Source organism: Micromonospora craniellae (assembly GCF_014764405.1).
In the GTDB taxonomy this organism is placed as follows: domain Bacteria; phylum Actinomycetota; class Actinomycetes; order Mycobacteriales; family Micromonosporaceae; genus Micromonospora; species Micromonospora craniellae.
Genome location: NZ_CP061725.1, coordinates 6,197,790 through 6,309,696 on the forward strand (window position 1 = coordinate 6,197,790; position 111,907 = coordinate 6,309,696).

General features: G+C 71.6%; 117 protein-coding genes, 1 tRNA gene, 5 pseudogenes and 1 riboswitch (1 of these 124 running past the window's edge). Of the genes and pseudogenes, 71 read left to right on the plus strand and 52 right to left on the minus strand.

Features of this window, described 5'->3' with window-relative positions; genetic code table 11:
- Window positions 1-22: the final stretch of an NDP-hexose 2,3-dehydratase family protein gene (locus tag ID554_RS28100; RefSeq protein WP_158573824.1), read on the plus strand. Its footprint begins 1,403 nt before the window's first position; the window shows 22 of its 1,425 coding nt (coding positions 1,404-1,425); its start codon lies beyond the left edge, outside the window; the stop codon is at window positions 20-22.
- 15 nt (window positions 23-37) lie between these two features.
- Here the strand turns inward: ID554_RS28100 and ID554_RS28105 are convergent, their stop codons facing one another.
- The 13 genes from ID554_RS28105 to ID554_RS28165 all read right to left on the minus strand — a co-directional run bounded on the left by ID554_RS28105 (window position 38) and on the right by ID554_RS28165 (window position 13,982).
- Window positions 38-832, minus strand: a complete 795-nt coding sequence (locus ID554_RS28105) for a response regulator transcription factor (RefSeq protein ID WP_117230610.1) — start codon at window positions 830-832, stop codon at window positions 38-40.
- Window positions 829-1,803, minus strand: a complete 975-nt coding sequence (locus tag ID554_RS28110) for a DUF1702 family protein (RefSeq protein WP_117230611.1) — start codon at window positions 1,801-1,803, stop codon at window positions 829-831. The genes ID554_RS28105 and ID554_RS28110 overlap by 4 nt, the downstream gene beginning before the upstream one ends.
- A complete protein-coding gene (locus ID554_RS28115; protein WP_147333567.1) occupies window positions 1,800-2,996 on the minus strand; it encodes a glycosyltransferase in 1,197 nt (398 codons plus the stop codon). The genes ID554_RS28110 and ID554_RS28115 overlap by 4 nt, the downstream gene beginning before the upstream one ends.
- 55 nt (window positions 2,997-3,051) lie before the next feature.
- A complete protein-coding gene (locus ID554_RS28120) occupies window positions 3,052-4,752 on the minus strand; it encodes an NAD(P)-binding protein (protein WP_117230613.1) in 1,701 nt (566 codons plus the stop codon).
- 2 nt (window positions 4,753-4,754) lie between these two features.
- Window positions 4,755-5,792 carry an NAD-dependent epimerase/dehydratase family protein gene (locus ID554_RS28125; protein ID WP_158573825.1) on the minus strand — a complete coding sequence of 346 codons (1,038 nt, stop codon included), beginning with the start codon at window positions 5,790-5,792 and terminating at the stop codon, window positions 4,755-4,757.
- Window positions 5,789-6,802, minus strand: coding sequence for a class I SAM-dependent methyltransferase (locus ID554_RS28130; protein WP_117230614.1), 1,014 nt, complete (start codon window positions 6,800-6,802; stop codon window positions 5,789-5,791). Before ID554_RS28130 ends, ID554_RS28125 begins: the two co-directional genes overlap by 4 nt.
- Before the next feature lies 1 nt (window position 6,803).
- Window positions 6,804-8,066, minus strand: coding sequence for a beta-ketoacyl-[acyl-carrier-protein] synthase family protein (locus tag ID554_RS28135; RefSeq protein ID WP_117230615.1), 1,263 nt, complete (start codon window positions 8,064-8,066; stop codon window positions 6,804-6,806).
- Between the two features lie 9 nt (window positions 8,067-8,075).
- Window positions 8,076-8,861 (minus strand): 3-oxoacyl-ACP reductase FabG, encoded by a 786-nt coding sequence (gene fabG / locus ID554_RS28140; RefSeq protein WP_117230616.1) that lies wholly within the window; start codon window positions 8,859-8,861, stop codon window positions 8,076-8,078.
- Window positions 8,858-9,631 carry a beta-ketoacyl synthase N-terminal-like domain-containing protein gene (locus tag ID554_RS28145; protein WP_117230617.1) on the minus strand — a complete coding sequence of 258 codons (774 nt, stop codon included), beginning with the start codon at window positions 9,629-9,631 and terminating at the stop codon, window positions 8,858-8,860. Before ID554_RS28145 ends, fabG begins: the two co-directional genes overlap by 4 nt.
- The gene (locus tag ID554_RS28150) at window positions 9,628-10,839 is read right to left on the minus strand and encodes a beta-ketoacyl-[acyl-carrier-protein] synthase family protein (protein ID WP_117230618.1); all 1,212 of its coding nucleotides are present in this window, start codon (window positions 10,837-10,839) and stop codon (window positions 9,628-9,630) included. The genes ID554_RS28145 and ID554_RS28150 overlap by 4 nt, the downstream gene beginning before the upstream one ends.
- Window positions 10,836-11,069: an acyl carrier protein gene (locus tag ID554_RS28155; RefSeq protein ID WP_147333568.1), complete on the minus strand. Its 234-nt coding sequence runs from the start codon at window positions 11,067-11,069 to the stop codon at window positions 10,836-10,838. Before ID554_RS28155 ends, ID554_RS28150 begins: the two co-directional genes overlap by 4 nt.
- A gap of 64 nt (window positions 11,070-11,133) precedes the next feature.
- Window positions 11,134-12,192 carry an enediyne biosynthesis protein UnbU gene (locus ID554_RS28160; protein WP_117230620.1) on the minus strand — a complete coding sequence of 353 codons (1,059 nt, stop codon included), beginning with the start codon at window positions 12,190-12,192 and terminating at the stop codon, window positions 11,134-11,136.
- The gene (locus ID554_RS28165; RefSeq protein WP_158573826.1) at window positions 12,189-13,982 is read right to left on the minus strand and encodes a CRTAC1 family protein; all 1,794 of its coding nucleotides are present in this window, start codon (window positions 13,980-13,982) and stop codon (window positions 12,189-12,191) included. Before ID554_RS28165 ends, ID554_RS28160 begins: the two co-directional genes overlap by 4 nt.
- A gap of 888 nt (window positions 13,983-14,870) precedes the next feature.
- On the opposite strand from ID554_RS28165, the gene ID554_RS28170 reads away from it, so the two are divergent.
- A complete protein-coding gene (locus tag ID554_RS28170; protein ID WP_191088646.1) occupies window positions 14,871-15,410 on the plus strand; it encodes a hypothetical protein in 540 nt (179 codons plus the stop codon).
- Window positions 15,407-15,760, plus strand: a complete 354-nt coding sequence (locus ID554_RS28175; RefSeq protein ID WP_117230623.1) for a hypothetical protein — start codon at window positions 15,407-15,409, stop codon at window positions 15,758-15,760. The genes ID554_RS28170 and ID554_RS28175 overlap by 4 nt, the downstream gene beginning before the upstream one ends.
- Before the next feature lie 48 nt (window positions 15,761-15,808).
- Here ID554_RS28175 and ID554_RS28180 read toward each other — a convergent pair whose 3' ends face one another.
- Together ID554_RS28180 and ID554_RS28185 are read right to left on the minus strand one after the other, a co-directional pair.
- Window positions 15,809-16,378, minus strand: a complete 570-nt coding sequence (locus ID554_RS28180) for a nucleosidase (RefSeq protein ID WP_117230624.1) — start codon at window positions 16,376-16,378, stop codon at window positions 15,809-15,811.
- Between the two features lie 57 nt (window positions 16,379-16,435).
- Window positions 16,436-16,903 (minus strand): aminotransferase class I/II-fold pyridoxal phosphate-dependent enzyme, encoded by a 468-nt coding sequence (locus ID554_RS28185; protein WP_223884304.1) that lies wholly within the window; start codon window positions 16,901-16,903, stop codon window positions 16,436-16,438.
- Between ID554_RS28185 and ID554_RS32130 the strand changes: the two genes are divergently transcribed.
- The 3 genes from ID554_RS32130 (at window position 16,887) to ID554_RS32140 (ending at window position 17,814) form a co-directional block, all read left to right on the plus strand.
- Window positions 16,887-17,054: an EamA family transporter gene (locus ID554_RS32130; RefSeq protein ID WP_223884305.1), complete on the plus strand. Its 168-nt coding sequence runs from the start codon at window positions 16,887-16,889 to the stop codon at window positions 17,052-17,054. The genes ID554_RS28185 and ID554_RS32130 overlap by 17 nt on opposite strands.
- Window positions 17,055-17,296: 242 nt before the next feature.
- Window positions 17,297-17,539 carry a hypothetical protein gene (locus ID554_RS32135; RefSeq protein ID WP_223884306.1) on the plus strand — a complete coding sequence of 81 codons (243 nt, stop codon included), beginning with the start codon at window positions 17,297-17,299 and terminating at the stop codon, window positions 17,537-17,539.
- Window positions 17,540-17,661: 122 nt separating this feature from the next.
- On the plus strand, window positions 17,662-17,814 hold the full coding sequence (locus ID554_RS32140; protein WP_223884307.1) for a hypothetical protein: 153 nt from the start codon (window positions 17,662-17,664) through the stop codon (window positions 17,812-17,814).
- 7 nt (window positions 17,815-17,821) lie between these two features.
- Here ID554_RS32140 and ID554_RS28200 read toward each other — a convergent pair whose 3' ends face one another.
- Window positions 17,822-18,724, minus strand: a complete 903-nt coding sequence (locus ID554_RS28200; RefSeq protein ID WP_117230625.1) for a serine hydrolase domain-containing protein — start codon at window positions 18,722-18,724, stop codon at window positions 17,822-17,824.
- A gap of 335 nt (window positions 18,725-19,059) precedes the next feature.
- Here ID554_RS28200 and ID554_RS28205 point away from each other — a divergent pair, with 335 nt between their 5' ends.
- Window positions 19,060-19,518, plus strand: coding sequence for a hypothetical protein (locus tag ID554_RS28205; RefSeq protein ID WP_147333569.1), 459 nt, complete (start codon window positions 19,060-19,062; stop codon window positions 19,516-19,518).
- A 253-nt stretch (window positions 19,519-19,771) separates the two neighbouring features.
- On the opposite strand, the gene ID554_RS28210 is transcribed toward ID554_RS28205, so the two are convergent.
- The 3 genes and pseudogenes from ID554_RS28210 to ID554_RS28215 all read right to left on the minus strand — a co-directional run bounded on the left by ID554_RS28210 (window position 19,772) and on the right by ID554_RS28215 (window position 21,101).
- Window positions 19,772-19,963, minus strand: coding sequence for a DUF397 domain-containing protein (locus tag ID554_RS28210; RefSeq protein ID WP_117230632.1), 192 nt, complete (start codon window positions 19,961-19,963; stop codon window positions 19,772-19,774).
- A 34-nt stretch (window positions 19,964-19,997) separates the two neighbouring features.
- A pseudogene (locus tag ID554_RS32145) lies at window positions 19,998-20,765 on the minus strand (DUF5753 domain-containing protein); the annotation flags it as partial.
- Between the two features lie 90 nt (window positions 20,766-20,855).
- Window positions 20,856-21,101, minus strand: a complete 246-nt coding sequence (locus ID554_RS28215) for a serine hydrolase domain-containing protein (protein WP_117230627.1) — start codon at window positions 21,099-21,101, stop codon at window positions 20,856-20,858.
- 104 nt (window positions 21,102-21,205) lie between these two features.
- On the opposite strand from ID554_RS28215, the gene ID554_RS28220 reads away from it, so the two are divergent.
- The gene (locus ID554_RS28220) at window positions 21,206-21,745 is read left to right on the plus strand and encodes a PadR family transcriptional regulator (RefSeq protein ID WP_117230628.1); all 540 of its coding nucleotides are present in this window, start codon (window positions 21,206-21,208) and stop codon (window positions 21,743-21,745) included.
- Window positions 21,746-21,789: 44 nt separating this feature from the next.
- Here the strand turns inward: ID554_RS28220 and ID554_RS28225 are convergent, their stop codons facing one another.
- Complete coding sequence (locus ID554_RS28225) at window positions 21,790-22,905, minus strand: hypothetical protein (protein ID WP_117230629.1); 1,116 nt, start codon at window positions 22,903-22,905, stop codon at window positions 21,790-21,792.
- Between the two features lie 559 nt (window positions 22,906-23,464).
- Here ID554_RS28225 and ID554_RS28230 point away from each other — a divergent pair.
- Window positions 23,465-23,971 (plus strand): hypothetical protein, encoded by a 507-nt coding sequence (locus tag ID554_RS28230; RefSeq protein ID WP_117230630.1) that lies wholly within the window; start codon window positions 23,465-23,467, stop codon window positions 23,969-23,971.
- 156 nt (window positions 23,972-24,127) lie between these two features.
- On the opposite strand, the gene ID554_RS28235 is transcribed toward ID554_RS28230, so the two are convergent.
- The 4 genes from ID554_RS28235 to ID554_RS32150 all read right to left on the minus strand — a co-directional run bounded on the left by ID554_RS28235 (window position 24,128) and on the right by ID554_RS32150 (window position 30,342).
- Entirely contained in the window at window positions 24,128-26,599 is a 2,472-nt protein-coding gene (locus ID554_RS28235; protein WP_223884308.1) for a GmrSD restriction endonuclease domain-containing protein, read from the minus strand.
- Window positions 26,600-26,763: 164 nt separating this feature from the next.
- On the minus strand, window positions 26,764-28,191 hold the full coding sequence (locus ID554_RS28240) for an IS1380 family transposase (protein WP_199489339.1): 1,428 nt from the start codon (window positions 28,189-28,191) through the stop codon (window positions 26,764-26,766).
- A 354-nt stretch (window positions 28,192-28,545) separates the two neighbouring features.
- Window positions 28,546-30,003: an IS66 family transposase gene (gene tnpC / locus ID554_RS28245; RefSeq protein WP_191088647.1), complete on the minus strand. Its 1,458-nt coding sequence runs from the start codon at window positions 30,001-30,003 to the stop codon at window positions 28,546-28,548.
- Between the two features lie 138 nt (window positions 30,004-30,141).
- Entirely contained in the window at window positions 30,142-30,342 is a 201-nt protein-coding gene (locus ID554_RS32150; RefSeq protein WP_223884309.1) for a helix-turn-helix transcriptional regulator, read from the minus strand.
- A 142-nt stretch (window positions 30,343-30,484) separates the two neighbouring features.
- On the opposite strand from ID554_RS32150, the gene ID554_RS28255 reads away from it, so the two are divergent.
- The 4 genes from ID554_RS28255 (at window position 30,485) to ID554_RS28270 (ending at window position 33,396) form a co-directional block, all read left to right on the plus strand.
- A complete protein-coding gene (locus ID554_RS28255) occupies window positions 30,485-30,979 on the plus strand; it encodes a hypothetical protein (RefSeq protein WP_117227405.1) in 495 nt (164 codons plus the stop codon).
- On the plus strand, window positions 30,976-31,455 hold the full coding sequence (locus tag ID554_RS28260) for a hypothetical protein (RefSeq protein ID WP_191088649.1): 480 nt from the start codon (window positions 30,976-30,978) through the stop codon (window positions 31,453-31,455). Before ID554_RS28255 ends, ID554_RS28260 begins: the two co-directional genes overlap by 4 nt.
- Before the next feature lie 520 nt (window positions 31,456-31,975).
- Window positions 31,976-33,091, plus strand: coding sequence for a WD40/YVTN/BNR-like repeat-containing protein (locus tag ID554_RS28265; protein WP_117227404.1), 1,116 nt, complete (start codon window positions 31,976-31,978; stop codon window positions 33,089-33,091).
- Complete coding sequence (locus ID554_RS28270; protein WP_117227403.1) at window positions 33,088-33,396, plus strand: MoaD/ThiS family protein; 309 nt, start codon at window positions 33,088-33,090, stop codon at window positions 33,394-33,396. Before ID554_RS28265 ends, ID554_RS28270 begins: the two co-directional genes overlap by 4 nt.
- Before the next feature lie 6 nt (window positions 33,397-33,402).
- On the opposite strand, the gene ID554_RS28275 is transcribed toward ID554_RS28270, so the two are convergent.
- The 4 genes from ID554_RS28275 to ID554_RS28290 all read right to left on the minus strand — a co-directional run bounded on the left by ID554_RS28275 (window position 33,403) and on the right by ID554_RS28290 (window position 35,629).
- On the minus strand, window positions 33,403-34,029 hold the full coding sequence (locus ID554_RS28275) for a response regulator transcription factor (protein ID WP_117227402.1): 627 nt from the start codon (window positions 34,027-34,029) through the stop codon (window positions 33,403-33,405).
- Window positions 34,026-34,514 carry a sensor histidine kinase gene (locus tag ID554_RS32155; protein WP_223884310.1) on the minus strand — a complete coding sequence of 163 codons (489 nt, stop codon included), beginning with the start codon at window positions 34,512-34,514 and terminating at the stop codon, window positions 34,026-34,028. Before ID554_RS32155 ends, ID554_RS28275 begins: the two co-directional genes overlap by 4 nt.
- A gap of 342 nt (window positions 34,515-34,856) precedes the next feature.
- On the minus strand, window positions 34,857-35,300 hold the full coding sequence (locus ID554_RS28285; RefSeq protein ID WP_117227401.1) for an ABA4-like family protein: 444 nt from the start codon (window positions 35,298-35,300) through the stop codon (window positions 34,857-34,859).
- Window positions 35,297-35,629 (minus strand): hypothetical protein, encoded by a 333-nt coding sequence (locus ID554_RS28290; protein WP_317985202.1) that lies wholly within the window; start codon window positions 35,627-35,629, stop codon window positions 35,297-35,299. The genes ID554_RS28285 and ID554_RS28290 overlap by 4 nt, the downstream gene beginning before the upstream one ends.
- A gap of 3 nt (window positions 35,630-35,632) precedes the next feature.
- Here ID554_RS28290 and ID554_RS28295 point away from each other — a divergent pair, with 3 nt between their 5' ends.
- Window positions 35,633-36,169: a PHP-associated domain-containing protein gene (locus tag ID554_RS28295; RefSeq protein WP_191088950.1), complete on the plus strand. Its 537-nt coding sequence runs from the start codon at window positions 35,633-35,635 to the stop codon at window positions 36,167-36,169.
- A gap of 21 nt (window positions 36,170-36,190) precedes the next feature.
- On the opposite strand, the gene ID554_RS28300 is transcribed toward ID554_RS28295, so the two are convergent.
- The 5 genes and pseudogenes from ID554_RS28300 to ID554_RS33295 all read right to left on the minus strand — a co-directional run.
- A complete protein-coding gene (locus ID554_RS28300) occupies window positions 36,191-36,391 on the minus strand; it encodes a DUF4926 domain-containing protein (RefSeq protein ID WP_117227399.1) in 201 nt (66 codons plus the stop codon).
- A gap of 3 nt (window positions 36,392-36,394) precedes the next feature.
- The gene (locus ID554_RS32160) at window positions 36,395-37,555 is read right to left on the minus strand and encodes a WXG100 family type VII secretion target (RefSeq protein ID WP_223884311.1); all 1,161 of its coding nucleotides are present in this window, start codon (window positions 37,553-37,555) and stop codon (window positions 36,395-36,397) included.
- Window positions 37,545-37,871 (minus strand): type VII secretion target, encoded by a 327-nt coding sequence (locus ID554_RS28310; protein WP_117227398.1) that lies wholly within the window; start codon window positions 37,869-37,871, stop codon window positions 37,545-37,547. The genes ID554_RS32160 and ID554_RS28310 overlap by 11 nt, the downstream gene beginning before the upstream one ends.
- Window positions 37,858-38,259: a YbaB/EbfC family nucleoid-associated protein gene (locus tag ID554_RS28315; protein WP_117227397.1), complete on the minus strand. Its 402-nt coding sequence runs from the start codon at window positions 38,257-38,259 to the stop codon at window positions 37,858-37,860. Before ID554_RS28315 ends, ID554_RS28310 begins: the two co-directional genes overlap by 14 nt.
- A 443-nt stretch (window positions 38,260-38,702) precedes the next feature.
- A pseudogene (locus ID554_RS33295) lies at window positions 38,703-39,239 on the minus strand (SDR family oxidoreductase); the annotation flags it as partial.
- Between ID554_RS33295 and ID554_RS33300 the strand changes: the two are divergent.
- A pseudogene (locus ID554_RS33300) lies at window positions 39,184-39,315 on the plus strand (sigma factor-like helix-turn-helix DNA-binding protein); the annotation flags it as partial. The pseudogenes ID554_RS33295 and ID554_RS33300 overlap by 56 nt on opposite strands.
- Here ID554_RS33300 and ID554_RS33305 read toward each other — a convergent pair.
- The 3 genes from ID554_RS33305 to ID554_RS28335 form a co-directional block, all read right to left on the minus strand.
- Entirely contained in the window at window positions 39,300-39,659 is a 360-nt protein-coding gene (locus tag ID554_RS33305) for a hypothetical protein (RefSeq protein WP_117227396.1), read from the minus strand. The pseudogene ID554_RS33300 and the gene ID554_RS33305 overlap by 16 nt on opposite strands.
- A gap of 82 nt (window positions 39,660-39,741) precedes the next feature.
- Window positions 39,742-40,365 carry a CG0192-related protein gene (locus ID554_RS28330; RefSeq protein ID WP_117227395.1) on the minus strand — a complete coding sequence of 208 codons (624 nt, stop codon included), beginning with the start codon at window positions 40,363-40,365 and terminating at the stop codon, window positions 39,742-39,744.
- Between the two features lie 53 nt (window positions 40,366-40,418).
- Complete coding sequence (locus tag ID554_RS28335) at window positions 40,419-41,171, minus strand: FadR/GntR family transcriptional regulator (RefSeq protein WP_223884312.1); 753 nt, start codon at window positions 41,169-41,171, stop codon at window positions 40,419-40,421.
- A 209-nt stretch (window positions 41,172-41,380) separates the two neighbouring features.
- Between ID554_RS28335 and ID554_RS28340 the strand changes: the two genes are divergently transcribed.
- From ID554_RS28340 to ID554_RS28395, 12 genes are all read left to right on the plus strand, one after another.
- The gene (locus ID554_RS28340) at window positions 41,381-42,622 is read left to right on the plus strand and encodes an ABC transporter substrate-binding protein (protein ID WP_117227425.1); all 1,242 of its coding nucleotides are present in this window, start codon (window positions 41,381-41,383) and stop codon (window positions 42,620-42,622) included.
- A 118-nt stretch (window positions 42,623-42,740) separates the two neighbouring features.
- Complete coding sequence (locus ID554_RS28345) at window positions 42,741-43,643, plus strand: carbohydrate ABC transporter permease (protein WP_117227393.1); 903 nt, start codon at window positions 42,741-42,743, stop codon at window positions 43,641-43,643.
- Entirely contained in the window at window positions 43,640-44,455 is an 816-nt protein-coding gene (locus ID554_RS28350; RefSeq protein WP_117227392.1) for a carbohydrate ABC transporter permease, read from the plus strand. Before ID554_RS28345 ends, ID554_RS28350 begins: the two co-directional genes overlap by 4 nt.
- A gap of 7 nt (window positions 44,456-44,462) precedes the next feature.
- Complete coding sequence (gene dgoD, locus ID554_RS28355) at window positions 44,463-45,611, plus strand: galactonate dehydratase (protein WP_117227391.1); 1,149 nt, start codon at window positions 44,463-44,465, stop codon at window positions 45,609-45,611.
- Window positions 45,612-45,613: 2 nt separating this feature from the next.
- On the plus strand, window positions 45,614-46,249 hold the full coding sequence (locus ID554_RS28360; protein ID WP_223884313.1) for a bifunctional 4-hydroxy-2-oxoglutarate aldolase/2-dehydro-3-deoxy-phosphogluconate aldolase: 636 nt from the start codon (window positions 45,614-45,616) through the stop codon (window positions 46,247-46,249).
- Window positions 46,246-47,199: a sugar kinase gene (locus ID554_RS28365; RefSeq protein ID WP_117227389.1), complete on the plus strand. Its 954-nt coding sequence runs from the start codon at window positions 46,246-46,248 to the stop codon at window positions 47,197-47,199. The genes ID554_RS28360 and ID554_RS28365 overlap by 4 nt, the downstream gene beginning before the upstream one ends.
- Before the next feature lie 26 nt (window positions 47,200-47,225).
- A complete protein-coding gene (gene manD, locus ID554_RS28370; protein ID WP_117227388.1) occupies window positions 47,226-48,455 on the plus strand; it encodes a D-mannonate dehydratase ManD in 1,230 nt (409 codons plus the stop codon).
- Complete coding sequence (locus tag ID554_RS28375; RefSeq protein WP_117227387.1) at window positions 48,445-49,011, plus strand: gluconokinase; 567 nt, start codon at window positions 48,445-48,447, stop codon at window positions 49,009-49,011. The genes manD and ID554_RS28375 overlap by 11 nt, the downstream gene beginning before the upstream one ends.
- 218 nt (window positions 49,012-49,229) lie before the next feature.
- Window positions 49,230-51,059, plus strand: coding sequence for an AMP-dependent synthetase/ligase (locus tag ID554_RS28380; RefSeq protein WP_117227386.1), 1,830 nt, complete (start codon window positions 49,230-49,232; stop codon window positions 51,057-51,059).
- 473 nt (window positions 51,060-51,532) lie between these two features.
- The gene (locus tag ID554_RS28385) at window positions 51,533-52,102 is read left to right on the plus strand and encodes a hypothetical protein (protein WP_191088650.1); all 570 of its coding nucleotides are present in this window, start codon (window positions 51,533-51,535) and stop codon (window positions 52,100-52,102) included.
- A gap of 125 nt (window positions 52,103-52,227) precedes the next feature.
- On the plus strand, window positions 52,228-53,454 hold the full coding sequence (locus ID554_RS28390) for a sensor histidine kinase (protein ID WP_158573870.1): 1,227 nt from the start codon (window positions 52,228-52,230) through the stop codon (window positions 53,452-53,454).
- Window positions 53,451-54,104: a response regulator gene (locus ID554_RS28395; protein ID WP_117231113.1), complete on the plus strand. Its 654-nt coding sequence runs from the start codon at window positions 53,451-53,453 to the stop codon at window positions 54,102-54,104. Before ID554_RS28390 ends, ID554_RS28395 begins: the two co-directional genes overlap by 4 nt.
- Before the next feature lie 47 nt (window positions 54,105-54,151).
- Here ID554_RS28395 and ID554_RS28400 read toward each other — a convergent pair whose 3' ends face one another.
- On the minus strand, window positions 54,152-55,726 hold the full coding sequence (locus tag ID554_RS28400) for an FMN-binding glutamate synthase family protein (RefSeq protein WP_117231112.1): 1,575 nt from the start codon (window positions 55,724-55,726) through the stop codon (window positions 54,152-54,154).
- Between the two features lie 263 nt (window positions 55,727-55,989).
- On the opposite strand from ID554_RS28400, the gene ID554_RS28405 reads away from it, so the two are divergent.
- The 4 genes from ID554_RS28405 (at window position 55,990) to ID554_RS28420 (ending at window position 61,156) form a co-directional block, all read left to right on the plus strand.
- Window positions 55,990-57,666: a serine/threonine-protein kinase gene (locus tag ID554_RS28405; protein ID WP_117231111.1), complete on the plus strand. Its 1,677-nt coding sequence runs from the start codon at window positions 55,990-55,992 to the stop codon at window positions 57,664-57,666.
- 37 nt (window positions 57,667-57,703) lie between these two features.
- The gene (locus tag ID554_RS28410; protein ID WP_117231110.1) at window positions 57,704-58,591 is read left to right on the plus strand and encodes a hypothetical protein; all 888 of its coding nucleotides are present in this window, start codon (window positions 57,704-57,706) and stop codon (window positions 58,589-58,591) included.
- An 86-nt stretch (window positions 58,592-58,677) separates the two neighbouring features.
- Window positions 58,678-59,721: a mechanosensitive ion channel family protein gene (locus ID554_RS28415; RefSeq protein WP_117231109.1), complete on the plus strand. Its 1,044-nt coding sequence runs from the start codon at window positions 58,678-58,680 to the stop codon at window positions 59,719-59,721.
- A 205-nt stretch (window positions 59,722-59,926) separates the two neighbouring features.
- Window positions 59,927-61,156 (plus strand): MFS transporter, encoded by a 1,230-nt coding sequence (locus ID554_RS28420; protein ID WP_117231108.1) that lies wholly within the window; start codon window positions 59,927-59,929, stop codon window positions 61,154-61,156.
- Between the two features lie 17 nt (window positions 61,157-61,173).
- Here ID554_RS28420 and ID554_RS28425 read toward each other — a convergent pair whose 3' ends face one another.
- Complete coding sequence (locus ID554_RS28425; RefSeq protein ID WP_117231107.1) at window positions 61,174-61,581, minus strand: YchJ family protein; 408 nt, start codon at window positions 61,579-61,581, stop codon at window positions 61,174-61,176.
- Window positions 61,582-61,672: 91 nt separating this feature from the next.
- On the opposite strand from ID554_RS28425, the gene ID554_RS28430 reads away from it, so the two are divergent.
- A complete protein-coding gene (locus ID554_RS28430) occupies window positions 61,673-62,386 on the plus strand; it encodes an MBL fold metallo-hydrolase (RefSeq protein ID WP_117231106.1) in 714 nt (237 codons plus the stop codon).
- A gap of 51 nt (window positions 62,387-62,437) precedes the next feature.
- Window positions 62,438-63,241 (plus strand): hypothetical protein, encoded by an 804-nt coding sequence (locus ID554_RS28435; RefSeq protein WP_147333610.1) that lies wholly within the window; start codon window positions 62,438-62,440, stop codon window positions 63,239-63,241.
- Here ID554_RS28435 and ID554_RS28440 read toward each other — a convergent pair.
- Both ID554_RS28440 and ID554_RS28445 read right to left on the minus strand, forming a co-directional pair.
- Window positions 63,127-63,735 carry a class F sortase gene (locus ID554_RS28440; protein WP_117231117.1) on the minus strand — a complete coding sequence of 203 codons (609 nt, stop codon included), beginning with the start codon at window positions 63,733-63,735 and terminating at the stop codon, window positions 63,127-63,129. The two genes, ID554_RS28435 and ID554_RS28440, sit on opposite strands and share 115 nt — an antisense overlap.
- Window positions 63,736-63,862: 127 nt before the next feature.
- Window positions 63,863-64,354, minus strand: coding sequence for a hypothetical protein (locus tag ID554_RS28445; RefSeq protein WP_117231104.1), 492 nt, complete (start codon window positions 64,352-64,354; stop codon window positions 63,863-63,865).
- Window positions 64,355-65,258: 904 nt separating this feature from the next.
- Here ID554_RS28445 and ID554_RS28450 point away from each other — a divergent pair.
- Window positions 65,259-65,846 (plus strand): hypothetical protein, encoded by a 588-nt coding sequence (locus ID554_RS28450; protein ID WP_191088651.1) that lies wholly within the window; start codon window positions 65,259-65,261, stop codon window positions 65,844-65,846.
- 186 nt (window positions 65,847-66,032) lie between these two features.
- Here the strand turns inward: ID554_RS28450 and ID554_RS28455 are convergent, their stop codons facing one another.
- Complete coding sequence (locus ID554_RS28455; RefSeq protein WP_147333611.1) at window positions 66,033-67,145, minus strand: serpin family protein; 1,113 nt, start codon at window positions 67,143-67,145, stop codon at window positions 66,033-66,035.
- A gap of 124 nt (window positions 67,146-67,269) precedes the next feature.
- On the opposite strand from ID554_RS28455, the gene ID554_RS28460 reads away from it, so the two are divergent.
- Together ID554_RS28460 and rnhA are read left to right on the plus strand one after the other, a co-directional pair.
- The gene (locus ID554_RS28460; RefSeq protein ID WP_117231137.1) at window positions 67,270-68,514 is read left to right on the plus strand and encodes a lycopene cyclase family protein; all 1,245 of its coding nucleotides are present in this window, start codon (window positions 67,270-67,272) and stop codon (window positions 68,512-68,514) included.
- A gap of 135 nt (window positions 68,515-68,649) precedes the next feature.
- Complete coding sequence (gene rnhA / locus ID554_RS28465; protein WP_117231131.1) at window positions 68,650-69,129, plus strand: ribonuclease HI; 480 nt, start codon at window positions 68,650-68,652, stop codon at window positions 69,127-69,129.
- Here the strand turns inward: rnhA and ID554_RS28470 are convergent.
- The gene (locus ID554_RS28470) at window positions 69,126-69,998 is read right to left on the minus strand and encodes a pentapeptide repeat-containing protein (RefSeq protein WP_117231132.1); all 873 of its coding nucleotides are present in this window, start codon (window positions 69,996-69,998) and stop codon (window positions 69,126-69,128) included. The two genes, rnhA and ID554_RS28470, sit on opposite strands and share 4 nt — an antisense overlap.
- Before the next feature lie 138 nt (window positions 69,999-70,136).
- Window positions 70,137-71,741, minus strand: a complete 1,605-nt coding sequence (locus ID554_RS28475) for an LLM class flavin-dependent oxidoreductase (protein ID WP_117231133.1) — start codon at window positions 71,739-71,741, stop codon at window positions 70,137-70,139.
- Between the two features lie 107 nt (window positions 71,742-71,848).
- Here ID554_RS28475 and ID554_RS28480 point away from each other — a divergent pair, with 107 nt between their 5' ends.
- The gene (locus ID554_RS28480; protein WP_117231134.1) at window positions 71,849-72,406 is read left to right on the plus strand and encodes a MarR family winged helix-turn-helix transcriptional regulator; all 558 of its coding nucleotides are present in this window, start codon (window positions 71,849-71,851) and stop codon (window positions 72,404-72,406) included.
- A 39-nt stretch (window positions 72,407-72,445) separates the two neighbouring features.
- Here ID554_RS28480 and ID554_RS28485 read toward each other — a convergent pair whose 3' ends face one another.
- Window positions 72,446-73,696: a tetratricopeptide repeat protein gene (locus ID554_RS28485; RefSeq protein WP_117231135.1), complete on the minus strand. Its 1,251-nt coding sequence runs from the start codon at window positions 73,694-73,696 to the stop codon at window positions 72,446-72,448.
- A gap of 226 nt (window positions 73,697-73,922) precedes the next feature.
- Here ID554_RS28485 and ID554_RS28490 point away from each other — a divergent pair, with 226 nt between their 5' ends.
- The 9 genes and pseudogenes from ID554_RS28490 to ID554_RS28525 all read left to right on the plus strand — a co-directional run bounded on the left by ID554_RS28490 (window position 73,923) and on the right by ID554_RS28525 (window position 81,952).
- Entirely contained in the window at window positions 73,923-75,395 is a 1,473-nt protein-coding gene (locus ID554_RS28490) for a flavin-containing monooxygenase (protein WP_117231136.1), read from the plus strand.
- A complete protein-coding gene (locus ID554_RS28495; RefSeq protein WP_223884314.1) occupies window positions 75,388-75,684 on the plus strand; it encodes a GntR family transcriptional regulator in 297 nt (98 codons plus the stop codon). Before ID554_RS28490 ends, ID554_RS28495 begins: the two co-directional genes overlap by 8 nt.
- Window positions 75,685-75,730: 46 nt before the next feature.
- On the plus strand, window positions 75,731-77,152 hold the full coding sequence (locus ID554_RS28500) for an MFS transporter (protein ID WP_223884315.1): 1,422 nt from the start codon (window positions 75,731-75,733) through the stop codon (window positions 77,150-77,152).
- Window positions 77,149-78,189, plus strand: a complete 1,041-nt coding sequence (locus tag ID554_RS32170; RefSeq protein WP_158573872.1) for an alcohol dehydrogenase catalytic domain-containing protein — start codon at window positions 77,149-77,151, stop codon at window positions 78,187-78,189. The genes ID554_RS28500 and ID554_RS32170 overlap by 4 nt, the downstream gene beginning before the upstream one ends.
- Window positions 78,190-78,216: 27 nt before the next feature.
- Window positions 78,217-78,501: pseudogene (locus ID554_RS33310) on the plus strand (DUF3626 domain-containing protein); the annotation flags it as partial.
- An 80-nt stretch (window positions 78,502-78,581) separates the two neighbouring features.
- Window positions 78,582-78,926 (plus strand): DUF3626 domain-containing protein, encoded by a 345-nt coding sequence (locus ID554_RS33315; RefSeq protein WP_396888574.1) that lies wholly within the window; start codon window positions 78,582-78,584, stop codon window positions 78,924-78,926.
- A gap of 9 nt (window positions 78,927-78,935) precedes the next feature.
- Window positions 78,936-79,757, plus strand: a pseudogene (locus ID554_RS28515) (IS5 family transposase); the annotation flags it as partial.
- 316 nt (window positions 79,758-80,073) lie between these two features.
- Entirely contained in the window at window positions 80,074-80,781 is a 708-nt protein-coding gene (locus tag ID554_RS28520) for a hypothetical protein (protein WP_117231408.1), read from the plus strand.
- A gap of 583 nt (window positions 80,782-81,364) precedes the next feature.
- Window positions 81,365-81,952: a hypothetical protein gene (locus tag ID554_RS28525; RefSeq protein WP_191088653.1), complete on the plus strand. Its 588-nt coding sequence runs from the start codon at window positions 81,365-81,367 to the stop codon at window positions 81,950-81,952.
- 186 nt (window positions 81,953-82,138) lie between these two features.
- Here the strand turns inward: ID554_RS28525 and ID554_RS28530 are convergent, their stop codons facing one another.
- Both ID554_RS28530 and ID554_RS28535 read right to left on the minus strand, forming a co-directional pair.
- Window positions 82,139-83,563, minus strand: coding sequence for an MFS transporter (locus ID554_RS28530; RefSeq protein WP_117227733.1), 1,425 nt, complete (start codon window positions 83,561-83,563; stop codon window positions 82,139-82,141).
- A gap of 58 nt (window positions 83,564-83,621) precedes the next feature.
- On the minus strand, window positions 83,622-83,858 hold the full coding sequence (locus ID554_RS28535; RefSeq protein ID WP_117227734.1) for a hypothetical protein: 237 nt from the start codon (window positions 83,856-83,858) through the stop codon (window positions 83,622-83,624).
- Window positions 83,859-83,996: 138 nt separating this feature from the next.
- Between ID554_RS28535 and ID554_RS28540 the strand changes: the two genes are divergently transcribed.
- Both ID554_RS28540 and ID554_RS28545 read left to right on the plus strand, forming a co-directional pair.
- Entirely contained in the window at window positions 83,997-85,154 is a 1,158-nt protein-coding gene (locus ID554_RS28540; protein ID WP_117227587.1) for a geranylgeranyl reductase family protein, read from the plus strand.
- Window positions 85,155-85,345: 191 nt separating this feature from the next.
- Window positions 85,346-86,248 (plus strand): SDR family oxidoreductase, encoded by a 903-nt coding sequence (locus ID554_RS28545; RefSeq protein ID WP_117227588.1) that lies wholly within the window; start codon window positions 85,346-85,348, stop codon window positions 86,246-86,248.
- Window positions 86,249-86,363: 115 nt separating this feature from the next.
- Here ID554_RS28545 and ID554_RS28550 read toward each other — a convergent pair whose 3' ends face one another.
- Together ID554_RS28550 and ID554_RS28555 are read right to left on the minus strand one after the other, a co-directional pair.
- Complete coding sequence (locus ID554_RS28550; RefSeq protein ID WP_223884316.1) at window positions 86,364-87,023, minus strand: nucleotidyl transferase AbiEii/AbiGii toxin family protein; 660 nt, start codon at window positions 87,021-87,023, stop codon at window positions 86,364-86,366.
- Window positions 87,020-87,361, minus strand: a complete 342-nt coding sequence (locus ID554_RS28555) for a hypothetical protein (protein WP_117227589.1) — start codon at window positions 87,359-87,361, stop codon at window positions 87,020-87,022. Before ID554_RS28555 ends, ID554_RS28550 begins: the two co-directional genes overlap by 4 nt.
- Window positions 87,362-87,857: 496 nt before the next feature.
- Here ID554_RS28555 and fdh point away from each other — a divergent pair, with 496 nt between their 5' ends.
- The 8 genes from fdh to ID554_RS28600 all read left to right on the plus strand — a co-directional run bounded on the left by fdh (window position 87,858) and on the right by ID554_RS28600 (window position 96,992).
- On the plus strand, window positions 87,858-91,148 hold the full coding sequence (fdh, locus tag ID554_RS28565; protein ID WP_263407311.1) for a formate dehydrogenase: 3,291 nt from the start codon (window positions 87,858-87,860) through the stop codon (window positions 91,146-91,148).
- Window positions 91,148-92,203, plus strand: a complete 1,056-nt coding sequence (locus ID554_RS28570; protein WP_117227592.1) for a 4Fe-4S dicluster domain-containing protein — start codon at window positions 91,148-91,150, stop codon at window positions 92,201-92,203. Before fdh ends, ID554_RS28570 begins: the two co-directional genes overlap by 1 nt.
- On the plus strand, window positions 92,200-93,258 hold the full coding sequence (gene nrfD / locus ID554_RS28575) for an NrfD/PsrC family molybdoenzyme membrane anchor subunit (RefSeq protein ID WP_117227593.1): 1,059 nt from the start codon (window positions 92,200-92,202) through the stop codon (window positions 93,256-93,258). Before ID554_RS28570 ends, nrfD begins: the two co-directional genes overlap by 4 nt.
- A gap of 54 nt (window positions 93,259-93,312) precedes the next feature.
- Window positions 93,313-93,408 (plus strand) — tRNA-Sec (locus ID554_RS28580).
- Between the two features lie 20 nt (window positions 93,409-93,428).
- Window positions 93,429-94,733 (plus strand): L-seryl-tRNA(Sec) selenium transferase, encoded by a 1,305-nt coding sequence (gene selA / locus ID554_RS28585; RefSeq protein WP_117227594.1) that lies wholly within the window; start codon window positions 93,429-93,431, stop codon window positions 94,731-94,733.
- Between the two features lie 2 nt (window positions 94,734-94,735).
- Window positions 94,736-96,538, plus strand: coding sequence for a selenocysteine-specific translation elongation factor (gene selB, locus ID554_RS28590; protein WP_117227595.1), 1,803 nt, complete (start codon window positions 94,736-94,738; stop codon window positions 96,536-96,538).
- A 4-nt stretch (window positions 96,539-96,542) separates the two neighbouring features.
- On the plus strand, window positions 96,543-96,740 hold the full coding sequence (locus ID554_RS28595; RefSeq protein WP_013733930.1) for a hypothetical protein: 198 nt from the start codon (window positions 96,543-96,545) through the stop codon (window positions 96,738-96,740).
- Window positions 96,741-96,809: 69 nt separating this feature from the next.
- Entirely contained in the window at window positions 96,810-96,992 is a 183-nt protein-coding gene (locus ID554_RS28600) for a hypothetical protein (RefSeq protein ID WP_117227596.1), read from the plus strand.
- Between the two features lie 6 nt (window positions 96,993-96,998).
- Here the strand turns inward: ID554_RS28600 and ID554_RS28605 are convergent, their stop codons facing one another.
- The 4 genes from ID554_RS28605 to ID554_RS28620 all read right to left on the minus strand — a co-directional run bounded on the left by ID554_RS28605 (window position 96,999) and on the right by ID554_RS28620 (window position 99,450).
- Window positions 96,999-97,646: a hypothetical protein gene (locus ID554_RS28605; protein WP_117227597.1), complete on the minus strand. Its 648-nt coding sequence runs from the start codon at window positions 97,644-97,646 to the stop codon at window positions 96,999-97,001.
- Window positions 97,647-97,824: 178 nt separating this feature from the next.
- Entirely contained in the window at window positions 97,825-98,295 is a 471-nt protein-coding gene (locus tag ID554_RS28610) for a hypothetical protein (protein ID WP_117227598.1), read from the minus strand.
- The gene (locus ID554_RS28615) at window positions 98,292-98,507 is read right to left on the minus strand and encodes a phosphatidylethanolamine-binding protein (protein ID WP_117227599.1); all 216 of its coding nucleotides are present in this window, start codon (window positions 98,505-98,507) and stop codon (window positions 98,292-98,294) included. The genes ID554_RS28610 and ID554_RS28615 overlap by 4 nt, the downstream gene beginning before the upstream one ends.
- 40 nt (window positions 98,508-98,547) lie before the next feature.
- The gene (locus tag ID554_RS28620) at window positions 98,548-99,450 is read right to left on the minus strand and encodes a universal stress protein (RefSeq protein ID WP_117227736.1); all 903 of its coding nucleotides are present in this window, start codon (window positions 99,448-99,450) and stop codon (window positions 98,548-98,550) included.
- A gap of 128 nt (window positions 99,451-99,578) precedes the next feature.
- Here ID554_RS28620 and ID554_RS28625 point away from each other — a divergent pair, with 128 nt between their 5' ends.
- The 15 genes from ID554_RS28625 to gcvP all read left to right on the plus strand — a co-directional run bounded on the left by ID554_RS28625 (window position 99,579) and on the right by gcvP (window position 111,865).
- Window positions 99,579-99,971, plus strand: coding sequence for an SAM-dependent methyltransferase (locus tag ID554_RS28625; RefSeq protein ID WP_117227600.1), 393 nt, complete (start codon window positions 99,579-99,581; stop codon window positions 99,969-99,971).
- A 62-nt stretch (window positions 99,972-100,033) separates the two neighbouring features.
- Entirely contained in the window at window positions 100,034-101,209 is a 1,176-nt protein-coding gene (locus ID554_RS28630; protein ID WP_117227601.1) for a PP2C family protein-serine/threonine phosphatase, read from the plus strand.
- 44 nt (window positions 101,210-101,253) lie between these two features.
- Entirely contained in the window at window positions 101,254-101,709 is a 456-nt protein-coding gene (locus tag ID554_RS28635) for a MarR family winged helix-turn-helix transcriptional regulator (protein WP_117227602.1), read from the plus strand.
- 292 nt (window positions 101,710-102,001) lie between these two features.
- Window positions 102,002-102,628, plus strand: coding sequence for a CDP-alcohol phosphatidyltransferase family protein (locus ID554_RS28640; protein WP_117227603.1), 627 nt, complete (start codon window positions 102,002-102,004; stop codon window positions 102,626-102,628).
- A 55-nt stretch (window positions 102,629-102,683) separates the two neighbouring features.
- Window positions 102,684-103,583 carry a DUF881 domain-containing protein gene (locus tag ID554_RS28645; RefSeq protein WP_117227604.1) on the plus strand — a complete coding sequence of 300 codons (900 nt, stop codon included), beginning with the start codon at window positions 102,684-102,686 and terminating at the stop codon, window positions 103,581-103,583.
- Window positions 103,580-103,912 (plus strand): small basic family protein, encoded by a 333-nt coding sequence (locus tag ID554_RS28650; RefSeq protein WP_013733919.1) that lies wholly within the window; start codon window positions 103,580-103,582, stop codon window positions 103,910-103,912. The genes ID554_RS28645 and ID554_RS28650 overlap by 4 nt, the downstream gene beginning before the upstream one ends.
- A gap of 9 nt (window positions 103,913-103,921) precedes the next feature.
- Window positions 103,922-104,866, plus strand: a complete 945-nt coding sequence (locus ID554_RS28655; protein WP_117227605.1) for a DUF881 domain-containing protein — start codon at window positions 103,922-103,924, stop codon at window positions 104,864-104,866.
- Between the two features lie 58 nt (window positions 104,867-104,924).
- Window positions 104,925-105,305, plus strand: coding sequence for a glycine cleavage system protein GcvH (gene gcvH, locus ID554_RS28660; protein ID WP_117227737.1), 381 nt, complete (start codon window positions 104,925-104,927; stop codon window positions 105,303-105,305).
- Between the two features lie 219 nt (window positions 105,306-105,524).
- Window positions 105,525-105,977, plus strand: a complete 453-nt coding sequence (odhI, locus tag ID554_RS28665) for an oxoglutarate dehydrogenase inhibitor Odhl (RefSeq protein WP_093402417.1) — start codon at window positions 105,525-105,527, stop codon at window positions 105,975-105,977.
- Between the two features lie 50 nt (window positions 105,978-106,027).
- Complete coding sequence (gene ftsR, locus ID554_RS28670; protein WP_191088654.1) at window positions 106,028-106,729, plus strand: transcriptional regulator FtsR; 702 nt, start codon at window positions 106,028-106,030, stop codon at window positions 106,727-106,729.
- Window positions 106,730-106,901: 172 nt separating this feature from the next.
- The gene (locus tag ID554_RS28675; RefSeq protein WP_117227607.1) at window positions 106,902-107,366 is read left to right on the plus strand and encodes a bifunctional nuclease family protein; all 465 of its coding nucleotides are present in this window, start codon (window positions 106,902-106,904) and stop codon (window positions 107,364-107,366) included.
- A 206-nt stretch (window positions 107,367-107,572) separates the two neighbouring features.
- Window positions 107,573-108,169, plus strand: a complete 597-nt coding sequence (locus ID554_RS28680; protein ID WP_117227608.1) for a MerR family transcriptional regulator — start codon at window positions 107,573-107,575, stop codon at window positions 108,167-108,169.
- Window positions 108,170-108,286: 117 nt separating this feature from the next.
- Window positions 108,287-108,556 (plus strand): hypothetical protein, encoded by a 270-nt coding sequence (locus ID554_RS28685; protein WP_223884317.1) that lies wholly within the window; start codon window positions 108,287-108,289, stop codon window positions 108,554-108,556.
- A gap of 115 nt (window positions 108,557-108,671) precedes the next feature.
- On the plus strand, window positions 108,672-108,806 hold the full coding sequence (locus tag ID554_RS32605; protein ID WP_263407312.1) for a hypothetical protein: 135 nt from the start codon (window positions 108,672-108,674) through the stop codon (window positions 108,804-108,806).
- Window positions 108,807-108,870: 64 nt separating this feature from the next.
- Window positions 108,871-108,968: riboswitch (glycine riboswitch) on the plus strand.
- 77 nt (window positions 108,969-109,045) lie between these two features.
- Complete coding sequence (gene gcvP, locus ID554_RS28690) at window positions 109,046-111,865, plus strand: aminomethyl-transferring glycine dehydrogenase (RefSeq protein ID WP_117227609.1); 2,820 nt, start codon at window positions 109,046-109,048, stop codon at window positions 111,863-111,865.
- Window positions 111,866-111,907: the final 42 nt, after the last annotated feature.

Genomic DNA, 111,907 nt, shown 5'->3' on the forward strand with positions numbered 1-111,907 from the left:
GGCCGCGCGTACCGCCGCGTGACCCCGGCCGTGCGGCTCAGCGGCGGCCGGGGGTCGCCGACGCGGTGGCGGCGGGCCGCCGATCTGCGCGGTGGGCGGCCTCGTCCAGGGCCGCCTTCGCCGAGGTGCCGTTGCGGGTGGCGGGCTTTCGATGCGCGTCGTCTGCCGTACGCTGACGCATGGCCTCCATCGAGCCGTCGAGGAGGCCGTGCCGGGCGGCGACCACGACGGCCTCGTGTCGGTTCGACACGCCGAGTGTGCGGTACAGCTCTTGAAGGTGCCGGAACATCGCCCGGGTGGAGAAGTTCTCGTGGCTGGCGAGGCGTTCGACGCTCCACCCGCTGGCGAGCGCGGCGAGGCGCATGACGTCGGACTCACCCACCGAAAGGTCCCCGTCGGTCCCTGCGGGTCTGCTGAGGAGATCGACGGCAACCGCCCTGGGCAGCCGGACGACACCGGCCCACGTCGCTTCGAGCGCCGCCACGATCTCGTCCGGTGACGCCGCATAGTCGACGACACCCCATGCGCCGGCATCGAGCGCTCGACGATAGTCGTCGACGGTGGGGTCCACCAGCAGCGCGAGCAGCGCCACCTGGTCGTCATGGGCGCGGAGCGCCGCGAGCACGTCGACGTCGGCCTGGCTCCGGATGGAGAGAAGCACCGCGAGACGGTACTCGGTGGGGTGGGCCGCATGGCGGAAGCGCCGGATCCAGGCGTAGCAGTCGCCCGGCTCGGCCGTCTCGTAGCCGGCGTTGTCGAGTTCGCGGGCGATTCCCTGCCGGTAGGCCGGAATCGGGTCGCGGATGGCGCAGACGTGCCGTGGCTTGCTCATGCTGATCGTCCCGGGAGTGGGAGCTCGTCGCGGAGCCGTCGCTGCCACGACACGTAGCCGCCGTCGAGGCTGGTGTCCCGTTCGGGTGGCTGTAGGCACCGATCGGTGACCGTGGTGACCCAGCCGGCGCTGGGCGCGTCGAGGTGGTCGAGGAACCTCTGAAAGCTTCGTGGTGACGCTTCTCGGCGCGCGGTCAGGCCGAACGCCAGGCCCTGGAAAAAGGCGCGCCGCTCGGCCTCCTGCTCCGACGGTGCCTCGGGGACGCACCGCATCCGGCGCATCCCGGCGAACGCGGTGGCCAGGCCGAGCCCGGCGTACAGCTCCGGTCTGGATCGGGGGGCCAGCCGTTCGCGCTGGTCGCGGAAGACCTCGGGGCGGCCACCGGCGACGAACCAGAGCGCCCGACCGTAGCCCTGCAACCACAGCGTCTCATACTCCGGCTCGGGAAACGGGCAGGGCGCGTCGAAGCGCGGCGGCGTGGCCGTGAGGAAGCACGTCGCGAACGCCATGCCGTCGATGCCGAGGCCGGTGAACAGGCCGTCCTGGCGCCACAGGGGACTTCGTCTCATCGCGCGCGTGGCGAAGGGTCGGACGGCGTACCACCATCCCCAGCCGGCGAAGATCAGATACCGGTGGCCGGGCAGCGTCGTGAGAAGGCTGCGATGCGCCGTACGGGCTCTGCCCGGGTACAGCGTCCCGCCCGCGGCGAGCGCCATCGCGGCGCCCTCGACGTAGAAGGGCGCGAGGTAGTCGTCCTCCATCGCGTCGACCCGCGCGCTCACCACTGCCGGATCGTACGTCCGCAGCGTGTCGTTGAAGCCCTGCGCGAACTCGCGGCCGATGGCGGAGACGAGGTCGCCGACGGCGTCGTCGACCGGGGTGAACAGGGCGAGCCGACGGTCGAGCCGTTCGTCGGTGAGTTCCATCCGGGCCGTGATGCGCGACCGCAACCGATCGGCGGCGCTGGTCATCGGTGCGCGTTCTCGGCGTGGATCCGCTCGAGGAACCCGACCGCGGCGTCGTCGATCGGTGGCACCGTCAGCGTCTTGGCCTGCAGTCGCCGTGCCGCCCGCCGGTACGCCGGATCGTTGAGGACAGTGTTCGTCGCCGCCGCGACGTCCTCCGGAGTGAAGGTCGTCCAGTCCAACTGCACGCCCATGCCGTGCTGCTCGAAGCGGTTGGCGATCTCGAAGGCGTCGAAGAGGAGGGGTACCGCCACGACGGGGACGCCGTTGACGATCGCCTGGCGGGCGGTGGCCGGGCCCGCGTGGGTGAGCAGCATGTCGATGGAGCGCATGAGCAGCGCCTGAGGCACCCACTCGACGACGCGGACGTTCTCGGGGACCGGGACCCCTTCGATGATCTCCTTGCCGTGCCAGTCCAGGCCCTTGCCCGTCGAGACGATGACGTTGGCGTCGACGGCGCCCATGCCGGCGATCACCTTGGCCAGCGGCGGCCCGTAGGAGGGGATCGTCGACGCCGCCGTGCCGAAACTGGCGTACACGAGCGGGCGCCTGTCGTCGACGAGGTCACCGACCCAGGCCGGCAGCACCTCGCCACGACGGACCCCGTCGACCCGGACGGTGAACACGTGGGGCAGTTCGAGCTCTTCCGGCGCGAAGATCGGGGACAGCATGTTGAGGTGGCCGTACGCGTACTGGCGGAGGCCGTCCGGGTCCGGCGGCAGTCCGAACTGCCGGCGGCGGCGGTCGAGCGCGGCGACGACGCCCTTGCCGAGCATCATCCCGTTGAAGTCGAGGACGCCGACGGTGACGTGCGGCAGTCCGGCCTGCTCGGCAGCGAGGTACCCGCCGAGTTCGCCGGTGTCGCGCAGCACGATGTCGGGATTCCAGTCCGCGATCGCCCGGGCGACGTCCTTGCCCATCGCGACCGACGCCTCTCCGCAGAACAGCTCGGCCATGAAGTTCTGGGTGAAGTCCTCCATCTCCTCGGGGAGGACGTCACCGTCGAGGCTGTCGAGGAAGTCGCCGACCCAGTCCGGGCCGGCGGTGATGTGCTCGATGCCGAGCGCCTCGACGGTGGCGGCGAAGCGCCCCGACACGGCGATGGCGACGTCGTGGCCGCAGCGCTTCGCGGCCTCCGCGACCGGGATCAGCTCCAGCAGGTGGTCGTGCGCCGGCAGACTGGAGAAGAGCAACCTCATGATGTGTTCCTCCGTGATGGGTTGTGCCGTGGACGGTGGAGAGGTGCCGGGCACGTCATCGGCCGGCTCCACCGTTCGCGAGATGAGTCACTGCGAGATGTGCGGATTCCATGGCGCCGTCAAGGAAGGGATGATCGATGACGTCGACGCCGGCGACGGCGATCCGGCCGACGCCGGCAGCGAGGCGGCTCTTCGCCTCGGTCGCGGCGCTGCCGTCGCCGGGACGGTCGCGCGAGGTGCTGTAGCGGGCGTACCCCTGTGGCCACATCTCGACGCGGACGGCGGCGATGTCGCGGTCGGCGACGAGGCCACCGGGTGCGAGAGCCTCCGCCAGCAGACCTCGCAGCTCGGCGGAGATCTCGTGGCGTGCCGTGGCGGTGAGCAGCCGTCGACGGCCGGCAGCCGCACCGGTGGCCGGGTCCGTACCCGCCTCGGTGAGCGCGCCGAGCGCGGTCGCCGTCGTGGGGTCGTCGGGCGACGGTGACGGTGTGACGGCGCCGATGGTGACCGGGAACTCAAGTCCGGCGATCTGCCAGGTGGGGTGGCCGGGCCAGGAGATTCGGGAGATGCCGAGCGACTGCCACGCTCGCCAGTTCCGGAACGCGATGGAGGCGGACACGATCGGGTACCGGCCGAGGCAGGCGGCGGTGGCCTGCTGGTCCTGCCCGAGTTCCGGGACGAGCCGCGTCGCGGCCCGGGCGGGGGCGGCGACGATCGCGGCCCGGGCCCGGTACGTGCGGGTGGCGCCACCGCTGCCGTCGACCGTGACCAGGACGCTGTCGGCGCCGTCGTGCCGAAGCACGGTGGCCATGGAGTTCAGGCGGATCCGCACCTGGTTGTCCGGCCGGTCGAGCGCGTCGACGGACATCACGGCGGTCAGCCGGTCGTCGACGGTGGCGGCGTCGAACAGGTCGGGGATGAGGTGGTGGGCGATGGCCCGGGCGATGGTGGCGTTGCCGTCCGGGAAACGGAAGATCGGCGGGTCCATGTGGGGGAAGAACCTCGTGCCGGTCCGGGTCAGCCCCGCCCACGGGTCACCGGCCGGGCGGACACCGATCCCGTCCAGGCCCAGGTAGCCGATGAGCGCGGCGTCGAGGGCCGGATGCTGGTCGAACGTCATGCCCGACTGCGCGGAGGTGCTGTACCGCAGGAACCGGTGGGTGTCGTCGTCGAGCGAGGCGAAGTCCCGCAGCACACCGTCGCAGCTCCGCCCCCGGAGTTCGGCGAGCTTCTCGTCGTCGGTCCTGCCGTGCAGCCAGTCGGTCGGTTCGCTGACGAGCGCGGCGACCTCTGCCTTCGCCCGGGGCGCGATCGGCGCGTCGGCGAAGTCCGCGACGGCCGACCGGCCGTGGGCGACCAGGTGGCTTCGCCCCCAGACCGACGCGGCGAAGGCGTACCCGTGGCCTTCGGCGCCCTGGTCGGTGTAGTGCGTCGACACGGTGTCGGAATAGAAGCGGTCGATCTCGACGCCCAGCGTGGACAGGGCGGACGTCACCGCGGGGGCGAAGGCGGACGGAAAGGTCAGTTCCTGTGCGCCGCCCGGCGAGACCAGACTCCGCCCGTCCACGTCGAAGGTGTGCTGGATCGCCGGCCCGCCGATCTGCGCACCTTCCTCGACGATCAGGACTCGCGCGTCCCGGTCGACCTCGGTGAGCCAGTAGAAGGCGGCCGACAACCCGGCGACGCCAGCACCGACGACGATCAGGTCGAAGTCCCGTCTGGTGTCGGCCGGTGTCGGCGAACCGGCGTTCGTCATCGTCAGCCTCCTGCTCGCGGGGGAGCGATGGTGGTCAGCGGCCGGCCGGACGTGTCGAGAGCCCACCTGAGGCGGGCCGAGAACCCGCCTGGCTCCTGCTGCTCGGCCCACTGGTCGCTGACCAGGGTGGCGAGCCGGGACCGGTGCGGCGTCCAGTCGAGCATCGCGCGGGCCGGGCGCAGGTCGCAGGCGGGTCGCTCGTCGACATCGGCGCGCTCCGGCAGGTGTCGACGCCGCACACGCCGCCCGGTGGCGTGTTCCACGGCCGCGAGGACGGCGTCGGTCGTGGACAGCTGACCGCTGCCGATCTCGATGGCCTGGTAGCCGTCGACCGGTCGGCGGGCAGCGGAGATCACCGCACGCGCGGCGTCGAGGACGTGCAGGTAGTCGCGGCCCGACGATCCGCTGCCATAGAGGTCGAACGGTCGGTCCTCGTGAGCGGCGCGGAGCGCCGCGGCGACGACGCCCCGGTCCGGTGGCGTCCGTGGTCCACCGAGCGCGTTGAAGCGCAACGAGACACCGGAGCCCGCCTGCCCGCTGTACCGCTCGACGAGGTCCTCGGCGACCAGCTTCGACTCGGCGTAGGTGACCCTGTCGGACTGCCGTCTGGTCGCCGCTTCGCTCAGTCCGCCGACCATCGCGGTCGAGGCGAACACCACCCGGCAGCCGCTCGTCGCGGCGACCGCGTCGAGCAGCAGGTGCGTCGCGTCGACGTTGCACCGCGCGTAGGCGAGATCGTCGCGTCGGCCAAGTTGAAGCGGCGTGGCGGCGGCGAGATGGCAGACGGCGTCGACCTCGGCCGCCGCCCTCCGTAGCGCCCGGCCCGTCTTCGTCGACGCCGCACCGAGCGCTCGCCCGGAGAAGGTCGTGACGTGGTCGCCGAGTGCCGAGAATCCCTCGGTGACCCACCTGCCGAGGAAGCCCGTCGCTCCGGTGACGAGGACCCGTACGGGACGCGTGGCGGTCGCCGTACCGACGGTCAGCGTGCGACCGAGGCCACCTGGGGCGTGCCGAGCCTGCCGGTCCCACGGGGAACTCACGGCGCGGCCTCGGCGGCGGCGACCGCCACCATCACCAGTTCCGGCCCGGACGTGTTGACCTGGATCTCCGCGTCGATCCCGGCGGCGTCGAAGTGGTCCTGCCAGTCTGCCGCCGCGGAGAAGCGGCTTCCCCGTCGGAAGGCGTCGGCGCGCAACGGGAGGAGATTGAAGATGAACTCCTGGTGTACGAGGTCGCCGGCGGCGCAGAGCGACTCGCTGAGCACCAGAGCGCCGCCGGGGCGGAGCAGCGATCGAAGGTTCCGCAGGGTCGAGGAAATGTCGGTGGCGATGTGCAGCGCGTTGACCGCCAGCACGACGTCGTAGCTTCCCGGGGCCAGCCCCTGGCCGTCGGCGAGGTCGAAGTCGAATCGTCGGAATTCCAGGCGAAGGTGGGACGGTGTCCGTCCGCTGTGCGTCCGTCGGGCACCCACCAGGAGGCTGGCGCTCATGTCGGTGACGGTGTAGTCGTAGTCGCCGGAGAGGTCGTCGGGCCACTGGGCCAACAGGTGCGCGGTCGCGCCGCCGGTTCCGGCGCCCACTTCGAGGATCCGGGTGCCGCCGCCCGTCCGCAGGGTGTGGTTGACGGCGGCTGCGGCAGCGGCGTTGAGCGGCCGGTACAGCAGGTTGGGCGACTGGAAGTAGCCGTTCCACAGCCGCATGCCCCGGCCGGCGAGCAGGATCGACCGGCCCGACGAGGTCCCGTCCAGGAACCGGGGGTACGCGCCGGCGGCGTGGCGCAACAGTTCGACCGTCGGGGCGTGGGCTTCCGCCGACGGGATCGCCACCGGCGCGGGCCGGGGGAGCATCCGGTAGTCGGCGGCCCGGCGAAGCCAGTCGACGCAGTGCCGGCGGTGGTCGTCGGTCGGGTCCACCGCGTCGGGATCGAGCGCGTCCAGGATCGACTGCGCGAGCTCGCTGGTCACCTGCCACGCGTCGGCGCACGCGTCGAGGTACGCCTCGTCGACGTAGGCGTCGACGTGGCCGGTTGCGGGTCGAGTTCGGTCGGGCATGTCAGATCGCCTCCAGGACGATCGCTCCGTAGAACCCGCCGAAACCGACGGCGGACTTGACGGCGTACCGGATGTGGGTGGAGGACCAGGCGGCGGGAAGGTCGAGACCGTGAGCCGACGCGGTGGCGGGGACGGCCGGAACGCGCCGCTCCGCCATCGCCTTGAGCAGCAGGGCCGTCTCCAGCAGCGACGACCCGCCGAGGTTGTGACCGACGTACGGCTTGAGCGGTAGACACACCGGTTGCTCGCCTCGGTCCGGCCAGAGGTGGCGAATCGTCCTGGCCTCGTAGTTGTCGATCATCCGGATCCCGGTGCCGTGCGGAACGATGACGTCGACCTGTTCCGCGTCGAGCGCCGCCTCGCGGAGCGCCCGCCGGATGGACCGCCCCTGGTTGGCGCTCGCGGGGTTGGGTGCGCTGATACGCCACCCGTCCTGCGTGAAACCGGCACCGAGCAGACGGCCGTAGATCCGGGCGCCCCGGCGTCGCGCGTGCTCCTCGTCCTCAAGGACGACCGCCGCGCCGCCGTCGCCGAAGACGGTGCCCGAGGCCGCCGGGTCGAAGGGCCGGGGAACCCCGTCCATCGCGTAGAGGTGCATGTCGGCGAACCAGCGGAACTTGCCGGAGCTGAGCGGGTCGTCCGAGGCCACCGCGATGGCCAGTGGGCTGCGGCCGAGCCGGATCTGGGTGGCGGCGTTGTCGATCGCGGTGAGGCCCGACGCGCACGCGGAGTTGACGAAGCCGCACTCGCCGCCGATGTGCAGCGCACGGGCGACGAGGTACGGGGCGAGGAACGTGTTCAGTGCGAAGATCTGTTCCGACAGGTCGGTGTAGCCGGCCTGCCGGGGTGCGGTGGTGGCGGCGTCGGCCACCGCCCCGTACAGCGTGCGGGCCAGGCGTTCGACGCCCGGGTGCTCGTCGGCGACCACGAGCCCGACCTCGCGCAGATCGAGGTCGGCGAACGACCGCAGACCCGCGTCGTCGATGGCGAGCCCGGCGGCGGCGACGAGATGCTTGATGTCACGTTGCTGGTCGATGCCTTCGCTTTCGAGTTGGGCGCCGTCGACGTAGGTCTCGGTGACGTCCGCGAGGCGATAGTCCGGAGCCATGAAGACCTTGAACTTGCCGTCCTCCGGACGCGCGGAGGGAAGCTCGACGATCTGCGCGCACGGCGGGGCCTGCTGGATCGTCCGCCAGGTCTGGTCGATGCCGATGCCGCCGGCGCTGACGACGCCGAGCCCTGTGATCACCACTCGCCTGGTCATCAGCGCCTCCTATGCTGTCAGTCCACCATCGACCACGAAGGTCTGCCCGGTGATGTATCGGGCGCCGTCCGAGACCAGAAAGCTCACGAGCGGGGCGATGTCCGCCGGCTCGGCGAAGCGCCGCAGCGGGATCCGGCTCAGATAGCCGCGCTTGACGGCGGACGGCAGATCGGCGGTCATGGCCGACTCCACCAGACCTGGCGCGACTCCGTTGATGGTGACGCCGAACTGCCCGAACTCGCGCGTCAACGCTCTGACCATCGCCTCCATGCCACCCTTGCTCGCGCCGTAGTTCGCCTGACCCGCGACGCCGGCTCGTCCGGAGACGGACGAGATCAGGATGATCCGGCCGAACCTGGCGCGGACCATGTCCGCGCCGGCCAGCCGGACGAACTGCATCGCTCCCCGCAGGTTGGTGTCGAGGACGTCGGCCCAGTCCTCGTCGGCCATTTGCAGGAGGGGTCGATCGCGTCGGATGCCGGCGCAGTAGACGAGGACGCCAGGTGGCCCGAGCGCCTCGACGAAGCGCTGGTAGGTCGCGCGGATCGCGTCCGGGCTCCGCGTGTCGCACCGGCTGCCGACGCCGTCCAGCCCGGCCTTGTCGGCGCGGGCCAGCAGATCGTGCATGGCCTCCTCGTTCGCGTGGCAGGTGAGCGCGACGCGGTGGCCGGCGTCGATGAGGGTGGTGGCCACCGCGCGGCCCAGGTCGCCGCTGGCGCCGATCAGGAACGTGGCCGACCGCGTCGTCTGGTCCACGGTCGGCTGGTGCGTGTCGGCCGCTGAGGGTGACGTCATCGCGCCACCGCCGCAGCCGCGACTCCGTCCGGCTCGGTCGCGGCCCCGGGCTGCCGGGCGAACGTGTTCGCGAACCTGACGAGCGCCGCCACGCTCGCCCCGGCGGCGTCGCCCGCCCGGGGAGTCTCGGACGGGCCCGGGTGTGCTGCCGCTTCCGGCCGGACGCCCGCCCGGTGCAGCTGCGCGGTCAGTGGTCCCAGGTGATCTCGCCCGAGTGCCGCCGGGTCGGTGCTGAGGGCGATGAGGGCGGCGACGGTGCCCGTGGCGCCGTCCGACAGTCGCTGCGACTCGAAGCCGCCGACGAACACGATGTCGGCGCTGCCGTCGACGAGGAGAGCGCGGGCCGCGTCGAGCGCCGACCAGGCGGACTCGACCCCCGCGCTCACCACCACGCTGGGGCCGCGGCACTGGGCGGCTATCGCGGCGTTACCGGCCGCCGCGTTGTGGACGGTCATCGGGAAGAGCGCGGGGTTCACGAGGTGGTCGCCCCGGCGGATCGACTCCGCGAGGAACTCGTCGATGTCCGGGCCGGAGCCGGTCTCGGTGCCCAGGGCGATGCCGCGATGCTCGGGGGCGGGCAGGTCGGCTCCGGCACGCTGGAGCCAGGACTGTAGGGCCAGGACCACGACGGCCGAGCGTGATGACCGGTACCGGCGTACGAGGGCGGGAAGGTTGCCCGGTGGTGCCGGGGTGCCCGTGAGGTCCGCGACCTGGTGGAGATCGAAGGTGGCGGCGACGGAGGCCCTGGCGCAGTGGATCTCGTTCGTCATGCGGTGGCCTCCTGGTACGCCGCTTCTGGCCGCCGTAGGCCGACACAGGTGTTGTTGCCGCCGAAGGCGATCGCGTTGTTGAGCACCAGGTCGATCCGGGCCGCGTCGTCGGGACCGCCGGTCGCCGGCCGGACGCCGAGCGAGGTGCCTTCGCCGTCGAGACCCCACTGCGGGATCGTTCGCTGGTGCGTGAGCACGAGCGTGCAGGCGACCGCCTCGATCGCGCTGGCAGCGCCGAGGGAGTGTCCGATGAGGGCCTTGATGGAGCTGATCGGCGGGGGCGACTGGGTGAAGACCTTGCGGTAGGCGGCGGCTTCGGCAGCGTCGTTCTGCGGCGTGCCGGTGCCGTGGGCACAGACGTAGGCGACGTCTGACGGATCCGCCGCGGCGATCGCGGACCTCATCGCCCGCGCCACACCGTCGCCGGACAGATCCGGTGCCGCCGGATGCTTCGCGTCGCAGGTGAGGCCGTAGCCGGCGACCGTCGCGCGCACCGGTACGCCGCGCGCGGCGGCGTGCGCGGCCGACTCCACGATCAGGAAGGCGGAACCCTCGCCGAGCAGCAGTCCGTCGCGTGCGTCGCTGAACGGGCGACAGCGCTCCCGCGCCATGCCGCGCATCCGGGAGAACCCGGTGAAGGCCATCCGCGAGATCGCCTCTGCCCCGCCGCAGATCACCACGTCGGCAGAGCCGCTGGTGACGAGCTGTGCCGCACGGATCAGCGCCATGTTGCCCGCAGCGCACGCCGTGACGAACAGGTCGACCGGGATCGACCCGCCGAGGTGCCGTGCGACCCGGGTACGCAGCGACCCGTCCACGTCCAGCGTGCCGGGCAGACCGGCCCCCGTCTGCACGGCGTCGCGCCGTGCCCGCTCGTGATCGGCGACATCGCCGACGGTCGTCCCGAGCAGTACGCGGTCCGGCCGGATGTCGCCGAGGCCGGCATCGGCGATGGCCTCGTCCAGCGCGGCGAGCGCGAACGTGGCCGTCCGGTCGCCGTCGAGCCGATCGGCATCGATGGCATCGAAGCCGGGTGTCCAGCCTCCGATCTCGCCCGCGATGCGATTGGGCAGGTCTCCGGTCGGGAAGAGCGACACCTCGCGGAATCGTGGTGTGCCCTGTTGCAGGCCCTGCCAGAAGTTGGTGGCACCGATGCCGGCGGCGCTGACGACGCCGAGACCGGTGACAACTGGAGTTCTGGCTGTCATGCGGCCGCTAGCGATTCGGCGAACTTGACGACCTCGTTGATGGTGTCCAGTTCCGGGGTCTGGTTCTCCGGCAGGATCCGGCCCAGGTGCTGCTCGACGAGGGCGATGAGTTCAAGGCGGCCCAGCGAGTCGACCCCCAGCTCAGCGAAGGACGTGTCGAGTCCGATCTCCTCCGGCTCGGTCATGACCAACATCGCGACCGCTTCCCGAAGTGTCTCCGCAAGTTCCATGTTCTTTTTCTCCTTTCCGCTCGCCCACCAGGCCACAGAAAGCCCGTGTCAGGTGTCGACGAGTTCAATCGGTGGCACGGACCCTCTCCGCCGGGTGACCCGCGGCGGGCGTCGGCGAGGTTCCGCCGGCGCGGGAGTCCGTGGACGCCGCAGCGGCCCTCCTCGATGCGATCCACAGCCCGGCGCCGCGGCAGGCGCTGACGATCGTGAGCGCGAAGAAGACGCCGAAGGCCACGTGGAAGGTCATGAGGACGCCGTAGACCGCAGCGACCGCGAGACCGAACGTGATCTGGCCTGACCTGGACCTCGGTGTCGTGCCCGGGTCGGTGATCATGTAGAGCGTGAAGAGCAGCAGCGCCATCCCCGTGAGCGGGGCCATCGCGGCGGGGAAGGAGATGTCGTCGGAGAAGACGGCGCGGATCGCCGCCTGCGCCGTGAAGCCACCCACCCACGCGAAGATCAGCGGAAGCTTGCCGGTGAAGATGAAGTTGATGAACAGACCCAGGCATGCGAGGAACGCGGGGAGCGCGATGTCGCCGAAGTGATTGAGGTACTCGGTGAACTGGTACGGCGGCGCGATGCTCACGGTGCTGGCGTACAGCACCAGCATCACCGTGATGCCGAAGTTCGAGGGGTTGAAGTAGTGCTTGTCGCCGTTCTGGGTCCGGACCCGGAAGATGTACTTGCTGCTGATCGTGACGACCGCGGCGACGATGAACAGGTCGATGCGATCGCTGATGAACAGCAGCATCGCCAGCGCGAATCCGCTGATGTGCGCCGGCAGGAGGAAGTTGACGAGAGCCATGGTGCGTTCGCGGCGTGTGGGCGTGTCGGTGCGGGCGAGGTAGGCCGGCCGCCTCGAATCCCGCTTCGCCACGAGTGTCTCAAGCGCGAGTTCGGTGACGTAGCACGTGAACACCACGACGAGTAGCTGGGCGATGGTCTGCTCGAAGCCGAGGAACAGATGCCCGACGATGTTGAGGATCATGATCGCGACGGCGAACCGGCGGAGCGCCGCGAGCCGCAGTTTCGCCGGGTCGGTGGGCCGCATCTTCGCGGGAAGGTCCCGGAGCCGGGTGCGTGGTGTCGCCGCCGGGGCGGGAGCCGTCAACGTCCCGGTCATGGCAGCACCACCGTGTGCCAGCCGCGGCCGACCCGCACCTCGGCGGTCTGGACCGTCCCGGTGGCGTCTCGCCAGGTCAGCGCGACGGTGTTGGCGTCTCCCGCGTCGTCACCGAGCCCGAAGTGGACGTCGGTGCTGCTCTGACCGCCGTGCCCGTTACCGCCGTCGACGTAGGAGCGGAACGCGGCTCCGCTTCCGGTGGTGACGGTGGCCGAGGCGCCGATCGCGGCCACGCCCCGCACCTCGTGTGCGGCCCGAAGGCCCTCGATCACCTCCGGCGTACGGGGGCCGGTGGGGGAGGTGCCGGGCGTGCTCTCGGTGGCACGCAGGATCCGGAGGCCGACGAACCCGCCGCAGTCGTCGCAGTCGTTCACCACGAGCCGGGCGTCGGCCCACTGATTCGCCTCGATCCAGTCGAGGTCACCGTCGCCGTCAATGTCGGCTAGTGCGAGTCCACGCATCACGCCCCCATCGTCAAGGCCGGAGGCTTCCGCGATGTTCGCGTACCGGCCGTCCTCTGTCGGTGTCATGACGACCCGGGGCGCCGCCCCACTGATGTCTCCGTCCGTCAGGTCGGGCCACGAGCGGGGGTTGGCGATCAGCGTGTCGTTGGAGAGCGCGAGTTCCTGAATCTCCGGCCACCGGTTCACCGGCCCGCGAACGAAGCCGGTCGCCTGTAGCAGCTCGACCCGCCCGTCGTTGTTCAGGTCACCGACCTTGTTGTCCCACGAGAAGGCCGTACGCGCGAGGCCGAGTGCCTCGGCTCCCGGCCGGAAGGTGGGGATGCCGTCGTCCTTCGCGCCCTCGCCGAGGAAGAGCAGTTGGCTCTCGAACAGGCCGAATTCGTGGGTGATGTTGCTGACGTAGATGTCGTAGTCGTTGTCGCGGTTGACGTCGGCGATCGTGACGCCCATGCCCTTGAAGGAGTCCCGGCCGATCATCGTCGAGCGCGGATTGAAGAGTCCCTTGTTGCCGCCGTCGACGTTCTCGAACGCCAGCCTGCCGTCGACCGACCGATTGACGAAGAAGCGGTCCGGACCGAAGTCGTTGGCGACGTAGAGTTCGGGCAGCGAGTCACCGTTCAGATCAGCCGCGGCCACCGCCAACGTCCAGCCCCGCGAGTTGTCGTCGGAGAAGGCGTCTGCGACGAGCTCGTACGTCACGGCGGGGAATCCGCCCCGCCCGAGAAGCACGTAGTTCCTCCCGCCGTTCATCGCCCGGGACAGCGAGTCGTTCATGTCGACTCTCTTCGGGGATCCCTGGTCGAGGAGTTGGGCCCCGTCGGCGAAGTAGTTGCCGATGAAGATGTCCAGGGTGCCGTCGCCGTTGAGGTCGCTGAACGCCGCGGTGTTCGTGTACCAGTCGAGGTCGGCGCCGCCGTCGAGCACCTCGTGCGGCTCGAACGTCATGCCGCCGAGGTTGAGATGGGCGACCGGTCCGCGTCCCCAGAAGTAGACCAGAGCGTCCGTCCAGCCGTTGCCGTCGAGATCGGCGAGCCGGCATCCCATCGGTGCCTGCGTGGCCGGCTCATAGGCGAGCCGCTGTCCGCCTCGACCCGGAGCGATTCCGTTCTGGTCGAGCAGCGTCACTACCGGGGTGCTGTTCTTCGTGTCCCGGGCGATCTGGTGGATGCTGACGGAGTCCGACCGTGGATCGACCAGGCAGACCTCGTTGGCGTAGGCGTCTCCGTCGAGGTCGGCGACGGCTGCGCCGGCGCCTACCGAGCTGATCCAGGGCGCGATGTGGTCGACGGAGGGATTGACGTTGCGGATCGCTCGGACCGGATCCACCGCCGGCGAGATCGGAGTGACACTGAGGGCAAAGGGCTCGGCGCTCGCCGAACTCGGGGTGGATGGGACGACGAATCCCAGCGTTATCGCGACGAGGGGCACCGCAACGAGCGCTGCTTGGTACATCGGTCGTCCCAGGAAACCTATCAGCATCGCACTCCCAGTTCTCAAGTGCCAGCCAACCCGTACCGTAAAACCGGAGGAACTGCTGGCGTCGCATTCGCTTGAGCGGAAGACAGCGGTGGCATCCTGGACGCGAAACTCGCCCACCGCAGCCATGACAATCAACCTTGAAGGGACCGTCCACTGTGGTTGCCGCCGTCCCTCGGCGGAACTTCCACACCGGTGGTTATCCCACAGGTGAGTCGTGTGGCGCAAGAGGTGCGAGGTCTCCCAAGCATCGAAACGCAACTATCAGAGTCGAAATGCTAGGCGGCCTGACCTGGGAAAACTCGCCCCCACGTCACCGCTGCTCGATCAACTGCAAAGACGACACCGCGCACTGTCGAGTACCGTGTGCCCGGAGGCTACCCGCCCCTGCGTCCGGTCCGGCGAGGGGTGGTGGCCGCCCGACGCCGCGTCGCCGTGCTGGACGCGACGGACGCGTCAGATCAGTCACTTGCGGCCGATCGACCCCTTGCCTTCGATGCCGCAAGTTGCTAGATCTCAGAAGCTCGATGCGGCACCCTCCAGCGAAGGGAGTCGATGGTGCTAGAGGTTTGGGTCGTGCGGGGGCGACCGATCTTTCTGCGGACTCCATGCGCAACAAAGCGCTTCACGTCACCATCCATATCGGTTTCGAGAAACGGGAATCGCCCATCGACGGTGATGGGTCGTCGTCACCTCCACCACCCCCGACCTCCGAGAACCCGTGAAGTGAGGACTCCGATGAATCGGCTCAACTCCCAGTACCACCGCCCGGCGCTGCTGATCTTCCTCGTCATCGTGGTCGCACACTGGGCCGAGCACCTCGTGCAGGCGTTCCAGATCTGGGGCCTGGGATGGACGACCGCGGAGTCTCGCGGAGTCCTCGGGATGCCGTTCCCGTGGCTGGTCACCGAGGAGTGGATGCACTACGCCTACGCCCTGATCATGTTGGCCGGGTTCATCGTGCTGCGTCCCGGGTTCGCCGGCACGGCCAAGACCTGGTGGTCCATCGCTCTGGGCATCCAGGTCTGGCACCACTTCGAGCACCTGCTGCTGCTCATCCAGGTCCAGGCCGGCACCACGTTCTTCGGCCAGGCCGGCCCGGTCAGCATCGCTCAGCTCATCGTGCCCCGGGTCGAGCTGCACCTGTTCTACAACGGCATCGTCTTCCTGCCGATGGTCGTCGCCATGTTCCTGCACCGCCGTCCCGGGCCGACGGAGGCGGACCAGATGACCTGCACCTGCGCGCCCCGCGAACTCACCGGCGCCGGCGTCAGATGAGGTCGCGGCATCGGCGGTGGGGCCTGGCGGCGATCGCGCTGATCGTGACCGTCGTCGTGGCGCTCGCGCTTCGCCAGGGCGAGCCGGCCGCACCGGTGGCCCCGTCCTCCGGCCACCAGCACGGTGCACCACCGGACCCGCTCACCAGCGCGGTGCTCGTCCTCAACGTGATGGTCCTGCTCGGGCTCGCGGTGCTGGCACGATCGTGGCCGGCGGGGGTGCGCCGACCCGGCGATACCCGACGGAAGTGGCGCTACTCGGAGCAGGCCCAGGATGCCCCGGCGGACGACCGGCCGGCCGACGAGGAGCACGCGTCGACCGACCCGTCGACGCGATCGGATCGACGATAGGCAGGACCGTGCGGTGTGGTCCGGGACGGATACGCCTCGGTGCGACTGTCAGAGGTGGTCCCGGACCCAGCCGGCGAGCAGCCGCGCGCAGTCGTCCACCGACTCCATCCAGGTACGGTCGGCCCCCGCGCCGGCCTCGTCACTGACCTGCTTGACCAGCCGCACCGGTACGCCGAACCGCAGCGCCGTCGCGGCCACCGCGTAGCCCTCCATGTCCACCAACTGGGCGCGTGCGGCCAGCGCGGCGCGCGCCTCGTCGTCGGCGATGAACTGATCCCCGGTGGCCAGCACCGGCCCGTCGCCGCCCAGCGCCAGCGGCGCGCCGACGGTCTGCCCGGTCAGCCGGCGGATGAACTCCGTGTCCAGGTCGTGCTGGAGCACGCTGCCCACCTGCTGCGTACCGGTCCAGTCGGGGTGCAACGCTCCGGCCGTGCCGAGGTTGACCACCGCCGACGGCAGCGGGCCCCGGGCCAGCGTCGCCGCCACCGCGACCGCCGCGTTCACCTTCCCCATCCCGGTGAGCAGCACCGGCAGGCGCGAATCGAGGTGGGCGGCCTCCTCGGCGATGGCCAGGACGAGCAACGGGCGGTCCGGGCTGATCGTTCCGCGAAGATCCATCCGGCGATGGTAGCGGCCGTTCGTGACCGCGCCGTTGCCGGAATCCCCGTCATGGTGTCACGCCACGGCTGTTCGCAGCGCCCGAGCGAGACGACGGACGGCCTCGTCCATCAGCTCGGGCGGGGCGGCGGCGTAGGTGAGACGCAGGTGCGGCGCCGGCGGCTCGGCCGCGTACCAGGGACGACCGGGAAAGACCACGACGCCCTCGGCGGCCGCGGCCACGGCCAGCGCCACGTCGTCGACGCCGTCGGGCAGGCGTGCCCAGAGGTGCAGGCCGCCGCGCGCCACGGGCTGCCCGGCGAGGTCCGGCAGGTGCCAGCGGATTGCGGTCAGCAGGGCCTCGCGGCGGGCCCGGAGCGCGGTCCGCAGCGCCCGACGATGTCGCGCCCAGGCCGGTGAGGTGACGACCTCGATGGTGGCCTGCTGCAACGGCCCGGCGACGAAGAAGTCGTCGAGCAGCCGGGCCGCGCGCAGCCGGGCACCGGCCGGGCCCCGTGCGCCGATCGCCGTGACCCACCCGCCCACGGCCGACGCCGCCGCCTGGTCGGCCTTCGGCTACCTGATCACGGTCTCCATGTTTCTGGGCTTCTTCGCCTGGTACGCCGGCCTGGCCCGGGGCGGCATCGCCCAGGTCGGCCAGATCCAACTCGCCCAGCCGGTGCTCACCCTGCTCTGATCCGCGCTGCTGCTCGCCGAGACCGTCAGCCCGGAGTCGATCCTCGCCGCGCTGGTCGTGCTGGGCTGCGTGGTGCTGACCCAACGCACCCGCCTCGCCGCCGCCTGAGCGGACTCGGCGGTCACACCGCCGCTCCTTCGGCGCGAACGGCGGCGGGCGGGACCCCTGCGGGTATGGCGGTGGCGCCTGCGCCGAGCTGATGCCACGGTGTCGGCGTCGGCTGCTGTCGAGCTGACCCGTTCATGCCATCGGGAAGCGGGTTGGCGCTGCGGGACCCGGACCCACCCGGAAGGATCGAATTGCGTTACCAGATCTACTTCGACACACTCCCCTCCGAGGCGTTACGCCGGCTGCTGGCCGAGGACTACGGCATCACGCCGGACGCGGTGTACATCGGTCGGACCGAGGACCGCACACCGGATGATCCTCGGCCGGTCGCCATGCTCACTCCGTGGACGGGGACGAGGGCTTCGGCTGGGTCCTGACCGGTGACACCGAACTCGCCGACGCCACCGGTTAGACAGAGCGCGAACTGGCGGTCACGCTGGCCAGAGCCCTCGGCGTACGGGCACTGGTCGACGACAGCAGTATCCGACCCGACCGATGGGTGCTGGTCTGCGCGGACGGCAGCAGTGGCCTGGTCCGCATCGACGAGGACGCCGCCGCCGAGGGGAATCTGCGGATCGTGCACGCCTTCGCACCCATCGACGGCGCACCCGACCCCGTGGTCGTGCCGCCGCCGGACTGGGCCCGCGTCTGATGGCCGCTCAGGTCAGCCGATCCACCACCAGCTCGTGGATCGCGTCGAGAAGTTCCTGGTCGCGCTCCGAGTGCGCGGTCACGGTGACGGCCGCCCGCCGCCCGGGGCTGACGACCACGTACTGCCCGTACCGCCCGTCCATGCGGTAGGTGCCGCCCTCGTCGAGCCACACGCCGAGCCCGTACCCGCGCGTGTACCGCTCACCGAAGGTGATGGCGGCCGTGTCGACCCGTTCGGTGGTCATCCGCCGCACGTACGACGCCGGGAGAAGCTGACGATCCTCCCACCGTCCATCCTGGAGCAGCAACCGCGCGAAGCGTGCGAGTTCGTGGGTACGCAGGAACAGGTCGCTCTCGGCAAGGGGAAACCCGAGCGGGCAGGTGCGCCACGCCGGATCGTCCAGGCCCAACGGCACGAAGACCCGGGGCAGCAGGTACGTGCGCAGGTCCGCGCCGGTGACCCGCGCGATGACCCGCCCGATCGCGTACGCGCCGGAGCCGGTGTAGGCGAATCTGGCTCCGGGTGCGGCTTTCAGCGGCGCGGCGACGATCTCGTGGAGCAGGTCCGCAGCGTCGATCCGTTGGCCGGCGAACCAGCGGTGACTGCTGCCGGTCGTCATCGTCAGCAGATGACGCAGCGTGATGCCCTCGGCTCCGTCAGCCGCTGTCGCCCGCAACTCCGGAAAGTGGTCCAGCAGGCGATCGTCCAGCGTGAGGCGTCCTTCCGCCTCCGCGAGCCCCAGCGCGACAGAGGTGAACGTCTTCGCCACGGAGTAGACGTTCACCCGGTCGTCGGCGCCGAACCGGTGCGCGACCGGCGCCCTGCCCTCGCGGTACACGTGGATCCCGTGCGCGCCCAGCCCACGCACCGCGTTCGCCTGCACGAACGCGTCGAGAAGGTGATCGTCCATCGTCGAATCGTACGCAGGGCGCCAGGGCCGCTGCCGGCGCGCGAGCAGGCCGCCGGAGCAGCGGAACCCTGGTGCCCTACGGACAACTCAACCCGCTGAGCTAGCAGTTTCCGGACGGCGAAGCGGCCTCTCCCGACCACCTGCGTTGCGCCGCCCGCAGGTGGCCGACCAGTATCTCCACCGGGATGCCCAACACACCGGCCAGCAGTGTCACAGCGGTTTACCTCTCGATCGTCTTCGAGCTATCGCTCGACTTTCCCGAAGCGATTGCCAGGGTGAGACAGAAGCTCTGATCCGTCGTAGCCTGGTCGCCCACCCTTCCCTCAGGAGGCGAGATGGCTCCGAGTAATCATCAGAAGCATCAGGCTGGGCGGCACCTTGCGGTGGCTGAGGCGTTGTTGCAGGGCTACCCTGCCAAGATGATCGGTGCTCGGACGTTTGTGGAGATCAACGGCAGGAAGGCGGCGGTGCAGGTCGCTGCGCGCGGCGCTTGGATGATCGCTGACATTGACAAGATGACGGCGATGTCGAGTGACTTCTATGTGCTCGTGGACGTGACGGCTGAGCGTCGGGATTTCTACGTCGTGCCCGGTGACGAGTTGCGTCGTGGCGTACGCGAGCGGCACGACGAGTTCATGGCGAGCGTCGATGGCGTCCGCCCACGCAACCCCGACAGCAGGCACACGGCGATCTACCCGACGAACGTGGCGGAGTGGCGTAACCAGTGGTCGCTGTTCGGCCACGCGACCCAGCCCGAAGGTGCGGAGGCGACAGGGACCCCGGCGAAGTCGTGAATAAGAGATCACCGAGGTTCTCTGCGCCTTGTTGATCTGGCCGAAGCGAGCCATGCCCGCGTCACCCGTGGCGGTCCGCGTCTCATCGTGGCGGTGTGGCTGGTCGCACGTCGGCGTGTCGACCAGCCACACCGCCACGATCAGGGGAATCACCGTCACGATGTCGTCGGGGCCCTGCGGACGCGACCCCTGAACCGCGCGGCCAACGGGAGCACCCGGCGGGGCACCGGATGCGCTCCCGTTGGTGTACGCCTCAGCAGGGCTTGGCGGCCCGGATGAAGCTGCTCCAGGCGGTGGGGGAGAAGGTGAGTGCAGGCCCATCCGAGTCCTTGCTGTCTCGGACGGCGACGAGGCCAGGCAGGTTGTCGGCGACTTCGACGCAGTTGCCGCCGTTGTCGCCGCTGCGGGTGCTCTTGCGCCACTGTGCGCCGGTCAGCTCGGCCATGGTAGACCTCTCCGATGATCTTGTTGATCAGTTGCTTCGATTGTTGCTCATCGAGGGCCAGTGACGTGAGGCTCGTCCACACCTCTTCATAGATGGCGAGTTCGTCCTTGCGGTCGAGGTAGAGCACCCCGGTCAGCGACTCGCTGTAGACCACCGAAGGGTCGGGTTCGACCCGGTTGCGAAGCGGGAAGTCGAGCATGACGAAGGGGCCGGCGACCGCGCCGAAGTGCAGACCGGCGCTGAGGGCGAGCACCCGGATCGAGATGTGGGGAAGGACGCTCACGTTGAGCAGGTGTCGGAGCTGTTCGGCCATGGTGGCAGGACTGCCGACGACGCGTAGGAGAACGGCTTCAGAGAGGATGACCTCGAACTGTGGTGCGGGCGGGAGACGGCGTTCCAGGAGCGTCTGGCGTTGGAGCCGAACCTCGACCAGCCGCTCCCGTTCCTGCTCCGAGATCCGTGATCGGTACTGGTAGACGCCACGGGCGTAACCCCTGGTCTGTAGCAGCCCGGGAATCAGTGCGTCGTCGTACTCCCGCAGGCGGGGGGCGGCGGATTCGAGGCCGACGTACAGCTCGAACCAGTCGGGGATGGCGTCGCCGTAGGAGTGCCACCAGCTCTTGGCCTTGGTTTCGGTGGCCAGGGCGGTGAGGGCGGCGGTCAGCTCGGGGGTGGCGGCGTACAGCTCGCACATGACCTTGACGTCGAGGGGGCGGGCCGGGCCGAGGCCGCTCTCGATGCGCCACATCTTCTGTCGGCTGCACTGCATCGCCTCGGCAGCGCCGCTCCGATCTCCACCTATCTACCCGCGTCCGTCTGGCCAGGTGGCGTACGGTGATCTGCGGCGTCCGGTCCACCCCGCGCCGCACGTGCAGTACGAGCACTGCGTGACCTACGCACCGAAGCGCGCATGACCCTGTAGGACGAGCGTGATGATGAACCGCTTCGTGATCGAGGCGATGAAGAAGGGCGCCTCCGGGCGTACCTCCGGCTCGGCGCTGCCCTGCGGTCCGGATCCGCCCGCCCAGCGGCGCTGCCCGTCGGCGCTGGACACGGCGAGGCTGGCGTGATGCAGAGCAGGTCTGGCACTCAAGCTTTGCACGAGTTTGGTCAGGCCGGCGTCGACCTCGTCGGTCACGCGGTTGCCGGGTGCCGTGAAGGTGTGTGGCCTCAAGGGATCTCTTCGCATGCAACATGCCTACTAGGCATGTCTAAGAGAGTCAACCGGGTAGGATCTCCGGTGTGGCACACGTGATCCTGGGCCTGCTGCTGCTCGCCCCGCAGAGCCTGTACAGCCTGATCAAGAGCTTCGAGGCGGGCGTCGCGCTGTTCTACAGCGCCAGCTCAGGCAGCATCAAACGGGCCCTCGACACGCTGCTCGGCAAGGGTCTGATCGAGGTCGCGAGCACCGAGCCGGGCGGACGCGGCAAGAAGGTCTATCGCGTCACCGAGGCGGGCCGGCAGGAGTTCCACCGCTGGATGACGGGCGAACTCAGCGGGGCAGACCTGGAGACAGCGACCCTTTCCCGACTGTTCTTCCTGGGGCTGCTCGACCCGGCGGATCGCGCACCGGTGCTGCGACGGATTCAGGAGCGGGCCGCAGCGGATCTCGCCGAGTTGACCGCCCTCAAGGAACGTCTCGACACGATCGAGGTGCCGGCGGAGTTCCGCGATGTGGCGGCGTACCAGCGGGCGACCCTGGACTACGGCATCGCCTCGGGACTGCACGCCCTCACCTGGTTCGGCGATCTCGCCGATCGCGGTGGACCGCAGGCCGGGTGAGGTCCGCGGCGGCGTGCGGGACGGGCTCGCCGGGCCGCGCCGAGTCAGGATCGGTGGCAACGGCCACGAAGCTCTGCGATGGCCTCCTTCTCACCTGCGTTGAGGTCGCCGTCCACGGTGGCCACCCGGCTGGCGACATCGAGGAGTTCGGTCAGGTCGCCGGGCTCGGCGTCCAGACGCTTCCACACATCGTCGGGGTCGATGTCCACCACGTTGGCCAGCTGGTCATCGACCACACCGTGCCTCTCGCGGACGATCCGCGCCAGGTGTCTCATCAGCAGCGTCTCATCGTCGCCGATCTTGTTGTCCGCGGTGATGACGAGCCACGCGACCCACAACATCAGCTGTGGGTACTGACTCCGGCTGCTTAGCCTCCAGGCAATCTCGATAACGCGCGCCTCGTTACGGAACACGTCCCGCGCGTGCCGGCCCGCGACCAGCGTCGTATAGCGGTTCAGCACGACCGTGAGCGGGATGCCGACCAGAGGGATGCCGACCTTGATGACGTTGCGCTGCAGGAGGTGCTTCCCGACGATGGGAAGCCCCTTCGCGGCGGTCAGGACAGGGCCGGAATAGAACTTCTTGATCAATGGACGTACCACGAGCGGGACCGCCTTGGTGACACTCTCCCGCGCCACCTCCCCGCTCTTGATCGTGAAGGCCACCCGGATGAGCTTCCACATGTCGTCCGGGTCGGACACATCGAGCGGGACGCGATACAGCACGGAGATGTCGTAGGCCAGGCGTAACTGAAGCTGGGTGATGTACGTGAGGTCGACCAGGAGGGTCACCGCAGCGGCCGGCAGCGCGATCGGCGAGGCACCGCCAGCGCTGCCGACGGTGGCGGCGACCGCCGCCGAGTACGCCCCGGCCGAGAGTCCGCCCTGGAGCGCGGCGTACCGCGAGGCCATCGTGATCCGCTGCTCGACGATACCATCCGCCGGAACGCCCTTGTACTTCTCCTGGAAGTACTGCCAGTCGACCTTGTCGGTGTAGGAACTCATGGCCTGTGTGACGAGCTTCGAGAACCAGTCGCCTGACTTGACATCGCCCGGATTGAGCCCCTTGATGAAGGTGCGTAGCTCGGCCCGATCCCGTTCGACAGCCTCTCTGGCGGCATCGTCGTCGGAACTGTCCGCGTCAATCGGAGCATCGGTCACGGCGAGTCCCCCAGAAGGCTCAGCAGATAGCCAGCTCCCTGGGTTCGATTGAGCCCGCTGGCGTCCAAACACGGATGGTGCGACAACAGAACATCTGTCGACGAATGTCGGATGGAGCCGCCATCTTAGGCTGATCATGCGGACTGGTTCCACTGTCCGTCGGAAGTGGCTTACCGGGGGATGTCCGCGTTCCCATGATCGCCCGACTATCGACCTGGTCCGTCGCATTACGGTCGGCGGAAGAGCAGTCGCCAGGTACGGATATCTGACAGCCATCACCTCTGAGTGACGTGATGATGACGCGATGCCAAAGTGCCGTGCGCGGTGCAAGGACAACACGCTTTGCAAGAGACCGGTCGGCGGGCTTGGGGCGCGCTGCCGAGACCACGTCGGAATGCCCGAGGCTGGGCCGCGACACACCAAGGAGAGAAGGCCGCGTCGCCGCCCGACGCCGTCAGGGCGTCGGGGTGTTCGCGGAAGCGCTTCGCGAGGCGGACGGGGTAGCGCAGCCCGGGAGCGTCGTCGCCAGGAGCGCGTCGAGCAAGCCGCCGAGTACTGCGTGGCGGTTCTGAACGACGGGTGGGCCAACGTCGTGTCCGAGTGTGTCACCGAGTACGTGACCGAGGAGACCTGGCAGCAGCTGTTCAACCGTCGGCGGCGTGGGCGGTGCAAGCTGCTCGCGGAGATGGCCGGGGCGATCCTGACCGGGAAGAAGATGCTGCACGATCTGGTCGGGGCCGTCGCGGCCTGGCTCGCTGCCCTCCTCGGTGGTGACCGGATCGTGCAGGCCTTCGCCCGTCAGCTCGCGTCGAACATTCCGCTGCCCCCGGACGCGAAGATGGTGGCTGCGGCGCGCGGTCTACAGGTGACCGGAGTGCTGCTGTGTCTGGTCAACGGTGGTGACCTGACGAGATGCCAGTGCTTCATCGACCTAGCTCTTGAGGAGACCAAGACCCAGATCAAGAAGCTCCTCCTCGCCGCGATGGAGGACTGGACAGCTCTGGCACAGTTCCCGGTCAAGCCCTCGGTGGTGGAGCAGGGCACGTACGGGGGCACCGGCACCTGACGCGACGTAACAGAGTTGCGGCCACTGCAATCGGGGTGCTCAGGCGAACCTGCGTCGGGCACGCGGCGAGGCCCCTGTCTGCCAGGGTGAGTTGAGCCAGGAGCCCGCCGTCGGAACACCCCCGAAGGCAGCGGACATGTGAAGCATTCGCTGCGGCTACGTCGTGAGCGGTTCCCCCGCCTCCTCGGAGAAATGTGCCTGCTCGTAGAACCACTGAAGGTGCTCCACGAGGCATGCGGCGGCGTTGCTGTCGGCGAGGACTGTCAGCGGGAAGCCGGGGCGCAGAGTGAGCTTCGCGGCGGCGATGTTCACCCCGGGAAGCTGGTTCAAGCGTTGCCGGAACTGTTCACGCAGCGCAACATCGTCGAACGGCGAGCGATTGGCCAGGTGTTGGAAGACCACCTCGGCCTTGCCGCTCGGGTAGATGGTCATCGGCCAGATGTCGCCGTCGCGGTGACCGCGCTCGCGGGCCATGAGGAAGCAGGATGTCTCTGCCGCGCCGCCGTAGAGCAGCGTGCCGCCGAGATCCTTCCAGCGGTCGAGCAGTGCCTGCGTGGCCTCGGCGACGGCCGTGTTCTGCTGCAGCAACATGAGTTGCTCGGTGAAGCGATCGGTGCGGGACTGCCCTTCACCGGGGCGGGGCCGGGGCATCCGTCGGGGCAACTCGTCCGGTGCCAGTCCGGTCAGTTGCGCCAACTCGTCGAGGTCGATGCGCTGGCTCTGGTCGGCTCGGCCATGCTGGTCGAAGGAGACCCCTTCGGCACGTAGCACCGTGACCGGGTCCTCCGTACGACCGTCAGGCCATCGGAAACCTGCGGCCATGGTTCCCTCGACCTGCAACACCCGATGGGCGTTGGTGACCGGAACGCTGCGCAGCCGGTTGCCGACCGGCTGAGGCGCGGTGCCGATCAGAGCGGCGAGGTCCCCGTACGTCGTCCAGGACCCAGCCGGCAATGAGGCGAGTGCCTTCTCCATGAGGTCCCATCGCACCTCTGACTGATCGACCGCCTGATCGGTGGGGCCGGGCCAGAGATCGATGATTCGCTCAGCGAGGGCGTCTGCGCGTTTGTAGATCTGCGGCCGTCCCCAGCGCTCGAAGGCGACGATGTCCCGAGTGAGAGACAGACCGCTCTTGGCGAGCCGAACCCGCTTGGTCGCGAACGGGCTGTTGCCTAGTTCCACGTTGTACCCGGTCAGGGTGAGGTTGCCCAAGGTGTGTTTGAGGGCCTCGTGCACCTCGATGACGTTCTCGTGTGGTTCGAGGTCCGCAGCGAGCATGCGCTGCCACTCCGGACTCATGCTCTGTGGCAGCACATGCTCGATGGTCAGCTTCGCCAACGAGATCGGCTCTTTGCTGCCGTACGACTCTTCCAACCACCGCAGCACCAGCGAACGCTGCGCCGCCCGCCCGTTCGTGTAGAAGGGCAATGAGCGGACCGCGTGGCGCACGTCGGCGTCCGTCGCATAGTACTTGCGGCCGGCGGAGAGGTAGGCGTGCACCGCCTGGTCGACTGACAGGTTCTTGTCCATCTCGGTGACGATGGACAGCAGATTGCGGTTGATGTTCGCGGTGGCCCGGCCGATCAGCAGCCGCCGTACGAGGAAACTCTCCACGTAACGCATTGCCGACGCGACCTGTGCGTTGGTCGCGGTGCCCAGGTTGCGGCGATCCAGCAGGTGCAGCAGGAGCGGGTACACGGTAGTGGTGCCCCAGGAGTGCAAACGCTCCAGCCGGAGCCGTACGTCCGGGTTCTGCTCCTTGTCGGGGTGCAGGATGACGTCCAACAGCGCGCCGAGACGGGCGAACCGTCGCACCTCTGCTTCGATGTCCTCTTCGGTGCTCAGCCGATCGAGCCGCGCCTGCTGCCTCGCGTACGTGTCGCCCTGTGTTATCCGTGGGTCTCGATGGACCAGGTCAAGCCAGAACAGAAGTTCCAGCTCGGTGGAGGTGAGCCGCCTCTGCAGCGGCAGCCAGTGCGCGTCGTAGACAGCCTTACTGCTGTTCGGTAGGCGCATGAACAGGTAGTTGCGCAGCAGATCGGCCTGCGTTAGCTTGAGCCCGGTGTTGTTCAGTGACTCGAAGATCCGGTAGACGTTGTCATCGGCATGCGCCACGACCGAGACCACGGCCAACCCGAAAATTACTGCATCTTCCAGGCGTTGCACCTGCGCAGCCACCGCCGGTTCCGCGAGCCGGTTTCGGAAGAACTGATATGCGCCTCCGACGGCACCCCCGCCAGCCTGAGCCGAAAAGTCCACACATGCCAGATAAGCGTCGAGGTCGGCCTGGGTGGGGACGAGCTTCAACCGTCGTGCGGGCGTCCACTTGTTGATGAGGTACTGGTCGGTGAGCCGGTCGCGGTGCTGTTCACCTTCGTTCGCCACCCGGTGATCACGGATCGCGCAGAGCAGAATCGAAAGGGTGGTCAAGCGCTGCTGCCCGTCGACCACCAGGAACTCCACGACACCGGCCGGACCGTTGTCGGGGCTGGGAGCCAGCACCAGCGAACCGATGAAGTGGGTCGCCTTCGGGTTTTCTGCCCGGTCCTCGGCGAGCCGGACGATGTCGTCCCAGAGACGTTCCAGTTGATGGTCCTGCCAGGAGTACGTTCGCTGGTAAAGGGGCACCTGGCCTCGATCCGTCAGAGGGTCTTGCTCCCTGCCTGACCGTTTCGGCTTGACCGTTTTGTCCACCCGGTTTGGGTGTGATATCGCCACGTGTCGCTGTGGAAGCGCGAGTTCTCCGGGCCCTCGGTCACGGTCTTTCTACTGGTAGGTACAGGGGTCCAGGGTCAGGTTGTCAGTGGTAGCAGGGTGAGGCGCTGCCAGCAGAGGGTGAACGCGTCGGCCCACGGCCAGGTCTCGGGGATGGACAGGACACGCCGGCGGGCGTGGGCGGCCAGTTTCGCGGGCAGGTGCAGCAGCCGGTAACGCAGTGTTGCGGGTTCGGCGTGGGCGAGGTCGTCCTGGTCGTGCAGGCCGAGCAACCGGGTCCAGGAAGTGATGTCCGCGGCGATGTTGGCGGCGAGGACCCAGCCGCGGTTGACGGTCCAGGCCTTCGACGGCAGGTTCCGCAGGCCCATGGCCTTGTTCGTGCGCACCTTGTCTTCCACTCCTGCGTGCGAACGATGCAAAGCGTCGATCCATTGCGGCTGGTGCGAGCCCGGCACCCCGGCGATCCGGCTGATGTTGGTGGCGACGATCGCGTACCGCCAGCCGGTCCGCTTCTCCAGCGCGGTGAGATTCTTCGCGTGCCGGGCCGACGGCTTCGTGCGCCGCACGAGCAGCCGTAGCCGGCCGTTCCAGTTCTCCAGGCGCTGGTTGAGGCCGGTCAGTTCCGCGACATGCGCGGTGTCGACGGCCGTGCCGTCCTGGGCGAGGCCGTCGGTCCACGCTTCAGCAGGCAGTTGCTCGATCGCGATCTCGTCGGCGTCGGTGATCGTCCAGCCGACGGTGAACTTCACGCTGCGCCACAGCCGGTTCATCGCCTCGATGTGCTCGAGCAGGTCGTGGGTGGCACCGGCCCCATCGACCCTGATCAGAATCTTGCGCCGGTAGGCGACCGGCAACTGAGCGATCGCCTCACCGAGAACCCGGATGTGATCGGCGACCGTATTCGAGCCGGCACTGCCGGGCCGCAGCAGCATGGCCAGGCATTCCGCGGTGTTCGCACACCACGCACCGAGCGGATGGAACCCGAAACCCTTCTTGAACGTGGCCGCCGCACCCTGCTTCGGTGAGTGAGCGGTGATCAGGGTGGCGTCCAGATCGATGACCACCCACCCGGACAGCAGCTTGCCCGCCACCGTCAGCCACGGGAACCCTTGCGGGCGGCGGGCGAGCAGGGCCCATACGTGAGCGCGGACCTTCGCCCGCGCTTTGCCGATCCGTTTCAGCGCGGTCTCGTCGAGACCGGCCAACGCTCGCCGGACGGTTGGCTCCGACGGCCGATCACCGAAGACCAATCCCTGATGGGCGAGGACCGCGATGTCGGACATGCTCGTGGCGCCGAGCACGATCGCGACCGCGAGTGAGACCAGGACCGTGCCGCGATCCCACCACCCAGGGCCCTTGCCGCGCGGTAGCACCTTGTTCAAACCGCTGGTCAGACCGGTCCGATCTGCGCATTTGCGCAGCAGGACCGCACCCGCGTGACCGACCAGACCCTTCCCGCCCGCGCCGACGACCAGCCGCTGATCCCACCCGCTACCCTTACTCACCAGAAAGGTGCACCCGCTTCTGCTGTGGACATGGACTCGACACCCAAATCCTTGCAGGTCAGGAGCACCTTTCGTTTATCGCCCTCGATCAGTCAAATCGCCTCTGACTCGGGGAGGCTGGTATTGCTTCGTACCTTCAAGCAGACCTTGCAGGGTGGTCTCTGCTGCTGCGACCATCGGAGCGCTGTCACCTCATCCGTTCGGGCACATGGTCAGAAAACGGATCTTAAAGGGTATTGCTGGTCTAGCCAGTCACGGCGCACGAACTGCGTCTCGACTCAGGTCGTGGCAGCCTAGGCGGTGGTCGCAGGCAAAGGGTGTCGTGAATCCGACTCCTCCTGTTGTGGTACGTATTCAGCTTGAGGTTGCCGGTTCGGGTAGCCATGGTCCGGTGGTGAGTTGTTTGAGCACGTCGAGGGCGTCTTTGCCGTGTTTGGCGGCGGTGGACAGGTAGGAACGCAGGGTGGCGAAGTCGGCCAGGCCTTGCAGGGTGCGCCAGGTCGCGGAGATCTTCTGCTGGAGCTTGACCGGGCGGAGATCGCGCTCGGCCTGGTTGTTGGTGAAGGGCACGGCCAGGTCGACGGTGAACCGCAGGATCATGTCGCGGTGCGTGGCGAAGCGTTCGATCAGCGTCCCGGCCCGAGACAGCTTGCCGTCACGATCGGGCGGGTTCTGCTCACGGCCGTAAGCGAGGGCTCCGGCGTGACAGGCCCGCAAGTGACTGATCTCGTCGTTCGACAGCGAGTCCCGGCCGGCGGCGACGGCCTGCTCGGTTGTCTTCTTGGCCGCCAGCAGGGTCGTGGCCATCACCTCGGCCCACTGCTGCCCGGCCGGGTCGGACTCGTGCACACCGCGCAGATCGCGGATCAGATGTGCCCCGCACCAGGCATGCTCGGCATCGGTCAGGTGCCGGTAAGCGGCGTAGCCGTCCCGCACCAGAGTGCCGGTGAACCCGGGCAGCACACCCCCGGCGTCGATGTCGGCCTTGCCGCGGCCACCGACGTGGAACAAGGTCAGCTCAGGGGTGCAAGCCACGTGCACGTACTTGAAGCCGCCGCCGACCCTTGCCGGGGTCTCATCGGCGTGCAGCACCTGCTGCACGTGCAGCAACGCGGCCGTGCGAGAGACGAACGGCCCGAGCCTGCGGGCCGCCTCGGCGACCATCTGATGCACGAACCCGGTCGACACCCGGACCCCGAGCAGATCACCCAGCAGCCCGGCGACCCGGGCGAACGGCAGGAACTGCGCGGCCCGCGCGTAGACCGCGGCGGCTTTGACCCCGGTGCCGTACTGCACCCGCCCGGACACACCCGCCGGCACCGCAGGCTCGCTGACCTGCCCGCACTCGCCGCATTCCACCGAGATCAACTGATGCTCCACGACCACCGGCCGACGATCGGGCAGCTCGAGCACCTGCCGCCGCTGCCGCCCGTACTCACGGCCGTCACCCAGATCAGCACCACACGAAAGCCCGGCACACCGCTGCGGCCGGTGCTGCACCACCCGGTCCGGATCCTCGGCCAGCCGCAACGTCAACCCCGACGCCCCGGGCTGCTTACCCCGCCGCCGGCCACCGGCCTTCGCCCCCGCCTGCGCACGAGGGCGGACCAAGCCGTCCGACGACGGCGGCACGGACGACTTCGACGAGTTCATCCCCAGCCGACGCCGCAGGTCGGCGTTCTCAGCACGCAGCACGGCGTTCTCGGCACGCACCTGCTCGTTGTCCGCCCGCAGCCGCTGCACCTCAGCCTGCAACTGGGCGACCACCACGACAAGCTGCTCGATCGAGTCAAGTCGCGAGTCCGGATGCACACCAAGATCATGGCAGCCGCCACCGCCACAGTAGACAGCAGCCCACGCTCAACCGATCAACTCAAGCTGAATACGTACCGCGCGTGGTGTCGCCGGGAGCGCCATGCGCTCTGCGTGCAGTACCCGCTGCCGTGTCGGCTACGCCTCGGTGTCTTGCAGATCCGGCCGGTGGGTTCTGATCCACCGTTCCACGTCCTCGGCGCGCCAGATGCGGCCGACGGACAGGACCGCCACCGGGTCGGGGAAGGTCTTCGAGTTGGTGATCTGGTAGGCGCGCGTGCGGGACACGCCGAGCAGGTCCTGAATCTCCTGGCTTGCCACCAGGCGCAGCTCTCCCACGCGCCCACGGTAAGAGCAGGCGAACTGAACACATGTTCTCTGTGCAGATGCTCTCTGCGCATGCTTAGAAGGCGTGTAGGCTGTGCATCTGTTCACATCGTATCGATGGCCCGAGCGGTCAGCAGGGGAGGCGTGGCGGAACATGGGTAGGCGGTGGAAGTGGTTCTTGCGGCCGGGGCCGGTCGCGCTGGACCTGACCGGGCAGGCCGTGCCGGACGGGGATGTGCCGGGGCGGTTCCGGCGCGTGGCGGTGGAACTCGTCGTACCGGAGCTGCGGGTGACCTCGCGCTGCGACGGCACGGAGGTCTACGAACAGCCCGAGGAGCGTCCGGCGGGGGCGCGGAACCAGGGGGAGGGGCACTACGACGACGGCCTGGCCGGGCGGCGGAACCGGGGGAGGTTCCCGGCGCCGGCCTGTGCGGGGCCGCCGGCCGAGCCCGATCGGGCGGCGACGGGCGACGGCGTCACCTCGGACCAGCTTGAGCAGGCGAATCGGCTGACGAACCAGCACCGGCGGCGGCCCGCCGAGGATCCGCGTACCCGGAAATGCCCGGACTGCCGCGCGGACGGCACATGTCCCCGGGCGGCCTGGGCCGAGGCGACCATCACTCGTTTTCTGCGGACGCACCTGCGGTGAGCGCCTTCGACCTGTCGCCCGCGCAGATCCGCAACCGGCTGATCCTGCGGGTACGACAGGCGGCACTGACTGCCCGAGTCGGGTTGCCGTGCGGCAAGGAGTGCCCGATCGGGGCGGCCGTGGTCGGTGTGTCAGTGGTTCCGCAGGTCTGCGTCGCGCCCGGCGACCTGGTCCGGCTAGGCAAGGCCGACTACCGGTATCCAGCCGGTCCGCTGCGGCTACGGATCGTCCGGGTCCGGCTGCACATCAGCCAGTGGTACGACGGGCAGTGGGTGTGGCTCGAAGGCGTCGAGATCGGGCCGGACGGTCAGGACGGCACGTGGCGGCCGGTGCTGGCCCGAGTCGCCGCGCTGCCATCGCTGGCCGCGTCGGTCTGCGGCACCTCACCGCCCTGCGCTCACGACCATTCCGACGGGGCGGGCCGAAGACGACCTGACGTCCCCAGTGTTGCCCAGTACGCTCGGCGACCTTGGTGATGGTGGCGGAGCCGCTCCCGCCGAGCATGATCCCCAACACGATCGTCCGGCGGCGTTCCACCTCGTCGATGGGGACGCCGTGGACCTCGGCGATCGAGAGCGCGAAGAGTGCGCTCAGCTCAAGAGACGAGAAGACCTCGCCTGCCGACAGTGCCAGTGCGACTCCCGTGCCGACGCCCGGGCGTGGCCGCAGTTCCTCCGACTGCCGCGCCTGTCCCGGTCAGGGCGCTGACGCCGTTCCCGGACGTCGGGAGTCTGCCGTGGGTCGGTGCAGCCGGCGTCCTCGTTCATGCCTTGTGTGCGGAGGAACCGGTGACCGGCGTTCGCTGCCGCGCCTGGCGGATCTGTCGTACCCGGAGGGTAGGACAGCAAGGGACGAAGTCCGGCGTGGCGGATGGGATGAGCGGGCGATCCATCGGACAGAACGGGAGAATGAGGACATGAGCGAGGATCGGCGAGTGACGTGTCAGCTCCGTGTGGTGGCGCCTCGTGGCGTCGCGGAGCGAAGCGGTGAACCAACATGACCGGCGTACGGGTGCTGGTCGGCACCCGCAAGGGCGCCTTCGTGCTCACCTCGGACGGTCGGCGGGCCGATTGGACGGTCGACGGGCCGCACTTCGGCGGCTGGGAGATCTACCATCTCACCGGGTCACCGGCCGACCCGGACCGGCTCTACGCCTCACAGTCCGGCGGCTGGTTCGGGCAGTTGATCCAGCGCTCCGACGACGGCGGCCGGACGTGGGACACCGTCGGCAACGACTTCGCCTACACCGGCGACATCGGCGAGCACCTCTGGTACGACGGCACGCCGCGCCCGTGGGAGTTCAAGCGGATCTGGCACCTGGAGCCGTCCCGCGACGACCCCGACACGGTGTACGCCGGTGCCGAGGACGCCGCCCTCTACGTCTCAGGCGACGGCGGCCAGAAGTGGACCGAGCTGACCGCCCTGCGTACCCACCCGGCCGGCCCGTCGTGGCAGCCGGGTGCAGGCGGCCTCTGCCTGCACACGATCATTCTCGACCCGGTGCACCCGGGCCGGATCTACACCGCCGTCTCGGCGGCGGGCGCGTTCCGCAGCGACGACTCGGGCGCGAGCTGGCTGCCGATCAACAGGGGACTGCGGTCGGGGGAGATACCCGACACCGACGCCGAGGTGGGCCACTGCGTGCACCACATCACCCAGCACCCGTCGCGGCCGGACACCCTGTTCATGCAGAAGCACTGGGACGTGATGCGCAGCGACGACGCCGGCGCGAACTGGCGTGAGGTGAGCGGTGACCTGCCGTCGGACTTCGGGTTCCCGATCGCGGTGCACGCCCACGAGCCGGAGACGATCTACGTCGTGCCGATCAAGAGCGACTCCGAGCACTACCCACCGGAGGGCCGGTTGCGGGTCTACCGCAGCCGCACCGGCGGCGACGAGTGGGAGCCGCTGACCACCGGGCTGCCGCAGTCCGACTGCTACGTCAACGTCCTGCGGGACGCGATGGCCGTCGACACGCTCGACGAGTGCGGCATCTACGTCGGCACCACCGGCGGGCAGGTCTACCACTCGGCGAACGGTGGCGACAGGTGGTCGCCCATCGTCCGGGACCTGCCGCCGGTGCTCTCCGTGGAAGTCCAGGTGTTGCCGTGATCCGGGTCGTCCTCCCGGCCCACCTGAAGACCCTCGCCAAGGTCACCGGCGAGGTACGCCTCGACGTGGCCGGCCCGGACGGCGGGCCGGTCACGCAGCGCCTGCTGCTGGACGCGCTGGAGGCGCGCTACCCGATGCTGCTCGGCACGATCCGGGACCGGCACAGCGGCAAGCGTCGCGCCTTCGTCCGCTTCTACGCCGGCGAGGAGGACCTCTCCCACTCCTCGCCCGACGCACCGCTGCCCGAGCCGGTGCTCACCGGCGCGGAACCGTACATCGTCCTGGGCGCGATGGCCGGGGGATAGCCGGCCTCACAGGCCACGGGCGAACAGCGCCAGGCGTACCCGGTTGGGGCTGCCGGTCTTGGTCAGCAGGCTGGTGATGTGGGTCTTCACCGTGGTCACGCCGATGTGCAGCCGCTCGGCGATCTCCGCGTTGGACAGTCCCTCCGCAACCAGGTCCAACACGTCCTGTTCCCGGGCGGTCAGGCCGTCGACCGGTGCCGGTGTCTCGGCGCGGGCGTGCACCGCACGGTGGACGAGGCGGCGCAGCACGTCCTGGCTGAACGGGCTGTCGCCGGCGGCGGCCCGCCGGACGCCGTCCAGCAGCTCGGTGGGGGGCGCGTCCTTGAGCAGGAAACCGCAGGCGCCGGTGGTGAGCGCCGGATACAGGTGGTCGTCGTCGCCGAACGTGGTCAGCACCAGCACCCGGGTGGCGGGACGCTCGGCCAGGATGCGGCTGGTCGCGGTGATCCCGTCGACGCCCGGCATGCGCAGGTCCATCACCACCACGTCGGGAACCAGCCGCGCGGCCATCGTGACCGCCTCGCGGCCGTTGTCGGCCTCCCCGACGACCTCGATGTCGGGCTGCGCGTCGCAGAGCATGCTCAGGCCCGCGCGGATCAGATGCTGGTCGTCCACCAGCAGCACGCGGGTCACGACGCCTCCGCCGCGCGCGGCCCGGCCGACATGTCGCGTTCCGGCACGGCGGGCAGCACCGTGCGTACCCGCCAACCGGCACCGGTCGGCCCCGCCTCCAGGCGCCCGCCGAGAACCTCGACCCGTTCCCGCATCCCGGTGATGCCGTGGCCGCCACCCGCCGGCACCACGGCCGGCACCGTGCCGCGCCCGTTGTCCGTCACCTCCCAGTGCACCGCGCCGCCGACCACGCTGACGGTCAGCCGCGCCAGGGCGGCGGTGCCGGCGTGCTTGGCGACGTTGGTCAGCGACTCCTGGGTGAGGCGCAGCACCGCCATGCCCCGTACCGCGTCGAGTGACGCGACCCCCGGGTCGACGTCCGCCTCCACCGTCACCCCGGCCTGGCGGGCCCGGTCCACCGCCGCGCCGAGCGCGGCCGGTACCGCCGACGGTTCGATCGCGGTCAGCGCCGCGTCCCCGCGTACGCCCTCCGGGTCGCGTAGCACCGCGACAGCCTGCGCAGGTCGGCCAGGGCCGGCTCGCCCGCAGGGTGAGCTCCAACAACGCCCATCCCGCGCCCACCTGGTTGATTATCACGTCGTCGACCACCTGGATCGCGACCGCCAGTAGCGCCACCTGTACCACCAGGTTGCCCACCAGCCGGCGGAACAGCAGCAGCCCGGCGGTGAACGCGGCCACCGCGAGGAGCATCTGCGTGGTGGTGGGCGTATCGGCGTTCAGCGGACCGAAGGACAGGTAGAGGAGGCCCGCGATGATGACCAGGACCATCCGCACGCGGGCGTCCCGCGCGTCGAACAACCGTCCCAGCCATCCCACGGTGACCAAGCCTAGGCGTTGCTGTCCGACGGTGAGACCGGCCGTGTCCAGCGGGTACGCACCGCCAGGTAGGCGGCCAGCCCGATCGGCCCGAGCAGGATCGTCGACACCAGCACCGGTGCCATGACCAGCGCCGGAATCCGCCGTTCCCGACTGTCCCGCCACGCCCACCTCCCGACGAACAGATCGAACGCGATCATGTGTGCCCAGGCCGCCGCCGCACCGTCGTCGGTACCCAACAGCTCACGGATGCCGTCCAGGGTCGGCGAGGCCACGGCCGGCAGCACCTCGCCCAGCGTGGGGAGCACCAGCACCGCATAGATCGCCAGGACCGGCGCGACGATCAGGGGCGAGGCGATGATCCGGGTGGTCAGGGGCCAGCGCGGCAGCAGGATCATCAGCGCCCAGAAGGGCGCGACCAGCGCGAACGTCAGCGTGAACAGCGTGCCGGTCATACCGCCGCCTCGACCCGCTCGGTGTCGGCCCGATCCGGTCCGCCCTCGGCGCTCACCTCGACGGGCTCGGCCGGTCCGGTCCGGCGTCGCCGCCCGATCACCACACCGGTGGCCACCACGGTCGCGACCAGCAGCGCCGCCACGGCGACCAGGGTCAGCGCGTCCGGCTGCAGCAGCGCCTGCCAGGTCAACAGCACCGTCCCCCCGCCGTACGCCGCACCGGCGACCACCAGCAGCCGCACCTGGGTACGCTGATCCAGCCGCCCGCTGCGGAACCGGCCCAGCAGCAACGCCAGGACCGGCAGCACCTGCAACGCGTGCATCCCCACGAAGTGCGGGATCCGCAGGTCTCCACCGGTGGTGCTTCAGCCCACGATCGGCAGCCCGGGGCCACCGTACGCACCCTGGCCCACGACATCCACCGGGGACGCTGGCGCCCGGCGGTCGGCAACAGCGACGTGCACCTGGCCGGCCAACTCGGCACACCGCACACCGTCGTGTTCGCCGAGGACCTGAGCACCGAAGCGATACTCGCCGGCCTCCGACACGGCCGAAGCTGGATCGCCGAGTCGACCAGCGTCCACCTGGAGGTCACGGCGTCGTCCGCCGACCGCGTCGCCGCCGTCGGTCAGCGCCTGTCCACCGGTGGCGAGCAGGCCACGGTACGCGTCTGGGTGTCCGGCGTACCGTCCGGTGTCGTCAGCCTGCACACCGAACGCGGCACCGTGCACCGCGAAGCCCTGCCTCCCGACGGAACGGGAACGACCCGGTGGCACACCACGGCGGACGAGGCGGGCTTCGTCCGCGTCGAGGTCCGTCACCCCACCCGGCAGATGGCCGCCCTGACGAATCCCCTCATCCTGACCTGAAGGGCGGTCATCAGCCCGGAGTCAGGAAGGGGTGCCGAGCGGACGGATCTGATCGGTGGTCAGGGTCACCATGCTTACTGTCCGCCCGTCCGAGTCGGCGAACTCCACCTCGTACGCGGCCGGGACGTGATCGAAGACGTGCACGATGGTGCCGACAGCCCCCGGCGCCAGATTCTCGTCCGGGATCCCTTCTCGCAGCGCGACCACGTCATACAGGTCCAACGGTCAGCCCTCCTTCGGTGGGAACGAGATTGTCACCATGCGGGGCGTGGAGGCGCCGCTCTCGAGTATCCAGGCGGTGCGGACGATGATCGTTCCTTTCGGACCGGACAGCGGTAGGTCGACGTTCCATCGCTCGCCGAACTGATCCGACTTTCCCCGCAGCGGGCTGCCGGCACGGACGCCGTCCCGTACCTGTTGAAGGATCGACTCCGAGTCGTCGGGGCCCAGGCCGGTGGCGGAGTTGATGACCCGGTACTTGTTCTTGCCAACGGGATGGTCCGGATTCATGGCGTACGCCGTGATCTTTTTCGGGTCGATGTCCGGACTCGTGAAGTCAGGCTGGTGGGGGTCACGTGGCTTGTGGGTCGGCTTGGGATCGGCAGGCGTGTGAGGTGTTGGCAACTCTCGTCGAAGTCTGCTGAGGGCGCGCTTGAGGTGGTCGATGAGGTCGGCGAGGCGGCGGATGTGGGGGATGATCGCCCGGAGGCTGTTCAGCAGGCCGCGTAGCAGCTTGGCGATGCGGGCTGACCAGGACGCGACGAGTGTGGTGACCTGTTCCACCACCAGCGGGGTGGCCAGTCCGGCGGTGGCGACGAGTTCGGCGGCGTACACGGTGAGGCGGGAGACGCAGGTGGCGATGGCGTCGCGGACCAGGAGCCGGACGGCAGCGACCAGGCCGGCGGTGCCTTCGGTGATGGCGGCCATCGTCTCGGCGCCCTGGGCGAGGCCGGTGACGGCCTGGTGCTGTTCGGCGGCCCAGGCGCGGTAGGCGCGGGCGGCGCTGCCGTCCCAGCCGGTCACCTGGCTGCGGACGGCGTCGGTGAGTTCGGTGGCTTCCGTACGCAGGGACGCGGCGACGTTGCGCCAGGTCTGGGCGTGTGCGGTGATCTGCGCGGGGTCGCCGGCGAGCCAGTCCAGCGCCTCGCTGAGCGGTTTGACGTGCTCGATGAGCCAGGCGATGCCGTACTGGAGCAGGGCACCGACCGGGTCGGAGACGAAGGCGAGGGCGTCCAGACCGGCGCTGACCACGCCGAGGCTGCCGTCGATCCAGCTTCCCTCGCGTACGCCCCGGGCGATGAGTTCGATGTCCTCGCAGATCCAGACGCCGGCCCAGGGGCTCGGCGTGGCCTGGGTCGGTGCGGCGACGAGCGGGTTACCGGTCACGCCGTTCCCGCATCCGGTCGAGACGGTGCCGGGCGCGCGCGTCGGCGGCCCGGTAGGCGTCGGCACCGGTGCGCAGGCGGGTGGCCGTGTCGCGGACCGAGGTGGTGGCGGTGCCGATCCCGTCGACCAGGACGCGGTGCAGGCCGTCGAGCAGCATGGGCATGATCGCGCAGAGTCGGCCGTACGCGTCGGTGTCGAGCCGGACCTGCTGGCCGGCCCGACGGGCGGTGTCGAGGGTGTCGGCGTGCCGGTCGAGGCGGGCCGCGTGGGCGGTCAGGTCGTCGGGGTCGACCCGGACGGCGTCACCGGTCGGCATCGGGGTCGCTTCGCTCGTCGCCCAGCCGCCGCCGGTAGGAGTCGACGACGGCCTGCCCCGTCGGGTCGTCGGCGCCGACGGTCTCGCGGGTCGTCACGGTGACGCGGCGCAGCAGGTCCGCGTACGCGGTGCGGGTGGTGGCCACGATCAGGCGCGCGGTGTGTGCGGCGGAGTGCTGCCGTACGCGGTCGTCCAGCCGCAGGTCGACGAGCCGCCCGGCCGAGTCGACGGTGACCTCGACGGTGTGGTCCGGACTGTGCGCGGTGCCGTTGAGCGCCGCGACCCGGGTCGCCAGGGACTGTGCCCGCCGCGCCCGGTCGGCGAGGGTCGACTCCCACTCGTCGAGGCGGCGCTGCGTCGCGTCCAGTGCCGCCTCGTCCGCCCACACACGACCCTCCCCAAGGGACACCACGCAGATCGCCGCCACGTTACCAACCGGTGGCGCTGCGTGCTGTCCCTCCGTCGGTCTATCGGGCGGTGGCCGCCGACCGCGGGCTCACGATCCGTTCGGCGAGGAACGCCTCCCAGGTCCGCGTGCCGACGGTGGCGCCGTCCAGGGTTAGGTTCGCCCCGTTGCGGTAGGGGCATATCCTGCATACTGCGCGTCGTCCGGCCGACGATGTCCGGCACCTGACCGGCCAGGGTCCCCAGGGTCAACTCGGCGAGACGTGCCGCGACCTCGCGGCCGTCCACCGGCTGAAGCCGCATGCCGGGGGCCGGGACCACCGGCAGCGCGGTCAGCTTCTGCGCCATGGTCAGCACCAGCTCGTCGAACTGTGCGGCACGCATGATGGTGAAGGGCAGGCCGGAGCCGCTGATCGCCTCCTCGGCGTGCAGCTTCGTCCGCAGCCAGGCGAGCGGGACACGGTCCGCGCCGACGACCGAGATGAAGACCAGGTGCCGTACGTCGGACTGGTGGGCGGCCTGCACCAGGGTGCGGGCCACGGTGTCGTCGCCCTTCTGGCCGCCGGCCAGGTGCAGCACCGTGTCGACGCCGCGTACCGCCCGCTCGACGCCCTCGCCGCTCAGGAGGTCGGCCCGGAACTGCTCGACCCCGGGGCCGCTGCGGCCACCCCTGCGGCAGGAGGCGTGGCTGCGTCTGGCCCGTACGGACGCCGCCGCGCTGGACAACCTGCCCGCGTGGCTGACCACGGTGGTGGCCCGGGTCTGCCTGAACTCCCTGCGTACCCGTCGACGTCGTGGCGAGGAACCGCTCGACGCCCGGGTGCCCGATCCGCTGGTCAGCCCGGAGGGTGCCGATGATCCCGAGCACGCCGCGGTGCTGGCCGACTCGGTGGGGCTGGCGTTGCTGGTGGTCCTCGACACGCTCACCCCGGCGGAACGGCTCGCCTTCGTGCTGCACGACATGTTCGCGGTGCCGTTCGACGAGATCGCCCCGATGATCGACCGGTCGCCGTCGGCGGCGCGTCAACTGGCCAGCCGGGCCCGCCGCCGGGTGCGCGGGCAGTCGCCGCTGCCGGACGAGATCGGCGTCCGGCAGCGCGAGGTGGTCGACGCGTTCCTTGCCGCCGCCCGGGACGGTGACATCGACGGGCTGGTCGCCGTGCTGCATCCCGATGTGGTGCTGCGGTCGGACGGCGGCACCGACCGTGCTCGGTACACCACCGTGATCCGAGGAGCCGCCACCGTCGCCGCCCAGGCCACGTCGTTCGGCGGGCTCTCGCCGTTCGCCCGGCCGGCGGTGGTCAACGGCACCGCCGGGGTGGTGGTGATCGCCGGAGGTCGTCCGTTGTCGGTGATGGCCTTCGCCGTGACAGGCGGGCGCATCGTCGAGATCGACGTGATCGCCGATCCGGGGCGACTGGACCGGCTGGATCTCGCCGCGTTCGGCGACTGCGACCGGCGCCGGTCAGCGCGGCACGGCGTACGCCAGCGGTGCGCTGACGTCGTCCCAGGTGCCGATCAGCGCGACCCCGGGTGCCGCCTCGCCCGAGCCGGGACGGCGGACCACGGTCAGCTCGACGGTGTCCGTGACGATCACGGTCAGGTCGCCGTCCTCGACCGAACGCACCGCACCGGCCGGGGACGCCTCGGTCGCCGGGGCGTCGCTGACGATCTCCATGTTCGGCGGGCGGACCTGCCGTACGCCGTCCACCTCGAAGTACTCCTCGGCCTGCCCGGCGTCGGCGAGGACGGCACGAGCCAGCGCGGACGCGTACACCGGGTCGCCGCAGGCGTCGTAGATCCACCGCCGGCCCAGCACCGAGTGCTCCATGGTGCCGATCAACCACTCCTGCGCGCCGTCGCGCGGCGCCCCGCGATAGGTGAGCGGCACCTGGTGCACCGGGCCGCCCCCGGCGCGTACCAACAGCGTCTCGATCCCGACCTCGCCGGCCGGATCGTCGAAGCGGTACGCGGCCACCCGCGCCACCTCGGCGTCGGCGTCGCCGCGATACCAGGCGCGGCCGGGCAGCCACGTCGCCAACAGTTCGAGTTTGGTGGGGCGAAGTTCCGCCCGGTGCAGCAACGCCATGCCCGCATCGTACGGACGCCCGCTCCGCTGATCGTGGCGGTGTGGCTGCGGGATCAGGCCGACTCGGGGGCGGGCCCGGTAGGGCGCCCCTGCTCCCAGATCGAGGACATCTCCTCGAAGGCGTGTTCCATGATCTGCACCATCGCCTCGCGGGCGGTCTCGCCGTCGTGGCGCTGGATCGACTGGGCGACGTCCGCGTGCAGTTGCAGTGCCTGCTCGTGGGGGTAGTGCGGCATCAGGTGGTAGTGGTGGCGGCCGATGAGCACCTCGGCGACCAGGTCCTGGAGCTTGACGAACATCTCGTTGCCGGAGGCGCGGAGCACCCGCTGGTGGAACTCGATGTCGAGGCTGAGGAAACGCTCCTCGTCGCCGGCCTTGCCGGCGGCCCACAACTTGGCGGCGAGGCCGACCAGATCGCTGGCCTCGTCGTGATCGACCCGGTGGGCGGCGAGCCAGGCGGCGTGCGGCTCCACCGCGGTCCGCAGCTCGGTGATCGACCGGATCTGGGCGATGCGGCCGACGGAGGCGAGTCGCCAGCGGATCACCTGGGGATCGAAGACGTTCCAGTGGTGGGCCGGACGGATCATGACGCCGACCCGGCGGCGGGTCTCGATGAATCCCATCGACGCGAGCACCCGGAGGACCTCCCGGACCACCGAGCGGGACACGGCGTAGCGGTCCACCAGGTCGTCGATGTTCAACACGGCCCCGGATGCCAGCTCACCACCGCAGATGGCCGTACCGAGGTGGTCGAGGACGCGGCCGTGCAGCCCGGTCTCGGTCGGGGCGGTTTGGGTGGGTGTCACCCCAGGTGAGGGAACCTTCACGGCTCGGATCATATCAGTTGGGTCTCCCCCTTGCATAAGTCTGCTTTTTCGGCCTAGCATCCGGACGTTAAGCGGATGTAACAGCCCGAGGTCGCGCCCGTCCCCCCGAGGCGTCGGCCAGGACAGAAGGAGAGACGGACGTGGGACGTCGATCAACAGTTGGGACATCTCTGGCGGTCGTGGCCGCCATGACCCTCTCCGCCTGTGGCGGAGGTGGTGACGACAGCGGCGCGTCGGACACCGTGCGCGTGACGCTGGTCAACCACGTCTGGACCGAGAACATCCGGAAGGCGCTGCCCGAGTTCGAGCAGCAGAGCGGTCTCAAGGTCGAGGTGACCCAGCTCGGCGAGGACCAGCTTTCGGACCAGTACAACGTGAAGCTCAACGCGGGCTCGGACGACATCGACGTGATGATGTACCGGCCGCTGCAGGAAGGCCGACTGTTCGCCAAGAACGGGTACCTGGCCGACCTGACCGACAAGGCCAAGGAGAACGCGGACTTCGACTTCGCCGACTTCCAGGACGCGCCGGTCAGCGCCACCACCTATGAGGACAAGGTGGTGGGCATTCCGATCATCACCGAGCAACAGGTGCTCTACTACCGTAAGGACCTGTTGGAGAAGTCCGGCTTCAGCGCCCCGCCGCAGACGCTCGACGAGCTGAAGGCACAGGCGATCAAGATCCAGGCGGACAACCCGGGCGTCGCGGGTTTCGTGGCCCGGACCGGTAAGGCCGCAGCCGTCACCCAGTTCTCCAGCTTCCTCTACAGCTTCGGCGGCGACTTCGTCGACGAGTCGGGCAACTCCGCCGTCAACAGCGAGGCCGCCAAGCAGGCGTACGCCTTCTACGGCGGGCTGCTGCGCGAGCAGGGTCCGGCCAACATCAGCACCGACATGAGCTGGTCCGAGGCGATGGCCATCTTCACCCAGGGCCAGGCCGCCTTCTACCCCGAGGCCAACTCGCTCTACGCGAACGCCACCGACCCGAGCAAGTCGCGGGTCGCCGAGAACGTCGGGTTCGCGCCGTTCCCGGCCGGTCCGGCCGGCTCGAAGCCGTACAACATCCCCTCGTGGGGCCTGGCGATCAACGAGGCCTCGGGCAACCAGACCAACGCCTGGAAGTTCATCGAGTGGGCGGCCGGCAAGGAGCAGTCGCTGGAGCAGCAGAAGACCGGCACGCCCGGCGCCCGTACCTCCGTCTTCGAGAACCCGGAGGCCACCTCGACCTACCCGGAGGACATGGCGCAGGCGATCACCGTGAGCCTCGCCAACGGCGTGGGCCACGACCGGCCCGTGGTCGAGCGCGTGGCGCAGGCCCGGGAGATCGTCGGGCAGCCGATCGTGGACGCCATCACCGGTCGGGACGCCGCCGCCTCGGCGGACACCGCCCACGAGGCGTTCCAGAAGTTCCTGGACGACGAGGCCCGCTAGGTCCGAGCGCGGGGGTGGTGGGGCGCAGCGCCCCGCCACCCCCGTCCGGCCTTCCCACCACGGAGATCTGATGTCAGCAGTCAGCGCCCCCGAGCGGGCGACCAGTAGCGCCTCTGTCATGCCCGACACGCCCGGTTGGGCGCGGTGGGCCAACGACCATCGCAAGTGGCTCTTCGCGGCCCCGGCCATGGCCTTCGTCGCCGCGCTGATCATCTTTCCGCTCGCCTGGACGATGTACCTCAGCCTCACCGACTCCTCGGGGTCGGTCCGCGCCGAGTCGGAGTTCATCGGTTTCCGGAACTACATCGACGTCCTCACCGACACCGACCGGTTCTGGCCCGCCGTCGCGCGTACCGGTGCCTTCACCGGCGTCGCGCTGCTCGTCGAGGTCGTGCTCGGCATGGCGATCGCCCTGCTGCTGTGGCGACCGTTCCGCGGCGAGAAGTGGGTCCGCGTCGCCATCCTGCTGCCGCTGGTGGCCACCCCGGTCGCGGTCGGCATGATGTGGCGGCTCATCTTCGACCCCAACATCGGCCTGGCCAACCAGGCGCTCGGCTGGATCGGCATCGGCCCGCAGCCGTGGCTCGCCGGTCAGCACACCGCGCTGCCCACCACGATCTTCATCGACATCTGGCAGTGGACGCCGATGGTCGTGCTGATCCTGCTCGCCGGGCTCACCTCACTCTCGGACGAGCCGCAGGAAGCCGCGATGATCGACGGCGCCAGCGCCTGGCAACGCTTCCGGCACGTCACCCTGCCACTGCTGATGCCCACCGTGATCGTCGCGGTGCTGCTGCGCGGCATCGACGCGCTGAAGACCTTCGACATCCTGTACGCCACCAAGGGGCGCGGCGGCGGTTCGTTCAACGAGGTCGAGACGCTCAACGTGTACGCGTACGGCCTGAGCTTCGACTACAACGAGTACGGCCTCTCGTCGACCGTGTTGATCCTGTTCTTCCTGCTCATCATCGCCCTGATGTGGGTCCTCACCGCGCGCAAGAAGAAGGAGGCGGGCCGATGAAGGCGAGTAGGGGCTTCAAGGTCTTCCGCGGCATTGCGCTGGCCGTCGTGGTGCTGTCGCTGGTGGCACCGCTGGTCTGGATGGTCGCCGCGTCGTTCAAGACCAACGTCGACATCTACGACTCCAGCAAGGCGCTCGTCTTCACGCCCACGCTGGACAACTACAGCACGGTCATCCAGCAGGCCAACTACGTCCAGTTCATCGGCAACAGCCTCTGGGTCGCCTTCGCGGCGACCGCGTTGTCGCTGCTGCTGGGCGTGCCGGCCGCGTACTCGATGAGCCGCTTCAACATGAAGAAGTCGGCGCTGGTGGTGCTGATGGCCCGGATCATCCCCGGCGTCTCGCTGCTGGTGCCGTGGTACTACGTCTTCTCGAACCTGCGCATGGTCGGCGGGTTCAGCGTGCTGATCCTGAGCCACATGTTCGTCTCGCTGCCGTTGATCGTCTATATCATGATGGGCTACTTCGACGGCCTGCCGGAGGAGTTGGAGGAGGCGGCGTTGGTCGACGGGCTCACCCCGATCGGCGCGTTCCGGCGGATCACCCTGCCGCTGTCCGTCCCGGGCATCGCCACCGCCGGCATCCTGTCCTTCATCTTCTCCTGGAACAACTTCATGTTCGCGCTGGTGCTCTCCGGTGCGAGCACGAAGACCCTGCCCGTGGCGATCTTCGACTTCGTCGGGTACGCCAGCATCGACTGGGGCGGCCTGATGGCGGCGACCACCGTGGTCACCCTGCCGATCATGCTGATCGCCCTGCTCGTGCAGAAGTACGTGGTCTCCGGCCTCACCGCCGGTGCGACGAAGGGCTGACGCGACCATGACCACCATTACCCGCGTCGAGACGTTCCTCGTCGCACCCCGCTGGCTGTTCGTCCGGGTGGAGACCACCGACGGCCTCGTCGGCTGGGGCGAGGCCACGTGCGAGGGCCGCTCGGAGACCGTACGCACCGCCGTCGAGCAGCTCAGCGAACTGCTCGTCGGGCAGGACGCGCTGCGCATCGAGGACCACTGGCAGGTGATGACCAAGGGCTCCTTCTATCGCGGCGGGGCGATCCTGGCCAGCGCCGTCGCCGGCCTGGACCAGGCGCTGTGGGACATCGCCGGCAAGCGGTACGGCGCGCCCGTGCACCAACTGCTCGGCGGGCCGGTCCGGGACCGGATCCGGGTCTACGGCTGGGTCGGCGGTGACGAACCCAGCGAGGTCCGCGACCAGATCGCGGCCCGGGTCGAGTCCGGGTTGACCGCGGTGAAGATGAACGCCTCCGGGCGGATGAGCCCGCTCGCCTCCGTCGCCGAACTCGACGCGGTGGTGCAGCGGGTCGCCGCCGCCCGGGAGGTGCTCGGTGACGAGCGGGACGTGGCCGTGGACTTCCACGGCCGGTTCACCCTGGCCAACGCCCGCCGGGTCGCGCCGCTGCTGGAGCCGTACCGGCCCTTCTTCCTGGAGGAGCCGGTGGTGCCGGAGAACTCGCACCTGATCGGCGAGTTCGTCCGCTCCACCAGCACGCCGGTCTCCACCGGGGAACGGCTGTACAACCGGCAGGAGTTCCTGCCGGTGCTCCAGGCCGGCATCGCGGTGGCCCAGCCGGACCTCGCGCACGCCGGTGGCATCACCGAGGTACGCAAGATCGCCGCGCTGGCCGAGACGTTCGACGTGCAGCTCGCCCCGCACTGCCCGCTCGGGCCGATCGCGCTGGCCGCCTGCCTCCAGGTCGGCTTCGCCACGCCGAACTACCTGATCCAGGAGCAGAGCATCGGCATCCACTACAACCTCGGGGCCGAGGTGCTGGACTACTGCGTCGACCAGCAGCCGCTGACCTTCGACGACGGGTACGTGCAGCGGCTCACCGCCCCGGGGCTGGGCATCGAGATCGACGAGCAGGCGGTACGCGCGGCCGACAAGCGCGGCCACGCCTGGCGCAGCCCGATGTTCCGGCACCCCGACGGCTCCTACGCGGAATGGTGACCATGACCTTCGACCTCACCGCCGAACTCACCCGGGCCCGGGTGCTGGCCATCATCCGCGGCACCGACACCGCCGCCGCCATCGCTGCGGGCAGCGCCCTGCTGGCCGAGGGCGTACGCGTGGTGGAGGTGGCGCTGACCACCCCGAAGGCGCTCGACGCCATCGCGGCCATCCGGGCCGACGCGCCGGCCGACACGTTCGTCGGCGCCGGCACGGTGCTGACCGTGGCGGACGTGGCCGACGTGGCGGCGGCCGGAGCGCAGTTCGTGGTGACCCCCGCCGTGGCCGAGTCGATCGCCGAGGCGGCCCGGAAGGGTCTGCCGGTCGCGGCCGGCGCGCTGACCCCCACCGAGGCGTACACGGCGGTGCGGTCCGGGGCGAGCGTGGTCAAGCTCTTCCCGGCCTCCGTCGGCGGACCCGGGTACCTCAAGGCCATCCGCGACCCGTTCCCGGACATCCCGTTCGTGGCGGTCGGCGGGGTGGGTCTGGCCGAGATGCCCGGCTACCTGGCGGTCGGGGCGATCGCGGTCGGTGTCGGCGGCCCGCTGGTGGGCGACGCCGCCTCCGGCGGCGACCTCGACGCGCTGCGCGCCCGCGCCCGCCGTTACCTCGACGCGGTGCAGGAAACGTTGTCATGAGCGAGCGGGACCTGCTCACCGTCGGTGAGGCGTTGGTGTCGTTGCGGTCGTCCGGCCCGTTGGCGGCCGGCGGGCCGTTGACCATGCACCTGGCCGGCGCCGAGTCGAACGTGGCGATCGGTCTGGCCCGGCTCGGCCACCGGGCGGCCTGGGCCGGCCGGGTCAGCGACGACGAACTGGGCGAGTTCGTGCTGCGGCAGCTGCGCGCCGAGGGCGTCGACACCACCGACGTACGGCGGGACCCGCAGCGCCCGCCCGGGGTGATGTTCCTGGAGCGGCGGACCGCCGACGTGTCCCGGGTGCGCTACCTCCGGGCCGGTTCGGCGGGGGCGGCGCTCGACGTCGACGACCTGCGCGCACCGCTCGCCGCCGGTGCCCGCCTGCTGCACCTGAGCGGGATCACCCCGGCGCTGTCCGACAGCGCGCGGACCGCGGTGGCCTGGGCGGTCCGCACCGCGGCGGAGTCGGGCATCCCGGTCAGCCTGGACGTCAACTACCGGGCCGGACTGTGGTCCCGGGAGGACGCCCGGGCCACGCTGACCCCGCTGGCCGGGTACGCCGCGGTCGTCATCGCCTCCACCGACGAACTGGATCTGGTCACCGAGGCCGGGGCCGACGAGCGTGACGCCGCCGCCGACCTGGTCCGGCGGGGCGTGTCGACGGTGCTGGTCAAGCTCGGTGCCGACGGCGCCCGGGCCTGGACCGCCGATGGTGTGGAGCATGTGCCGGCGGTGCCGGTCACCGCCGTCGACACGGTCGGTGCGGGTGACGCGTTCACCGCCGGCTACCTCTCCGGGCACCTGGACGGGCTGGGCCTGACCGACCGGCTCCGGCGCGCGGCGGCGCTCGGGGCGTTCGCGGTCGCCGGACACGGCGACTGGGAGGGCCTTCCCCGCCGCGACGAGTTGTCCCTGATCACCGGCAGCGCCGCCGGCACCACCCTTCGCTGAGCATCACCTGCGAGAAAGGCACCCTCGTGAAGATCGTCGCTGCAGACGTCATCGTCTCCAGTCCGGACCGCAACTTCGTCACCTTGAAGATCACCACCGAGGATGGCATCACCGGCCTGGGCGACGGCACACTCAACGGGCGTGAACTCTCGGTCGCCTCGTACCTGCGCGACCACGTCGTCCCGCTGCTGATCGGCCGGGACGCGCACCGCATCGAGGACGCGTGGCAGTTCCTCTACCGCTCGGCGTACTGGCGGCGGGGGCCGGTGACCATGGCCGCCATCGCCGCCGTGGACGTGGCGCTCTGGGACATCAAGGCCAAGGCCGCCGGGATGCCGCTCTACCAGCTGCTCGGTGGCGCGTCCCGCACCGGCGTCATGGCGTACGGGCACGCCTCCGGGCGGGACCTGCCGGAGCTGTTCGACTCGATCCGCGCGCACCTCGACCAGGGCTACCGGTCGATCCGGGTGCAGACCTCGGTGCCCGGCATCAACGCGGTGTACGGGGTCGCCGCGCAGCCCAGCTCCGGCGGCAAGCGGTACGACTACGAGCCGGCCCAGCGCACCCCGCTGCCGGCCGAGGAGGACTGGGACACCCGGGCGTACATGCGTCACCTGCCCGGCGTCTTCGAGGCGGTCCGCAACGAGTTCGGCCCGGAACTGCCGCTGCTGCACGACGGCCACCACCGGATGACCCCGATCCAGGCCGCCAAGCTGGGCAAGGCCCTCGAACCGTACGACCTGTTCTGGCTGGAGGACTGCACCCCGGCGGAGAACCAGGAGGCGCTGCGGCTGGTGCGTCACCACACCACCACCCCGCTGGCCATCGGTGAGATCTTCAACACCGTGTGGGACTACCAGACCCTGATCCGGGAGCAGCTCATCGACTACGTGCGCTCCGCCGTCACCCACACCGGTGGCATCACGGCGATGCGCAAGCTGCTCGACTTCGCCGCGCAGTACCAGATCAAGTCCGGTATCCACGGCCCCACCGACATATCGCCGGTCGGCATGGCCGCCGCGCTGCACCTGGACCTGGCCATCCACAACTTCGGCATCCAGGAGTACATGCGGCACGGCCCGCTCACCAACGAGGTGTTCCGCCAGTCGTTCGCCTTCGCCGACGGCTACCTGCACCCGGGCGAGCAGCCGGGCATCGGTGTGGAGCTGGACGAGGAGGCCGCCGCGCGGTACCCGTACCAGCCGGCCTATCTGCCGTTCAACCGGCTGATGGACGGCACGGTCCATGACTGGTGACCCACCGACCCGGCACATCGTGGTGATGGGGGTGTCGGGCGCGGGCAAGACGACCGTGGCCCAGGGCGTCGCCGCGCTGACCGGGCTGGTGTTCGCCGAGGCCGACGAGTTCCACTCCGAGTCCAACGTGGCGCGGATGAGCGCGGGCGTACCGCTCGACGACGACGCCCGGTGGCCGTGGCTGCGGGCTCTCGCCGGGTGGATGGCGGAGCGGCACCGGGCGGGCGTCTCGACGGTGCTGGCCTGCTCGGCGTTGAAGCGTTCCTACCGGGACGTGCTGCGACAGGGCCCGCCGAGTGTCGACTTCGTGCACCTGGACGGTCCGACCGAGACGATCCGGCAACGGATGTCGCTGCGCGCCGGCCACTACATGCCGGCGAGCCTGCTGGACTCGCAGACCGCGACGCTCGAACCGCTCTGGCGGGACGAACGCGGCGTCGTGCTCGACCTGCAACTGTCCACCGGGGAGCTGATCGAGGCGGCGGTACGGCGCCTCGGCCTGCCGGTGCGTGACCTTGCCGCCGGCGTACCCGCGACGGCCGAGCCTCCGGCGTAACCGCCGGAAGGCGCGTTGGGGGCGGTGTCCCGGCTGGTCCCGGCCGGGGCGCCGCCGTCCGCGTTCCACGGGCCTGTCCGCCCGGATCGGCCGGGCGGCGGCGCGAGGCGATAGCACGGGCCGGGCGGCACGGGACGGGTTTTCGCGTTTCCGGGACCGGGTGCGCGACCGAGAGCCACCATCAGCCGGACGGGGACCATGACGGCAGGTGGGCGGGCGTGCGGGAGACAGCGGTTGATCCGATCGTCGGCGGCGAGGACGGCAGCCTGGCCGACCGGGTGTGGCGCAACGCGACGGACGACCCGGACGCCGTACAGTTCGTCCGCCCCGACCCGGACCCCCGCTCGTGGCCGGTACGGCGCTCGGGGGGCGGCGGACCTCTGCCGGTGACCTGCCGGCAGTTCCGCGACGACGTGCTGGCCCTGGCCCGAGGCTTCCTCGCGGTCGGCATCGCGCACGGTGACCGGGTGGGCCTGCTCAGCCGCACCCGGTACGAGTGGACGCTCGTCGACTACGCGCTCTGGTCCATCGGCGCGGTCACCGTGCCGATCTACGACACCTCCAGCACCGACCAGATCCGCTGGATCCTCGGCGACTCCGGCGCGGTCGGCTGCGTGGCGGAGACCGCGGACCACGCCGCCACCGTGACCGGACTGCGGCCGGACCTGCCCGAGCTGCGCCACACCTGGCGCATCGACGCCGGTGACCTGATCGCGCTGACCGCCCAGGGCCGCGCCGTCGACGTCGACGAGGTGGATCGCCGCCGCACCGCGGTCACCGGCCAGGACATCGCCACGATCGTCTACACCAGCGGCACCACCGGCGCGCCGAAGGGCTGCGTCCTGACCCACCTCAACATCTCCACCGACATCGGCAACGCCACCGCGGTGCTGCCCGAGTTGCTGCACCCGGGCGCGTCGACCGTGCTGTTCCTGCCGCTGGCGCACGCCTTCGCCCGGCTGATCCAGGTCGGCATGGTGCACAGCCGGGCCACCATGGTGCACAGCGCCGACATGTCCGGCGTGCTCGACCAGCTCCGCCGGTTCCGGCCCACCTTCATCCTCACCGTGCCCCGCATGTTCGAGAAGATGTACGACCAGGCCCGGCAGACGGCCCAGGACGGTCACCGGGGACTGCTGTTCAGCCTCGCCGAGAAGGCGGCCGTGTGGTACAGCCGGTCCCTGGACCGACCGGGCGGGCCGGGACTGCCGCTGCGCCTGATCCACCTGGTGTTCGACCTCGTCGGGTACCGCCGGCTGCGCGCCACCCTCGGCGGGCGGTGCCGGATGGCGATCGTCGGCGGGGCGCCGCTGGGGGAGTGGCTCGGACACTTCTTCCGGGGCGCGGGCATCACCGTGCTGGAGGGGTACGGGCTGACGGAGACCTCTCCGGCGCTCGCGGCCAACCTGCCGACCGCGATCCGCATCGGCACGGTCGGCCGACCGCTGCCCGGGGTACGCGTCCGCATCGCCGACGACGGGGAGATCCACGTCGGCAGCGAGGTGGTGTTCTCGGGGTACTGGAACAACCCCGAGGCCACCCGGGAGGCGATGACCGACGACGGGTGGCTGCGCACCGGTGATCTCGGCCGGCTCGACGACGACGGCTACCTGAGCATCACCGGCCGGACCAAGGAGATCATGGTCACCGCGTCGGGCAAGAACATCGCGCCTGCGCCGATCGAGGAACTCATCCGCGCGCATCCGCTGGTCAGCCAGTCGATGCTGGTCGGCGACGGCCGCCCGTACGTCTCCGCGCTGGTCACCGTCGACCCGCAGGCGTGGCAACGGTGGCGGGAGACGCACGGGCACTCCGGCGCCTCGCTGGCCTCCCTGCGCGACGACCCGCACCTGCGCGGCGAGATCCAGCACGCCATCGACAAGGCCAACCGCACCGTCTCCCGCGCCGAACAGGTCAAGACCTTCCGCATCCTGCCCCGAGACCTGACCGAAGCCGACGGCGAACTGACCCCCACCCTCAAAGTCAAGAGAGAAGCCGTCGAATCCCACTTCGCCACCGACATAAGCGCCCTCTACCAACGCCCCTAACCCCCACCCACCCACCCCACCCACCCCACCCACCCACCCACCCACCCCACCCACCCCACCCACCCCACCCACCCCACCCACCCCACCCACCCCACCCACCCCACCCACCCCACCCACCCCACCCACCCCACCCCCCCACCCACCCCACCCACCCCACCCACCCCACCCACCCCACCCACCCCACCCACCCCACCCACCCCACCCACCCCGCACCGCCTGGCCCGGGTTGATCAAGGAGTTTTGGTCCTGTTGCGCAAGGATCCCGACCCAAAGCTCTTGATCAACGGGGCGAGGCCGGGCCAGGCCGGGCCGGGGGAGGGAGGTGGGTGGGTAGGCGGGGTGGGTGGGTGGGTGGGAACAGGGTGGGGTGGGAATGTCAAGCGGTAGGTGGATGGATTCGGTGTCGGTATCTGACAGCCGGATGATCGTTTTCGGCCTACGGTTCACGCACCCGCTGCCCCGGAGGAACCAGAGTGTGCGTCGACACGGCCATCCGCGCCGAGATCAGAGTCTCCATCCAGGACCGTCGTGCGACCGACCGGGCCGCCGGCCACCTCGCCGCCGGTGTGTTGATCGACGGCGACCAGGTGCTCGTGCCCGACCCGCCGAAGCTGCTGCTCGACCCGCACGCCGACCTCGAGGTCGTGATCTTCCCTGCCGGGCTGGACGAGCACCTGCCGGTCGAGGCGGCGCCGGTGTGGAAGTGGCGGCGTTTCGGGCTGACCGATCGGGCGCCGCTGGCGTTCGTCGCCTCCCTCGGCCGGACCTCTGGCTACCGGGCGCAGGTCGGGCACGCCGACCCGGCCGCTCTGGCCGAGGCGATCGAGGCTGCCGGTGGTGACCTGTGGGAGGCGCTGCGTCGGCAGGAAGTCGTCAAGGACGACATCCACCTGATCGACGACGACCTGCTGCGCCGGGTCGGTGAGCTGGAGCAGGCCCAACGCGAGCCGCGTCGCGCCGAGCACCGCTTCGACTCGCTGCGCGACCTGACCGGGGGCTTCTGCATCCTGTTCTGCTTCTGTCAGCCGCACGGCCCCCGATGACCACCGCGCCGCTACCTCCGACGGCCACCCGGGCACAGCCCGCGACGGCCACCCCGGCACAGCCCACCCCACCACAGCCATCGACCGCCACCGGGCCACAGCCCGGGCAGGCCACCGCGCCAGGCGTGACGACCACCGTGCCACCGTCGGCGGGGACCGTCGGGACCGGGGACGCGTCGGCCGGTACCCGCCGACCGGCCGGGCGGGACGTCCTGGTCGGCACGGCGGTCTGGGTGCTGGACCTGGCGCTGTTCTCCACCGCCGGCTCCGACCTCGCCCGCGCCGGAACCGACGGCTCGACGGTTCTGCTGGTGGTCTTCGCGGCGCTCGCCCCGGTCGCCCTGCTCTGGCGGCGCCGGGCGCCGGTCAGCGTGTTCGCGCTGGTCTGGGCACTCGGCCTGGTCGGTACCGCGCTGGTGCCCGGCTACCAGCCGGTGCTCGGTGTGCTGGTGGCCCTGTACGCGGTGGGTGCCCACGCGCCGGTCGACCGCGCCTGGGCCACCGTCCCGGCCCTGGCGCCGTACCTGGTCATCGCCGCCAACGAGGCGTGGCTGGCGGGGCGGGACGACGCCGGCCGCCGTACCGCCGTCTTCGTCGGTCTTACCCTGGTCTACGCCACGGTCGTCGCCGGGACGTGGGCGCTGGGCCGGTGGGCCGGCAGCAACCGGCGTCGGCTCGCCACCGCCGAGCGGCTGCGGGTGGTCGAGGCGCAGCGGGCGGTCACCGACGAGCGGGCCCGGATCTCCCGCGAGCTGCACGACATCGTCGCGCACAGCGTGACGGTGATGCTGTTGCAGGCGGGCGGCGCCCGCCGGGTCGTGGCGACCGACCCGGACCGGGCCGGTCAGGCGTTGGCCCACATCGAGCAGGCCGGTCGGCAGGCCGTCGAGGAACTGCGGCGGATGCTCGCCGTCATCGCGCCCGGCGACCCACCCGCGCCCGGCGAGGAGCGGCATCCCGGGCCCGCCGAGGTCGACGACCTGATCGTCCGGATGCGGGAGGCCGGGCTGCCGGTCACCCTGACCGTCGACGGTCGGCCGCGAACGGTGGACCCGAGCGTGGGCCTGGCCGCGTTCCGGACGGTGCAGGAGGCGCTGACCAACACCGCCCGCTATGCCGGCCCGCAGGCCACCGCCACCGTGCGACTCACCTGGGGAGACGACCTGGAGGTCGAGGTCCGCGACACCGGCGGCACGGCGACCGGCGGGCTGCCGTCGACCGGGCGGGGACTGCTCGGCCTGCGCGAGCGCATCGCCGTGGTCGGCGGCGAGTTGGCCGCCGGGCCGCTCCCGGGCGAGGGCTTCCGGGTGTACGCGCGACTGCCGCTGCCCGCCGTGGCGGTGAACCCGTGATCCGGGTGTTGCTGGCCGACGACCAGCCGCTGGTGCGCTCCGGGATCGCGATGCTGCTCGCCGCCGAGACGGACATCGAGGTGGTCGGCGAGTGCGACGACGGCGCCGCCGCGATCGAGCTGGCCCGCCGGATACGCCCCGACGTGGTGCTGATGGACGTGCGGATGCCGGGCATCGACGGGGTGGCCGCCACCCGCCAGATCACCGCCGAGGCCGCCGGGATGCGGGTGCTGGTGCTCACCAGCTACCACGTCGACGACGCGGTCCGCGCCGCGTTGCGGGCCGGCGCGTCCGGGTTCCTGCTCAAGGACGCCGTACCCGACGAACTGACCCTGGCGGTCCGCGCGGTCGCGGCGGGGGAGGCGTGGCTGGATCCGGCGGTGACCCGGGCGTTGCTGACCGAGTTCGCGGCGCTCGGCGAGCACCGCGCGCCCACCACCGCCGAGCTGGGCCGGCTCACCGACCGGGAGCGGCAGGTGCTGGTGCAGGTGGCGCACGGGTTGTCCAACGCCGAGATCGCCGCCCGGCTGCACATCGGCGACGCGACGGTGAAGACACACGTCGGCCGGGTGCTGATGAAACTCGGACTGCGTGACCGTGCCCAGGCGGTCGCCGCCGCCTACCGGGGCGGGCTGATGCCGCCGGTCTGACCGGGCCCGTCGGCGCGTGCCGCCCAGTCGGTGGTACGCCGCCGAACTCACCTCCGGGCGGTAGGGGACGGGGGAGCGCTGCCGCCCTGGGGCGCCTCGGTGGACATCAGGTCCACGATCGCCCTCCGGTCGGCGGCCGAGGGCAGGCCCCAGTCGGGCTGGTACCCGTACACCTCGCGTAGCGGGGTGGAGGTGGTGCGGCCGCCGAGGATCTCGACGGAGTCGGCGTCGATGAGACCCGGGTGTTCCACCCCGCACGCCTCGGCCACCTTCATCAGGTCCCGCCGCAGGGTCTTGACGTAGTGCGCGGCGCGCTCGGCCTTCGACGTCGGGTCCAGGCCCCGGGCCAGCCAGGCGTTCTGGGTGGCCACCCCGGTCGGGCAGCTGTCGTCGTGGCACTTCTGCGCCTGGATGCAGCCGATGGCGAGCATCGCCTCGCGGCCGACGGCGAGCATGTCGCAGCCGAGCGCGAAGGCGACCACCGCGTTGTCGGGCAGGCCGAGTTTGCCGGCGCCGACGAAGACCACCTGCTCGTGCAGGTCGCGTTCGGCAAAGACCGGATAGACCCGGGCGAAGCCCTGCTGGAACGGCAGCGACACCGAATCGGTGAAGATCAACGGTGCGGCGCCGGTGCCGCCCTCGCCGCCGTCGACGCTGACGAAGTCGACGCCCCGGTCGGTGTCCCGCATCAGGTCGGCCAGGTCGGTCCAGAAGCCCAGGTCGCCGACGGCGGACTTGATGCCGACCGGCAGGCCGGTCTCGGCGGCCAGCAGCTCCACCCAGTCGAGCAGACTGTCGCAGTCGGAGAACTCGGCGTGCCGGGACGGGCTGACGCAGTCCCGGCCGACCGGGATGCCCCGGGTCTCGGCGATCTCCGCCGACACCTTCGCCGCCGGCAGCAGCCCGCCGAGGCTCGGCTTGGCGCCCTGGCTGAGCTTGATCTCCAACGCCCGGACCGGGTTGGCGGCCACCACGTCCTTGAGCCGGGCCAGGTCGAACCGGCCCCGGTCGTCGCGGCACCCGAAGTACGCGGTGCCGATCTGGAGGATCAGCTCACCGCCGTTGCGGTGGTAGGACGACACCCCGCCCTCGCCGGTGTTGTGCAGGCAACCGGCGAGGGCCGCGCCCCGGTTCAGCGCCTCGACCGCCCGGCCGGACAGCGAACCGAAGCTCATCCCGGAGATGGCCACCACCGACTCGGGCCGGAAGGCGCGGGCGCGACCCCGGGCCGCGCCGAGCACCTTGGCGACCGGCAGCCGGACGTCGTGACCCATGGTCGGGATCGACGGGGGGACCGTCCGGCCGAAGGTGCGGTGCTTGATGATCGGATAACCGGCGGTGTACTCGATGTCGTTGTCGGTGCCGAACCCGAAGTAGTTGTTCTCCTGCTTCGCCGAGGCGTACACCCAGCGGCGCTGGTCGCGGGTGAAGGGGCGTTCCTCGTTGTTGTCGGCGACGATGTACTGCCGCAGCTCCGGCCCGATCGACTCCAGCAGGTAACGTGCCCGGCCGAGCACCGGGAAGTTGCGGCGCAGCGCGTGTTCGCGTTGGAGCAGATCGCGTGCGGCGAGCGCGGCGAGTGCGGCGACGGCGGCGGGTACGGCGTGACGAGCCCATCTCATCCCGCCACACTTTCCGACTCCGCGCCAGGTCAAACGTCCTGGCGGGGCGGCTCAACCACGGACCAGGGACGGCCGCACCACCCCGTCGCCGATCGCGCCCCGTGTGCCGCGCCGTCCGTCGGCGACCTCGTCGATCGGACGAGCCGCCGGGCGACCACCCGGCCGACGACGGCACCTGTCGGGCGGATGGCCCCGCCGGCGCAGGCGGCCACAATGAGCAGCGTGCCCACCCTCACGCTGGGCGGAGCGCGGGGAGCGGCGACATGACCGGATGGCAGGTACCCGGATACACCCTGGTCCGGCGGCTCGGCGCCGGGGCGTCCGGCACCGTCGACCTCGCCGTGCACGACGCCACCGGCACCCCCGTCGCGATCAAGTACCTGACCGGCCAACTCCACGACGAGCTGTTCCGGTACGCCTTCCGCGACGAGGCCCGCTTGCTGGCCGACATCGACGACCCGTACGTCTGCCGCCTCTACGAGTACGTCGAGGCACCCGACGGCGCGGCCATCGTGATGGAGTTGGTGAACGGCGTCTCGCTGCGCCAGATGCTGCGCGCCCAGGGGCCCACCACACCGGAGTCGGCGCTCTGCGTCCTCAAGGGATCACTGGCCGGGCTGGCCGCCGCGCACGCGCACGGGGTGGTGCACCGCGACTACAAGCCGGAGAACGTGCTGGTCACCGCCGAGGGCACGAGCAAGCTGGCGGACTTCGGCATCGCCATGCCGGTCGGCGCCGACGCCGGCGGCAGCGTCACCGGCACACCCCGCTACATGGCCCCCGAGCAGTGGACCGGCGCCCCCGCAGAACCGGCCTGCGACATCTACGCCGCCACCGCGACCTTCTTCGAATGCCTGACCGGCCGTCCCCCGTACGACGGGCGGGACCTGGCCACCCTGCGCCGACAGCACGCACGTGCGCCGATCCCCACCGACCCGGCCCCGCGACCCGTGCGCGGGTTGCTGCGGCACGGCATGGCCAAGCGTCCCGCCGACCGGCCACAGCCCGCCCGGGTCTTCCTCGCCGAGCTGGAGGAGACGGCCGTCGGCGCGTACGGGGCGGACTGGGAGGAACGCGGACTGCGGGAGCTGGCCCGGCGGGCCGCACTGCTGGCCGCCCTGTTCCCGTTCCCGGACGGCAGCGGCGGCACCGTCAGCGTGGCCACCACCACGCTCGGCACGACCGCGGCCGGTGAGGGCGCCGGCCGCCGGTCGGCGTCGCGGCGGACCGGCCGGGCCCGGGCGGCGCTGGTCGGCGGTGGCGTGGTGGTGGCCATGCTGGTCGGTGGCGCCGGGTTCGGCTACGCGGCGATGGACGCACCGCCGGTGCCCACCGGTGCGGCGTCCGAGGCGACGACGGACCTGACCGGGTCACCCGCGCCGACCGAGGCCACGCCGACCCCCACGCCGACCCCCACGCCCACGCCCGGACCCACGGCCACCCCCGCCCCGACGTCCGTCGCACCCCCCGCCCCGACCGGCGGCACCGCCACGGCCACGCCGACCGGCTCACCGACGCCCACCGTCGATCCCACACCGTCCACGGCGACTGCGTCACCGTCGCCGAGCACCAGCTCCGCGCCGCCACCGGACGTCACCGCGCCCACCGTCGGTCGGGTCGCCGCGAGCCCGACCACACTCGATCCCGCCGGTTGCCCGTACGGGCCCACCGCGAGCATCGTCACCGCGCTCGTCCAGGACGACCGCGCGGACGCCGACGACCTGCGGGTCCGCGTGCGCTACACGATCGAGAAGCAGGCGTACGAGCGACGCATGGACCCGGCCGGCGGCGGTCGCTTCCGGGGCGTACTCGCGGACCTGCCCCGCCCGGCGAACACCACCCGGATCCCGGTGACGGTGGTCGCGACCGACGCCGCCGGCAACACCACCACCGGTGACCCGACGTACGTCACCCTCTACTCCTTCTGCACGCCGGGCTGACCGGGCGCGCGTACCTCGACGACCCGGGAGACCCGCCGTGACCCAGCCCGACGACCCGACCCACGCCCTACCGCCCCGACCCGTACCGCCGCACCCGACCACGCCACCCCCGACCGACGATCCGACAGTCCACCTGGACGCCGCCGAGCCGACGATGCACCTGGACGCCGCCGAGCCGACGATGCACCTCGGCCGCACTGAGACGGCGGCTCGGCCGGACACTGCGGAGTCGACCGTGTCGCGGGACGGGACGGTGCCCTGGGGCACGTTCGACCTCGACCTCACGCAGGGCACGCCCTACCAGCCGCCCGGCACGGTCGCCGCGACCTCGGCCACCGGCGGCACGCCGGGCGGGGCGTACCCGGGACGATCCGGGACCGTACGCACGACGGCAGCGCGGAGCGGTGCGCTGGCGGCGCCGACCACCGGGCCGGGCGGTGAACTGCGCTTCGGGCCCGGTGTGCCGGCCGCGCCGCCATCGGCGCCTGCGTGGCCGGCACCGCCGCCGCGCCGCAGGTCCCTCTGGCGCCGTTTGGTGTCGGCGTTGTCCACTGTGCTCACCCTCGCGCTGCTCGCTGCGGTCGGGCTCTGGATCTGGCAACGGATGAACCCGCTGGAGATCAGCGGTGTGAGCGTCGCGGTGCCCCGGCCGGCGGGGGAGCGGTGCGACGTCACCGTCGACGTGATCGCCACCGTACGCACCAACGGCCGTCCGGGCACCATCGAGTACCAGTGGCTCCGGTCCGGGAGTGCGCCGGGCACCCTGCTGACCGAGCGGGTCGGCCCAGGGCAGCGGACCGTGGAGCTGACTCTGCGGTGGACGTTCAGCGGGGTCGGCAGCACCACCGAGACGGCCACGGTGAACATCGTCGCGCCGTCATCGACGCAGGCGGTCACCGAGGTCGCGTACTCCTGCCCGGGCTGAGGGCCGGACACCCGCGACGTTTCTCGCGCAGCGCCCGGGGGTAGGTCGGGCCAGACGAACCGACCGTCCCTGCAAAGGACCATTGGATGCGAGACAACTTCGGCGACGCGGTGGGGGACACCCTCCGCGCGATACTCCTCTTCCTCCCCAAGGCCGTCGCCTTCGTGGCGATCCTGGTGGCCGGCTGGCTGATCGCCAAGGCGGTGCTGAAACTCGTCGGCCGGCTGCTGGAACGCGTCGGCTTCGATCGGGCGGTCGAACGCGGCGGCATCCGTCGGGCCTTGGCCCGCTCCCGGTACGACGCCAGCGACATCGTGGCGCGGCTCGCGTACTACGGGATCCTGCTGCTCACCCTCTACCTGGCGTTCGGCATCTGGGGCCCGAACCCGATCTCGGACCTGATCGCCGGGGTCATCGCCTGGCTGCCCCGGGCCTTCGTCGCCATCGTCATCGTGGTGGTCGCCGCCGCCATCGCCAGTGCCGTCAAGGACCTGATCTCGGGTGCGCTCGGCGGACTGTCGTACGGCCGGCTGCTGGCCACCGTCGCCTCGGCGTTCATCCTCGGTCTCGGCATCATCGCGGCACTGAACCAGATCGGCGTGGCCACCGCCGTCACCACCCCGGTGCTGATCGCCGTGCTCGCCACCGTCGGCGGCATCCTCGTCGTCGGTGTGGGCGGCGGGCTGATTCGCCCGATGCAGAGCCGCTGGGAGTCGTGGCTGTCCCGCGCCGAGACGGAGTCGCGGACCATCGCCGAACACGCCCGCGCCTACTCCGCAGGCCGCCGCGAGCGAGAGGAACAAGCCGCCGCGCCGCCCGCCACCCCGGTCTTCGCGACCGGGTCGTCGTCGGGTGCGCCGGTGCCGGACGATCCGGAGGCGACCCAGGTCGTCACCCCGCCCCGCATCGACTCCGACCCCACCACGCCGTTGCCGCGCCAGTCGGCGGCGAGCCACGACGACCCGGACGCCACGACGGCGTTCCCGCGCCAGTCCGCCACGACGCCCGACGACCCGGACGCCACCCAGGTCACGCCGGCCGGCCCGGACGTGCCGGCGCCGCGCCCGGCGGCCGATGACAGCGAGTCGACGATCATCCTGCCGAAGACCGACGGCCAGTCCGGTCGCTGAGTCGACGGCATCGCCACCTCGCGGGACGGGACCGGTCGGTCCCGTCCCGCGACGCGTCCGGCAACCCGGTGGCACGGGGTGGTGCCACCGCATAGCATCTCCGCATGAGCTGGCGACATTGATGCCCTGACCGAGGCCGGGGGCCACCCTCGGACGCCGTGCACACCGGTGTCCGTAACCGCCCCCACCCCTCCGGAAGGCCTCGATGAACCCCGCCTCCACCGCCGGCCGTCGCCTGGCGGCCACCCTCTACGCGTACACCTTCCTCACCGACCTGATCCTGCTCTACCCGGTGTACGTGCTGCTGTTCGCCGACGCCGGGCTGTCGGTCGGGCAGATCTCCTCGCTGTTCGTGATCTGGTCGCTGGCCAATCTGGTGCTGGAGGTGCCCGCCGGTGCGTGGGCCGACGCGACCTCCCGGCGAACGGCGCTCGCCCTGGCGCCACTGTGCAGCGCCGTCGGCTTCGGCCTGTGGACGTTCCTGCCGTCCTATCCGGCGTTCGCCGTCGGGTTCGTGCTCTGGGGCGCCGGCGGTGCGCTCGCCTCCGGCGCGCTGGAGGCGCTGGTCCACGACGAACTCGACCACGTCGGCGCCGCCGACCGGTACGCCCGGACCATCGGTCGGGCCCGGACCGCCGGCACCGCCGGTGTGCTCGGGTCGATCCTGCTCGCCGGGCCGGTGCTCGGGCTCGGCGGCTACCCGGCCGTCGGGGCGGCCAGCGTCGCGGTCTGCCTGCTGGCCGCCGCCGTCGCGACGCGCTTCCCCGAACACCGGCGCCCCACCGCCGAGTCGACCACCGAACCCCACGAGCCCGGCTGGTGGCAGGGGCTGCGGTCGGGCGTCGCCGAGGCGCACGGCAACCGCTCCGTACGCGCGGCGGTGCTGCTGGTGGCGGTGGTCACCGCGATCTGGGGCGCGCTGGAGGAGTACCTCCCACTGGTGGCCCGGGACACCGGCGTCGCGCTGACCACCGTGCCGTTGCTGCTGCTGGTGGTCACTCTCGGGCAGATGGTCGGCGGGCTGCTCGCCCCGGCCGGGCAGCGGCTGCGCACCGGCGGGTACGCCCTGCTACTGGCCGCCTCGGCGGTGGCCCTGGCCGCGGGGGTGCTGCTGCGCCGGCCGGTGGGGTTCCTGCTGGTCGCGGCGGCGTTCGCCGGCTTCCAGCTCGCCTCGGTGCTGGTCGACGCCCGCCTCCAGGCCCGGATCAGCGGATCGGCCCGGGCCACCGTTACCTCGCTGGCGGGCACGCTCACCGAACTGACCACCATCGCGGTGTACGCCGGATTCGGTCTGCTCGCCACGGCGACCGACAACGCGTGGGCGTTCGCCCTGGCCGTCGTGCCATACCTGCTGGTCGCGGCGGCGCAGGTGCGCCGCGCGGGCCGGACGCGACGCGGACCGGTCGACGTGCCGCCCGCCCGGATCGACGCGTGACCGGCACCGCGCCCGGGTCAGGACCCTTCGGCGTCCAGGTAGACCCAGCGGCCGTTCTCCCGGACGAAGCGGCTGCGTTCGGTCACCGTGCCGGGATCGCGGCCCTCGCGGTAGTGGGCGCGGAACGCGACGGTGCCCGTGCTGTCGAACAGCCCGCCACCGTCGGTGCCGACGACCTCCAGCCCGGTCCACCGCTGCGCAGGATCCAGGTGCAGGCGCGTCGGGCGCGTCCGGCTGTGCCAGCTCCGCATCAGATAGTCCCGGTCACCGACGGCGAACGCCGCGTACCGGGACCGCATCAGTGCCTCGGCCGTCGGCGCGTCCGCCTCGCCGCGGTGCAGTCGCCCGCAGCAGTCCGCGTACGGCACGCCCTGCCCGCAGGGACACGCCCCGGTCACCTCGGTCCGCCTGTCTCGCTTCGCCACCCCGTCATCCTCTCGGCACCGGACCCGTCGGGCTCCGTCGGGGGTGTGGCGCGCCCCGGACATCGGGGGAGGTGGATGGTATGGTGCGCCGATGGCGCGGTCAGCGGCAGTGGCCATCGCCCCGGGTGTCTGGCGTATCCCGACCGTGGGCAGGGCCTTCATCAACTCGTACCTGGTCGACGACGACGGCAGTGTCACCCTGGTGGACTGCGGGATACGTCGCGCACCGGCCCGGATCGTGCGCGGACTGGCCGCGATCGGCAAGCGCCCGGCCGACGTGACCCGGATCGTGCTCACCCACGCCCATCCCGACCACGTCGGTGGGGCGGCCGAGGTGGCTCGCCGTACCGGTGCGCCGATCGCGTTGCACGCCGCCGACATGCCGTACGCCGAGTCGGGTACCCCGCCGCCGAGGGACCCGACCGTCGGCGGCGCCCGGCTGTTCGGTCGCCTCGCCTCGGGCCGGTTCCCGGCCTTCGAGGTGGCGCAGCCGTTGACCGACGGGGACCTGCTCGATGCCGGCGGGGGACTGCGCGTGGTGCACACCCCCGGCCACTCCCCGGGACACGTGTCGCTGCTGCACGAGCCGACCCGGGTGCTGATCACCGGCGACGCGCTGTTCAACGTGGCGGGCATCCGGTGGCCGGTCAAGGCGTTCTGCACCGACTTCGAGATGACTCAGCAGACCGCCCATGTGCTCGGCGAGCTGGAGTACGACGCGGTCGCCTTCACCCACGGCCCGGAGATCACCGAACGGGCCCGGGAGCAGGTCCGGGGTTTCCTCAGCCGGTTGTCCGACGGGTAGGGCGCCGGTCAGCGGGTCCGCGCGCCGCGCCGGCTGCCGAACGACTCCATCGTGGTCGCCCTCCGCTTCGGCGCGCCCGCTGCCCGGGACCGGGCGGCGGTGGCCTGGGTGGCCGACGTCTTCCTGGTCGCCGCCTTCTTTGCGGTGCTCTTCGTGGCCGGCGCCCGCCCACCGGCGGCTCTGCTCGCCGGTGCCCTCTTCGCCGCCGCCTTCTTCGCGACGGTGGTCTTCTTCGCGGCAGGCGCCTTCTTCGCGGCGGTGGCCTTTGCGGTGGTGGCCTTCCTCGCGGCGGTGGCCTTCGCGGTGGGGCGCCGGGTCGGGCCCGCGGTGGCGGAGACCGCCTTCTTCCGTGCCGTCCGTGCGGAGGTCGCCGCTGCCGTACCGGCGGTGGTCCTCCTGCTCGTGGCCTTAGCGGTCGCCGCCTTGCTGCCCGTGGCCTTGCTGCCCGTAGTCTTGCGGGCCCCTGTCGTGCTGGCGGCTGCCTTGCTGGTCGCGGCTCTGCTGCCGGTCGCCGTGGCGGTCGTCTTCCGGGCCGCCGCCGTCCCGGTGGACCGCGTCGTCGCCGGGCTCGTCCTCTTCGCTGCCGTGCGCGACGACGCGGCCGTGCCCGCTCCGGTGTTCTTCCTGATCGCTGCCTGGGCCATCGTTGCTCCTCGGGTCTGCTGTGGACGCTCGGGTCTTCCCGTCGTCCGGATGGTCGAACGCGTGCCACCGGCAGCGCGGGCTCACGCCGTGCGGGCTCACGCCGTGCGGGTGGCGAAGACGATCACGTTGTCGACGTACTCCCCGCGTGCCGGGTCGAACCGGCCGCCGCAGGTGATCAGCCGCAGCCCGGCCCGGCCGCCGGGACCGTAGACCAGGTCGGTGGGAAACCGCTCCTTCGGGTACGCCTTCACCGCGTCCACGGTGAAGCGGGCCACCGTGGCGTCGACCCGGGCGATGTGGACGGTGTCACCGGGGCGCAGCCGCCCCAACTCGAAGAAGACGGCCGGGCCGTCCCGCGAGTCGACGTGGCCCACCAGGACCGCGTTGCCGATCTCACCCGGGCTGGCACCGGGCCGGTACCACCCGGCGACCTGCGGGCGGTCCAGCGACGGCACCTCCAGCGCCCCCGAGGCGTCGGCGGCGACCGGCACCAGCGGGGCGCGTACGCCGATGGCCTCGATCCGCACCTCGACGGGGTCGGCGCGCGGCAGCGGCGGCAGGCTCGGCGCGGTGCCCGCCCGGTGCGGAGCGCCGTCGGGCTGCGGCGGCCCGGACGGCAGCCGCCCGAGTCCCGCGCCGACCAGCGCGACACCGGCCGCCGCGAACAGCGCGAGCAGCACGCGTCCCCAGTGGTACGCCCGCACGGTCACCTCCGTTCGCGGATGTCGGACGGCCGGCGGGGTACCTGCCGTGCGGTGTCGCCTCGGGTGCCCGCACCGTGGAGCACGGCGCGGGCACCCGTCGCAGGAAGGGTGGAGTGTGCCGGGCGTGTCACAGACGCGCGGCGGCCTCGGCGTGCCGGCGGCGGCGGGCCAGGATGACGCCGCCACCGAGCGCGGTGGCGATCAGCGTCGCCCCGGTGGCCAGGCTGCCGAGCCCGTCGTCGCTCGTGCGACCCCCGGCCTGAGCGCCCCCGATCGGGGTGACCGTGAACGTGGTGCTGCCGTCGGAGGTGCCGTCGCCGCAGGTGGCGGCCACCGTGTACGTGCCGAGGGTGAAGCCGGCGGTGAACAGCTCGGCGCTCAGGCCCCCGCCGGCCGCAGCGGTGGTGGAGCGTACGTTCTGGTCCCGGTCGGGCCCGGTGACGCGGAAGATCGCGTCGCCGGTACTCGGGTTGCAGGTGGTCGCCGTCAGCACGACGGTCCCACCGACCGGGGTGGTCGCCGGTGACACCGTGGTGTCGGCCCATGCGACTCCGGGCAGGAGCAGCGCGCCCAAGGCGATGCTGCCCGCAGCCGGTACGAGAACTCTGGTTGCCTTCATACGCGTCTTCCCTCACTTTTCGTCCGCTGACTGCGTGGGACGTCGTTCGGGTGGCCAACTCCGCGACTAGCACCGGTGTGCCCAACACTAGGTGGGCTTGAGACTCGATCCGGTGAAAATGAGAAATCCTCGTTGCTGTCACGTGTCCGCCCCACCCGACTCGGGCGTCGCCGAAGGTCCGGCCACGCGCCCGGCGGGCACGGGCATCCGGTCGATGTCGGCCTGCCGCTCACTGGGACCCGTGGGCGGAAGGCGAGGTCGTCCCAGCCTCGCGCCGATCGTGGCAGCCGTCCGGTTCCCGGCGACCGACCCCCGACGTCCCCCACGCCGCATCCCTCGCACCCGACCGGCCCAGCCCAGCCCAGCCCAGCCCGGCCCGGGCCGGGCTGGGCTGGGCCGGGCCGAGTTGATCAAGAGGTTTGAGCCGTGGATCCTCCGGTACTGGTGCCAAACTTCTTGGTCAACGGGGAGGGGCGTGGGCAGCGGGCGGGAGGGCTGTCGGGCCAGGGGAAGCGGGCGGACGTCTGCGTCGACTGGGCCGGGTGTCCGGTTTTCGGGGTGCGTCGGTGGGCGCGGGGCGGAATCCGGGGTGGGTTGGGGGTGTTGTATCGGGTGGCTGGCCGAGCAGGGTCCCCGCCCCGGCGGGTGGCCGGGCGGGTGTCGGAATGACTCGGCCCGGTCAGTGGTTATACCTGGTCCCGACGCCGTGAGGGCTTGCGGATGTGCCCCCGGGAATGACCCGGGCCGGCAGGTGGTTGTGCATCGACCCGACGCCGTGAGCCGGTCTCGACCCCCATGAGAGAGCGGTGCGTCGGATTCCCCCTCTTTGTCTTCTTAGCGCCTGACGGCGTTCGCGTCGCCCTTGTCTCCCCTGGGTGGCGTCTACCCCCGAATGGAGCTTGTGATGAACTCGAAGCTGTTGCGTAAGAGTGTTCTGGGTGTTGCTGGTCTGGCGTTTGCTGGTGGTGTGTTCGCCGGTCCGATGATGCAGGCTGAGGCGATTTCCGTCACCACCTCCCCGGTCGCCGCCGTTCAGGCGGACAAGCCGGACACCGGGAAGTTGATGCCGCATGGTGTGCAGGGCGCCCAGTCCCGCATCGACCTCTCGGACGAGCAGACCGGCAACGTGAAGGCGATCATCGCGGCGACGAAGAAGGCCGGCATGGATGAGCGTGCCGCGGTGGTCGCGATCGGTACCGCCTTCCAGGAGTCGAAGTTGGAGAATCTGGGTCATCTGGGTGACCGTAACGATCACGACTCGCAGGGTCTGTTCCAGCAGCGTCCGTCGAGTGGGTGGGGCACGGTGGAGCAGATCACCGACCCGGAGTACTCGACGCTGGCGTTCCTGAAGGGTTTGAAGCAGGTCGACGGTTGGGAGGACATGCCGTTGACGGTGGCGGCGCAGACGGTGCAGGTGTCGGCGTTCCCGGACCACTATGCGCAGTGGGAGCAGCAGGCCGCTGACCTGGTCGCCGAGCACTGGAACAGCTGACCCGAGACTTTCCTCGCACCATTGGGGGAGCAAGAACGCCGCTGGCCGGCACCCGTACCCGGGGTGCCGGCCAGCGGCGTCTCCACGCACCGCACCGCACCGCACGCACCGCACGCGGCATGCTGCGCGGTGGGATGTTAGGAAGGGTCCCTTCCTCTACACCAGGCGATAGCAGGGGACCCCTCCTTACATGAGGTCGGGGTGGGTGATCCAGCCGGTGACGAGGACGAGGCCCGTCGGTCGGTGTACGGCGACGAAGCCGAACGGCCGGTCGATGGTCAGGCTGACCAGCCGCTTGCGTACGGTGGCCGGCCGGGGCATCGCACCGACCCGCATCGCGAACGCCGTCACCACGGCGGCGGAGAAGCCGGTGGTGTTGAACGTGGCGGTGGTGTTCTGGACGGCCTGGGTGATGAACAGTCGCGCGGTGATGCCGGGGAAGTGGTCCCCACCGGGGTCGGTCGCCGTCGTCAGCCCGAACAGGGCGGACTGCCGCAGCAGGTCGTGGGAGGCGTCGACGGTGAACGCGACGGTGGAGACCGTCAACTCCGGTGTGGCGTCCGAGGCGTCCACGATCTGCTCGCTCACCCCGGGCCCCGCAGTGAGCGGCAGGGCCGGCGCGTGGCCGTCCAGTGCGTCGATCGCGGCGGGCAGCACCTCGGCGGGACCGCGTCCGGCCGGGCCCAGGGCGAGGACGACGTCGACGTCATCGGTGCCCTCGACCGTCAGCAGGCTCACCGGCCCGGCGGTGGCGTCGGTCACCCGTAGGGTGCTCAGGTCGCGGCTGCGTCGACGCAGACCGGCGAGGTGCCGTCCCGCCCACGGGCCCTCGGTGGGCCGGCACGACGTGCTGTGGAAGGCGTTCTGCCAGGTGGTGAGCACCGACAGCGCGCTGGCGAGGACCATCGCCGTGCCGGTGGTGGCGCGTACCGGCATGGCGCTGATCCGACCGTCGGTCTGCGCGGCGGCCCACGCGTCCAGCGCCGCCTGGTCGACGGTCTCGTCCCCGGTCAGCTCGCCGCGCAGGGCGGCCGGCACCTCGGTACGCCACCGGTCGGACAGGGGCAGGCCACGCCGCGTCCAGAAGCCGAGCGCCATCCGGGTGCTCGGGGAGTCGGTCAGGTCCACGCCCGTCGGGTCGCCGACCACGGCCGACAGTTCGGCCCGGGCCGGCCCGTCCGCGTACCGGGCGAGCACCGCCAGCAGCGGATGCACGCCCGCGCCGGAGAGCACGGTGGCCTTGTTGTCCAGGGTGGCGGCCCAGCGGGCGGTGAGCGCGTTCGCGGCGCGGGTACTCATGACGTCCTCCGGTGACGGCACGCGGCACGGTGACGCGCCGGTCCGGTGACCCTACCGGCCGTCGCGTCGACCCGCTTCGGGCCCGACACCACCACGGGCACGGCCGGTGTGGCAGCGTGACCGGATGAGTTCCGTGCCGGTCGACGTCGACCTCGCCCTGGTCGGCGGGGGTGGTGCCGCCTCGCTCGTGCTGGCCGCGCTGGCCCGGCACGGCGTACGCGACCTGCGGATCGCGGTCGTCGACCCGGTGCGCCGGCGTGGCCAGGACCGCACCTGGGCGTTCTGGGACGAGCCTGGCAACGACCTGGACGAACTGCTCACCGCGAGCTGGACGCAGGTCGAGGTGGTCACGCCCGGCACGCACCGCACCCTGGACCTGGCCCCGCTGCGGTACGCGATGCTGCGCTCGGGCCCGATCTACGACCGCGCCGCCGAGGCGGAACGGCGTCTCGGGGTACGACGGATCGTCGCCGACGCCGAGGCGCTGCACGACGACGGTGACCGGGTGGTGGTGCGTACCGGCGACGGCCCGCTGCGCGCCGCCTGGGTGCTGGACTCCCGGCCCCGGCCACCGCGACGCCCCGGGCGGACGAACTGGTTGCAGCACTTCCGTGGCTGGTGGCTGGCGGCGGACCGGCCGGTGTTCGACCCGGAACGGGCCGTGTTGATGGACTTCCGCACCCCGCAGCCGGCCCGGGGCGTCTCGTTCGGCTACGTGTTGCCGGTCGACAGCCGATACGCGCTCGTCGAGTACACCGAGTTCGGACCCGACCTGCTCACCTCACCGGGGTACGACGCGGCGCTTCACGGCTATCGGGACCTGCTCGGGCTCGACCCGGCCCGGCTCACGGTGACCGAGGTGGAGAATGGTGTCATCCCGATGACCGACGGGCCGTTCGTGGCCCGTCCCTCGCCTCGGGTGGTCCGGCTCGGCACGGCCGGCGGTGCCACCCGACCGTCTACCGGATTCACCTTCACCGCGATGCACCGCCAGGCCGAGCAGGTGGCCCGGGAGGTGGCGGCCGGGCGCGATCCGGTGCCGGTGCCCGCGTACCCGCCTCGGCACCGCTGGATGGACGCGGTGGCGCTGCGGGCCCTGGACCGGGACCTGGTCGGTGGTCCGGAGTTCTTCGGTCGGTTGTTCGACCGCAACCCGGCGCCGCGGGTGCTGCGGTTCCTCGACGGCGGCACCACCCGTGCCGAGGACCTGGCGGTGATGCGCTCCACCCGGATGCTGCCGATGGTGATCGCCGGCGTGGCCGATGCGGCCGGACGGCTCCGCGACCGGATCGCGCCGGGCCGCCGTCCGCCCTGGAGCGTGCCGCCCGCCGTGGTCGCCCCGCCGGACGCGGACGCCCCGCCGCGCTGACTCTCCGCTGTGCAAGGAAGGGTCCCCTACTAACGCCTGGTGTATAGGAAGGGACCCTTCCTTGCACAGGGGGCAACCGTGAGCCGGTCGGGGTGCCGCGTCCGGCCGCCGGGGAGCCTTCGGTAGGTTTGCCCCATGGTGGACGAGGCGGCCGGTCGGGTCGTGCGGATCTGGACCGACGGCGCGTGCAGCGGCAATCCCGGCCCGGGCGGCTGGGGCGTCCTGCTGCGCTACGGCTCCCACGAACGGGAGCTGTGCGGTGGTGAGGCGACGCCGACCACCAACAACCGGATGGAGCTGACCGCCGCCATCGAGGCCCTGGAGAGCCTGACCCGTCCGGTCACCGTCGAGCTGCACACCGACAGCACGTACGTCCGCAACGGCATCACCAGTTGGTTGGCGTCGTGGAAGCGCAACGGCTGGCGGACGGCGGCGAAGCAGCCGGTGAAGAACGCCGACCTGTGGCAGCGGCTGGAGGCGGCCTGTGCCCGACACCAGGTCACCTGGCTGTGGGTCAAGGGCCACAACGGGCACCCGGAGAACGAACGGGCCGACGCGCTGGCCAACCAGGGGATGACCGAGGCGCGGGCGGCGGTCGCCTCGACCCGCCGCTAGCGCCGGGACGTCCGGCGGCCCGCCGGACGAGGGGGCAGCGGCATCGCGGACCAGTGCGGCGGCCGGGTCATCCGATCCGGCAGCCGGGTCCGCCGGTCACCGCGCGCGGCGTCGACCTGCGCCTGGTGCAGGAACAGCGCGCCGGTCAGGTCGGCCCCGCCCACGGCGGCCCCGCGCAGGTCCGCGCCGGTCAGGTCGGCGCGGGTCAGGTCCACCCCGCGCAGGTCGGCGCCGATCAGCACCGCGCCGCGCAGGTTCGCCCCCCGCAGGTCGACCCGGCGCAGGTCCCGGCCGACCAGCACGGCGCCGCGCCGGTCCGAGCCCGGCGGGCCGCCCCGGGCCCGGGCCAGGTCGCCGGTACGCGACAACAGCCGGTTGACCGTTGACCGGTGTGCCTCGACGTCGAGGGCCAGCAGGTCCTGCGGGCTGCCCCCGGCCAGCCGGTCGGTCTCGGCGAGCGCTTCGGCCAGTTCCTCGCGCAGCGCGGCGGGTGGACGCAGGGCCAACGCCTCGGTCAGGTACCAGAGCAACTCGTGCAGCGGACGCATCACCGCGAACACGTCGAACATCAGCGGCGCGTTCTCCGGGGCGGCCCGCCAGTCCCGGCCGCCGAAGGTCTCCTGCGCGACGCGCTGGCCCGCCCCGTGACAGTCGAAGACCGTACAGCCCGGGAAGCCGCGATCCCGCAGGTCGGCGTGGATGTCGCAGGCGAAGTCGGACCGCAGGTTCCGGCAGGGCTGCCCGGCGGGCTTGTCGACCGCGAAGTCGGCCGACGCGGCGAACGCCGGGGCCACACAGCAGAGCCCGAAGCACCGCCCGCAGTCGGCCCGCAGCCGGCCGTTTTCCGCGCCGGTGCGGTGCGACTCCACCGTCGGCCGGTCCGGCCCGGTCGCCGACCTCGTGGACCCCTTCGACACCGGACCTCCCCGTCTCGCCCCACTCCGGCACCCATTGTCCCCGCCCGCCTCGGCCCGTCCGCGACCGCATGGCGGCCACCGGGTGAGAGGTCAGTGCGCGCCCAGGCGGGCGATCGGCTCGACCAGCTCACGTTCCTCGTACGCCAGGTGCGACAGCAGCGTGTCGCTGAGCAGGTCCACGGCGGCGCGCAGCTCGGCCGTCCCGTCCTGGGTGGCGACGAACGCGACCAGCGCCCGGTCGACGCCTTCCAGCACGTCGTGGATGGCGTGGTGCTCCGCCTCCAACCGGTCGATGACCGGCGTGAGTCGGGAGTCGGCGCGGCGCAGGTGCGGGAAGAGCGCGCGGTCCTCGAGGGTGTGGTGCGTGGTCACCACCCGGCAGTAGGACTCGCAGTAGGTGCCCAACGTCCACTTGTTCTGCCGCATGGTCATCGTGTTGATGTGGGAGCGGGCGGCGCCCACGTCCACCAGCCCGGCCGCGACCTGCTCGATCAGGTCCTGGATCTGGGCCAGCTCGCTGCGCAGACCGTCGTGGACGTCGATCAGGTGCTGGGCGCCGGCCTGCTCGTGTGCCGTGTAGGTGCGGGTCGGGTCGGGTGTCGGGCCGGTGGGGCGGGCCGACTCGTCCCACACCCGCACGTCGCTGCGGCGTACGCCGTCGTCGGGCGTCGGCGCCACGGCGAAGGCGCTCGACCCGAGTACGGCCCGGGTCCGCGCCGGCCGTGCGGTCCGACCGGCGGCGGCCCGGGTCGGACCGCCTGGTGACGGGACCGTCCGGTCGGCCGTCGCGGGCGTGTCACCGCCGCGACCGCGCTCGGCGGCGACCAGTTCCTGGGTGGCCGGAGCCACCTCGGCGGCGAACCGCCGCAGGTCGTCCGGGTCGTCCGTGCCGAGGATGAAAGTGCTGACGCCGTCGGTGAGGGCGAGGTCGGCCAGTTCCTCGGCCCACTGCTCGGCCGGGCCGTCCAGCGGCCCGCGGCCGGTCGCCGTGAACCGCCCGTTGACGTTGAGCAGCCGTCGTACGTCGCGCGGCGACCGGCCGGCCTCGGTGGCCGCGTCGTCGATGACCGTGTTCCCCCTGGCCAGGTCGCCGGGTTGCAGGTAGGCCAGCGACGGCAGCCAGCCGTCGGCCCGCCGTCCGGTCAGCGCGAGCATCCGGGGCTTGTACGCGCCGAGCCAGATGCCGACGTCGTGGGCTGGCGCCGGACCGCGTTTCGCGCCGACCGCCCGGTGGAACTCGCCGTCGACCCGGACGCCGCCCCGGGCATCGGCGTCCCAGATCTGGCGGATGATCTCGATCGCCTCCTCCAGGGCCCGTACGCCCTGGCCGGGGGTCAGACGTCGACCACCCATCGCCTCGATGGCGTCCCAGAACGCCCCGGCGCCCAGTCCGAGTTCGATCCGGCCGGAGCTGAGCAGGTCGAGGCTGGCGACACTGCGGGCGAGCACGGCGGGCGGTCGCAGCGGCAGGTTGGTCACGTTGGCGGCCAGCCGCACCCGCTCGGTGCGCGCGGCGACGAAGCTGAGCAGTGTCCAGGTGTCCAGGAAGGCCTGCTGGTAGGGGTGGTCCTGGAAGGTGACCAGGTCCAGCCCGACCTGCTCGGAGAGCATCGCCAGGCCGACCGGCCCGGCCGGTTCGGTGTTGCCGGGCGTGAGGAACGACCCGAAGGTCAAGGGGTGCCCGTAGTCACTCATGTCTGCCTTCCTTCCCGTTCGCGGGGCGATCATCCCGTGCCACAGATGTTATTGCTGACAGAACATCATTGCTCAATAAAATCTGTGATCTGGGTTAACCTGTGAGGATGACCGGTCCGCAGGCCAGCGATCCCCGCACCGACCCGATCACCGACGACCTCGGCTGGATGCTCGGCGTCGTCTTCCGGGCCTACCTCCGTGCGGCCGACCACGTCGCCAGTGACCTGCCCGGCGGGCCGCGCGGCTACCAGGTGCTCGTCGCGGCCGACCGGGAACCCGCCCGCAACCAGGGCGCCGTCGCCGAGGAACTGGGCATCGACCGCACCGTGCTGACGTACCTCATCGACGACCTGGAGCGCGACGGCCTGGTCGTGCGCCGGCCCGACCCCGTCGACCGGCGCAGCCGCCTGGTCACCCTCACCGACGCCGGCCGCGACGCGGCCCGACGACGACGCGAGGCACTGGCGGGCGTCGAGACGCGACTGCTCCACACGCTCACTTCCACCCAGTGCGGCGAGCTACGCGACCTGCTGAAACAGGTGGCGTGCGCGGCCCAGGCCGACGACCCGCTCGTCGACCTGTGCCAGGCGGCCGAGGCGGCGACCGACGAACCGCCCACCCGCCGACGCCGTCGCCGGGCCACGCCCGGCGACCGACCGGGCTAGCGTCGCGCCGGTGCGGATCACCACGTACGCCGGTCGCTCTCAGCCCGATGTCGGCTCGGCGGGACGCGTGCCGGCCAGGCGATCGTCGGCCACCCGCTGACCCTCCTCGTCGCCGACCGACTCGTACTCGCGCAGCGCGGCCCGCCGCGCCTGGGCCGCGTCCAGGTGCTCGCCCATCGCGGCGTGCACCAGGACCAGATTGGCCAGCGCCGCCGCGTAGCCGCGTGAGTCGCCCAGCGAGCGGAACGTGTTCGCCGCCCGTACCAGCAGGTCGTGGGCGGCCTCCCGGTCACCGCGCGCCAGCCGTGCCGCACCCAGCCCCAGGTCGCTGAGGGCCTGCCCGGCCCGGTCGCTGCCGGCCCGGTGCCGACGGGACAACTCCAGGTGGGCCACCGCCTCGTCCAGCCGCCCGAGGTCGAGCAGGGCCAGGCCGAGATTCATCCGGGCCTGGGCGGTGTCCCGGCGTCCCTGGGCGGTCACCGCCAGGCTCAGCTCGGCCATCGCGCCGTGCGGGTCGTGCCGGCGACGCAGCACCACCCCCAGTTGGTTGTGCGCCCACCCGGCGATCTCCGGCCGCTGCTGAGCGGTCGGGTTGGCCAGCACCGTGCGGCAGAGGTCCTCCCACTCGTCCCGCCGCTCGGCGTGGGCGAGCCAGCCGCACGACGCCACCGCCAACCGGAACCACCAGCCGCGTACCCGCCGGGGCAGCGTCTCCACCGCGCCGGCCGGCACCTTGACCACGGCCAGCAGCAGATCCTGGTGCAGGGTGAACCAGTCGTACGGGTCATCGGTGGGCAGCCGCTGGTCCGCCTCCAGCGAACCGGCCGTCGCCAGCCCGGTCACCTGCCGCTCGGCCCGACGGGCCAGGTGCCGGGTCAGCCGCGCCTGCGCGTCCACCCGGCGGCGCACCGGCACCGTCTCCCGCAGATGCATCCGGGCGTACGGGGCGAGCAGTGGCCGGACCTCGTACCGGTCGCCGGACGCGCCGGTCACGAAGGCGCCGTCGGCCAGCTCGTCGATCAGCGCGGCGACTCGGTCCGGGCGGCGTCGGGCCAGCGCGGCGATGCTCGGCCGGTCCAGCGGCACCGGACTGAGCGACAGCAGCCGCCACAACCGGCGTGCCTCGTCACCCAGTGCGTGACACGCGGTGTCCTGCACGACGACCAGCTCGGTCACCGGCGAGACGTCGACCCGTTGGTGCGGGGGTGTGTCGGCGGCGCGGCGCAGCGCGTGCCGCACGTCGGCGTGCCGCCAGCCGTACGTCGTCGTCCGGCGGCCCAGTTCGGTCACCGTACGGGGCTGGTGGCCGCACAGCGCGACGATCGCGCTGCGCGCCTACCTGCGCGTGATCCGTGGCCACGCCGTACCCCTGGTCGACGCGGCCGTGGCGCGACGCCGCGCCGATCCCCCCCCCAGAGCGCCGCCGAACGCGCCCTGCTCGTCCCGGCCGCGGCGCTGCTCACCCCCACAGCCCGGTAGGGTCCGGGGCACCAGCAGGCCAGCGGGAGGCGGGGCGATGTCCGACCATGTCGACGTGCTCATCGTGGGCGCCGGTCTCTCCGGTATCGGCGCCGCCTGCCACCTGCGCCGCCGCTGCCCGGACAAGACGTACGCCGTGCTGGAGGCCCGCGACGACCTCGGCGGCACCTGGGACCTGTTCCGTTACCCCGGGGTGCGCTCGGACTCCGACATGTTCACCCTCGGCTACTCCTTCGCGCCGTGGACCGCCCCGTCGGCGATCGCCGACGGCGGGACCATCCTCGACTACCTCCGGCGCACCGCCGACGCGTACGACGTGACCCGGCACATCCGCTTCCGGCACCGGGTCGTCCGGGCCGAGTGGAACAGCGAGCGGGCCCGCTGGACGGTGCACGTGCAGCGCGCCGACACCGCCGACACCGCCGAACTCACCTGCGACTTCCTGTACGCCTGCACCGGCTACTACCGCTACGACGCCGGACACACCCCGCGCTTCCCCGGGCAGGAGCGCTTCGCCGGGCGGATCGTGCACCCGCAGCACTGGCCGGACGACCTCGACCACTCGGGGCGTACCGTGGTGGTGATCGGCAGCGGCGCCACCGCCGTCACGCTGGTCCCGGCGCTGGCGCGGCGGGCTGCCCACGTGACCATGCTGCAACGGTCACCGACGTACGTGCTGGCGCTGCCCGCCCGCGACGCGTTCGCCGACGCGCTGCGGCGGCGGCTGCCCGCCCGCCTGGCGTACCCGCTGATCCGGTCGAAGAACGTGCTGGCCACCGCCGCCACCTACCAGCTCAGCCGGCGGGCGCCCGGGCTGGTCCGCGCGCTGCTGCGGCGGGCCGTGACCCGGCGACTGCCGGCCGGCTACGACGTCGACCGCCACTTCACACCCCGCTACGACCCGTGGGACCAGCGGCTGTGCGTGGTTCCCGACGGCGACCTGTTCGACGCCCTGTCCGCCGGGCGGGCCAGCGTGGCCACCGACACGGTCGAGACGTTCACCGCGCACGGCGTCCGGCTCACCGGCGGCGCGGAACTACCGGCCGACGTCGTGGTCACCGCCACCGGGCTCGACCTGCTCGCGCTGGGCGGCATGACGCTACGGGTCGACGGCGCCGACGTGGACCTGCCGGGGACCGTCGCCTACAAGGGCATGATGCTCTCCGGCGTGCCGAACTTCGCGATGGCCCTCGGCTACACCAACGCCTCCTGGACGTTGAAGTCCGACCTGGTCGCCGAGTATGTGTGCCGCCTGCTGCGGCACCTGGACCGCACCGCGGCACGGATGGTCACCCCGCTCGCCCCGCCCGACGGGCGGCGGGCGCCGCTGATCGACCTGACCTCCGGGTACGTGCGCCGTGCCGTGGCGCACCTGCCGTCGCAGGGACACCGTCCGCCCTGGCGCCTGCACCAGAACTACCCGCGTGACCTGCTGCTGCTGCGCTACGGACGGGTCACCGACGCCGGGGTCCGGTTCGACGCGCCCCGCAGGAGTGCCGTCGATGCGTAGGTTCGACTTCACGTACGCCCGTCCGGCTGACCGCCTCACCGGCGCCCCGGTCCGGGAGGCGCTGCTGCGCCTGGAGGCCGAAGGGCTGGTCCGGCTCTATCCCAAGCGCGGCGCGCTGATCCTGCCGGTGTCCGCCCGCGAGATCGCCGACGTGGTGGAGGCCCGTCGACTGCGCGCCGCGCACGCCGCCGGTGACCTGACCGGCCTGATGGCCGCCGACCGGGCGTTCCACGCCACCGTGGCCGCACACATCGACACCTCCGAGCGCGTGTTCCTGGGGCCCCGGTGAACGCGCGTGACCGTGTGGTCGCCCCCCGGCACGTCGGTACCTCCTCGTGAGCGCGCCCGGCATCGAGGCGGCCCCACTCCCGGCACCTCCCGGCCGGGCCGTACTGGTCTGGGGGGTGGCGCTCAGCGCGTACATCGCGGCGATCTTCCACCGCACCTCCCTCGGCGTGACCGGGGTGGAGGCGACCCAGCGCTTCGACATCAGCGCCGCCACGCTGGCCACCCTCACCGTCGCGCAACTCGCCGTGTACGCGGTGATGCAGGTTCCGGTCGGGATGCTCCTCGACCGGTACGGCTCACGCCGGCTCCTGCTCGCCGGCGGCGTCCTGATGGTCGCCGGTCAGCTCGCCTTCGCCCTGGTCACCGACGTACGCCTCGCCGTGGCGGCCCGCGTCCTGGTCGGTCTCGGCGACGCGATGAGCTTCATCAGCGTGCTGCGCCTGGTCGCGTTCTGGTTCCCGGGCCGCCGTAACCCGCTGCTGGTCCAGTTGACCGGCACACTCGGCCAACTCGGCGCGGTCCTCGCCGCCGTACCACTGGTGGCGCTGCTGCAACACACCGGCTGGACCACCGCCTTCCTCACCGCGGCCGGCGGCGGCGCGGCCGTGCTGCTGGTGGTGGTCGCCGCCGTCCGGGATACCCCGCACCGGCCCGCCGTCCCCGCACCGGCCCCCGGCGGTGGGCGGCTCGCCGCCGCCTGGGCGCACCCGGGCACCCGGCTCGGGCTCTGGACCCACTTCGTCACCCAGTTCTCCGGCACCGTCTTCGCCCTGCTCTGGGGCTTCCCGTTCCTGGTTCAGGGGCAGGGCCTCAGCCCGACCGCCGCAGCCTCGCTGCTCACGGTGTTGACGTTGGGGATGCTGCTGACCGGGCCGCTCATCGCGCACCTGTGCGCCCGCCACCCGCAGCACCGCTCGGCGCTGGTCTTCACCATCGTCGGCGCCACCGCCGCCATGTGGACCGTGCTGCTCGCCTGGCCCGGCCGGGCACCGGCCTGGCTGCTCGTCACGCTGGTGCTGATCCTGGCCCTCAGCGGCCCCGGCTCGATGATCGGTCTCGACTACGCCCGGACCTTCAACCCGGTCAGTCGCCTCGGCAGTGCCGCCGGGATCGTCAACGTCGGCGGTTTCGTCGCCTCGATCACCCTGGTGCTCACCATCGGCGTGGTGCTGGACCTGGCCACCCCGGCCGGACAGGACACCCCCGACCTGACCGCGTACCGCTGGGCCTTCTCCGTGCAGTACGGGCTCTGGGCCGTCGGCGTGGTGCAGGTGCTGCGCTGGCGCAACGCCGCCCGCCGCGACCAGGGCGGGCACCGACCGACGGCAACCCGCGCCGAAGTCGCGCCGACCCGCCGGCCCGGCGGTAGGTTCGCCAACGGGTGTGACCGTACACGTCGCCGCCCTGGCGACGTCGCGGCGCAACGGCGGCGGCGCTTCGCGTCGGTGCGGACGAGGAGGAGAGCGTGAGCCAGCAGGTCAGGGGAGTCATCTCGCGCAGCAAGGGCACGCCCGTCGAGGTCACCGACATCGTCGTACCCGACCCCGGGCCCGGCGAGGCGGTGGTACGCGTGCAGTCCTGCGGGGTCTGCCACACCGACCTGCACTACCGCGAGGGCGGCATCAACGACGACTACCCGTTCCTGCTCGGCCACGAGGCGGCGGGCATCGTCGAACAGGTCGGCGCCGGTGTCGACGCCGTCGCGCCGGGCGATTTCGTCGTCCTCAACTGGCGGGCTGTCTGCGGCGTGTGCCGGGCCTGTCGACGGGGCCGCCCCTGGTACTGCTTCGCCACCCACAACGCCACCCAGAAGATGACCCTTCTCGACGGCACCACACTCGCCCCGGCCCTGGGCATCGGCGCGTTCGCCGAGAAGACGCTGGTGCACGCCGGCCAGTGCACCAAGGTGGACCCGGTGGCCCGGCCGGCCGCCGTCGGACTCCTTGGCTGCGGCGTGATGGCCGGACTCGGCGCGGCCATGAACACCGGCGGCGTGACCCGGGGAGACGTGGCGGCCATCCTCGCCGTGGTCGCCGGACGCCGGGTCACCGCGATCGTCGCCACCCACGCCCACGACGACCACGTCCGCGTCGCCCCGGAGCTGTCCCGCGTCACCGGCGCTCCGGTGCTGCTGCACCCCGCCGACCGGGTGCTCTGGGACATGGTGCACCCCGACGAGCCGCCCGGCGGCCGGCTCGCCGACGGTGAGGCGATCGAGGTGGGCGGCACCACGCTGACCGTGCTGCACACCCCCGGGCACAGCCCCGGCGCCTGCTGCCTGTACGCCGCCGACCTCGACGTGGTGTTCACCGGCGACACCCTGTTCGCCGGTGGCCCGGGCGCCACCGGCCGCTCGTACAGCGACTTCGGCACCATCGTCGACTCGATCCGGGACCGGCTGCTCACCCTGCCGCCGCAGACCGTGGTGCACACCGGCCACGGCGACAGCACCACCATCGGCGCCGAGGCGCCCCAGCTACCCGAGTGGCTGGCCCGGGGACATTGACCGCCGCTCCGGCCGGAATGCACGGGCATCTCCAACGGCGGGCTCAGCGCGTACCCGGGCGGCGACCGGGACCGCTGGGAACGGCGACTGTTCGGCGGCGCGTACCAGCGACCGGGCGTGGGCCCGGCGGACCGCCCGAAGTACGGCGGTCTCAACCTGCTCGACCATCCGGACGGTGCCTGCCCCCGCTTCGGCTCCTGCCACCTGCGGCTACACCCCGAGGTGCTGACCCGCACCACGTGCTGTCTCGGCGACAGCCACCTCGACCCACCGGAGGTCGGCACCGTCGACGTGGTCGGACCGGTGCTGGCGGCGCTGCTCGCGGCGACCGCCGACACCGGCACCACCCTGGGGCGGCCGGGCATGGACACGTGCTGGCCCTCGTGCAGGAGGTGCTGCGCCACCGCGAGGACGCCGACACCGCGTCCCGGACCGCCGGTCGCGTCCTCGACGACTACGTCGAGGCCCAGGTGCACGGACCGGTCACCCTGGCCCGGGACGTACGCGAACTGGTGGTCGACCCCTCGTTCCGCGGCCGCCGCCGACCGGTACGGGTTCCCGCTGCGGTGGCACGCCGGTTTCGCGCTGCCGGTGCACCAGGTCGACGCCGACTTCCGTGGGCGCTTTGGCACCCCGTACGCCCTCTGAGAGACCGTCGGGTAACCGGCTCGGGGCGTTGTGTGACGGCGAGACACGTCGATGCGGGACGCTCGACAAATAGGTCATCCCCGCCATGATCGGGTTGTGTGTGCAACGTAGACCTTGGCGGGGATGACGCCCGCTCATGCTATCCGTCGAGCTTGACCGACGCGATGTGGGCGATCCTGGCCCCTCTCATGCCGGTGCGTGACCTGCGTAGAGGCGGCCGGCCCCGTAAGTGGGACGACCGGCTGATCCTCGACTCGATCTTCTACGTGCTGCGGTCGGGCTGTGCGTGGCGAATGATGCCGCGTGATCTGGCGCCGCCGGATGCGGCGCATCGCTGGTTCACCGCTTGGCGTAGAAACGGGACGTGGGATGCGATCCACGACGAGCTTCGCCGGCAGGTACGGGTGGCGGCGGGTCGTGGGCCGGAGCCGACCGCGGCGGTGTTGGACGCCCAGTCGATCAAATCCAGCGAGGGTGGCGAATGCCGTGGGTTCGATATGGGCAAGAAGACGACAGGCCGTAAGCGGCATCTGGTTGTCGACACGATGGGGTTGATCCTGGTGGTGATGGTCACCTCCGCCTCCGTCAACGACCGTCCTGGAGGCCGGCGGATCCTGCAACGACTGGCCGAGGCATTCGCCACCGTCGCGCTGGTGTGGGCCGACGGCGGCTACGCCAACAGCATCGACTCCAGCCTGTTGAGCTGGGCAAAGGACAAGCTCGGAATCCTGCTGGAGATCGTCGAGCGCACCGACGATGTCAAGGGCTTCAAGGTCCTGCCGCGTAGGTGGGTGGTGGAGAGGACGTTCGGCTGGCTGGTACGTAATCGGCGTCTGGCCCGGGACTACGAGCGGTTGACCGTCAACTCTGAGGCCATGATCAAGGTAGCGATGATTCGACTCATGACGATACGTCTGGCCGGGCAGGCGGTCCGGTGGAGCAACACTACCGAACGCGAAGCCGCCCGACGTATCAACGCTGAACGACTTATCGCCACGTAGTCACCTGGTTACCCGACGGTCTCTGAGCCGTCTTTGCCGGTCCGGCCCCGGTGTCCGGTCTCTCATACGTGACCCGGATCACCGCTTAGTGCATCCCGGGCATGCCCGGAATGACCGACACGTCGGGCGGGTTGTGTTCCCCAGAGCGCCGGCACCCACACCCGACCGACCGGCGGCAGTTTCCCCCGAGAGCGGCTCACCCCGAGCGGCTCGTACGATCGAAAGGGCAACCATCGTGAAGCTGGACTTCACTCGATGGCTCCCGGCCATCGCGACGAACCCGAACCGGAAGGCCACGTTGAGCGTGGTGGGCGTGACCGCCCTCACCGGGCTGGCGCTCGGCCCCACCGCCGTGGCCGCGCCGATCACCACCGGCCCGCACCAGGGCGCCGTGGCCGCCATCGACATGGCCACCGGCCGCAACCCCACCGGCCCCACCGGCGCCACCGTCGAGTCCGGCCTGACCACCGGCGGCAGCACCGACAAGCCCAGCGCCGGCAAGCCGAGCCGTGCCGAACTGGTTCCGCACGGAGTGCAGGGCGCCCAGTCGCGGGTCCCCCTCGACAACGCGCAGCGCCAGAACGCCAAGACCATCATCGAAGTGGCCAAGGAGACCGGCGTCGGCGAGCGCGGTGCGGTGATCGGCATCGCCACCGCGCTCCAGGAGTCGAAGCTCTACAACCTCGGCCACCTGGGCGCCTACAACGACCACGACTCCCAGGGCCTGTTCCAGCAGCGTCCATCCACCGGCTGGGGCAGCGTGGACCAGATCACCGACCCCGAGTACTCCTCGACGGCGTTCTTCGAGGCCCTGAAGAACGTCGGCGGCTGGCAGGACCTGCCGCTGACCACGGCGGCACAGACGGTGCAGGTCTCGGCCTACCCGTTCCACTACGCGCAGTGGGAGGAGCAGTCGGCGGACATCGTCACCCAGCTCTGGTGACACCCCCCGCCTCTACCTACGGCCGGCCCCCGACCCTCGGGGACCGGCCGCCCCCGTCCCCGCGATTCCGCCTCCCGCGCCCGCCCTGTTGATCAAGAAGTTTGAGTCGGGATGTCTGTCGTGTCCGCACTGAAACTCCTTGGTCAACCAGGAGAGCGGCGGGGCGAGGCAGATCGAGCCGCTACCGGGAAGCTGAGGCTAGGTACGTCCCGGACGTGGCAGGATTTCCGATTTCTCGGGTCCGGTGGGTGGTCGTGGGGCGGAATCGAGGTGGGGGCGGTGGCGTTGTAACCCGGTGGCTGGCCGAGCAGGACCCACCCCCGCGCAGGTGGCGGGCGGATGTCGGAATGACCTGGCCCGGTCGATCGTTGTACCTGGTCCCGACGCCGCAAGGGCCTCCCGGATATCCCCCTGGGGACTCGGCTCGGCAGGTGGTGGTACGTCGACCCGACGCCGCAGACCCGGTGAATCCCCCTCACAGACCCTGTGCGTCGGATCCCTCTTTGTCTTCTAGCGCCTGACGGCGTTCGCGTCGCCCCTTCATCCCCCTGTGGGTGGCGTCTATCCCCGAATGGAGCTTGTGATGGACTCGAAGCTGTTGCGTAGGAGTGTTCTGGGTGTTGCTGGTCTGGCGTTTGCTGGTGGTGTGTTCGCCGGTCCGATGATGCAGGCTGAGGCGATTTCCGTCACCACCTCCCCGGTCGCCGCCGTTCAGGCGGACAAGCCGGACACCGGGAAGTTGATGCCGCATGGTGTGCAGGGCGCCCAGTCCCGCATCGACCTCTCGGACGAGCAGACCGGCAACGTGAAGGCGATCGTCGTGGCGACGAAGAAGGCCGGCATGGGTGAGCGTGCCGCGGTGGTCGCGATCGGTACCGCGTTGCAGGAGTCGAAGTTGGAGAATCTGGGTCATCTGGGTGACCGTAACGATCACGACTCGCAGGGTCTGTTCCAGCAGCGTCCGTCGAGTGGGTGGGGCACGGTGGAGCAGATCACCGACCCGGAGTACTCGACGCTGGCGTTCCTGAAGGGTTTGAAGCAGGTCGACGGTTGGGAGGACATGCCGTTGACGGTGGCGGCGCAGACGGTGCAGGTGTCGGCGTTCCCGGACCACTATGCGCAGTGGGAGCAGCAGGCCGCTGACCTGGTCGCCGAGCACTGGAACAGCTGACCCGAGACTTTCCTCGCACCATTGGGGGAGCAAGAACGCCGCTGGCCGGCACCCGTACCCGGGGTGCCGGCCAGCGGCGTCTCCACGCACCGCACCGCACCGCACGCACCGCACGCGGCATGCTGCGCGGTGGGATGTTAGGAAGGGTCCCTTCCTCTACACCAGGCGATAGCAAGGGACCCCTCCTTACATCCGGCGGTGATGCCGGGCGATGTCGATCAGGGCGACCAGCAGGGCCAGGGCGATGATGCCGGCGGAGAGCAGCAGCGACCGCTCGAAGGCTTTCGACCATGCGTCGTTCCCGCTGGCCACGACCGAGAAGAAGACCGCGCCGACGGCGGCGATCCCGGCGGCCGAGCCGATGCGCTGACCGGTCTGGAGCATGCCCGCGCCGCTACCGGCCTGCGGTACCGGCACCTGGGACAGGGTCAGCGTCTGGTTCGGGGCGATCACCAGGCCGCTGCCCAGCCCGGCCAACAGTAGCGGCGCCGCGGTCACCCAGGGTACGGGCGCGTGCGGCGCCAACTCGAGGGCGAGAGCCACCAGGCCGAGCCCGACCACCACGGCGAGCAGCCCGACGGCGACCAGTGGTCGACCGAAGCGGTTGACGATCCGCCCGCCGACGGCGGAGGCGACGGCCGACCCGAGGGCGAAGGGCGTGACCGCCAGTCCGGCGACGAGCGCGCTGTAGCCCCGCCCGTTCTGCAGGTACAGCGTGAAGATGAAGAAGATCGCGGTGAAGCCGCCGAAGTAGATCAACGCGATCAGCGAACCCAGCGCGTACGACTGGCGGGTGAACAGGCGTACGTCGAACAGGGGTGGTCCCTGGCGTGCGTACCGCCGCTCCCAGAGTGCGAAGCCGACCAGGGCGACCAGGCCGGCGGGGATCAGCAGCCACTTGGTCGGGCCGTGCCACTGTTCCCGCTGGACCAGGGGCAGCAGCACCAGGGTCACGCCGATGCCGAGCAGCACCACGCCGATCGGGTCGGGTCGACGGTGCACGGCCTGGCCGATCGGGTGGCGGGGCAGCAGCCGCCAGCCGAAAACCACCGCGACGATCCCGACCGGCACGTTGACGAAGAAGACCCACCGCCAGCCGTGTTCGGGGCCACCGGCGGCGATCAGCAGGCCGCCGAGCAGCGGCCCGACGGCGGTGGAGATGCCGATGGTGGCACCGAGCAGCCCGAACGGCCGGGCCCGTTCGGGACCTTGGAAGAGTTGCTGGATGAGGCCGGTCACCTGCGGGTTCACCAGACCGGCGGCGGCGCCTTGGAGCAGCCGGGCGGCGACCAGCCAGCCGGGTGACTGGGCGAGCCCGGCGACCGCGCTGGTCACAGTGAACAGGGCGATGCCGAACACGAACGCGTTGCGCCGGCCGTGCACGTCGCCGAACCGGCCCGCAGGCACCAGCACCAGACCGAAGGTCAATGCGTAACCGGAGAGCACCCACTGCAGGTCGCTCGGCCCGGCGTTCAGGGCCCGGTCCAGCGACGGGATGGCCACGTTGACGATGCTGATGTCGAGCAGCGTCATGAACGCCGCGACCAGACCGACGCCCAGGGCCTGCCAGCGGCGCCGCTCGTCGTACGTGTCGGAGCCTGTGGCGCTCATCGTCCCCCTGTCGCGGTCGGCGTCGTCCAGCACGGCCCCGATGCGGGCCCGACCGACGTCAGGTGAGCTGCTGGGCGCAGAAGCGTGGGCCGAAGTCGAGTCCGGCCATCGGTGAATCCTCCCGGTGCAGCAGGTTCTTCTCGGTGAGCAGGTGCAGCGGGGCCTGCAACTCCTCCTCGGTCAGGCCGCACTCCGCAGCGATCAGGTCGGGGTAGGGGACCTGTCCGCGTACCTCCAGGGCCGCCACCGCGTCGTACACCCGAGCCTCGACGTCCGACAGCTGGACCTGCTGCATGGCTTCCTCCTTGGGCTCCACCGCCGGTCGCCGGCGGTTCGCCCCGCGCGGTTACCCCGTGCGCCGCCGAAGATGCACCTCGGCCGGGCGGTGGCGCGCCGTCCCCACGCGGTGCTCCGGCTGACCTAGGCTGCTGCCGTGACCGTCTGGGAACTCGTGGTGATCGGCGGGGGTCCCGCCGGTCTCTCCGCTGCCCACGCCGCCGCCCGGCGGGGGGTGCGCACCCTGGTTCTCGAACGGGCCGCGCACCCCCGGTACAAGACGTGCGGCGGCGGCTTGACGGGTGTCTCGCTCGCCGCCGTGGCCGGCCGGATCGAGGTGCCCGCCCACGACGTCGTCGACCGGGTCACCTTCACCCTGAACGGGCGGCGCGCGCTCACCCGCCGGCACCGGGGCGGTCCGCTGGTGAGCATGGTGCGCCGGGAGGAGTTCGACGACCGGTTGCGGGCCGCGGCGGTGGCGGCCGGGGCGGAGGTCCGCGAGCGGGTCGCCGTCCGCGCGCTCGACCAGACCTCCGAGGGGGTACGCCTGCGGCTGGCCGACGGCGACGCGGTGCTGGCCCGGACGGTGGTCGGCGCCGACGGCTCCTCGGGCGTCAGTGGCCGGCACGTCGGGGTGCGCCACCGGCAGGTGGATCTCGGGTTGGAGTTGGAGTTGCCGGTGCCGCCGCCGCAGCAGGCGCAGTGGCGGCACCGGGTGCTGCTCGACTGGGGTCCGCTGCCGGGGTCGTACGGCTGGGTCTTCCCGAAAGGCGACCGGTTGACGGTCGGCGTGATCGCCGGTCGGGGGGAAGGGGACCGGACCCGGGAGTACCTGCGCCGGTTCGTCGACCGGTTGGGCCTGGCCGGGTTCCGTCCGGCGCACGACTCGGGGCACCTGACCCGGTGCCGGGCGGAGGACTCGCCGTTGCGGCGGGGGCGGGTGCTGGTCGCCGGGGACGCCGCCGGTCTGCTGGAACCGTGGACCCGGGAGGGGATCAGCTACGCCCTGCGCTCCGGTGAGCTGGCCGGTGACGCGGTGGCCGACGGCGATCTCGCCGGCTACGAACGGGCGGTGGCCCAGCGGCTGGCGCCGTCCATGCGTGCCGGGTACCGCCTGCTCGACGCGTTCGCCCGGCGGCCGGAGATCCTGCATGCGGCGATAGCGACGCCGCCCGGCTGGCGCGCGTTCACCCGGTTCTGCCGGGGCCGGGCCGGTTTCGACGAGCTGGTCGCCCAGACGCCGGTACGGCTGGCCCTGGCTGCGGCTGCTCGCCTGCACCGACCACGTCCCTCGGTCACCCGCACCGCCTCCTGACGCCCCGCCACGTTACCAGGCCACCTGCTCCGTCGGCGGGCACCCGGCCAGCTAACCAGGATCCTAGGATGCCTTGGCGGTGGTGACGCGCGGCACGCGACAAGCCGCACGAGCTGTTCACCTGTTTCCGGTCACCGGCCTCGGGTAGGGCGATCGGGGAGGGCATCCACGACCGCGCCGAGGAGACACCCGTGACCGAGACCCAGCACACCCCGCAGGACCCCGCCGAGCAGTACGGCCAGCAGTCGGGTCAGCCGAGCCAGCAGCAGTCGCCGCCAGGCCGGACCGACCAGATGGCGCCCGAACCCGACCACGGCGAGAAGACGTACCAGGGCACCGGCAAGCTCGACGGCAAGAAGGCGGTCATCACCGGCGGTGATTCCGGAATCGGCCGGGCGGTGGCGATCGCCTACGCGCGGGAGGGCGCGGACGTGCTGATCTCGTATCTGGGCGAGGAGGAGGACGCCGACGCCCGGGAGACCGTACGGCTGATCGAGGCCGCCGGCCGGAAGGGCATCGCGATCCGCGGCGACATCGCCGACGAGCGCAACTGCGAGACGCTGATCGAGCGGGCGGTGGCCGCCCTCGGCGGCGTTGACATCCTGGTCAACAACGCGGCGTACCAGATGGCCCAGGAGGAGGGCATCGCCGGCATCAGCACCGAGCAGTTCGACCGGGTCTTCAAGACCAACCTGTACGCGATGTTCTGGCTGTGCAAGGCGGCCCTGCCGCACATGGGCGACGGTGCGACGATCATCAACACCTCCTCGATCCAGGCGTTCGACCCGTCGCCGCAGCTGCTGGACTACGCCACCACCAAGGCAGCGATCGCGAACTTCACCAAGGCGCTCGCCGCCGACCTGGCGGACCGGGGCATCCGGGTGAACGCGGTCGCGCCGGGGCCGATCTGGACCCCGTTGATCCCGGCGACCATGCCGGAGGAGAAGGTGAAGCAGTTCGGCCAGGACACGCCGGTCGGCCGGCCCGGTCAGCCCGCCGAACTGGCGCCCGCGTACGTCTTCTTCGCCTCGCAGGAGTCGAGCTTCATCACCGGCGAGGTCCTCGGTGTCACGGGCGGCCGCTTCACCAAGTGAGACGTTAGGAAGGGTCCCCTGCTAACGCCTCGTGTATAGCGGGGGACCCTTCCTAACCTGCCGGGCATCGTCGGGCGGGCGGGCGGGCTTTCGGAATCGGCGACGCTTGGGCGGGTCAGCGGGGCCAGTCAGCCAGGTGCCGGCGAATCCGGTCGATGTCGGGCGGGCCGAGACCGTACCGGGCGAACCGGCTGTCCGGAATCCGGTCGAGGTAGCGCCCGGCCTCCCGTACGTCCTCGTCGTCGAGCGCCGGGTCGAGTTGGCGGGCCAGCTCCAGCAGTTCGCCGACGGACCGGTGCACCAGCGCCGAGGCGACGTCGATGTAGTCGCGTACCTCCCGCCGGTTGACCAGCGCGGCGGTCTTGTTGGCGATCAGGTCGCGGACGTCCATCACCGGCCCGAACTCCATCACCACCGGGCTGCGGTGCCGGTCCAGTCGCGCCAGGCTGAGCCGGATCTGCCGACCGTCCCGGATGACCACGAAATCCCGCATGTCCCGGTCGAAGCCCTCGAACAGGCCGCCGAGGTCGCTGTCCGGGTCCGCGTCGGCGACCTCGAACCCGGCCGCCTCCAGCGCGTCCCGCACCCCGGCTGCGGCCGCCGCCGCCGCGCCCTCCACGTCCGCGAACAGGTCGACGTCCTCGGTGGGTCGGGTGACCAGCCCGTACGCGGCCCACGCGACCCCGCCGCCGAGAACGAAACGATGCGGCCCGGCGACGTCCAGCGCCACCCGGGCCACCTCGCGGTAGAACTCGTGGGGGTGTGCTCTGGTCACGCCGATCGGAGACCCCGGTGCCGGGTCTCCCAGGCGAGTCGGACGCCCCGTGGCAGGTTCAACTGCCGCCACACGCGCCGCAACGTCCGGCCGTCGACGAGACTGCGCAGGTCGTCGACGTGGGTGGTCTCGCGCAGGACGTTCTCGTACATCCAGAGCACCTGGTCGGGGTCGGCCAGGTCGAAGGCGCGGTCGGCGCACCACATCAGGCGTACCGGCAACTCGACCACGCCCCGGGTGGGCCCGCGTAGCTCGGTCAACGTCCCGGTCACCAGGGTGGGACGACCGGGCCGGGCCAGAAAGGCCACGCCGGACGTGGTGGGGGAGACCGCCTGCATGCTGTCAGGGTAACCCCCGCCCATCCCATACCGGACCCACGACTTCCCTCCCGCCCGCCCGAACCTCGCAGTCACCCGGCCCCGACGCCCGCAGACGGCGTACCCACCACGCCCGAGGAACCGCAAGGATCGCCCCCGGAATCGCGCCCGGTGATCAAGAGCTTCCGGCCGACAGCGCCCGGTGATCAAGAGCTTTGGTCGGGATCTCGGCGTCGGCAGGGCCAAAACTCCTTGATCAACAGGGGGTGCCGGGCGGGTCGAGCCGGGGGAGAGCAGAGACGCCGCACCGCACGCACTGCGAGCGGCATGCTGCGCGCTGGGATGTTAGGAAGGGTCCCTTCCTCTACACCAGGCGATAGCAGGGGACCCCTCCTTACATCCAACCCACGGCTCGGGTCGGATCGGGGGCGGGGGCGTCTGTTTCTGCTGGGCTGTTCGCCGACCTGCCGGTGCTGCCCTAAGGTCAGGAGGGAGCGGGATCAAGAGGGAGACGGCCGTGGGACTGCGGGACGTGTTGCTGGGGTGGCCGGTGTACCGGCAGCTCACCGGCGCCGACCCGCTGGGCCGGGGCGCTGCCGCCCAGTCTGCGCGTTCGGCGGCGATCATCTCCCGCACCGAGGACGCCGACGAGGTGGCCCGGTCGGTCTGCCCGTACTGCGCGGTGGGGTGCGGTCAGCGGGTCTTCGTCCGTGACGGCCGGGTGACGCAGATCGAGGGCGACCCGGACAGCCCGATCTCCCGGGGGCGGCTCTGCCCGAAGGGTGCGGCCAGCAAGAGCCTGGTGACCAGTCCGCTGCGGCAGACGACGGTGCGGTACCGCCGGCCGTACGGGACCGAGTGGGAGGACCTCGACCTCGACACCGCCCTGGACATGATCGCCGATCGGGTGCTGGCGGCGCGGGCCCAGACATGGGAGGACGTCGACGCGCAGGGGCGTCCGCTGAACCGCACACTGGGCTTCGCCAGCCTGGGTGGGGCGACGCTGGACAACGAGGAGAACTACCTCATCAAGAAGCTGTTCACGGCGGCGGGCGCGTTGCAGATCGAGAACCAGGCCCGGATTTGACACTCCGCCACGGTTCCCGGTCTGGGAGCCAGTTTCGGTCGCGGTGGTGCGACGGTCTTCCAACAGGACGTGGCGAACGCTGACGTCATCGTCATCCAGGGCTCGAACATGGCCGAGGCCCACCCGGTGGGTTTCCAGTGGGTGATGGAGGCCAAGAAGCGTGGGGCGAAGGTCTTCCACGTCGATCCGCGGTTCACCCGGACCAGCGCGGTGGCGGACGCGTACCTGCCGATCCGGGCCGGGACCGACATCGTGCTGCTGGGTGCGGTGGTGAACCACATCCTCGCCAACGAGTTGGACTTCCGGGAGTACGTGTTGGCGTACACCAACGCGGCGACGATCGTCAGTGCCGAGTTCGTCGACGCGGAGGACGCCGAGGGTCTGTTCTCTGGGTGGGACCCGGAGACCGGCAGCTACGTGCAGGACAGCTGGCAGTACGCGGGCAACGAGGGTGACTCGGGCAGCGGCGGAACCTCTGAGGAGCGAGAGACCGCGGCGGGCCTGCGGCACGAGTCGCACGGCGCGCCGGTGGCGGGTGGGGCGGAGCGGGACGAGACGCTGCGGCATCCGCGCTGCGTCTACCAGATCCTCAAGCGGCACTTCGCCCGCTACACGCCGGAGATGGTGGAGCGGGTGTGCGGCCTGCCCCGGGAGAAGTTCCTGGAGTTGGCGCGTGCGTGGACGGAGAACTCGGGTCGGGAGCGGACCGGGTGCCTGATCTACTCGGTGGGGTGGACCCAGCACACGGTGGGCGTGCAGTACATCCGTACCGGGGCGATCATCCAGTTGTTGTTGGGCAACGTGGGTCGTCCGGGTGGTGGGGTGTTGGCGCTGCGTGGGCACGCCAGCATCCAGGGTTCGACGGACATCCCGACGCTGTTCAACCTGCTGCCCGGCTACCTGCCGATGCCGCATCACGCCAGGCACGTGACCTTCGACGACTGGGTGGACGGCATCCGGCATCCGGGGCAGAAGGGTTTCTGGGGCAACGCGCGCGGGTACGCGGCGAGCCTGCTCAAGGCGTACTGGGGGGACGCGGCGACGCCGGACAACGACTTCTGTTACGGCTACCTGCCTCGGCTGACCGGTGACCACGGCACCTACCAGCAGGTGCTCGACATGATCGCGGGCAAGATCAAGGGGTACTTCCTGCTCGGCCAGAACCCGGCGGTCGGGTCGGCGCACGGGCGGGCGCAGCGGCTCGGCATGGCCAACCTCGACTGGCTGGTGGTCCGCGACCTGTTCATGATCGAGAGCGCGACCTTCTGGCAGCGGGGTCCCGAGGTCGCCACCGGCGAGATCGTGCCGCAGGAGTGCCGCACCGAGGTGTTCTTCCTGCCCGCCGCCTCGCACGTGGAGAAGGAGGGCACGTTCACCCAGACCCAGCGCCTGGTGCAGTGGCGGGAGAAGGCGGTCGAGCCGCCCGGCGACGCCCGCTCCGAGCTGTGGTTCTTCTATCACCTGGGGCGTCGGCTGCGGGAGAAGCTGGCCGGCTCGTCGCTGCCGCGCGACCGGGCGTTGCTGGACCTGACGTGGGACTACGCCACGCACGGCCCGCGCGACGAGCCGGACGCCGAGGCGGTGCTGCGGGAGATCAACGGGTACGACACCGCCACCGGCCGCCCGCTGTCCGCGTTCACCGAGGCCCGTGACGACGGTACGACCGCGGTGGGCTGCTGGATCTACACCGGGGTGTACGCCGGCGGGGTGAACCAGGCGGCCCGGCGGCGGCCCGGCCACGAGCAGGACTGGGTGGCCGCCGAGTGGGGGTGGGCGTGGCCGGCGAACCGGCGTCTGCTCTACAACCGGGCGTCGGCGGATCCGCAGGGGCGGCCGTGGAGCGAGCGGAAGCGCTACGTGTGGTGGGACGCCGAGGCCGGCCGGTGGACCGGGCGCGACGTGCCGGACTTCGAGGTGACGAAACCACCGTCGTACCGGCCGCCGGAGGGCGCGTCCGGCCCGGCGGCCCTGGCCGGGGATGATCCGTTCGTCATGCAGTCCGACGGGAAGGGCTGGTTGTACGCGCCGAGCGGCGTGCTGGACGGGCCGCTGCCGACCCACTACGAGCCGGCCGAGTCCCCGGTGCGCAACCCGCTCTACGGTCAGCAGGCCAACCCGACCCGCAAGACGTACCCGCACCCGGTGAACCCGACGAACCCCAGTCCGCCCGCGTCGCACAGTCAGGTCTTCCCGTACGTGTTCACGGTCAGCCGGCTCACCGAGCACCACACGGCGGGCGGCATGAGCCGGACCGTACGGCCGTTGGCGGAGTTGCAGCCGGAGATGTTCGTCGAGGTCTCCCCGGAGCTGGCCGGGTTGGTCGGGTTGACCCATCTCGGTTGGGCGCACCTGGTCACCTCGCGTGCGGTGATCGAGGCCAGGGTGCTGGTGACCGATCGGATCGTGCCGTTACGGGTGGACGGGCGGGTAATCCACCAGCTGTGGTTGCCGTACCACTTCGGGTACGAGGGGCTGGTCACCGGCGACTCGGCCAACGATCTGTTCGGCATCACCCTGGACCCGAACGTGCTGATCCAGGAGAGCAAGATCGGCACCTGTGACGTGCGTCCGGGGCAGCGTCCCACCGGACCGGCCCTGCGCGAGCTGGTCCGCGACTACGGTGACCGGGCCGGCATCGTGCCGGGCAGCGCCCCGCCGGCGGTCACGCCCGGTGTGCCGACCACGCCGACCGGGACCGGCGACGAGGAGGGGAAGCACTGATGGTCGACCCGCAGCACCGGTCGGGCCCGCCCGCGACGCCCGCCCCGGCGTACCAGCCGGCGTCGGCCTCCGGGTGGGTCGACGCGCCCCCACGGATGGGCTTCTTCACCGACACCAGCGTCTGCATCGGCTGCAAGGCGTGCGAGGTGGCCTGCAAGGAGTGGAACGGCGTGCCGGCCTCCGGCCTGGACCTGCTCGGCATGTCGTACGACAACACCGGGGCGTTGACCGCGAACTCCTGGCGGCACGTGGCCTTCGTCGAGCAGCCCCGTCCGGACGGTCGCCGCGACGCGCCCTTCGCCGGCACGCCGACCGGCGATCCGGTGAGCGCCGCATCGGCGGCGATCGCGGCCGGCACCGGCAACCCCGCCGGCGCCGATCCGGGACTGCCGTCGGGTGACCCGTCGGCCGCCGCCCGGATGACCGAGTTCCTGGGCATGCCGGCCGCCGGACCGCCGGGCCGTACCGGCAGCGCCGAGGGTCGGTCCGACTTTCGCTGGCTGATGATGTCGGATGTGTGCAAGCACTGCACCCACGCGGCCTGCCTGGACGTCTGCCCGACCGGGTCGCTGTTCCGCACCGAGTTCGGCACGGTGGTGGTGCAGGAGGACATCTGCAACGGCTGCGGCTACTGCGTCTCGGCCTGCCCGTACGGGGTCATCGATCGGCGGGTCGACGACGGCCGGGTGTGGAAGTGCACGCTGTGCTACGACCGGATCGGCGCGGGCCTGACGCCGGCCTGCGCGCAGGCGTGCCCGACCGAGTCGATCCAGTACGGCCCGCTCGACGAGTTGCGGGAACGGGCCGCCGCCCGGGTCGCCACGCTGCACGAGCGGGGGGCGCCGGAGGCGCGGCTCTACGGCCACGACCCGGCCGACGGGGTCGGCGGCGACGGGGCGTTCTTCCTGCTGCTCGACGAACCCGAGGTGTACGGCCTGCCGCCGGACCCGCAGGTCACCACCCGGGACCTGCCGAGCATGTGGCAGCGTGCCGGGGTCGCCGCGCTGGCCATGGCGGCGGTGGCTGTCGGCGCGTTCCTCGGCGGCCGGCGGTGACCCCGCGGCGCCCGGAGGTGGGTGACCGGTTCCGCCGCTTCCGCGACCAGGCGTCCGGTGGCGCGTCCGGCGGGCGGCGCGGTGGGCGCGGCGGCGAGGAGTTGGCGGTGCCCCGGGCGGAGTTCCGTTCCTACTACGGCCGGCCGATCCTGAAACCGCCGGTGTGGACCTGGGAGATCGCCGCGTACCTGTTCACCGGTGGGCTGGCCGCCGGCTCGTCGCTGCTGGCGGCGGGTGGGCAGGTGACCGGCCGTCCGGCGCTGCGCCGGGTCGGTCGGGTCGCCGCGCTGGCCGCGGTCACCGCCAGCGCGGGCCTGCTGGTCAAGGACCTGGGTCGGCCGGAGCGGTTCCACCACATGCTGCGGGTGGCGAAACCGACGTCGCCGATGTCGGTGGGTACCTGGATCCTGGGCGCGTACGGGCCGGCCGCCGGGCTGGCCGCGATCGCCGAGGCGGTGCCGCTGCTGCCCGAGCGGGGTCCGCTGGGGCTGGCCCGTCGGGTGTTGCCGCCGGTGGGGCGGGCCGCCGGGCTGGCCGCTGCGGCGACCGCGCCGGCCCTGGGCACGTACACGGCGGTGCTGCTGGCGGACACGGCCGTGCCGTCGTGGCACGAGGCGTACCCGCACCTGCCGTTCGTCTTCGCCGGCAGCGCCCTGGCCAGCGGCGCCGGGGTGGGGCTGCTCGCCGTGCCGCCCGCGCAGGCCGGTCCGGCACGGCGGCTGGCGGTGGCCGGCGCCGGCCTGGAGCTGTTCGGCGCGCACCGGTTGGAGACGAGGCTGGGACTGGTCGGCGAGCCGTACCGCACCGGGCGACCCGGCCGGCTGTTGCGCGCCGGCCGGGCGTTGACCGTCGCCGGGTTGGTCGGCGCGCTGGTGGGTGGCCGCAGCCGGGTGCTGTCGGCGGTGTCCGGCGCGGCGTTGCTGGCCGCGTCGGTGGCGACCCGCTTCGGGGTGTTCCACGCCGGTGTGGCCTCGGCGCGGGATCCGAAGTACACGGTGCTGCCGCAGCGGGAGCGTCTGGCGCGGCGCGCCGGTGAGGCGGCGACCGAGCGGTGACCGGCTGCCGGCTCGGCGGTACGGCCGGACGCATGTTGTGATCCAATGCTCGGTGGAGGCGTTCAGGCGGCTGGTGCCCCTCCCGGTCTTCAACACCGGTGTGGTCCGGGATCCGGGCCAGGCGGGTTCGATTCCCGTCCGTCTCCGCCAGACGGTGAGGAGATGACGCGATGGGCGACGGCGGCGCCGACCTGCGGCGCCGGGTGCCGCGTACCGACGTGCTGCTGGCCGATCCCCGGTTGGTCGCGGCCGCCGCCGTGCTGGGCCGGGAGCGGGTGAAGGCCGCCGTGCGGCAGGCCCAGGACCGGGCCCGGCGCGGCGAGATCACCCCCGAGGCGGTACCCGCCGAGGCGCTGGCCGCGTTGCCGTCGGCCGCGCCGCGTGCGGTGCTCAACGCCACCGGCGTGCTGCTGCACACCAACCTCGGTCGGGCCGCTCTCTCCGAGGCTGCGGTGGCCGCCGTGGTCGCCGCCGCCGGGCACACCGACGTGGAACTGGACCTGGGCACCGGTCGGCGTGCCCGGCGGGGCCGCGACGCCGTCGACGCGCTCGCCGCCGCCGCGCCGGGGGCCGAGGCGGTGCACGTGGTCAACAACGGCGCCGCCGCCCTGGTGCTGGCCGCCACCGCGTTGGCCGCCGACGCCGAGATCGTGGTCAGCCGGGGCGAGCTGGTGGAGATCGGGGACGGGTTCCGCCTGCCGGACCTGCTGACCAGCACCGGGGCGCGGCTGCGGGAGGTCGGCGCCACCAACCGCGCCACCCTGGCCGACTACGCCGACGCGATCGGCCCCCGCACCGGTTTCGTGCTCAAGGTGCACCCGTCCAACTTCCGGGTCACCGGTTTCACGTCGGCGGTGCCAGTGCGGCGGCTGGCCGCGCTCGGCGTACCGGTGGTGGTGGACATCGGGTCGGGCCTGCTCGCGCCCGATCCGCTGCTGCCCGACGAGCCGGACGCGGCCACCACGCTGCGTGCCGGCGCGGACCTGGTCACCGCCAGCGGCGACAAGCTGCTCGGCGGCCCGCAGGCCGGTCTGCTGCTGGGCTCGGCCGCGCTGGTGGAGCGGCTGCGCCGGCATCCGCTGGCCCGGGCGCTGCGGGTGGACAAGCTGACCCTGGCCGCGCTCGCCGCGACCCTCGGTGATCCGGCCACCCCCACCCGTACCGCCCTGCACGCCGACGCGGCGGTGCTGCGGGCCCGGACCGAGCGGCTGCGGGACGCGTTGGCCGCGGAGGGCCGCAAGGCCGACGTGGTGCCGTCGGTGGCGGTGGTGGGCGGTGGCGGTGCTCCCGGTGTCGAGCTGGACTCCTGGGCGTTGAGTCTGCCCGAGCGCTACGCCGGCCCGCTGCGCACCGGTGACCCGCCGGTGCTCGGCCGGGTGGCGCGGGGCCGGTTGCTGCTGGACCTGAGGTGCGTGCCGGAGCACGCCGACCCGGCCGTCGGCGCCGCTGTGCTGGCCGTGCCGGACGGCGACTGACCATGCTCGTGGTGGCCACCGCCGGGCACGTCGACCACGGCAAGTCGACGCTGGTGCGGGCGCTGACCGGGATGGAACCGGACCGGTGGGCGGAGGAACGCCGCCGGGGCATGACCATCGACCTGGGATTCGCCTGGACGACGTTGGCGTCCGGGACCACCGTCGCCTTCGTGGACGTACCCGGGCACGAACGGTTCGTGCCGAACATGCTGGCCGGGGTCGGTCCGGTGCCCGCCGCAGCGGTGGTCGTCGCCGCCGACGAGGGCTGGATGCCGCAGTCCGCCGAGCACCTGGCCGCCCTGGACGCGCTCGGCGTCGCGTACGGCCTGCTCGTGGTGACCCGCGCGGACCTGGCGGATCCGGGGCCGGCGCTGGCGCGGGCCCGCGCGGAACTGGCGGTGACCTCGCTTCGCGGGGTGGAGGCGGTGGTGGTCAGCGGGGTCACCGGCGTCGGCCTGCCGGACCTGCGTGCGGCGCTGGACCGGCTGGCGGCCCGCGTGCCGTCGGCGGACCGTACGGCGCCGGTGCGGCTGTGGGTCGATCGCAGTTTCACCGTGCGCGGCAGCGGCACGGTCGTCACCGGCACCCTCGGCGCGGGCCGGCTGCGCGTCGGTGACGAACTGGAACTGGCCGGCACCGGCGAGAAGGTGCGGGTGCGGGGCCTGCACCGCCTGGGCGAGGCCCGCGACGCCGTCGACCCGGTCGCCCGGGTGGCGGTCAACCTGCGCGGGGTGCCCCGGGACCGGGTCGCGCGCGGCGACGCGCTGCTCACCCCGGGCCGGTTCCGGGCGAGCGAGCTGGTCGACGTGCGACTGGCCGGCGACGCGGTGACCGCGCTGCCGGCCACGCTCACCCTGCACGTCGGTGCGGCGGCCGTGCCGGCGCGGGTCCGTCCGCTGGGCGGCGACACCCTCCGGCTGCGGTTGGGGCGTCCGGTGCCGCTGCTCGTCGGCGACCGCGCGTTGCTGCGCGACCCGGGCCGCCACCACGTCGCCGGTGGGGTGACCGTGCTGGACGTGTTGCCGCCGCTGTTGCGTCGTCGGGGCGCGGCGGCGGCCCGGGCGGCCGTGCTGGCCACCCTGGACGGTCGGCCCGACCTTGCCGGTGAACTGCGGCGACGTGGTCTGGTCCGGGCCGGGGACCTGGTCCGCGCGGGCGTGCCGGTGCCCGTGGCCCCGGTGGCGGGGGACTGGCTGGCCGACCCGGACCACTGGCGGCGGCTGGCCGACCGGCTGGCCGACGCGGTGGCCCGCTACACCCGGGAGCATCCGCTGGAGCCGGGCGCGCCGGTGGAGGTGCTGCGCCGACAGCTCGACCTGCCCGACCGGGTACTGGTCGAGGCGCTGGTGCGGGCGCCGCTGCGGCTGACCGCCGGCCGGGTCGGCACGGCCGGCGCGGACCCGCTGCCGGAATCGGTGGCCCGCGCGGTCGCGCTGGTCCGCGACGACTACGCGGCATACCCGTTCCGGGCCCCGGACGCCGACCGGCTGGCCGCCGTCGGGCTCGGGGTACGCGAGATCGGCGCGGCGGTGCGGGCCGGCGCGCTGCTGCGCCTGACCGGCAACGTGCTGCTGCTGCCCGGGGCGCCGCAGCAGGCGGTACGGGTGCTCGCCGGGCTGCCGCAGCCGTTCACGCTCAGCGCCGCCCGGCAGGCGTGGGACACCACCCGCCGGGTGGCGGTGCCGCTGCTGGAGCTGCTGGACCGGCAGGGCCGGACCCGCCGGTTGCCGGACGACGCCCGGGTGGTGGTCGACGCCGATTGCGTCGATCCGCCGGCCGCCGGGCGTCCCGGGCGCCTACCGTGACGCCATGGACCCCTCCGCGGTCTGGCGGGACCGGCAGCACCGGTGGCGGATCGAGGCGTACCGGGCGCCGGACCTGCGGTTCGCCATCTTCGCCACCAACGGCACCACCGAGTCCGCGCCGCTGTGGTTGTTCGGGATGTCGGCGCTGGCCCGCTGGCTGATGAGCCACAAGATCTCGCTGGACGACCTGGAGACCGACTGATCGCCCAGTCGGGGGACAGAGCGGGCGAAAACCGGCACTCGACGACGGGTCGACCCTATCGTGCGACGTGTGAAGGACCGAGGCATCCGGAAGGTCGTCGCGGCACTGGCCGGCCTCGCGGTGATCTACTTCGGCGCCACCGGCCGGTCGGACGGCGAGGGCAGCGGGATCTCCGGTGGCCTGGTGGTGCTGGCCCTGCTCGCCGCCCTGCTGGTGTGGCACCTGACCAAACCCGGCGACGCGGCGAAGTGACGCCGGTCAGCGGGCCGCGACGCTCCGGTTGAGCTGCCCGGCCGACTCCTCGCCGAGCGCCACCCGCACCAGCGCCGAGGCGAACCGGCCGAAATCGTCGGCGTCGACCAGTCCGGCCAGCCGGTCCGGGGCGGCCGGCAGCCCGAGCCGCTTGGCGCCGGCGACCGCCCGACGGTCGGCGTACGGGCGTAGATCCGGCCAGACGCACTGCACCTCGCGCAGGAAGATGTCCGCCCCGGTGGGACCGACGCCGGGAAACTTGGTGAGCAGCCGCCGCAGCGCCGTCCGGTCGCCGCCCGCCTCCCGGTGCAGCCGCCGCAGGTCACCGTGCCACCGGTCCAGGCACAGCCGGGCACCGGTGCCGAGCATCGTCGCGGTCCGTTCGTCGTAGCGGCGGTAGTGGCCCCGTCCCAGCGCGTCGACGCGCTGCTGCCAGCGCGCCGCCTCCATCGCCTGCGGGGTGCGGTACCCGGCCGCGAACAGCTCCCGGGCCGCCGCCACCGCCACGCCGGCCCGGATCCGGGTGCTCAGCAGCGTGACGAGCACCAGCAGCTGGTACAGCGGCGCGGGCCGGTCGGCGAGCGTGATCCCCGCCTCCTCGGCGTACGTGCGGCGGGTGAGCAGGGCCCGTGCCAGCTCGCGTTGATCGCCCATCTGGCCGGAGTACCCGTTGTGGCCTGGACTAGCCCCGCGCACCGCCCGGGCACGGAATGCGGCGGGCGGCGACGGGTATGCGGGCGGCGAGGGAAGGGAGCGCACCGTGACGAACCCGCGGTACGGCCCGACCGAGCAGCCGGTCGCCGACGACGACAGCGACCGGCGCTGACCAGCGCTACCGGTGTTCTGACGGCCGCAGCCGGTTCCAGGTGGCTGCGGCCGTCACCCCGTACACGAGGTGCGGGACGAGGTCGGCGAGCCAGTCGACGCGTCGCCAGGTGCGGGGGTCGGTGACGCCGAGCAGCGTCAACGACCCGTCGGAGAGGGTCATCGCGCCGCCGCCGAGCAGCGCGGCCGAACGCAGCATCGGCTGCCGCCGGCCCCGGGTCAGCGCGGCGAACCCGACGGCGGCGGCCACACCGAGCCCGTAGCCCATCAGCGCGCCGAGCCCGAAGCGCCGGTTGGCCGCCTGCGGCGGCGCGCCCAGGTCCAGGTGGGCCACGTCGGCCATCTTCCCGGCGCTCTCCTGCGGGGTCTGGCTGGCCGCGCGGGCCCGCACCACGATGTCCAGGTAGGTCACCGTGTTCAGGGCCAGAGTGCCCACCGCCCCGGCGATGAGCCCGTCGGCCAGGTGCCCACCCCTCACTTCTTCGGGTCGCCCGGTTCGCGGTTGCCCTTGGGGCCGTAGGTGCGGTCGCCCCGCACGACGCCGCGCTGTCCCCGATCCTCCTGCAGGATCCGGTTGGCGGTCTCGTCGGCCTTCTGGTCCGAGGTGTGCCGGCCCGAGTCGTCGATGGCGTTGCGGATGCGGGCGCGCTGCTTGTCGTAGGCGTTGCTACCCGGACGAGGTCCTGGCATCGCGGTCTCCTCTGGTCGTCGCGGTGACGGACGCGCCCGTCTACCCGCCTGGACCGCCGCCAACCCCCGGCGCGCGGACCACCGCGACCGGGCAGTGGCTGTGGCGCAGCGCCGACTGGCTCACCGAGCCGCGCAGCAGGCCCTGGACCTCGCCGCGACCGGCGCCGCCGACCACCAGCAGCTGCGCCCGGCGGGAGGCGTCGGTGAGCACCGTGCCGGCGCGTCCGCGTACCGACTCGCGGGTGACCGGCACCTCCGGGTACCGCTCGGCCAGCCCGGCGAGCGCCTCGGCGAGCAGCCGGTCCTCCTCGGCGCGCAGTTCGGACTCGTCGTACACCAGCGGCTGCATGTCGCCGGGTCCGCTGGAGGCCGGGTGCCGGTAGGCGTGTGTCGCGACGACGGACGTGCCGCGCAGGGCGGCGGTGCGGACGGCGAACTCGATCGCGTGCCGGGACGTCTCGGAGCCGTCCACGCCGACCACGACGGGCCCGTCGACGTGCGCCGTGCCACGGGCCACCAGCACCGGGCAGCCGGCCGACGCGGCCACCTTCACCGTGACCGAGCCCACCACCAGGGCACCGAGACCGCCCAGGCCCTGATGGCCGAGGACGATCATCGCGGCGGTGGGCGCCGCGTCGATCAGCGCCGCGGCGGCCTCGCCGTCGACGATCTCGCCGGTGACCCGCAGCCCGGGTGCGACCGTGGCGGCCTCGTCGACCGCGGCGGCGACCACCTGTTCGGCCTGCTCCCGCAGGCCGTTGCCGGGCCGGTCGTCGGTGACCGCGCTGATCGGCGTGTGCAGCAGCGGCCAGATGAAGGCGTGCCGCACCCGCAGGGGCAGCTCCTGTCGGGCCGCCTCGGTGGCGGCGAGCCGGATCGCGGCGCGGGCCGGCTCGGAGCCGTCCACACCGACCACCACCGCCGCGCCGTTGATCGGGTCCACGGTCACCTTCCCGCTGCCGGTCGTCGTCGGGGCCAGTATCGCGGCCGTCGGGGGCCCGGCGGGGCGATACCGCGCAGCGGCGCCGGGTCGGTACGCTGACGGCGACTGCCCGGGAGGGAGCGTCGTCGATGGTGGAGCCCGACCAGCCGAGCACCGCACGGATGATCGATTTCTGGCTCGGCGGGGAGCACCACTACCCGGTCGACGTGGCGGCGGCCCACACCTTCCTCGACGTCGAGACGCGCGTCCGGACCCTCGACGAGCTCTACACGGCGGTGGCGCCGGGCAGCCAGTTGGCGATCGACTTCGACACCGAGGAACTCGCCGGCCACCCGCAGGCGCTGGCCATGATGGGCCCGGCGTTCCGGATGCGGGCGCCGGCGGCGTTCGGGCCGCTGCTGGGTCGGTGGACGCCGACGGCGGAGGGCATCGTGCCGGTGACCCTCTGGCGGCCGGATGGGCTGCCAGAGGCGGTGCCGGACGCCTTTCACGGCGCGGTGGCGGTGCGGTCGGCCGGGTGACCATGGGTCGAACCGCCTCCGTATGATTCTTGCCCCAGAGCAAGTATTTTCGGAGGAGCGACATGCCGGATGCGCCCACGGGGGTTTCGCGCGCCCTGCGCGAGGCTCCGCCCGATCGTGTGGTCGAGGCCGCCGACCGGGCCATCCGGTCGGTCCTGGGGGCGTCGGGCACCGTCGTGTTCGTCGCCGACTACCGGATCAACGGCCTCTGGCCGGTGCTCGACTCGCGGCAGCCGGACGCCGCCGCCCATGCCCTCCAGGGCCCGCTGCAACGCTGCTTCAGCAGCCAGCAGCCGGTCCGGGCCGCCGCGACCGACGGCAGCTGCCAGCTCTACCTGCCGTTGTCGGTGTGGGGCGAGCGGCTCGGCGTGCTGATGGTGGAGATGCCCGAGGAACCGCCGGAGAGCGTGGTGCGCCGGGCCACGGACATCGCCGGTGAGGTCGCGCTGGCGCTGCACGCCGCGGACCGGGAGACCGACCGCTACCGGCGTGCGCGCCGGCAGGAGCGCCTGAGCATGGCCGCCGAGTTGCAGTGGGAATTGCTGCCGGGGCGCAGCGTCAGTCACGGCTCGTTCCAGTTGGCCGGTCAGTTGGAGCCGGCGTACACGGTGGGCGGTGACCACTTCGACTGGTCGCTGGACGACGGCCGGCTCACCGTCACCGTGCTCAACGGCGACGGCATCGGGCTGACCGCCGCCCTGCTGACCGCGGTGACGGTGAACGCGATGCGCAACGCCCGCCGGTCCGGCGGCGGCCTGGTGGAGCAGGCCGAACTGGCCTCCGACACGGTCTACTACCAGCATCGGGGCCACCGGCACGTGGCCACCGTCCTGCTTGAACTCGACTGCGCCACGGGCCGGGCGCAGGCGGTGGACGCGGGGTCGCCGCACCTGTTGCGGCTCCGCGGCAGCACCGTGTCCCGCGTCCCGTTGGAACAGCAGCTGCCGTTGGGCATGTTCGCCGAGACCCGCTATGCGCTCCAGGAGTTCGACCTGGACCCGGGGGACCGGCTGTTCGTGGTCTCCGACGGGGTGTGGGGCGCGGATCCCAGTGGGCGCGAGACGTACGGTGAGCGGGCGATGGCGCGGGCGATGCGCGCCACGCGGTTGCAGCCGCCACCGGAGGCGGTTGGTACGGTGATGCGCGAGTTGCAGGCATTCCACGCGGACGCCGACCTACGTGACGACGCCGTGGTGGTCTGCCTGGACTGGCAGGGTCCCGACGGCCGGGCGGACTGACGGCCCTCGGGTGGTTCGAGCGGGACAATCGCAGGGGACATCGGGTGGAGCGACCGAATCTCGCCGCGGCGATCGACGCAGCCGCTGAGTCGTTGGTGGGCGTGCTCGACTCCGCCGTCGCCCGGCACCGGCTGGCGGTCTCGCCCACCCAGTTGCGGGTGTTGTCGCTGCTCAGCAGCCGGCCGGAGACCAACATCAACGGGCTGGCCGAGTTGCTGGACGTCGTACCCTCCTCGGCCAGCCGGCTCTGTGACCGGCTGGAGGCGATCGGCCTGGTGCGTCGGGAGGCCGACCCCCGGGACCGGCGCGAGGTGCGCCTGACGCCCACCGCCGCGGCGGAGGTCCTGCTGGGGGAGGTGCGCTCGCGCCGGCACGACGCCGTGCGGGCGGTCCTGGAGCGGATGCCGGCGCGGGTGCAGCAGGATCTGCTGTGTGCCCTGCTGGCCTTCGGCCAGGCGGCGACGGCCCAGCCGCCGGACTCCTCGGCGCGCAGCGCCTGAGCCCTCCGTCCACCATTTATCCTAGGATGCTCTAGTGGTGGTGACGGCACTCACACCGCCGCCGGACACGCATCACCGACAGACAGCACGCGAGCGAGCCGAGGCGGGACGGCAGCCCGCTATAGTGGCAGCGCAACCGACCGACCTGTGATCACCAACGGTGGGCGGCGGGCCAGGGGAGATCCCGGAGATCGCACGGGGTGCCGGCGCCAGCCGGCTCGTATCAGCGCACACGGCGTTCCATGGCGGACCCAGGGGCCGACGTGGGGTCGCGTGCCGCGGAGGAGGTTCGGTGGCGCGTCGACCGGCTCGGGCAGAGCACCAGCAGCCCCCCGCGCAACGGTCCGACGGCCGGATCCTCACCCTGCCGAACCTGATCAGCTTCGTGCGACTGCTGGGTGTCCCGGTCTTCCTGTACCTGTTCCTGGTGGCCCGCGCCGACGTGGCCGCGATCGTGGTGTTGGCGGTCGGTGGCACCAGCGACTGGATGGACGGGTGGATCGCGCGGCGGCTGCGTCAGGTGAGTCGCCTGGGCGAGTTGCTCGACCCGCTCGCCGACCGGCTCTACATCCTCGCCACGCTGGTGGCGTTCACCGTGCGCGAGGTGGTGCCGTGGCAGTTCACCGCCGCGCTGCTGGCCCGGGAGCTGCTGCTGGCCGGTTCGTTGCTGGTGTTGCGCCGGCACGGCTACGGTCCGCCGCCGGTGCACTACGTCGGCAAGACGGCGACGTTTTTGCTGCTGACGGCCTTCCCGACCCTGCTGCTGGCCACCACGGTGCCGGTCGCGTCGGCGGTGGCCGGTGCGGTGGGCTGGGCGCTGGCCTGGTGGGGGCTGGTGCTCTACTGGGTGGCCGGGGCGCTCTATGTGATCCAGGCACGTGCGCTGGTCCGGGCGGTTGGTCGAGGAGAGACGGCATGAGCAGGCGCGGCGTGGTGATGCCTGGTGGCGGAACCGGGCGGGGCCAGGTGGCGGCATGAGCGAGCGCAACCGGGGGTTCAGCCCGGACTTCCTCACCGAGTTGTTCCAGAATCCGCTGGATCCCGGGTACGCCGATGCTGCGGCGCGGCGGGCGAGGACCGGGAAGCCGGCGCGCCCGGGGTGGTCGGTGGGGCCGATCACGCTGGTGGTCGTGCTGCTGCTGGGTTTCCTGTGCGCGGTGGCGTACCGGCAGACGATGGCGGAGGAGCCGGGGCGCGCGCAGGCGCGGTCGGGGCTGGTCGAGCAGATCAAGCAGCGGCAGGGTGAGACGGATAACCTGTCCGTGCGGGCCGACCAGTTGCGCGAGGAGGTGAACCGGCAGCGGGAGGCGGCGCTGGGCGGTTCGCAGGCGGCGCGGCTGCGGGACCTGGAGGCGCGGGCGGGCCTGGGGCGGGTACGCGGTGACGGTGTGGTGGTGCGGTTGGCGGACGGGCCGGCCGGTGGGGAGTCGTTGAGCGGGGCGAAGGTCGGTCCGGCCCGGGTGCTCTACAGCGACTTGCAGGGGGTGGCCAACGACCTGTGGAGTGCCGGGGCGGAGGCGATCGCGATCAACGGGCAGCGGTTGACGGCGACGTCGACGATCCGGTCGGCTGGTGAGGCGATCCTGGTGGATTTCCGGCCGGTGACCGGGCCGTACGAGGTGTCGGCGATCGGACCGGGGTCGATGCGCAGGACGTACGAGGGCAGCCGGAGTGCGTTGACGATGCGTCGGGTGTCGCAGGAGAACGGGCTGTCGTTCGGGGTGCGGGACGAGGACGGGCTCACGTTGCCGGCGGCGCCGGAGCCGCGGCTACGCTACGCGGAGCCCGCGGTGAGTCCGAGCGTGTCGCCGTCGGGAGGTGACGAGTCGTCCGACTCGAGTACGTCACCCAGCCCTTCCGGAGGTGGTCGATGATCGCGGTGCTGGCTCTGCTGGCCGGTGTGGTGCTCGGGTTGTGGCTGGATCCGACAGTGCCGGCGGCGTTGCAGCCGTATCTGCCGATCGCGGTGGTGGCGGCGCTGGACGCGGTCTTCGGTGGCGTCCGGGCCAAGTTGGACCGGATCTTCGACGACAAGCAGTTCGTGGTGTCGTTCATCTCGAACGTGCTGGTGGCGGCGTTGATCGTGTATCTGGGTGACCAGTTGGGCGTGGGCGGTCAGTTGTCCACCGGTGTGGTGGTCGTGTTGGGGGTTCGGATCTTCGGCAATGTGGCGGCGATCCGCCGGCACCTGTTCCGGGCGTAGGTTGGTGTCGTGAGTGACGAGCACACCGAGACGGGTACGGGGTGGCCGCAGCCGGCGGGTCCGGCTCGGCCGGGTGGGCCGGCGGGGGAGCCGGATCCGCGTCCGGACGCGCCGGATCCCGACGAGCTGAGTCCGTTGGCGCCGCAGGGGCGGCCCGAGCCGGGTGACGACGAGTCGCCGGTCGAGCGGGACGAGCACGTCGAGCGGGACGAGTCGGCGGCCGGTGCGGGGTCGGCGGGCGCCGGCGGTTCGCTGGGGCGGCTCAGTTCGGCGGCGGTGATGATCGGCGTACTGCTGGTCTTGTTGGGTTTCACGCTGGCGGTGCAGTTGAAGACGACGTCGACGGATTCGTCGTTGGCGGCGGCGCGGCAGGAGGACCTGGTCCGGATCCTGTATGACCTGGAGGCGCGGGAGATGCGCCTGCGGCAGGACATCACGACGTTGGAGGAGAGCCAGCGTCAGCTGCGTTCGGGTGAGCAGGGGCGCCAGGCGGCGTTGGAGGAGGCGACCCGGCGGGCGGACGAGTTGGGCATTCTGGCGGGCACGTTGCCGGCTCGGGGTCCGGGGTTGGCGGTGCGGTTCCAGGCGGGGCCGTCGAAGGCGATCTCGGCGAGTGGGGTGTTGGACGCGGTGCAGGAGTTGCGGGGGGCCGGTGCGGAGGCGATGCAGATCTCCGGTGGTGATCGTGCGTCGGTGCGGATCGTGGCGTCGACGTTCTTCCTGGACGGGGAGAACGGGTCGTTGATCGTGGACGGGCGTCGGTTGACGGGTCCGTTCACGATCACGGTGATCGGGGATCCGTCGACGATGCGTACGGCGCTCAACATTCCTGGTGGGGTGGTGGCGTCGGTGGCGCGCGACGGCGGTAACGTGATCGTTGAGGATCGTGAGGCTGCCGAGGTTTCGGCGCTGCACGTGCCGAGCACGCTGGAACACGCCCGTCCGGTCTCGTGAGGCCGGGTGGGGCCGGCACCGGTCGGTCCGGTGTCACCGATGGATGAGGACGCTGCTGGTGATTCCTGAGGAACTGCGTTACACCGCTGAGCACGAGTGGGTGGTGGCCGTCGACGGCGGCGCCGTGCGGGTGGGCATCACCCATTTCGCGCAGGACGCGTTGGGCGACATCGTGTATGTGCAGTTGCCGGAGTCCGGTGCGGTGGTGGCGGCCGGTGAGTCGTTGGGTGAGATCGAGTCGACCAAGAGCGTGTCGGAGATCTACGCCCCGGTGGGCGGTACGGTGTCGGCGCGCAACGAGGCGCTGGTCGACACGCCTGAGGTGATCAACACGGATCCGTACGGTGCGGGTTGGTTGGTGGAGATCTCTCCGGCGGATCCGGCGGCGGTGGAGGGCCTGCTGTCGGCGGATGCGTATCGCGAGTTGACCGAGAGCTGATCGGTTTCCCGGGCGGGCGGTGGGTGTGTGTGCCGCGCGTCCGGTTGCCCTGTTTTTCGGCGCTGGCTAGGCTCGCCCAGTCGACCGAGAACCCAATTAGTTGTGCGTCGCGGACAGCCTTTCCGGGCACGGAGAGCCAGCCGCCGGGTGGTGTGTAGCCCGGCGGCCAGACCCGCCGTCTCCTGACGCCGACCGAATCAGATCCGTGAGGTGGTCCCTATGACTCGCCCAGGCGACGAGTTCCCCCCGCTCGACGTCACGTCGACGCTCAATCTCGGTTCGCTCGAGGAAGCGCTGGAGGGGCCGGACACCGATGTGGTGCCGAGCCGGATGTCCGGTTCGCTGCCGCCGGGGATGGCGCTGCTGGTGGTTCGTCGGGGTCCGAACGCGGGTGCGCGGTTCCTGCTGGATCACGATGTGACAACCAGTGGGCGGCATCCGGACAGTGACATTTTCCTCGACGATGTGACGGTGTCGCGTCGGCACGCGGAGTTCCACCGGGACGGTGGGACGTTCACGGTGCGGGACGTGGGCAGTTTGAACGGCACGTACGTGAATCGGGAGCGGGTCGAGGCGGCCACGTTGAGCAATGGTGACGAGGTGCAGATCGGCAAGTTCCGGGTGGTGTTCATCGCCGGTCCGCGCCCGGAGGGGGAGGCCGGCCGGGGGTGAACGAGCCTGCGGCTTCTCCGCCGTCCGGGGCTGGTCGTGCTCAGCCGTTGATGAGTATCGGCGAGGTGCTGGCCCAGTTGCGGGTGGACTTTCCTGACGTGACCATTTCGAAGCTGCGGTTCCTCGAGGCCGAGGGCCTGGTGGAGCCGCAGCGTACGGCGGCTGGTTACCGGAAGTACGGCTGGGACGATGTGGCCCGGCTGCGGTTCGTGTTGACCGCGCAGCGGGATCAGTATCTGCCGTTGCGGGTGATTCGTGAGCAGTTGGCGCAGTGGGATGCCGACGGTGCGGCGCCGGAGCGGTCGCGTCCGGCGTTGGTGGCGGTGGGGCCGGACGGTGAGGTGCCGGGGCGTGGTGCGGCGTTGTCGGTCGAGTCGGGTCAGGTACGGCTGGACCGTACGCAGTTGGTGGCGCGCAGTGGGCTGGACGAGTCGACGTTGGCGGAGTTGGAGCGGCTCGGGCTGGTGGTGTCGGACCCGCCGGGCTGGTACGACGGGGATGCCTTGATCATCGCGCGGGCGGTGGCCGGTTTGGCGGCGTACGGGTTCCAGCCTCGGCATCTGCGGGGTTACCGGACGGCGGCGGATCGGGAGGTCGGTCTGTTCGCGCAGTTGGTGGCGCCGTTGGCGCGGCAGAGTGATCCGGCGGCGCGGGCGCGGGCGGCGGAGACGGCGCGGGAGCTGGTGGCGTTGTCGCAGCAGTTGCATGCGGCGTTGGTGCGGGTGGGGTTGCGGTCGACGTTGGGTCGATGAGGCGCGTGTGCGCGCTGATCGGCGGGTTGGTGAGTGGCGTAGGCTTGCGGGGGTAACCCCTCTTCTGGCACGGGCGTGGTGCGCGGAGCGCGTGAGATGGCCGTGTCGCGGTCCGTGTACCGTGCAGGGAAGGGCGCGGTGCGGCGTAGGTGACAACGACACGGAGGCGGCGGTGCGCGAGCTGAGCGTGGTCGGGGTTCGGGTGGAGTTGCCCAGTAACCAGCCGATCGTCCTGCTCAGGGAGGTCGAGGGTGACCGCTATCTGCCGATTTGGATCGGCGCGGTCGAGGCGACGGCGATCGCTTACGAGCAGCAGGGTGTCCAGCCGGCCCGGCCGTTGACCCATGATCTTCTGCGGGATGTGTTGGCGGCGCTGAAGGCGCCGTTGCGGGCGGTGGAGATCACCGAGCTGAAGGAGAACGTGTTCTTCGCCGATCTGTTGATCGGTGAGGGGGTGCGGGTCTCGGCGCGGCCGAGTGATTCGATCGCGTTGGCGTTGCGGGTCGGTGCGCCGATTCGTTGTGCCGAGCAGGTCCTCAGTGAGGCGGGGATCGTGATCCCCGACGAGCAGGAGGACGAGGTGGAGAAGTTCCGGGAGTTCCTGGAGCAGGTGCGTCCGGAGGACTTCGCCGGTTGATCGGTGGCCCGGGTGGCGCCCGGGTCGGTGTCTGTGCCACCATCGGGACGTTACGGTCGGTGATGGTGATGATCGTCGCTGTCGATGCGCGGCGTGTCGCGGTGGTTTCTCCGCGGTAACCCTGGGCGGGCGCTATAGGGTTGCCGTGTCGAGGGGTGCGCGTTCCGGAAGCGGCGTGTCACCGCACTGACGGGGAGGTTGTCCGGATGCACGAGCCGCGAGATTCCGATCCGGGTACAGGCTGGGACGAGTCGGGTGGGACGCCCGGGTCGGCGACTGACAGTGACGGTGCGGTGGGGTACCGGGGTGTGACGGCCTGCCACGCGGTGGGAATCAGTTACCGCCAGCTGGACTACTGGGCGCGGACGACGCTGGTGGCGCCGAGTGTGCGGGACGCCTCGGGTTCGGGTACGCAGCGGTTGTACTCGTTCCGGGACCTGGTGGTGTTGAAGGTCGTGAAGCGTCTGTTGGACGCCGGGGTGTCGTTGCAGAACATCCGTCGGGCGATCGAGGCGTTGCGGTCGCGTGGGGTGGAGGACCTGGCGGGCATCACGCTGATCTCCGACGGGACGACGGTGTACGAGTGTCGGTCCCCGGAGGAGGTGGTCGACCTGTTGCAGGGCGGCCAGGGGGTGTTCGGCATCGCGATCAGTGGCGCGTTCAAGGAGATCCAGGGGTCGTTGTCGCATCTTCCGGCGGAGCCGGTGGGGGGCGTGGCCGAGCCGGAGCCGGAGGCCGTTGGGGGCGGGGATCTGGTGGGCGACGAGTTGGCGGCGCGGCGGGCGCGGCGGCGGGCCGGCTGAGATTCCGTCCGGTGGGCCGTCGGCTCGCCGGTGGTGTTGGCGGTGTGATCGTTCGGGACTGACGGACGCGGCGCGGCACGCTATCGTCCACACGGTTCGCCTGACATCGAGAGTTATGTGCGGACGGCGGTGGAGGAGGCCCGGCAGCAGGCGGAACGGGCGGTGCAGGAGTGTCGGGCGTCGGCCGGGCCGACGTTCGACGACGGGGTGGCCGCGCGGGAGGCGCTGCGGATTCACGGCGAGATGATGATCTCGCACATGCAGGCGGCGGCCCGGCATCTCGACGAGGGCAGTACGCAGTTGGCCCGCACGATGGAGCGGATCGGTGAGCCGGCGACGGTGAACGCGTCGGAAGCGCGGTCGTTGCCGCGTCACCAGCAGCCCTAGGGTCCGGCCGCCGCGGGCCGGTGGGGTGGGCGGCGAGCTCGCCGACGGGCAGCCGGTTGGGGCAGCATGGTGCGGGTGGAGCACGTGATCGAGCAGGTGGCGGGGCTGGCGGCCGGTGGTGATCGTCAACCAGGGGTCGACGCGCGGTGACGGGTATGCGCGGCTGCGCGTCGACGCCCCGTTGGGCCGGCTGTTGCCGGCGCTGGCCGACCGGTTGTGCCCGGACATCGCGGTGACCGTCGCCTCCTGAGCTGGGTGGGCCCGGGGGTTCGGAGTGGGCCGGCGGGGACGCTGGTAGCGTTGATCGCGCCGGTAGCACCCGCGTGGGAGAGACCGCCTGGCGGCAGCCGGGCGGCGCCGAAGGGGCAAATCCTCCCCGGAACCTCTCAGGCAGAAGGACCGCGTGGGTCAGGCACTGTGGAGCGCCCCTGGGGTGTGACAGAGGGGGAGGGCCGACCTGTCGACCCCGCCCCCGCAGGAGCGCCACCCATGACCACAGAGTTCGCCGACCGTCACATCGGCCCCGGACGAGACGACGAACGCCGCATGTTGGCGACGGTCGGACACGCCTCGATCGACGAGCTGATGGACGCGGCGATCCCCGAGGTGATCCGCTGGCACGGCCGCCTGGACCTGCCGGAGCCCACCGGTGAGCACGAGACGCTGACCGAGTTGCGGGCGCTGGCCGCGCGCAACTCGGTCGCCGTGTCCATGATCGGCCTGGGGTATCACGGCACGTACACCCCGGCGGTGATCCGCCGCAACGTGCTGGAGAACCCGGCCTGGTACACCGCCTACACGCCGTACCAGCCGGAGATCAGCCAGGGCCGGTTGGAGGCGCTGCTGAACTTCCAGACGATGGTGTCGGACCTGACCGGCCTGGCGACCGCGAACGCGTCGATGCTCGACGAGGGCACCGCCGCCGCCGAGGCGATGACGCTGGCCCGGCGGGCGTCGAAGAGCAGCAGCCCGGTGTACGTGGTCGACGCCGACGCCCTGCCGCAGACCATCGCGGTGATCACCGGTCGGGCTGAGCCGCTCGGCATCGAGGTGCGGGTGCTGGACCTGACCGTGCAGGCGTTGCCGGCCGAGTTCTTCGGCCTGCACCTGCAGTATCCGGGCGCGTCCGGGGCGGTCCGCGACCACACGGCGCTGGTGGCGGCGGCCCATGAGGTCGGTGCGCTGGTGACGGTGGCGGCGGACCTGCTGGCGTTGACGCTGCTGCGCCCGCCGGGGCGGATCGGCGCCGACATCGCCGCCGGCACCACCCAGCGGTTCGGGGTGCCGATGGGTTTCGGTGGGCCGCACGCCGGCTACCTGGCGGTGCGGGCCGGGTTGGAGCGGATGCTGCCCGGCCGGCTGGTCGGGGTGTCCCGCGACAGCGCTGGCGACCCGGCGTACCGGTTGGCGTTGCAGACCCGTGAGCAGCACATCCGTCGGGAGAAGGCGACCAGCAACATCTGCACCGCGCAGGTGTTGCTGGCGGTGATGGCCGGCATGTACGCCGTCTATCACGGCCCGGACGGGTTGCGGGCGATCGCGACGCGGACCCACGAGAGGGCGGTGCGGTTGGCGGCCGGGCTGCGCGCCGGTGGCGTCGACATCGCCGACGTGCCGTTCTTCGACACGGTCACGGCGACGGTGCCGGGTCGGGCCGCGCAGGTGGTGGCCGACGCGGCTGCGCGCGGGGTGAACCTGCGGCTGGTCGACGACGACCGGGTGGGGATGTCGTGCGACGAGACCACCACGCCGGGCCACCTGGCGGCGGTGTGGGCGGCGTTCGGGGTCGACGGCGTCGACGACACGGTGACGGCGATGCTGTCGGACGGGTTGCGGCGGACAGACGACATCCTCACCCACCCGGTGTTCCGGTCGCACCACTGCGAGACGGCGATGCTGCGCTACCTGCGGCGGCTGGCCGACTTCGACTACGCGCTGGACCGGGGCATGATTCCGCTCGGGTCGTGCACGATGAAACTCAACGCCACCACCGAGATGGAGCCGGTGAGCTGGGCGGAGTTCGCGCACATCCACCCGTTCGCCCCGGCCGGGCAGACCGTCGGCTACCGGGAGATGATCGGCCAGTTGGAGGGGTGGCTGGCCGAGGTGACCGGCTACGACGCGGTCAGTGTGCAGCCCAACGCCGGTTCGCAGGGGGAGTTGGCCGGGTTGCTGGCGATCCGCGCGTACCACCGCGACCGGGGCGAGGGGCACCGGGACGTGTGCCTGATCCCGTCGTCGGCGCACGGCACGAACGCCGCCAGCGCGGTGATGGCCGGGATGCGGGTGGTGGTGGTCGGCTGCGACGACGACGGCAACGTCGACCTGGTCGACCTGGACGCCGAGATCGACCGGCATCGGGACGCCCTGGCGGCGATCATGGTGACGTACCCGTCGACGCACGGCGTGTACGAGACGGGCATCGCGTCGCTGTGCGCGAAGGTGCACGACGCCGGTGGCCAGGTGTACGTCGACGGGGCGAACCTCAACGCGCTGGTCGGGTTCGCCAAGCCGGGCCGGTTCGGGGCGGACGTGTCGCACCTGAACCTGCACAAGACGTTCTGTATTCCGCACGGCGGTGGTGGTCCCGGCGTGGGGCCGGTGGCGGTGCGCGCGCACCTGGCGCCGTTCCTGCCCGGTGACCCCGGTGGCGCGCCGGTGGACGGGCGGGCGGCGATCTCGGCGGCCCGGTACGGGTCGGCGGGCATCCTGCCGATCCCGTGGGTGTATCTGCGGATGATGGGCGCCGACGGGCTGGCCCGGGCCACCGGGGTGGCGGTGCTGGCGGCCAACTACGTGGCGGCGCGGCTGCGCGAGCACTTCCCGGTGCTGTACGCGGGCAACAAGGGCCTGGTGGCCCACGAGTGCATCCTGGACCTGCGGCCGGTGACGAAGGCGACCGGGGTGAGCGTCGACGACGTGGCCAAACGGTTGATCGACTACGGGTTCCACGCGCCGACGATGTCGTTCCCGGTGGCGGGGACGCTGATGGTGGAGCCGACCGAGAGCGAGGACCTGGCCGAGCTGGACCGGTTCTGCGACGCGATGATCGCCATCCGGGCGGAGATCGACGAGGTGGCCGCCGGACGCTGGCCGGCCGGGGACAACCCTCTGGCCAACGCGCCGCACACGGCGGCGATGATGGCCGGCGACGAGTGGCCGCACCCGTACCCGAGGTCGGTGGCCGGCTACCCGGGCGGCGTGGACCGGGCGGGCAAGTACTGGCCGCCGGTGCGTCGGGTCGACGGCGGGTACGGCGACCGGAACCTGGTCTGCTCGTGCCCGTCGCCGCAGGCGTACGAGAGCTGACCGCCGGTCGCGCCGGGGCGGTGCGTGCCGCCCCGGCGTCGC

Excerpts from the sequence above, each read along its gene's own strand:
- ID554_RS28475 (WP_117231133.1), bottom strand. The coding sequence starts at position 71,741 with ATGAGTGACTACGGGCACCCCTTGACCTTCGGGTCGTTCCTCACGCCC.
- ID554_RS28115 (WP_147333567.1), bottom strand. The coding sequence starts at position 2,996 with ATGAGGTTGCTCTTCTCCAGTCTGCCGGCGCACGACCACCTGCTGGAG.
- ID554_RS28495 (WP_223884314.1), top strand. The coding sequence starts at position 75,388 with ATGCGTAGGTTCGACTTCACGTACGCCCGTCCGGCTGACCGCCTCACC.
- ID554_RS28155 (WP_147333568.1), bottom strand. The coding sequence starts at position 11,069 with ATGGAACTTGCGGAGACACTTCGGGAAGCGGTCGCGATGTTGGTCATG.
- selB (WP_117227595.1), top strand. The coding sequence starts at position 94,736 with ATGCTCGTGGTGGCCACCGCCGGGCACGTCGACCACGGCAAGTCGACG.
- ID554_RS28110 (WP_117230611.1), bottom strand. The coding sequence starts at position 1,803 with ATGACCAGCGCCGCCGATCGGTTGCGGTCGCGCATCACGGCCCGGATG.
- ID554_RS28680 (WP_117227608.1), top strand. The coding sequence starts at position 107,573 with ATGCACGAGCCGCGAGATTCCGATCCGGGTACAGGCTGGGACGAGTCG.
- ID554_RS28480 (WP_117231134.1), top strand. The coding sequence starts at position 71,849 with ATGACCGGTCCGCAGGCCAGCGATCCCCGCACCGACCCGATCACCGAC.
- ID554_RS33305 (WP_117227396.1), bottom strand. The coding sequence starts at position 39,659 with ATGCGCCCGCCTGTCACGGCGAAGGCCATCACCGACAACGGACGACCT.
- ID554_RS28570 (WP_117227592.1), top strand. The coding sequence starts at position 91,148 with ATGGTCGACCCGCAGCACCGGTCGGGCCCGCCCGCGACGCCCGCCCCG.
- ID554_RS28265 (WP_117227404.1), top strand. The coding sequence starts at position 31,976 with ATGACCGGCGTACGGGTGCTGGTCGGCACCCGCAAGGGCGCCTTCGTG.
- ID554_RS28345 (WP_117227393.1), top strand. The coding sequence starts at position 42,741 with ATGCCCGACACGCCCGGTTGGGCGCGGTGGGCCAACGACCATCGCAAG.
- ID554_RS28535 (WP_117227734.1), bottom strand. The coding sequence starts at position 83,858 with ATGCAGCAGGTCCAGCTGTCGGACGTCGAGGCTCGGGTGTACGACGCG.
- ID554_RS28330 (WP_117227395.1), bottom strand. The coding sequence starts at position 40,365 with ATGGCGTTGCTGCACCGGGCGGAACTTCGCCCCACCAAACTCGAACTG.
- ID554_RS28285 (WP_117227401.1), bottom strand. The coding sequence starts at position 35,300 with ATGACCGGCACGCTGTTCACGCTGACGTTCGCGCTGGTCGCGCCCTTC.
- ID554_RS28130 (WP_117230614.1), bottom strand. The coding sequence starts at position 6,802 with ATGCCCGACCGAACTCGACCCGCAACCGGCCACGTCGACGCCTACGTC.
- ID554_RS28210 (WP_117230632.1), bottom strand. The coding sequence starts at position 19,963 with ATGGCCGAGCTGACCGGCGCACAGTGGCGCAAGAGCACCCGCAGCGGC.
- ID554_RS28160 (WP_117230620.1), bottom strand. The coding sequence starts at position 12,192 with ATGACCGGGACGTTGACGGCTCCCGCCCCGGCGGCGACACCACGCACC.
- ID554_RS28105 (WP_117230610.1), bottom strand. The coding sequence starts at position 832 with ATGAGCAAGCCACGGCACGTCTGCGCCATCCGCGACCCGATTCCGGCC.
- ID554_RS28360 (WP_223884313.1), top strand. The coding sequence starts at position 45,614 with ATGACCTTCGACCTCACCGCCGAACTCACCCGGGCCCGGGTGCTGGCC.
- ID554_RS28555 (WP_117227589.1), bottom strand. The coding sequence starts at position 87,361 with ATGCAGGCGGTCTCCCCCACCACGTCCGGCGTGGCCTTTCTGGCCCGG.
- ID554_RS28445 (WP_117231104.1), bottom strand. The coding sequence starts at position 64,354 with ATGAAGGCAACCAGAGTTCTCGTACCGGCTGCGGGCAGCATCGCCTTG.
- ID554_RS28455 (WP_147333611.1), bottom strand. The coding sequence starts at position 67,145 with ATGAGTACCCGCGCCGCGAACGCGCTCACCGCCCGCTGGGCCGCCACC.
- ID554_RS28615 (WP_117227599.1), bottom strand. The coding sequence starts at position 98,507 with ATGCCAGGACCTCGTCCGGGTAGCAACGCCTACGACAAGCAGCGCGCC.
- ID554_RS28145 (WP_117230617.1), bottom strand. The coding sequence starts at position 9,631 with ATGACGAACGAGATCCACTGCGCCAGGGCCTCCGTCGCCGCCACCTTC.
- ID554_RS28120 (WP_117230613.1), bottom strand. The coding sequence starts at position 4,752 with ATGACGAACGCCGGTTCGCCGACACCGGCCGACACCAGACGGGACTTC.
- ID554_RS28420 (WP_117231108.1), top strand. The coding sequence starts at position 59,927 with ATGAACCCCGCCTCCACCGCCGGCCGTCGCCTGGCGGCCACCCTCTAC.
- selA (WP_117227594.1), top strand. The coding sequence starts at position 93,429 with ATGGGCGACGGCGGCGCCGACCTGCGGCGCCGGGTGCCGCGTACCGAC.
- ID554_RS28200 (WP_117230625.1), bottom strand. The coding sequence starts at position 18,724 with ATGGACGATCACCTTCTCGACGCGTTCGTGCAGGCGAACGCGGTGCGT.
- gcvP (WP_117227609.1), top strand. The coding sequence starts at position 109,046 with ATGACCACAGAGTTCGCCGACCGTCACATCGGCCCCGGACGAGACGAC.
- ID554_RS28450 (WP_191088651.1), top strand. The coding sequence starts at position 65,259 with ATGAACTCGAAGCTGTTGCGTAAGAGTGTTCTGGGTGTTGCTGGTCTG.
- ID554_RS28415 (WP_117231109.1), top strand. The coding sequence starts at position 58,678 with ATGCGAGACAACTTCGGCGACGCGGTGGGGGACACCCTCCGCGCGATA.
- ID554_RS28365 (WP_117227389.1), top strand. The coding sequence starts at position 46,246 with ATGAGCGAGCGGGACCTGCTCACCGTCGGTGAGGCGTTGGTGTCGTTG.
- ID554_RS28605 (WP_117227597.1), bottom strand. The coding sequence starts at position 97,646 with ATGGGCGATCAACGCGAGCTGGCACGGGCCCTGCTCACCCGCCGCACG.
- fabG (WP_117230616.1), bottom strand. The coding sequence starts at position 8,861 with ATGACGTCACCCTCAGCGGCCGACACGCACCAGCCGACCGTGGACCAG.
- ID554_RS28525 (WP_191088653.1), top strand. The coding sequence starts at position 81,365 with ATGGACTCGAAGCTGTTGCGTAGGAGTGTTCTGGGTGTTGCTGGTCTG.
- ID554_RS28340 (WP_117227425.1), top strand. The coding sequence starts at position 41,381 with ATGACCCTCTCCGCCTGTGGCGGAGGTGGTGACGACAGCGGCGCGTCG.
- ID554_RS28645 (WP_117227604.1), top strand. The coding sequence starts at position 102,684 with ATGAGCGAGCGCAACCGGGGGTTCAGCCCGGACTTCCTCACCGAGTTG.
- ID554_RS28180 (WP_117230624.1), bottom strand. The coding sequence starts at position 16,378 with ATGGATCTTCGCGGAACGATCAGCCCGGACCGCCCGTTGCTCGTCCTG.
- ID554_RS28400 (WP_117231112.1), bottom strand. The coding sequence starts at position 55,726 with ATGAGATGGGCTCGTCACGCCGTACCCGCCGCCGTCGCCGCACTCGCC.
- ID554_RS28650 (WP_013733919.1), top strand. The coding sequence starts at position 103,580 with ATGATCGCGGTGCTGGCTCTGCTGGCCGGTGTGGTGCTCGGGTTGTGG.
- ID554_RS28350 (WP_117227392.1), top strand. The coding sequence starts at position 43,640 with ATGAAGGCGAGTAGGGGCTTCAAGGTCTTCCGCGGCATTGCGCTGGCC.
- rnhA (WP_117231131.1), top strand. The coding sequence starts at position 68,650 with ATGGTGGACGAGGCGGCCGGTCGGGTCGTGCGGATCTGGACCGACGGC.
- ID554_RS28630 (WP_117227601.1), top strand. The coding sequence starts at position 100,034 with ATGCCGGATGCGCCCACGGGGGTTTCGCGCGCCCTGCGCGAGGCTCCG.
- ID554_RS28430 (WP_117231106.1), top strand. The coding sequence starts at position 61,673 with ATGGCGCGGTCAGCGGCAGTGGCCATCGCCCCGGGTGTCTGGCGTATC.
- ftsR (WP_191088654.1), top strand. The coding sequence starts at position 106,028 with ATGAGTATCGGCGAGGTGCTGGCCCAGTTGCGGGTGGACTTTCCTGAC.
- ID554_RS28175 (WP_117230623.1), top strand. The coding sequence starts at position 15,407 with ATGAGGTCGCGGCATCGGCGGTGGGGCCTGGCGGCGATCGCGCTGATC.
- ID554_RS28170 (WP_191088646.1), top strand. The coding sequence starts at position 14,871 with ATGAATCGGCTCAACTCCCAGTACCACCGCCCGGCGCTGCTGATCTTC.
- ID554_RS28625 (WP_117227600.1), top strand. The coding sequence starts at position 99,579 with ATGGTGGAGCCCGACCAGCCGAGCACCGCACGGATGATCGATTTCTGG.
- ID554_RS28205 (WP_147333569.1), top strand. The coding sequence starts at position 19,060 with ATGGCTCCGAGTAATCATCAGAAGCATCAGGCTGGGCGGCACCTTGCG.
- ID554_RS28150 (WP_117230618.1), bottom strand. The coding sequence starts at position 10,839 with ATGACAGCCAGAACTCCAGTTGTCACCGGTCTCGGCGTCGTCAGCGCC.
- ID554_RS28490 (WP_117231136.1), top strand. The coding sequence starts at position 73,923 with ATGTCCGACCATGTCGACGTGCTCATCGTGGGCGCCGGTCTCTCCGGT.
- ID554_RS28255 (WP_117227405.1), top strand. The coding sequence starts at position 30,485 with ATGGGTAGGCGGTGGAAGTGGTTCTTGCGGCCGGGGCCGGTCGCGCTG.
- odhI (WP_093402417.1), top strand. The coding sequence starts at position 105,525 with ATGACTCGCCCAGGCGACGAGTTCCCCCCGCTCGACGTCACGTCGACG.
- ID554_RS28530 (WP_117227733.1), bottom strand. The coding sequence starts at position 83,563 with ATGAGCGCCACAGGCTCCGACACGTACGACGAGCGGCGCCGCTGGCAG.
- ID554_RS28135 (WP_117230615.1), bottom strand. The coding sequence starts at position 8,066 with ATGACCAGGCGAGTGGTGATCACAGGGCTCGGCGTCGTCAGCGCCGGC.
- dgoD (WP_117227391.1), top strand. The coding sequence starts at position 44,463 with ATGACCACCATTACCCGCGTCGAGACGTTCCTCGTCGCACCCCGCTGG.
- ID554_RS28310 (WP_117227398.1), bottom strand. The coding sequence starts at position 37,871 with ATGCCGACCGGTGACGCCGTCCGGGTCGACCCCGACGACCTGACCGCC.
- ID554_RS28460 (WP_117231137.1), top strand. The coding sequence starts at position 67,270 with ATGAGTTCCGTGCCGGTCGACGTCGACCTCGCCCTGGTCGGCGGGGGT.
- ID554_RS28375 (WP_117227387.1), top strand. The coding sequence starts at position 48,445 with ATGACTGGTGACCCACCGACCCGGCACATCGTGGTGATGGGGGTGTCG.
- ID554_RS32135 (WP_223884306.1), top strand. The coding sequence starts at position 17,297 with ATGCCATCGGGAAGCGGGTTGGCGCTGCGGGACCCGGACCCACCCGGA.
- ID554_RS28595 (WP_013733930.1), top strand. The coding sequence starts at position 96,543 with ATGGACCCCTCCGCGGTCTGGCGGGACCGGCAGCACCGGTGGCGGATC.
- ID554_RS28405 (WP_117231111.1), top strand. The coding sequence starts at position 55,990 with ATGACCGGATGGCAGGTACCCGGATACACCCTGGTCCGGCGGCTCGGC.